Source organism: Kytococcus aerolatus, assembly GCF_900187395.1.
GTDB lineage: Bacteria > Actinomycetota > Actinomycetes > Actinomycetales > Dermatophilaceae > Kytococcus > Kytococcus aerolatus.
In genome coordinates, this window is sequence record NZ_FYEZ01000002.1 from 1 (window position 1) to 112970 (window position 112970).

The window sequence follows — 112970 nt, forward strand, 5'->3', positions numbered from 1 at the left end:
TGGGAGAGTAGGACACTGCCGAACACATTTTTTGGAAGAGGGTCTCCTGCCTGGTGGTGGGGGGCCCTCTTTCGCATGCCCACACCCGTCCCCCCCGTGTCCGGGTGGGTGGGGTTGTGTGGGCGTGTGTTTGGGGGTGTGGCTTGTTGTGGGGGTGGTGGTTTGTGTGGGGGTGGGGGTGTGGGGTGTGGTCGTAGAGTGGGGGTATGAGTGATGCGTCTGTGAACCACACCCCCCACGAGCCGGCGTCGTCCGGCGGGAGCGAGGGCCGGGCTGCCCGAGACTCCTCGACCTGGGGCCGTCGCTCCCAGCAGCCGGACGGCCGGGGGGAGGGTCCACGTCAGGGGACTGGGGCCCGTGGTGGTGCAGGGCGTCGTGAAGGAGGCCCTCGACGCGAGGGCGATCGCGGTGCTTTCGGGGGTCGTGGTGACCGTGACCGGGGCGACCGACCTGCGCGAGGAGGCGCCAAGGACCGCGGCCCCCGGGGAGGGCGCGAGCGTGAGGAGCGTCCGGAGTTCGGGACGGGAGCCCGCGCGTTGGCCCCCAAGACCGGCCGCCTCCCGGACCCTGCGATCCCGGAGGGAGTCACGGGGCAGAGCCTCTCGCAGGAGGTGTGGGACGAGCTGAAGACCTTGTCCAAGGACAACATGAAGGCGGTGGCCGGGCACATCGAGTCGGCCTACCTGTTCCTCGACGAGGACCTGGAGGCAGCGGTCGCTCACGCCGAGACCGCAGTGCGTCGCGCCGGGCGGGTCGCTTCGGCGCGCGAGTGCCTCGGGATCGTCCGGTACAGCCAGGGCGAGTGGCACGAGGCCCTCCGTGAGCTCCGGACGGCCACCCGCCTCTCTGGGCAGGCGCACCTCCTGCCGATGATGGCGGACTGCGAGCGTGGCCTGGGTCGCCCCGAGAAGGCCCTCGAGCTGGCCGACTCCCGAGAGGCCGCCCGTCTCCAGGGGGAGGCGCTCGTGGAGATGGCCATCGTGCTCTCCGGTGCGCACCGCGACCTCGGCAACCCGACGCGAGCCGTCGAGATCCTGGCCACCCCGGCGGCACGCATCAAGAAGGGGAACCCGGAAGCCGGTCGGCTGTGGTTCGCCCATGCCGAGGCGCTGGCGGACGCCGGCTCCCCCGAGGCGCCCGAGTGGTACGCCAAGGCGGCCTCGGTGGGGGAGACCGGCCAGCCGAAGGACCGTGGCCCCCAGGACGGCGTGTTCATGGACCTCGAGGACGGCGCACCGGATCTCCCTCCAGAGCCGGAGGCGCCCACTCCGGCCGAGAGCGCCTCGCACGACCCGCTCCCGGAGGAGCCCACGGAGGAGCCCGCGCCGTGAGCTCCGTGCGGGGCGTGATCTGCGACGTCGACGGGGTGGTCCACGCCGGGTCGGCGGTCTTCACCGAGGCCGTCGAGGCCCTCAACGCCTGGCAGGCCGCGGGCATCGCCGCGGTCTTCCTCACGAACAACGCCTCGCGCTTCCCGTCGGAGCTCGCCGCACGGCTTCGTGCCGATGGCGTGGAGTGCACCGCGGACCAGGTGGTCACCGGGGCGGTGGTCGGGGCGCAGACCCTCGCCGAGGAGGTCCCGCCGGGCACCGCCGTCCTGGTGGCCGGTTCCCCGGCCCTCCGTGAGGCCGCCCAGCAGGCCGGCCTCACGGTCACCGGGGACCCCACGGCTGCGGGGGCCGTCCTGCAGGGCTACTTCCCGGGGCTCACCGCGGGCGAGCTGCACGACGCCGCCCGGGCGATCACCGGCGGAGCCAGGTGGGTCGCCACGAACGGCGACCTCACCCTTCCCACCGAGTGGGGGGCGGCGCCGGGGAACGGCGCCTACGTCCAGGCCGTCGCCCGTGCCACCGGGGTCGCCCCGCGGATCACCGGCAAGCCGGAGACCCCGGCTTATCGCACCGCGTGGAAGGCGCTGGCCGCACGGGTTCGGGAGTCCCTCCCCGCGGGCACCTCCAGCACCGGCCTCCTGCCGCACCAGGTGCTGGCGATCGGAGACCGGCTCGAGACCGACATCGCCGGGGGCAACGCGGCAGGTCTGCGCACGGTGCTGGTCACGACCGGGGTGCACGGCCGGCAGGACGTGGAGGCGGCACGCGCCGCGGGCGATGTCGAGCGCGTGCCGGAGCAGGTCGTCGACGGGTTCGGGCAGATCGACCTGACCGCTCGCGGGCAGGCCTGACGGAGGGGACCCCGGCCGGGGACGCAGGGCCGCCGCCAGGGCGGCACGACGGATGGCGGCCCGGGGTCAGCCGTGGACCACGTCGAGCGGCTCCTCGTCGATGAGGGAGGCGTGGTCCTCCTCGTCACCGTGCTCCTCCTGGCTGTCCCGGACGATGAGGACGAGGACGGCGATGTACGCCAGCCCCAGCACGAGCTGCCCCGAGCGGGTGGCGGTGTCGAACAGCGTGTACCCCACGATCCCCGTCGTGAGCCAGACGATCGTCTTCTCGATCTCCGGGCGCATGCCGGCCAGCGGGAGGATGGGCAGCCCCCACAGGATGTACCAGGGGTGCAGGGTCTGGTTGAAGACCGCCAGCGCCAGCAGCGTCCACGCCGTGAAGGCCAGCCCGCCGATCCGCAGCACCCGCAGCGAGGCGATGAGCACGCACGACAGCGTGAGCAGGGTGCCGACGGCCTTGAAGAAGCCCTGGACGAAGGGCGCCACCGGCTCGAAGCCCAGGCCCGTGAGGACCGCGGCCAGGAAGTTGCCGACGGTGCTCAAGGGGGAGAGGCCCGCGACCATCCCCGGGACCTTGAGCGCCGGGATCCACCCGTAGCCCAGCCCCGTGGCCGCGGTGATGCCGGCGAAGACCGCCGTGAAGACCGCGGCCGCCACGAGCCCCGGCAGGAGCAACCGCCGGAGGTCCGGGATCGCCTGGGACAGCCACGGCTCACCCTCGGTGGGCAGCAGGCTGGCTCGCTCCTGGGGCAGGTGGGGATGCATCCGGGCGGTGCACAGGGCCGTCGTCCCCAGCAGGGCCACGGCCCCCGGCTGCTTGACCGCCGCCGCGGCCGCGATGAGGGCGGCGCTGACGACCAGGCTGCGCCAGGGAGCGCCCCGGGTGGAGACCCACAGCGCGAGGCAGACCAGCCCGACCATGAGCGCGTCGTTGTGGGCACCCCCGACGAAGTGCATGATCACCAACGGGTTGAGCACCCCCCACCAGAGCGCCACCTCGCCCCGCACGCCCACCCAGGCCGCCAGTCGCGGCAGGGCCCACAGCATGAGGGCGACACCGGCCAGGGACATCAGGCGCATTCCGAGGGCCGCCTCGTACGGGCGGTCGCCGTGGAGCAGCACGATCCAGCGCTGGATCTCCACCGCCAGGGGGCCGTACGGGGTCGGGGTGAAGAGCCACAGCTGGTCCACCTGCTGGCTGAAGTGACCCGAGACCGAGCCCGGCCCCATGTCGTAGGGATTCAGCCCCCGGTCGAGCATCCAGCCCACCGCGGCGTAGGAGTACGCGTCGTGGCTGTACAGCGGGGGCGCCAGCAGCAGCGGCACGGACCACAGCGCCAGCGTCGCGCGCATCGGAGGTGTGGGGCGCTTCTCGCGGGGGCGGATGCGCAGCCAGGCCAGGACCAGCCCGACCGTTCCCGCCAGCAGCACCACCGTGCCCAGGACCGTGCCCTCGGGTGTGAGGATCCACCGCACCACCGGGATGTCGCGCAGCGGGTTGCGGGTCGGCAGGAAGAGTGCGGTCTGCGCGCCGAGCGTCATGAGACAGCTGGCCAGGAATCCCCACCGGACCCAGGCGTCGCCCCAGGCGCGGCCCAGCGAGCCCCGCACGTGCGTCAGCGACAACGTCAGAATCCTCCCAGTGGACGGTGGGCACATCGTAGGGCAGCCCCCGGGTTCCTCTGGGCCTGTCGCACCGGGTGGGATCATGGCCCGATGGACCAGACGCGCTCCCTGTCCCCGATCCGTGCCGAGGTGGACACCACGGCGATCACGGCGAACATCCGCCGCTGCGGGGAGCTGGCCGGGGGAGCCGCCGTCATGGGGGTGGTCAAGGCCGGTGGGTACGGGCACGGGGCGCTGACCGCCGCCCGGGCCGCACTCGAGGGCGGGGCCGCCCTGCTCGGCCTGGCCCAGCCCGTCGAGGCGATCGCCCTGAAGCGCGAGCTGCCCCACGCCGAGGTGCTCGCCTGGCTGCTGACGCCCGACACCGACCTGGACGCCGCGGTCGCCGCCGAGCTCACCCTCGGAGTGGCCGCCCCCTGGGCGCTGGACGCGGTGGAGGCCGCCGCCGAGCGGTCCGGGCGGACCGTGCGGGTGCACCTGGAGGTCGACACCGGGATGTGTCGGGCCGGGGTCGCCCCGGAGGAGTGGCCCGCCGTCGTGGCGCGGGCCCGGCGGGCCGAGGAGGCCGGCACCCTGCGCGTCGAGGGGATCTTCTCCCACCTGGCCTGCGCCGACGAGCCGGGCCACCCCGCCACCGACGCCCAGCGCGAGCGCTTCGAGGCGGCGCTCGCCGACGCCACCGAGGCCGGCCTGCGGCCCCGCTGGCGGCACCTGGCGAACTCCGCGGCCGTGGCGACCCGCCCCGACCTGGCCTACGACCTGGTGCGCCCCGGCCTCATGACCTATGGCATCTCCCCGGTGCCCGACCAGCACGACGCCGCCGCGCTGGGCCTCCGTCCCGCCCTGCGCTGGGAGGCCCAGCTCTCCACCGTCCGCCGGGTGCCGGCCGGGTCGGGCGTGAGCTACGGGCACACCCACGTGGTGCCCACCGACCGCTGGCTCGGGGTGGTGCCGCTGGGCTACGGGGACGGGGTGCCGCGTTCCGCCTCCGACCGGGCGCAGGTCGCGGTGCACACGAGCACCGGCACGCTGCTGGCCCACGTGGCCGGACGGGTGTGCATGGACCAGTTCGTCGTCGACCTCGGGCCGGCCGCCCAGGGCACCGCCCCCGCGGCCGCCGGGGACCGGGTCACCCTCGTCGGGGACCCGGTCCGGGGGGAGCCGGGGGTGGAGGACTGGGCCGCCTGGACCGACACGATCAGCTACGAGGTCGTCACCCGCATCGGGCCCCGTGTTCCCCGCACCGGGCCCGGGGGAGCACCCCTCGACGGGCGGGGGACCCGCCGGGCCGCCGGATGAGCCGCCGTCGGATCCAGCACGCCGGGCGCACCCTCCACCTCGTGGAGCAGGACCCGCCGGCCGGCGAGGCCCGGGCCACCGTCTTCCTCGTGCACGGGTACGTGCTCTCGCAGTCCGTCTTCGGGAAGGTGGCGGGACGCCTCGTCGCCGCCGGGATGCGCGTGGTGCGCACCGACCTGGCCGGGCACGGGTGGGACCGGGAACCGCTCGAGGAGACCGACCTGCACCGACTGGGGGACGACCTCGCCGCCGTCCTGCACCAGCTGCGCGCCGAGGACCCCCGGGGCACGCTCGTGGCCCTCGGGCACTCCATGGGCGGGATGGCCCTCATGACCGCCCTGGACGACCACCCGACCCTCGCGGGGGAGCTCGACGGGGTGGTGTGGCTCGCCACCTCCCCGGGCCGGATGCGGACCAGCTCCTTCGGCCTGCCGGCGGGCACCGCGCCCCTCGTGGGTCCGCTCGTAAGCACCCTCGCACCAGCCGTCATGACGAGGCTGGGAGCCGACCCGGCGGCCCGCCCGCGTCCCCGGCCGCTCGCCCTCGTCGTGGAGGCCGCCCACCTGCGGCGCAGCAACTTCGTCACCCGGCCCGCCCGGGCGGTGGGGGCCCACGTGCTCGCCCTGCACCACCGCGTGCCCTACGCCGTCATGGCCTCCCTGCTGCGGTCGATCCTGGTCCACGACGCCGAGGACCTGCTGCGTCGCCTCGACCTGCCCGGGTTGGTGCTCGTGGGGGACCATGACCGCATGACCCCGCTGTCCCACTCCCGGCGCATCGCCGAGCTCCACCGCGGTGCCCGGCTGGAGGTCGTGCCGCGGGCCGGGCACCTGCTCATGCTCGAGCAGCCCGCCGCCGTCGCTGCAGCGATCACGACCTTCGTGGACCGCCTCAGCCCCTCGACCCCGGAGGACGCATGACGACCGTGACCACCCGCACCCCCGAGCAGACGATGGAGCTCGGCCGCCGGATCGGGCAGTGGGTCCGGGCTGGTGACGTCCTGGTGCTCACCGGCGACCTCGGCGCGGGCAAGACGACCTTCACCCGGGGACTGGGGGAGGGCCTGGGCGTGGAGGGCGCGGTCACCTCCCCGACCTTCGTCCTCTCGCGCGTGCACCCCTCGGCCACGGGCGGGCCCGGGCTGGTGCACGTGGACGCCTACCGCCTGGAGTCCCGCGGCGAGGTCGACGACATCGACCTCGAGACCGATCTGGCCCGGGCCGTTCTCGTGGCCGAGTGGGGGGCCGGGCTCGTGGAGCAGCTCACCGACCGCTGGATCGAGCTCGAGCTGCGGCGCAGCAGCACCGTCGACGAGGCCCCCGACGAGTCCGGGCCCCGGGAGATCCAGCTGGCCGCCGTCGGGGAGTGGGAGGCGGACCGCGAGCGGCTGGGCGCGCTCCGTGAGCTCCTGCGCGGCGAACTACCCTGAGCCCATGCTCCTCGCCCTGGACAGCTCGACCGCCGCGGTGACCGCCGCCGTCCACTCCGGCAGTGCCGGGGAACCCGGTTCCGGTGAGCTCCTGGCCGCCGAGACCGTGCTCGACGCCCGGGCCGCCGGTGAGCAGCTGGCCCCGGTGGTGGAGCGGGTGCTCGCCGCCGCCGGCGTGGCGCCCGCGGAGCTCACCGACGTCGTGACCGGCACCGGCCCCGGACCGTTCACCGGGCTGCGCGTCGGCATCGTCACCGCCCGGGTGCTGGCCCTCACCGTCGGCGCCCGCCTGCACGGGGTCTGCAGCCTCGACGCCCTGGCCGCCGCCGCCCGCGGCGACGGGGCGGTCGACGAGGCCTCGCCGTTGCTGGTGGCCACCGACGCCCGGCGCAGGGAGGTCTACTGGGCGGTCTACTCCCACGGGGTCGAGCGTGACGGCCCGCCGCAGGTGGCCGCCGCCGCGGACCTGCCCGCGCCGGTGCGCGGGCTGACCGTGGTGGGTGCCGGCGCCCGTCTCTACCCGGAGGCCCTCACCGGGGAGCACCTGTCGGTGCCCGAGGACGTCGACGCCGCCCACCTGGCCCGCCTGGCCGTGGAGCACCCCGGGTGCCTCACGGACACCGAGCCGCTCTACCTGCGCCGTCCGGACTCGCAGGTGCCCAGCGCGCGCAAGCGGGTGCTCCTGTGACCGTGGGCACCCGCTCCGCCCACTGGCGTGACCTGCCCCGGCTCGCCGCGCTGGAGCGGCAGGCTCACCCGCTGGACGCGTGGTCCGACACCGCCTGGTGGGCCGAGCTGGCCTCCCCCCGCCGCGAGTACCGGGTGGCCGTCCCCGACGCCGGAGCCCCGCCGGGAGGGGACCTGCTGGGCTACGCCGGTCTCGACCACGGCGGCAGCACCGCCGACGTCATGACCATCACCGTGGCCCCCGAGGCCCGGGGGCAGGGTCTGGGACGCCGGCTGCTCCAGGAGCTCGTTGCGGCCGCCCGGGCCGGGGGTGCCGAGGCGCTGCTGCTGGAGGTACGCGCAGACAACGCGCCGGCCCTGGCCCTCTACGACCGGGTCGGGTTCGACCACCTGAGCACCCGGCGCGACTACTACCGCGGGGAGGACGGCCCGGTGGACGCGCACATCCTGCGCCTCCTGCTGCCCGCCGGCCCCGCCCCGACCCCCGACGAGAAGGCTGCGGAGGTGGCCCGATGACCCGACCCGACGAGCCCCTGGTGCTCGGCATCGAGACGAGCTGCGACGAGACCGGCATCGGCATCGTCCGGGGGAGCACGCTCCTGGCCGACGCCGTCGCCTCCAGCATGGACGCCCACGCGGCCTTCGGGGGGGTGGTCCCCGAGGTCGCCAGCCGTGCCCACCTGGAGGCGATGGTCCCCACCATCGAGCAGGCCTGCTCGGACGCCGGGGTGCGGCTGGCCGACGTGGACGCGATCTCGGTGACCGCCGGGCCCGGCCTGGCCGGGGCACTGCTGGTGGGGGCCGCCAGCGCCAAGGCGCTCGCGCTCGGCCTGGGCAAGCCCCTCTACGGGGTCAACCACCTCGCCGCGCACGTGGCCGTGGACGTGGTGGAGCACGGCCCGCTGCCGGAGCCGATGATGAGCCTGCTGGTGAGCGGTGGCCACTCCTCGCTGCTGCTCGTGCCGGACATCACCCACGACGTGCGCCCGCTCGGCCAGACCATCGACGACGCTGCCGGGGAGGCCTTCGACAAGGTCGCCCGGGTGCTCGGCCTGCCCTTCCCGGGCGGTCCGCACATCGACCGGGCCGCGCGCGAGGGCGACCGGGTCGCCATCGACTTCCCCCGCGGCCTGAGCTCCCGCCGCGACCTGGAGCGCCACGAGTTCGACTTCTCCTTCTCCGGCCTGAAGACTGCCGTGGCCCGCTGGGTGGAGACCCGGGAACGCGACGGCCAGCCGGTGCCGGTGGCCGACGTCGCCGCCAGCTTCCAGGAGGCCGTGGTGGACGTGCTCACCCGCAAGGCCGTGGCCGCCTGCGCGAAGGAGGGCGTGGAGGACCTCATGCTCGGCGGTGGGGTGGCCGCCAACTCGCGGCTGCGCGCCCTGGCCGAGGAGCGCTGCGAGGCCGCGGGCATCCGGTTGCGCGTGCCGCGCCCCGGTCTGTGCACGGACAACGGGGCGATGGTGGCCGCCCTCGGGGCGCAGATGGTGATGCGGGGGCGGGAGCCCTCCCGGCTGGACCTCCCCTCGAGCTCCGCGCAGCCCGTCACCGAGGTACAGGTCTGATGGGCGCTCGCACCGCACGGGCCCTGGCCGTCGGGGCGGGGGTGGCTCTGCTCGCCGGGTGCGGTGGGAGCGGAGGGGGCCCCGGGGAGGCCGTGGGCACCGACGGGGCCTCCCGGACCAGCCGGCCCTCCTCCGCGTCGTCCGCGGACGCAGCGCCGCCCTCGACGTCGGCCTCGGCGCGCTCGTCCCGCCCGGCGGACGCCGGCTCCTCTGCGGGCCCGGCGAGCGCCCCGTCCCGCACCGCGACCGACCGGGCCGTGGAGGGGATGGGCGTCGAGGAGCTCGCCGGCCAGGTGATCGTCGCCGGGTACGAGGGAACCTCGCCCCGGGCTGCCGCCGAGCTGGTCGAGGACGGGTTCGGGGGCGTCATCGTCTTCGCGGCGAACGTGCCGGAGGAGGTCACCGCGCTGCGGGAGACCACGCGAGCCGTGCAGGCCGCCCAGGAACGCAGCGGACGGGACTGGCCGGCCGTCGTCGGGGTGGACCAGGAGGGCGGCCCCGTCCAGCGGCTGGGAGAGCCGGTCACGCAGCTCCCGGCCGGCATGGCCCACGGCGCCGCGGCCGACCCCGCCCTCAGCCGGGAGCTGGCCGCCCACTCCGGTGCCCAGCTGCGGGCGCTCGGGGTGACCATGGTCTTGGCCCCGGACGCCGACGTCACTGCCGGCCCGCAGGACCCCACCATCGGCATCCGCTCCCCGGGCAGCGACCCCGCGGCGGTGGCCGAGACGGCCGGGGCGCTCGCCGCCGGCTACCGGGAGGCCGGGATCGTCCCGGTGGCCAAGCACCTGCCCGGCCACGGCGGTGTCACCACCGACTCCCACGAGGGCCTGCCCGTCAGCGACGCCGGCGTGGCGGCGCTGCGGGAGCGGGACCTGCTGCCCTTCACCGAGCTGGCCGGGCAGGACGTGCCGGTGATGGTGGGACACATCGCGCTCACCGCGCTCGACGACGCCCCGGCCACGGTGAGCGCCGAGACCCTGGGGGCGCTGCGGGAGGAGCTGCCCGCCGACACCCTCGTGGTGAGCGACGCCCTGAACATGGGGGCGCTCGACGCCGTCGAGGAGGAGTCCGGGACGGACCGTTCCGTGGCGGCCCTCGCGGCGGGGGTGGACCTGCTCCTCATGCCCCCGGACGCGTCGGCCGCCCGGGCTGCGATCGTCGAGGCGGTCGAGGCCGGGGAGCTCCCCGAGGAGCGGCTGCGTGAGGCCGCGGCCCGGGTCGTGGCCACCCAGCAGGAGGTGTCGGAGCCGCCCTCGGAGGCGGTGCTCCGCGAGGGCGAGGGCCTGGCCGGACGCCTGGCCGCGGCCTCCCTGACGAGCCTCGGCCCCACCTGCTCGCCCGATGTGCTCGACCCGGGCGACGCGGTGCGCGTGGTCGGGGGGACCCGCGCCCAGCGGCAGGGACTCGGTGAGGCCCTCGCCGGACAAGGGCTCGAGGTGGGCTCCGGCGGCGGCTCGACCGTGGAGATCGTGGCCGGGGGCGAGTACGCCGCCGGCCGGGTCGAGGACGGCCGGATGCCCGGGGAGGAGGCCTCCGGGCAGGAGCCGAGCCCGGCACCGAGCCACACCGCGGACGTCGCGGTGGCCCTCGACGTGCCCTACGGCCTGGCCGGCAGCGACGCGCCGGTCCGACTCGCCACCTTCGGGGACACCCCGGCCACCCTCGACCACCTGGCCGCGGCCCTCGTCGACGGCGTGGAGCCCCTCGGTCGCCTCCCGGTGGAGGTCGACGGCGCCACCGACTGCTCCTCGCGGTGAGCCCCGAGCGCCCCGCCCGGCGGGGCGCTCGGAGCCGTCAGGCGGTCGGCTGTCCCCAGGCACTGATGCTCGTGGCACCCCGCCCGGCCGCCGGGGCCGAGGTCACGGCCCCGGCAGGCTCCGGCTCCCCGCGGGAGAAGCGCTGCGCGAGCCGCTCCACGAGGACGTAGAGCGCCGGCACGAGGACGAGGGTGAGCAGGGTGCTGCTCACCAGGCCGCCGATGACCACGATCGCCAGCGGCTGGCTGATGAAGGCGCCACCACCGGTCAGCTTCATGGCCATCGGCAGCAGGGCGCAGATGGTGGCCAGCGCCGTCATGAGGATGGGACGCAGGCGGTGGCGGCCCCCCTCGAGGACGGCCTCGTCGATCCCCAGCCCGCGCTCGCGGTACTGGTTCACGAGGTCGATGAGGACGATCGCGTTGGTCACCACGATGCCCACGAGCATCAGCCCACCGATCATGCCGGCCACCCCGAGCGGGATCTGCGTGAGCACGAGCAGCGCGATCGCGCCGGTGGCGGCGAAGGGGATCGAGACGAGCAGGATGAGCGGCTGCACCAGGGAGCGGAAGGTGCCGACCATGATCAGGTAGACGATGCCGACGGCCGCGAGCATGGCCAGCCCCAGCTGGGAGAAGGCCTCCTCCTGGTCGCTGCTCGCGCCGCCCAGCGAGGCCTCGACCCCGTCCGGGAGCTCCGTCCCGTCCACGGCCTGCGCGAGCTCGGCGCTGAAGGTCCCGAGGTCGTCGGTGCCGTTGGAGACCTCGATGGTGGCCGAGCGCTCCCCGTCGGTGCGGGTGATGCTCACCGGCGACTCGACCTCCTCGACGGTGGAGACATCGCCGAGCGTCACCGGCCCCTGCGGGTCGGCACCCACCGGGAGGCGGCGCAGCGCCGCCACCGACTTCGGGGCGGTCCCCTGCTGGAGCACCACCTCGTGCTGCTCGCTGGCGAGAGTCACCTGGCCGACCGGGGAGCCCGAGAGGGCCCCGGCCACCAGCTGGCCCAGCGCGGCCTCGGGCAGCCCGGCGGCCAGGGCGGCCTCCCGGTCGACCGTGACGCGCACCGAGGGGACGGTGTCGCTGACGTTGTTCGTGACGTCCTCGGCGCCCTCCACCTCGCGCACCGCCTTCTCCAGGGCCCGGGCGCCCTCGCCGAGGGCCTCGTCGTCGGCGGCGCGGACGACGATGCTCGTCCGGTCGGCCGAGGGGTCCTCGGAGGCGCCGGAGACGGTGACCTGACCGGAGGCCTCCGTCGCGGCCTCCTCCACCTGGGCGCGGACGGCCTCGGCGTCCGTGTCGTCCGCCACGCTCACGAAGAGCTGTGAGGAGGTCGCCCCGCCGCCCATGAAGGCGGTGGAGCCGTCGCCGGGGTCCCCAACGGTGGTGGTGACGGTCTCGACGCCGTCCAGCGCGGAGATCTCCTTCTCCAGGGCCCGGGCGGCGTCGTCGGTGGCCTTCAGGGTGGTGCCGGCGGGCAGCTCCTGGGCCACGATGAGCTGGTCGTCCCCGGCCGCCCCCAGGAAGTCGGTCTTCACCAGGCTGGTGCTGGCGATGGTGGCCGCGAAGACGAGCAGCCCCCCGAGGCAGGTGAGAAGCGGCCGGCGGATCACGCCACGCAGCACCGGCAGGTAGGCGCGCTGCAGGACGTCGGGGGCATCGTGCTCCGCGGCGTCGGCGGCCCCGGCGGCGCGGTCGCCCTGCGGGCGGCCCAGCAGCCAGTACCCGAGCACGGGGATGATCGTCAGCGCCACGAGGAGCGAGGCGAGCATGGCGAGCACGACGGTCAGGGCGAAGGGGCGGAAGAGCTCACCCACCTGTCCGCCGACGAGGCCGAGCGGCAGGAAGACCGCGGCGGTGGCGAGGGTGGAGGAGGTCACCGCCCCGGCCACCTCGCCGACGGCCCGGGGGATCGCCCGGCCCTTGGGCTCGCCGCCGTCGACGTGGCGCTTGATGTTCTCGATGACGACGATCGAGTCGTCCACCACCCGGCCGATCGCGATGGTCAGCGCGCCGAGCGTGAGGATGTTCAGGGAGTAGCCCGCCAGGTGCAGGCCGATCATCGCCATGAGCAGGGACAGCGGGATGGACACGGCGGTGACGAGGGTGAGCCGCACCGAGAGCAGGAAGACGAGCACCACGAGGATCGCGAAGCCCAGGCCGAGCAGGCCCTCGGTGGTGAGGTCGTGGATGGACTGCTCGATGAAGGGGGCCTGGTCGAAGACCACCGTGAGCTCACCGCCCTCGCCGATCTGCTCGTCCAGCTCGTCGAGCTTCTCCTCCACGGCGTTGCTGATCGCCACGGTGTTCCCGTCGGGCGTCTTGACGATACCGAGGGTCAGGGCGTCGCGTCCGTCGGTGCGGGTGTGGCCGGTGGCCGGCGGGGTCTCGAGGGTGACCTCAGCGACCTCCTCCAGGGTGGGCGCCTCCGCCGGGGTCTCCTGCGGGGCGGGGGACTGCTGCGCAGCTGCCGCACCCTCCGCCGCGGTCGGGTCCTGGCCGCCGGTTCCGCCGGTGGCCGGGGTGGCGGCCAGCGGGAGGGAGCGCAGCTCGTCGAGGCTCTTGAGGCCGGAACCCACCTGCACCTGCAGGGCGGTGTCACCGTCGGTCAGCGAGCCGGCCGGGACCACCACGCCGTTGGACTGCAGGGCGGTGGTGATCGTCTGCGGGGTGATCCCGGCCTGCGCGGCCTTCTCCTGGTCGAGCTGGATCTCCACCCGCTCGGTGGGGGCGCCGGAGAGCTGCACCTCGCGGACGCCCCGGATCTTCTCCAGCTCGGGCACCACCTTCTCCTCCAGCGCAGTGGCCAGCTGGCGGGCGTCCGTGTCGCCGGTGGCGGAGACCTGCATGATCGGGAAGGCGTCGAAGGCCCCGACGATGACCTGCGGGTCGGAACCCTCGGGCAGGTCCAGCCCCGCCAGCTCGGAGCTCAGCGCCGCCTTCGCGTCGTCCAGCGAGGTGCCGTACTCCAGCTCCACCTGCACCATCGACATGCCGGCGCTGGAGGTGGACTCGATGGTCTTCACGCCGTCCAGCCGGTCGGCGGCCTGCTCCACCGGGACGGTCACCCGGGACTCGACCACCTCGGAGTCGGCGCCGGGCACGGGCGTGGCGGCCACGACGAGCGGGAACTCCAGCGAGGGGAGCAGCTCCTGCTTCAGGGAGGTCGTGGAGAACAGACCCGTGATGATCGTGAGGATCGCGGCCAGTGCCACGAGTGCTCGGTTGCGGAGGGACAGGCGCGAGAGGGCGGTCACGCGCTCAGGATAGGGGGTGCGATCTCCAGCGCCAGCTGCCGGTCACCCACCCGGGTCAGCAGGAGGATGGCACGGCGGGTCCCGGTGGTGCGGACCCCCTTCCGGACGGTCGCCGGGTCGACCGTCGACCCGTGCTTGCGGACCACCAGGTCACCGACCTCGGTGCGCCGTGCCCACTGGCGGATCGCCTTCGGCCGCGGGGCGAGCAGCTCGACGATCCGGTGCGTGCGGGTCCAGGCCGAGCCGGCCGGGGAGTCGCTGGTGCCCCAGCCCACCCCGGGGCCCAGCTCGGCGTCCCCGGGTCCCAGGGCCACGCCCAGCAGCCCGGCCTGGGAGAGCGCGGGGTCGGGCTCGACGAGAAAGGTGCCCGGCTCGTCCTGCGAGCCCAGCACCCGGTGCCCTTCCGCGGGCAGCTGGGAGGAGTCGGCGTGGGCCAGCACGCTGCCGTCGGTGCCCAGCCGGGTGGCGCTGCGGGTGCCGGCCCGGGGCACGGTGGGGGAGACCGGGGCAGGGTCGTCTTGGGGGCGCAGGGCCGGCCCCATCCACAGGACGGCCTCCACCAGGTCGCCGGCGTGGCTCACCCACTGGGCGTGGGCGCCGGGCGGGATGTCGGCGTGTCGCCAGCCGGGCCCCACCTTGCAGCCGGTGAGGGCGGCCCGCTGCGCCAGGGTGGTCACGAGATCCAGCGAGGGGCGCAGGTCCTGGGGACTGCTGACCCGGCGGGCGCGACCGGTGGCGTCCGCCACCCCGGTGCGCCGGGCCGGGTCGAACCACAGCCCCCAGCGGGCCGGGTCCACGCCCTCCGGCCGGGCCAGGGTCGCGTCGGCCTCGTCGTGCACCACCCGGCCGAGTCCGGCCAGGTTGTGCGCGGCGGCGGCCGCGGTCTGCTCGTCGGCCTCGATGCCGGTGACGTTCAGACCCGCGGCGGCCAGCGCGTGGGTGTCGGCGCCCAGCCCGCACCCCACGTCCGTGACCTGCTCGACACCGGCTGCCCGGAGGACGGCGGCGTGGAGGGCGGCCACCTGCCAGCGGGTGGCCTGCTCCACCCCGGCGCGGGTGAGCAGCATCGCGTCCACGCGGTCGCCGAGCTTGATCCGGGCCCGCTCCCGGAGCTCGGCCTGGCTCAGGGCGGCCGCGGCCCGTTCGGGGGCGATGCCGGCTGCCCGGAGGGCGGCTCCGGCGGCCAGCGGGTCCGTGGCCCTCCCGCTGGTCTCCAGCTCGGCCAGCGCGGCGTCCAGCACGGCGTCGTGGCCGGGGGCCACGGAGCGGAGGAGCGCGGCCCCCTCCAGGGGCTCCCCGGGCTGCGGGGCGGGAGGGACGGGGCAGGGGCGGGCGTCATCCATGGCGGGCCCAGTCTCCCACCCGGCCGCGGTGGGGGGAGAAGTCTGGAAGGATCGGGGCAGGTCGTCGGAGCCGGAGCGATCCCGCACCGCCAGCCCGTCCCGCCGCAGCCGAAGGAGACGTCGTGCCACACCGCCGCATCGGACACTGGGTGGCCGGTGCCGCCGCGCTCCAGCTCGTCGCCCGGGGGGCCACCGTCTCCGGTCTGGTCCTCAGCAACCGACGTCGGAAGCGGCGCGAGCCCTCACCCTCCGGCTTCCCGGTGCTGGAGCCGGCGCAGGAGACCATCGGCGACTCGGTGATCACCACGTACACCTACGGCGAGGACGTCTTCGCCGACATGCTCGAGGCCATCCACGGGGCGCAGCACGAGATCCTCTTCGAGACCTTCATCCTCAAGGGGGATGCGGTCGGGCAGACCTTCAAGCAGGCGCTGGTCGACGCCGCGGACCGCGGGGTCCGGGTGCACGTGGTCTTCGACGACTTCGGCTCCTTCACCGTGCCGCGGGAGTTCAAGCGCTGGCCGGAGAACGTGCACCTCATGCGCTACCCGCTCGTCACGCCGCGGGTGCTCCTCGGTCCGCGCCACTGGGGGCGGGACCACCGCAAGATCCTCGTGGTGGACCGGCACACCGGGTTCGTCGGCGGGTACAACATCGGGGACCTCTACGCCACGCGCTGGCGGGACACGCACGTCCGGGTCGAGGGACCGGCGGCGCACGAGCTGGAGAACTGCTTCGTGGACTTCTGGAACCACAATCGCACGGAGGACCAGCCCGAGCTGAGCGACGACCGGGAGCGCGGCTGGGACCCGCGGATCCGGGGCCACCGCAACGCCCCCTCGCGGCTGCTCTTCCCGGTGCGGGGGATATACCTCGAGGCGATCGACCGCTCCCGGCGCTCGGTGTGGATCACGCAGGGCTACTTCATCCCGGACGCCGAGATCCTCGAGGAGCTCCTCCTGGCCCGGAAGCGAGGGGTGGACGTCAAGGTGATCCTGCCGGAGCGCTCCAACCACGTGGTGGCCGACTGGGTGGCGCGCTACCACTTCCAGCGGCTGCTGGAGGGCGGGGTGGAGCTGTGGCTGTACCAAGGGGCGATGGTGCACGCCAAGACTGCGGTGATCGACGGTTTCTGGGCCACGGTCGGGACGGCGAACATCGACCGTCTCTCGATGACCGGGAACTACGAGATCAACCTGGAGATCCTGGACGAGGCGCAGGCGGCGCAGATGGAGCGCGTGTTCGAGCGGGATCTCACGAACTGCCGGCGGCTCACCCTGGCCGAGTGGCGGCGGCGCCCCTGGTGGGCCCGCGGGGTGGAGCGCATCCTGCAGCCCCTGCAGCCCCTGCTCTGAGCCCCCGCGACAGGTGCTGGCACTCGGCTTGACCGAGTGCCAATGGCGCGCCTAGATTTGCTGCTGGCACTCAGCACCCGCGGGTGCCAGCCCCCGGGGCCACCGCGACGGACCCGGTCGGCTGCAGGCGCGGGTGCCGACATCGAAGGAACCGTCGCGCCACGGCACTCGCCGGGCGCCTTGCGCAGAAGAGAGGAAGGTCCATGGCCACCATCAAGCCGCTCGAGGACCGGATCGTCGTCAAGGCCGTCGAGGCCCAGCAGACCACCGCCTCCGGCCTGGTCATCCCGGACACCGCCCAGGAGAAGCCGCAGGAGGGCGAGGTCATCGCCGTCGGCCCGGGTCGCTTCAACGAGGACGGCGACGAGCGCGTCCCGATGGACATCTCCGTCGGCGACCGGGTCATCTACTCCAAGTACGGCGGCACCGAGGTGAAGTACGACGGCGAGGAGCTGCTCATCCTGGGCGCTCGCGACGTGCTCGCCATCATCGAGCGCTGACCGTCCAGATCCACCGGATCCCTCGTCACCCCGGGTCCACGGACCCCTGGTGACCCCGCGAGCCGCGCCCGGAGCCCTCAGGGCCGGCGCGGCTCGCGTCGTGCGGCAGGCACCCGAGGTGCCCCGCCCCCACCCATCGCAGCGCCAGCAAGGAGAACACCCATGGCCAAGATGCTCGAGTTCAACGACAACGCCCGCAAGAAGCTGGAGGCCGGCGTCAACCAGCTGGCCGACACCGTGAAGGTGACCCTCGGCCCGAAGGGTCGCAATGTGGTCGTCCAGCGCGCCTACGGTCAGCCGATCATCACCAACGACGGCGTCACCATCGCCCGGGAGATCGAGCTGGAGGACCCCTACGAGAACCTCGGCGCCCAGCTGGTCAAGGAGGTCGCCTCCAAGACCAACGACGTCGCCGGTGACGGCACCACCACCGCCACCGTCCTGGCCCAGGCCATGGTCCGCGAGGGCCTGCGCAACGTGGCCGCCGGCGCCAGCCCGTCCGGCGTGAAGCGCGGCATCGAGAAGGCCGTCGAGGCCGTGGACGCCCGCCTGGAGAAGATCGCCCGCCCGGTCGAGGGCAAGGACGAGATCGCGAAGGTCGCCGCCCTCTCCGCCCAGAACCCCGAGGTCGGTGAGCTCCTCTCCGAGGCCTTCGACAAGGTCGGCAAGGACGGCGTCATCACCGTCGAGGAGTCCTCCACCACCGAGCTCACCCTCGACTACACCGAGGGCATGCAGTTCGACAAGGGCTACCTCTCGCCCTACTTCGTGACCGACGCCGAGCGCATGGAGGCCGTCCTGGAGGACGCCCTGGTGCTCGTGCACGCCGGCAAGATCTCGGCCATCGCCGAGCTGATGCCGGTGCTGGAGAAGGTGGCCGGCACCTCCAAGCCGCTGCTGATCATCGCCGAGGACGTCGAGGGCGAGGCCCTGTCCACCCTCGTGGTGAACACCGTGCGCGGCAGCCTGAAGGTCGCCGCGGTGAAGGCCCCGGGCTTCGGGGACCGCCGCAAGGCCATGCTGCAGGACATCGCCATCCTCACCGGTGGCGAGGTGATCTCCGAGGAGATCGGCCTGAAGCTCGCCAACGCCGAGCTGGACTCCCTGGGCTCGGCCCGCCGCGTCCAGGTCACCAAGGACAACACCACGATCATCGACGGCGGCGGTGAGAAGTCCGCGGTCGACGAGCGCGTCGAGCAGATCCGCGCCGAGATCGAGAACACCGACTCGGACTGGGACCGCGAGAAGCTCCAGGAGCGCCTGGCCAAGCTGGCCGGCGGCGTGTGCGTCATCAAGGTCGGTGCTCACACCGAGACCGAGCTCACGGAGAAGCAGCACCGCATCGAGGACGCCGTGGCGGCCACCCGTGCGGCCATCGACGAGGGCATCGTCGCCGGCGGTGGCACCGCCCTCGCCCAGTCCGCCGCGGCCGTGGCGGAGCTGGAGGGCACGCTGGAGGGTGACGAGGCCGTCGGTGCCCGCATCATCCGCGCCTCGCTCAACCAGCCGCTGCGCTGGATCGCGGAGAACGCCGGCCTGGAGGGCCACGTGGCCGCCGCCAAGGTCGCCGAGCTGGAGGACGGTCAGGGCCTCGACGCCGCCACCGGCGAGTACATCGACCTGGTCGCCGCCGGCATCATCGACCCGGTGAAGGTGACCCGTTCCGCCCTGCGCAACGCGGCCTCCATCGCGGCGATGGTGCTCACCACCGACACCCTGGTGGTCGACAAGCCGGCCGAGGACAAGGACGAGGACGGCCACGGCCACGGCCACGCGCACTGACCCGGCCTGAGGGTCCCTGACCGGGGCCGTCGCGGTCGACCGGCCCCCGCCCGGGGCGCTCCACCACGCTGCGGTGCGGTGGAGCCCCGGCGCGGGGGCCTTCTGCGTCTGCCGGTGCCCCTGCTGCCCCCTCGTCCGGCCCCTCCGGCCCGCCCCCGTGTCGCGGGGGAGTGCATCCGGCGCGGGTGGAGAGGCCGGTGCGCTGGTGGGTGTGGTGGACTGGGGGACGTGACCAGCCACGACGCAGCCCCGCAGCCCGCCGACGCCCTCGAGGTGTCGATCACGGACGAGTTCATCACCCTCGGCCAGCTGCTCAAGCTGGCCAATGTCGTCGACGACGGGGCGATCGCCCGCGAGGTCATCCAGGCCGGCGACGTGGAGCTCGACGGCGAGGTCTGCACGCAGCGTGGCCGGAAGGTCCGCCCGGGCCAGGTGGTGGGGACGCCGGTGGGGCGGATAGTGGTCCGCGCCGGCTGAGGCTCAGGCGGTGAGGCTGCCGCCCTCCAGCGTGACCTTCGACTGGTGGGCGACCCGCTCCTCCTCGCTCATGCCGCCCCAGACCCCGTAGGGCTCCTTGACCGTCAGGGCGTGCTCGCGGCACTGCTCGATCACCGGGCAGCGGTTGCACACCGCCTTGGCCCGCTCCTCGCGCTTTCGGCGCGGGGCGCCCCGCTCGCCCTCGGGGTGGAAGAAGTGCTCGGGGTCCGTTGTGCGGCACACGCCCTCGAACTGCCACTCCCAGTGGTCGGCGACCGGGCCGATCTCGCTGATTGCTCGGTCCATGTCGTGCTCCTCGGCATCGGGTCTCGAAGGGGATGGTCGTCTGTCCACCCCCGGTGTGTCCACTCCCGGTGTGTCCCCCCCCCCGGTGTCGTCCGGGCAGGTACCCACCTCGGGGGTGAATCATGCCTGCTCGTTCAGTGATCTATGTCATATGCGCGGCGCCGGTAGGATTCCGCCATGGACTCCTCGGACGACTTCGCACCCACCGGCCTGACGTACGACGACGTTCTGCTCCTCCCGCACGAGAGCGACGTGATCCCCAGCGAGGTCGACACCGGTTCCCGGGTCACGCGCAACATCCGGGTGAACGTCCCGCTTCTCTCGGCGGCGATGGACACGGTCACCGAGGCCCGGATGGCGATCGCCATGGCGCGGCAGGGGGGCATCGGCATCCTCCACCGCAACCTGTCCATCGAGGACCAGGCGGCGCACGTGGACCGGGTGAAGCGCTCCGAGAACGGCATGATCACCGACCCGGTGACCACCACCGTCGACGCCACCCTGGCCGAGGTCGACGAGACCTGTGGCCGCTTCCGCGTCTCCGGCCTGCCCGTGGTCGACGCGGACGGCGTGCTGGTGGGCATCATCACCAACCGTGACCTGCGCTTCGAGACCGACATGCAGCGCCCGGTCGGCGAGGTCATGACGCGCATGCCGCTGGTGACCGCCCCGGTCGGGGTGGACAAGCACGAGGCCCTGGGCCTGCTGGCCGAGCACAAGATCGAGAAGCTCCCGCTGGTGGACGAGGCGGGGCGCCTCCGGGGGCTCTTCACCGTGAAGGACTTCACGAAGACCGAGCAGTACCCGCTGGCCACGAAGGACGACGCCGGCCGGCTGCGCGTGGGCGCCGCCGTGGGCTTCTGGGGGGACAGCTGGGAGCGCGCGATGGCGCTCGTGGAGTCGGGCGTGGACCTGCTCGTGGTCGACACCGCGCACGGCCACTCGCGCGGTGTCTGTGACATGGTGGCCCGCCTGAAGGTCGAGACCTCCGCCCGGGGGGTGGACGTCATGGCCGGCAACGTGGCTACCCGCGCCGGGGCGCAGGCCCTGGTGGACGCCGGGGCGGACGGCATCAAGGTGGGCGTGGGGCCGGGCTCCATCTGCACCACGCGCGTCGTGGCCGGGGTGGGTGTGCCGCAGGTGTCGGCCATCCACGAGGCCGCGAAGGCGGCGGGTCCGGCGGGCGTCCCGGTGATCGGGGACGGTGGCCTGCATTACTCCGGGGACATCGCCAAGGCCCTCGTGGCGGGGGCCGACGCGGTGATGGTCGGCTCGCTCCTGGCCGGCTGCGAGGAGTCGCCCGGCGAGATGATCTTCATCAACGGCAAGCAGTACAAGAGCTATCGCGGCATGGGCTCGTTGGGGGCCATGCAGTCGCGCGGCCGGGGCGTCTCCTACTCCAAGGACCGCTACTTCCAGGGCGACGTCTCGGACGACGACAAGGTGATCCCCGAGGGCATCGAGGGCAAGGTGGCCTATCGCGGTCCGCTGGCCGCGGTGGTGTACCAGCTGACCGGTGGCCTGCGGCAGTCGATGTTCTACGTGGGCGCTCGCACCATCCCGGAGGTGAAGACGAACGGCCGGTTCGTGCGGATCACCTCGGCCGGGCTGGCCGAGTCGCACCCGCACGACGTGCAGATGGTCATGGAGGCGCCGAACTACTCCAGGGGCTGACGACTAGGCTGGGCGCGTGAACGAGATCGAGATCGGCCGGGGCAAGCGGGCGCGGCGCGCCTATTCCTTCGAGGACGTGGCGGTGCTGCCGAACCGGCGCACGCGCGACCCCGAGGAGGTGTCGACCGCCTGGCAGATCGACGCGTACCACTTCGACCTGCCGGTCATGGCGGCGCCGATGGACTCGGTGATGTCCCCGCAGACCGCGATCGAGGTGGGCCGCCTCGGTGGCCTGCCGGTGCTCGACCTGGAGGGCCTGTGGACCCGCCACGAGGACCCCACGGGCCTCCTGGAGGGCATCGCGGCCGCCGCTCCCGAGGACGCCCGGGCGGTGCTCCGCGAGGCCTACGCCGCGCCGATCCAGCCGGATCTCATCCGGGCGCGGATCGCCGAGCTCCGGGCCGCGGGGATCACCGTGGCCGGTGCCCTCACGCCGCAGAACACCAAGCAGTTCTGGCGGGACGTCGTCGAGGCCGGGGTGGACCTGTTCGTCATCCGCGGCACCACGGTGTCGGCCGAGCACGTCTCGAGCCAGTCCGAGCCGCTGAACCTCAAGCGCTTCATCTACGAGCTGGACGTCCCGGTGATCGTCGGCGGTGCGGGCACGTACACCGCGGCCCTGCACCTCATGCGCACCGGTGCGGCCGGCGTCCTCGTCGGCTTCGGCGGCGGGGCGGCGCACACCACCCGCCTCACGCTGGGCATCCAGGCGCCGATGGCGACGGCCGTGGCCGACGTGGCCGCCGCCCGCCGCGACTACATGGACGAGTCCGGCGGCCGGTACGTCCACGTCATCGCCGACGGGTCGATGGGGCGCTCCGGTGACGTCGTCAAGGCGGTCGCCTGCGGCGCCGACGCGGTGATGCTGGGGGCAGCCCTGGCCCGGGCCGAGGAGGCCCCGGGGCGTGGCTTCCACTGGGGCGCCGAGGCGCACCACGTGGCCCTGCCCCGCGGCGAGCGCGTCGCGGTCGGCACGGTGGGCTCGATGGAGGAGATCCTCCTGGGGCCGGGGAACCACGCCGACGGCACCACGAACATGATCGGCGCCCTGCGCCGTGCCATGGCCACGACCGGGTACTCCGACCTCAAGGAGTTCCAGCGGGTCGAGGTCGTCCTGTCCGACTACAAGGGGTCCTGAACCGTGCAGAACTCGTCCGCCCTGGCGCGCCGGGGGCGCGCCGTCCGTTCCGTCGCCCTGCTGGCCGCCCTCGGCCTGGGGCTGAGCGCCTGCAGCGGTGGGGAGGAGTCCGCCGAGGGTGGCTCGAGCGCCCCGGAGGGGTCCGCCAGCGCCACCGGCAGCCCGTCGGAGGGCAGCTCCTCGCAGGGTTCCGGACAGGAGCCCGGGAGCAGCCAGGGGACAGGATCCTCCTCCGGAGCGAACGAGTCCGGCGGGGAGGGCTCCCCCTCGTCGGGCGGGGGTGCCGCCGCCACCGCTGGTCCGAGCAAGCCGGAGAAGCCGGCCAACGAGACCTTCCTGCGTGAGGTCGACGTCGTCAAGGGCGACATCCGCCCCAAGTCCGTCGTGGCCAACGACCACGGCAAGGTCATCGCGAACAACATGATGTACCAGCACACGATGACGGTCTACGACGCCACCTCGCACGAGCTGCTGCACACCATCAGCGACTCGGTCGACGCCGAGGAGATGGGCGTCGAGGGGTCCTCCGGCACCGTGGAGGGCGCCCCGGTGGAGGCCGCCTTCACCGAGGACGGTGCCACCGCCTACGTGACGAACTACCAGATGTACGGCGACGGGTTCACCCCCCACGGCGGGGACCTGTGCGAGAAGGGCGAGGTCACCGACCACGGGTACATCTACGAGGTCGACGTCGAGAAGGGGGCCGTGAAGCGGGCCTTCGAGGCCGGCGCGGTGCCCAAGTACGCGGCGCTCAGCCCGGACGAGAAGACCCTGCTGGTCTCCAACTGGTGCGACTTCGACCTGTCGGTCATCGACACCGAGTCCGGCCAGGAGACCGGGCGGATCCCGCTGGGCCGCTGGGCCCGCGGCATCGACTACGCCCCGGACGGCACAGCCTTCGCCACGGCCATGGGCACCCCGAACGTGTACCGGATCGACCCCGAGGCCGGGACCTCCGAGGTCTTCGCCACCCCGGGCGACCGGATCCGTCACGTGTCGGTCTCCCCGGACGGCAAGTACCTGTACGTCGTGGCCTCCGGTGCCTACAAGCAGTTCGAGACCAGCCGCATCAGCAAGCTCGACGCGAAGACCGGCAAGGTCCTGGGACAGGTGCACACCGGCAACGAGCCGCGCTCCATGGACGTCTCCGGGGACGGCACGGCGCTGTACGTCGTGAACTACTACAGCGACACCATGAGCAAGATCGACGCCGAGACCATGGAGGTCGTCCAGGAGGAGCCGACCGGGCACCACCCGATCGGCATCACCTACGACGACTCCACGCACAAGGTGTGGGTGGCCAGCTATGTCGGGTCGATCCAGGTCTTCGACGACACCGCGGACAGCGCACAGGGCGCATCCGCCGGGAAGTGAGCGCCCCGCAGGCGGGGGTCTGGGGCTACTGGCTGCGCACCCCCCGGTGGTGGGCGCTCACCCTGCTGGTCGTCCTCCTGGCCGTGGGCTTCTATCGGCTGGGGCTGTGGCAGCTGCACAACGCCACCTCGAACGCGCAGCAGGAGGTGGCCGAGGCGGCGCGTGCCCGCCCCGTCGTCCCGGTCGACGAGGTGGTGCCGGCGGGGGAGTCCTTCCCGGCGGCCGAGCGGGGCCGGACGGTCACCCTGGAGGGCGAGTTCACCGGTGAGCAGTTCATGGTGCCGGAGCGACGGCTCGACGAGCGGACCGGCACCTGGGTGCTGGCCCGGGTGGAGTCCGAGGGAGGCGTGGACACCGCGGTCCTCCGCGGCTTCGTGCCCGGCCCCACCCCGGAGGAGGTCCCCCCGCTGCCGGACGGGTTGCAGGACGCCCCGGTGACCGTGCGCGGCCAGCTCGAGGCCAGCGAGGAGCCGCTGGCCACCACCGGGCAGCCGGAGGGGGTGCTGGGGAGCGTCGACCTGGCCTGGCTGGCCAACCAGTGGGACGGGCCGGTGCGCTCGGCCTGGCTGTTCGGGCTGGAGGCCACTGGTGAGGAGGGCCAGGAGATCCCGCTGCGTGCGGGGAGCATGGAGGTCGTGCCGGCCCCGCCGCCGGAGGCGGCCGGGCTGGACTGGCAGAACGCCGGCTACGCGATCCAGTGGTGGCTCTTCGCGCTCTTCGGGATCTGGGTGGCCTGGCGCATGCTCCAGGACGATGCCTCCCGCGCGGCCGCGACCGGGTCCCCCGAGCACCCCGGTGGGGCCCCCTCCGAGGGGGCCGGGGATAGGGTGCAGCCGTGACTGCTCCGATCATGCGACCCACCAGCGCCGACGACCCGACGATCCGCACCAAGCTCAAGGTGTGGCAGGTCCTGGCGGTCATCGAGTCGCTCGCCCTGATCATCCTCATCGGTGTGATGGTCGCCAAGTACGGCTTCGAGATGGAGCGCCTCTCGGCGATCTGGTCGCCCATCCACGGCTTCATCTTCATGGCCTACGCGCTGGCCACGGCGATCCTGTGCTTCGGGCTGAACTGGGGCATCGGGCGGATGCTGTGGATCATGCTCTCGGGCTGCATCCCCTTCTGGTCCTTCGTCATGGAGCGCAAGGTCACCCAGGACGCGCGGCTGCAGATCGACGGTGCCCTGCTGGCGGGGACCGACGCGCGCACCGCCGCGCCGCGCACCTCGCGCTGAGACGGCTCCCGGACTTCAGTACCCTTGGCGCCCGTGAGCGCCCTTCAGGAGAACCCCGTCCTCGTCGTCGACTTCGGAGCCCAGTACGCGCAGCTCATCGCGCGACGGGTCCGGGAGGCCGACGTCTACTCCGAGGTCGTGCCGCACGACATGCCGGCCGCCGAGGTGCTGGCCAAGCGGCCGGCCGCCCTGATCCTCTCCGGCGGCCCGTCGTCGGTCTATGTCGAGGGCGCCCCGCGCCTGGCCGAGGGTCTGCTCGAGGCCGGTGTCCCGGTCCTGGGCATCTGCTACGGCTTCCAGGCCATGACCCAGGCCCTCGGGGGTGAGGTGGCGAAGACCGGTCAGCGGGAGTACGGACACACCGCCGCGCGGGTCGTGACCGACTCGGTGCTCTTCGCCGAGCAGCCCGCCGACCAGTCGGTGTGGATGTCCCACGGCGACTCCGTGACCCGGGCCCCGGAGGGCACCACCGTCACCGCCTCCACCGAGGGCACTCCCGTGGCGGCCTTCGAGGACCACGAGCGTCGCGTCTACGGCGTGCAGTGGCACCCGGAGGTGCTGCACTCCGCCCAAGGTCAGCAGGTGCTGGAGCGCTTCCTGCGCCAGGGGGCCGGTATCGAGGGCCGCTGGACGCCGGGCCATGTCATCGACGAGCTGGTGGAGGGAATCCGCGCCCAGGTGGGGGAGGGCCGGGTCATCTGCGCGCTCTCCGGGGGCGTGGACTCCTCGGTGGCCGCGGCCCTGGTGCAGAAGGCCGTCGGGGACCAGCTGACCTGCGTCTTCGTCGACCACGGCCTGCTGCGCGCCGGCGAGCGCGAGCAGGTGGAGACCGACTTCGTGGCCGCGACCGGGGTGGACCTGGTGACCGTGGACGCGGTCGACCAGTTCCTCGACGCCCTGGCGGGGCAGACGGACCCGGAGACCAAGCGCAAGATCATCGGCCGCGAGTTCATCCGTACCTTCGAGCAGGCGGCGCGGGACATCGTGGCCGGCCGGGCCGGGGAGAACGCCGACGACGAGCACCCCGTGAAGTGGCTCGTGCAGGGCACGCTCTACCCGGACGTCGTGGAGTCCGGTGGGGGCGCGGGGACGGCCACCATCAAGTCGCACCACAACGTCGGCGGCCTGCCCGACGACCTGCAGTTCGGTCTGGTGGAGCCGCTGCGCATGCTCTTCAAGGACGAGGTGCGCGCGATCGGTCGCGAGCTCGGGGTGCCGGAGGCCATCGTGGCCCGGCAGCCCTTCCCGGGCCCGGGCCTGGGCATCCGCATCATCGGCGAGGTGACCGCCGACCGGCTGGAGACCCTCCGGGCCGCGGATGCCATCGCCCGCGAGGAGCTGACCGCCGCCGGTCTGGACGACACCATCTGGCAGTGCCCGGTGGTCCTGCTCGCCGACGTCCGGTCGGTGGGTGTGCAGGGTGACGGCCGCACCTACGGCCACCCGATCGTGCTGCGCCCGGTGAGCTCCGAGGACGCGATGACCGCCGACTGGACCCGTCTGCCCTACGAGGTGCTGGAGCGCATCTCCACCCGCATCACCAACGAGGTCGACGAGGTGAACCGCGTGGTGCTGGACGTCACGAGCAAGCCGCCGGGCACCATCGAGTGGGAGTGAGGGGTCGGCCGCGGTGACGGCTGACGACGGTGGGGCCCGGGATCCATGGATCCCGGGCCCCACCGTCGTTCCCGGCCCCCTGAGGCGACATGTGTAGAGTTAGCGTATGGGAAAGCCACTGCGTCGAACGCCGGCCATGCGTGCCGTGCTGGCCTGTCTGGCTGGTGCGTCGGGGCCGGTCTGGGGCCTGCTCGTCGTTCGCGAGACCGGGCGGCCGACCGGCACCGTCTACCCCCTGCTGGATCGCCTGGAGCGCGCCGGGATGCTGGAGTCCCACTGGGACGAGTCCCCGCGGCCGGGGGCTCGCCGCCGCCTGTACCGCCTCACGCCCGAGGGCCGGCAGGTGGCGCGCCAGGTGCAGCGCGACGCCGCGGAGCAGGCCGTGGGCGAGCGGGATGCCGCGAAGGGGCTGGGGCGACCGGGACCGGGGTTGAGCGGGGCCGGGGCGTGAGGACCTGGGCCCGCGCCTGGGTGCACGTGATGGTGCCTCGGGTGGATCGTGGACGCTTCCTCGAGGAGTGGCAGGCGAACGTGCAGGGTGCTGAGGAGCTGGGCCTGGCCACGGCGGAGGTCGAGGGGGCCGCTGTGCGGCAGGCCCTGCGGCAGCGGGAGCGCTGGGTGGTGGAGTCGCTGGCCCTGGAGCACGGGGTGGGCGCTGCAGTGCTCTGGTGGCTCGTCGCCGTCTTCCTCGTCGTCGGCACCGGCGTGAACGGTGCGTTCGCGCTCGTCCTGCTCGGGTTGCTCCAGGGGTGGGTGGTCACCCGGAGCGAGCACCGGACCGGGCTCCTCGCGGTCCTGCTCGTCGGAGAGCTGCTGGGCACGGTGGTCGGCGGCCGGCTCTTCGGGATGGGCATCACCGCGGCGGACGACCCGGCGCCCGACCCCTGGTACCTCAGCCTCTGGTGGCCCCTGTTGGGCCTGGGTGCGCTGTGCTTCCTGGTGTTCTGGGCGGTCGTCGCACTGGAAGTGCGCCGTCAGGCCCTCACCGAGGCCGCGCGGGCGTAGGACTCAGCCGTCCGTCGGCGCGCGGCCGGCCCGGCCGGCGGTGAGGATCCAGGCGGCACCGGCCACGAGCCCGGCCGGCACGTGGAGCACGTTGGTGAACAGGCTGAAGAGCAGCACCGCGGCCGAGGCGGCCGCCGGCTGGGCCCCTCCGGCCAGCAGGACGGCCAGGGCTCCGGTCTCGGTGACGCCCATCGACCCGGGGGTGATCGGGAAGGCGGTGAGGAGGCGTCCGACGGCGTAGGCGGCGAAGGCCTGCACAGGGGTGACCTCCACGCCCATGTATCGCAGGCAGAGCCAGAAGACGACGGCGAAGATGCCGAGGAACCCGGCCATGCCGGCGGTCATGGTCCACCCGCCGTTGCGCACCGTGGCGGCCAGGTGCTCGCGGAGCTCCAGGGCGGTGCCCCGGACGTCCTGCCGGGTGACTCCGGTGCGGGAGGCGAAGGGGGCGGCGAAGAACCCGATGAACGAGCCGATGCCGCCGGCCACCCGGCGGGAGGCCACGGCGAGCACGAAGCCGAGCAGGAGGACCCCGCCGGCCCCGCCGCCGATGCCGATGGAGAGCACCACCTGCTGCGGCAGCTGACCCACGGCCTCGTACATCATCCACACCGCGGCGATGAGTGGCAGCGCCGCCCGGCCGAGGATGTTCCACACCCCGATGACGGTGAGGGCGGAGGAGACCTCCTTGTTGTTGAACCCCCAGGAGCGGAACATCGCGTAGGTCGCCCCCACGCCGACCGCGCCGCCGAGGGGGAAGGTCGTGGAGATCATCGTGCCCACGAGGTTCGAGATCACCGCGTGGTGGGTGCGCAGGCCGCGGATGGAACCGGTCATCACGAGGGTGTAGGCCAGCACGCCCAGGGTGGTCAGGCCGGTCAGCCAGGCGATGTCCGTCCAGGTGAGCCGCGCGAGCTGGTGCCCGATCTGGGCCCAGGTGGTGTCGGCGATCCAGGGCAGTCCCCACACGATGATGATGCCGGCGATGCCGAGTCCCAGGAAGGCCGAGATGATGCGCGCGGGGGAGAGCGTGGCGCCCTGCGGGGCGAGGTCCTCGTCCGAGAGGTGGGCTCCGGTGGGATGCGCGGCAGGTGTGTTCATCGCCGCACATCATGACGTACCGCGTCCGGGGATCCCGTGCACCCGTGGTGGGATGGGTGCATGGACCCCTCCGACCTGCACCGCCCGGACCCGACCGGGCCGATCCCGCTGTACGTGCGCGTGGGGGAGGTGGTGCTGGCCGTGGGGCACGGTGTCGACCCCACCTGGCTGGCCCGGGAGCTGGGGGCGCCGGCCGTGGAGGGTGCCTCGCCGCAGGTGCTGGCGGCGGACCTCGTCGAGGCTCCGGGGCCGGAGGGGGCGCAGCTGGAGCGCCCGCTGGTGCTGGACTACTCGGAGGGCTTCGACCCGCAGGACCTGCCCGCCCCCTCGTCACCGGGGATGGTGGTGGAGCTGGAGGAGCCGGTGCGGCGCCAGCGGGTGGCCACCCACGCCGTCGTGCTCTCCGACGACGGGCAGCGGCTGCTGCTCACCGGCTTCTTCGACACGTACACGGAGACGGACTTCTGGACCTGGCCGGGCGGCGGCATCGACCCGGGGGAGACGGTTCCGGAGGCGCTGGAGCGGGAGCTCTGGGAGGAGACCGGGCACGAGATCACCGGGGCGGTGCCGGTGACGGTCCTCTCCTGGGGTGCCCGGGGGACGACCGGGGACGGCCAGGCCGAGGACTACCACGGGCTGAGCGTGTTCTGGGCGGCCCGCGTGCCGGAGGAGCGGGAGCCGGTGGTGCACGACGTGGGTGGTTCGACCAGCAGCGCCGAGTGGGTGGGGCTGGACGACCCGCGGGTCACCGAGCGGCACGCGGACAACGCGGTGCTCGTGGAGCGGGCGCGGCGCGCGCTGGGACTGGGCTGACGGTGCTCCCGCCGGGCCGTGCCGCGGCCGGTGGTTCAGGCGGGGCGTGGCCGCGTCAGAAGATGTTCCAGAGGGAGGCCACGAGTACGTCGAGCACGGCCAGGCCTCCGGCGGCGTTGCGCATGGACTGCGCCTCGTCGCCGCGCCGCTCCTTGGAGGCGGCCACCTCGGCCAGCCCGGCCACGATGAGGGCGATGACGAGCTTGATCCCGATCTTCAGGTGGTCCACAGCGTAGAGATCGGCCATCTCGGCCAGCCCGACGAGCGCCAGACCGGAGAGCAGCTGGATCCGCGCCCCCCACACCATCACCGTGTTGATGACGTCGGTGCGCAGGCTGACGAGCCATCCGCCGACGAGGGCCGCCATGCCGAGCAGGTGCAGGGGGACGACGAGCTCGTACAGGGTCTCCATGCGGTCAGTCTAGGAAGGCCTCCGGTGACCGGCCGGCGGGGTCGGTGGGGCGTCGGTGGGCGCACCTACGATGGCCCCACCATGAGCAACCCCTTCGCGCAGCTGGACCTCTTCGACCCCTCCGACGACGAGCAGGAGGACGGCGGGGGCGCTGCCGGCGCGTCCTCGGGGGTGGGCGCCGACGGGGTCCCGGACTGGGCACGCTCCGGGGAGGCCCCGCCCACGCTGGGGGCCGCCCGCCCCCGCCCGGCGCGCGACGGGGCACCGGAGACCGACGAGGAGACCCTGCTGGGTGGGCTGAACCCGCAGCAGCGGGAGGCGGTGCTGCACTCCGGGGGGCCCTTGCTCATCATCGCCGGGGCGGGGTCCGGCAAGACGCGCGTGCTGACCCACCGCATCGCGCACCTGCTGCGGCACCGGGGCGTGCACCCGGGGCAGGTACTGGCCATCACCTTCACGAACAAGGCCGCGGCCGAGATGCGGGAGCGGGTGGAGGAGCTCGTGGGCCCCGCTGCACGAGCGATGTGGGTGTCGACCTTCCACTCGGCCTGCGTGCGGATCCTGCGGCGGGAGGCGAAGACGATCGGGCTGCGCTCCACCTTCTCCATCTACGACGCCGCCGACAGCCAGCGGCTCATCAGCCTGGTGCTGCGCGAGCTGGACCTGGACCCGAAGCGCTTCCCGCCGCGGGCCGTGGGGGGCCGGATCTCGAACGCGAAGAACGAGCTGGTGGACGCCGAGGAGTTCGCCGCCACCGTGAGCGAGAACAACCCCTACGACCGGGCGATCGCGGACGTCTACACGCGCTACACGCAGCGGCTCCGGGAGGCCGGGGCGCTGGACTTCGACGACCTCATCATGATGACGGTCAACGTGCTGCAGGCCTTCCCGGAGATCGCCCAGCACTACCGGCGGCGCTTCCGCCACATCATGGTCGACGAGTACCAGGACACGAACCACGCGCAGTACGTCCTCGTCCGCGAGCTCACCGGTGGGGCCGGGGCCACCGGGGTGCCCGAGCCCGGGAGCCCCGCCGCGCAGGAGGCGCACGTGCTGCCGCCGGCCGAGCTGTGCGTGGTGGGTGACGCCGACCAGTCGATCTACGCCTTCCGCGGGGCGACGATGCGCAACATCATCGAGTTCGAGACGGACTACCCCGAGGCCCGCACGATCCTGCTGGAGCAGAACTACCGCTCCACGCAGAACATCCTCAGCGCGGCCAACCAGCTCATCGAGCGCAACCAGGGGCGGCGGGCGAAGAGCCTGTGGTCCGAGGCCGGTGCCGGGGAGAAGATCGTCGGCTACGTGGCCGACGACGAGCACGACGAGGCGACCTTCGTGGCCGAGCGGATCGACGCGCTGGTGGACGCCGGGGACGCGGTCTACGGCGACGTCGCGGTCTTCTACCGGACGAACGCCCAGTCGCGGGCGCTGGAGGAGGTCTTCGTCCGGGTGGGGCTGCCCTACCGCGTGGTCGGGGGCACCCGCTTCTACGAGCGGCGCGAGATCAAGGACGCCCTGGCCTATCTGCGGGTGCTGGCCAACCCGACGGACACGGTCAACCTGCGGCGGATCCTCAACGTGCCCAAGCGGGGCATCGGGGACCGCGCCGAGGGGGCCCTGCTGGCCCTGGCGGAGCGGGAGCGGATCCCCTTCGTGGCAGCGCTCGGCCGGGCGGAGGACGCCCCGGGGCTGGCGACGCGCTCGCTGCGGGCGATCGAGTCCTTCGTCTCCCTGCTCGAGGCGCTGCGCACCGTGGCCGACGGCGGCGGGGGCGTGGCCGACGTGCTGGAGGCGGTGCTGGAGCAGACCGGGTACGCCCAGCAGCTGCGCGAGTCGGACGACCCGCAGGACGAGAGCCGGCTGGAGAACCTCGCCGAGCTGGTGAGCGTGGCCCGGGAGTTCGACGAGGCCGCGGCCGACCCGGACCAGCCGACCGTCCCGGCCGGGGAGGGGACCGAGCAGCTGGCGGCCTTCCTGGAGCAGGTCTCCCTGGTGGCCGACACCGACGCTGCCGACGAGAACGCCGAGCAGGGCGTGGTGACGCTCATGACCCTGCACAGCGCGAAGGGCCTGGAGTTCCCGGTGGTCTTCCTCACCGGCCTGGAGGACGGGACCTTCCCCCACGTGCGCTCGCTGGAGGACCCCGAGCAGCTGGAGGAGGAGCGGCGGCTGGCCTACGTGGGCATCACCCGGGCCCGGCAGCGGCTCCACCTCTCGCGGGCCTCGGTGCGCTCGGCCTTCGGGTCCCCGCAGTACAACCCGCCCTCCCGCTTCCTGGGCGAGCTGCCCGAGGAGCTGCTGCACTGGGAGCGCGAAGGTTCCACCACGGCGCACCGGGCGGTGAGCCAGCCGGCGGTGGCGCGTCTGGCGGGGCGGATCGCTCCGGAGCGGGCGAAGAAGGTCGTCGCGCTGGAGGCCGGGGACCGGGTCACCCACGACTCCTTCGGTCTGGGCACCGTCGTCCGGGTGGACGGTGCGGGCGAGAAGGCGATGGCGCACGTCGACTTCGGTGGCGAGCTGGGGACCAAGCGCCTGCTGCTGCGCTACGCCCCCGTCGAGAAGCTCTGAGCCGCTGGCCTCCCCGCACCCCGCGACTCCCCACCGTGGTGTGGCGCGGGGGAGCGCTTCTCGCGCGGGGAGGGGCCGGGGCGTGACGCGGGGAAGGGCTCGGGCTCGGTGCGGGAGGGGGCTGGGGTGCGGTGGGGGTTCGAACGTGCCCGCGGGGGCGGGCCAGGTGACGCTCGGCACCGAAAAACCATTAGAGTCGTCGGTGGACGGCTCGCGCCCGCGGGCCACCAGAAATCAGTCGAAATCGTGAGGACGGTGTCAACTCGTGGATCTCTTCGAGTACCAGGCCCGTGACATGTTCGAGAAGCACGGGGTGCCGGTGCTGGCCGGTGAGGTCGCCACCACCCCCGAAGAGGCTCGAGCTGCCGCGGAGCGCATTGGTGAGAAGTCCGGTGGAGTCGTGGTCGTCAAGGCCCAGGTGAAGACCGGTGGGCGTGGCAAGGCCGGCGGCGTGAAGCTGGCCAAGTCGCCGGAGGAGGCCGAGGAGAACGCCCGCCAGATCCTCGGCATGGACATCAAGGGCCACACGGTCCACCGGGTGATGATCGCCCAGGGGGCCAAGATCGCCGAGGAGTACTACTTCTCGATCCTGCTCGACCGCGCCAACCGCTCCTACCTGGCCATGTGTTCCAAGGAGGGCGGCGTCGAGATCGAGCAGCTCGCCGTCGAGCGTCCCGAGGCCCTGGCCAAGATCGAGATCGACCCGGCCGAGGGCATGACCGACGCCAAGGCGATGGAGATCGTGGAGGCCGCCGGCTTCACCGACTCGAAGGACGAGCTCGCCAAGACCTTCCAGACCCTCTACGGCGTCTACACGAACGAGGACGCCACCCTGGTCGAGGTCAACCCGCTGGTGAAGACCGAGGACGGCGAGATCATCGCCCTCGACGGCAAGGTCACCCTCGACGGGAACTCCGACTTCCGCCAGGAACACCACGCCGCGCTGGAGGACGAGAAGTCCGCCGACCCGCTGGAGGCCAAGGCCAAGGCCAAGGAGCTCAACTACGTGAAGCTCGACGGCAACGTCGGCATCATCGGCAACGGCGCCGGCCTCGTGATGTCCACCCTGGACGTCGTGGCCTACGCCGGCGAGGAGCACACCGGCGGCCGGGCCAAGCCGGCCAACTTCCTCGACATCGGTGGTGGCGCCTCGGCCGAGGTCATGGCCGACGGTCTGGACGTCATCCTCAACGACGAGCAGGTCAAGAGCGTGTTCGTCAACGTCTTCGGTGGCATCACCGCCTGCGACGCCGTGGCCAACGGCATCGTCAAGGCGCTGGAGATGCTGGGCGACGACGCCACCAAGCCGCTGGTCGTCCGCCTCGATGGCAACAACGTCGAGGAGGGCCGCAAGATCCTGGCCGACGCGAACCACCCGCTGGTGAGCATCGCCGACACCATGGACGGCGGCGCCCAGAAGGCTGCCGAGCTCGCTGCGAAGGAGAACTGACAATGGCGATCTTCCTGAACAACGACTCCAAGGTCATCGTCCAGGGCATGACCGGCTCCGAGGGCATGAAGCACACCCAGCGCATGCTCGCGTCGGGCACCACCGTCGTCGGCGGCGTGAACCCGCGCAAGGCCGGCACCGAGGTGGAGTTCGAGGGTGGCCACACGGTCCCCGTCTTCGGCACCGTCAAGGAGGCCATGGAGGCCACCGGCGCGAACGTGTCGGTCCTCTTCGTGCCGCCGAAGTTCTCCAAGGACGCCGTGATGGAGGCCGTCGAGGCCGAGATCGAGCTGGCCGTCGTGATCACCGAGGGCATCCCGGTGCAGGACACCGCCGAGTTCTGGGCCGAGGCCAAGAAGGCCGGCAAGACCCGCATCATCGGCCCGAACTGCCCGGGCATCATCAGCCCCGGCCAGTCGAACGCCGGCATCATCCCGGCGGACATCGCCGGTGCGGGCCGCATCGGCCTGGTGTCCAAGTCGGGCACGCTGACCTACCAGATGATGTACGAGCTGCGTGACTTCGGCTTCTCCACCGCCATCGGCATCGGTGGTGACCCGATCGTGGGCACCACCCACATCGACGCCCTGGAGGCCTTCCAGGCCGACCCGGAGACCGACGCCATCGTGATGATCGGTGAGATCGGCGGTGACGCCGAGGAGCGTGCCGCGGACTACATCAAGGCGAACGTCACCAAGCCGGTCGTCGGCTACGTGGCGGGCTTCACCGCTCCGGAGGGCAAGACGATGGGCCACGCCGGCGCCATCGTGTCCGGCTCCTCCGGCACGGCCGAGGCCAAGAAGGAGGCCCTCGAGGCCGCTGGCGTGAAGGTTGGCAAGACGCCGTCCGAGACCGCTGAGCTCATGCGTGAGATCATGCAGGGCCTGCAGGGCTGACCCAGCTCCTCCGGCACGAGCGCGGGGCGATGGCCCGCTGCGAAGGGGGTGCTCTTCCCGAGGAACTCCTCGGGAAGAGCACCCCCCTTCCTGTCGCTGGCGGGGTTCAGGCTGGAGCGCAGGTCTGCTCGGCGGTCTGGAGGCCCGAGCCGTCCTCACTCACCGGGGTGCCGTCGGCGACGGTGAAGTGCGCCCGATAGCCGCCGATGAAACGCGCGAAGGTGGAGTCGCACCCCACGGCACACTCGGAGTACCCGCCGCCACCGGTGAGGACGTCGTTGCTGAGGGCCACGTCGGCTTCGAGGGCGTAACCGGGCCAAGCGCTGGCCTCACTGCCCAGCAGGGACTCCGGCTGAGTGGTGGTCATGCGGTCCGGGCCCACGTAGGTGAACTCGTACCCCTGGTACTCGACACCGCCCACGTAGCGCGGGGCCACGCGGATGACCTGCCAGTTCCCCTCACCCTGGATGACAGTGAACGGGTTGGCGATGCGGGCCGGGGCGTTCATGTCGGTGGGCAGGCCGAAGGTGCTGGTGAGGGAGTTGCGGGTCACGTTCTGGTGCGGCGAGGTGGTGCTGTCCGAACGCTCGCCCTCGGTGATGCGCCACCCCGGTCCCACGACCATGCCGTTGCTGTCGGAGGGGAGGTCGTTCGTGATGCGGAAGTAACCGTCCCCCGCGTAGCACTGGGAGTAGGAGCCGAGCGAGGCGTCGAAGCAGTAGACGTTGGCCGCCGAGGCGGCGACGGCGCGGGCGGAGGCGGCGACGGCCACGGCCGGCGCCGACCGGGTGAGTCCCTTGGCCACGGTGCGGCGTGAGGTCACGTTCGGGTTCATGCTGGGTCCTTAAGGGGGGAGGCGACATGGAAGTGGGCACGGATTCCGTGCCCACGGAATTCGAAGGTGCGGGAACCCTTCTGGGCGAAGCGACTTCAGGCGGTAAGTGCCGATGTGAGATGAGCCATTCACGGTGCCCCGGGAGCGCCTGGGCGTCGGGGCAGAAGAGTGGTCCGCGCCCTGCCGGATGAGTGGGCGGCACGGTCAACACGCGGGGAGGAGGGTGGGTTCCGGGGAGGCTCGGTGGGAGAGGATGGCCGGGATGTCCGTCACAGACCCCGATCGCTGCTCCCGCCGGTTGCCCGCCCAGCTGGGGCACGTCGTCCTCACCGGTGGCCTGTGGGGTGCCCTGATCAGCCTGCTCGCGCACGGGACGGCCGTGGCGACGGCCTTCCTCGCCTGGGTCAGTGACCCCGCCGGCGGGCACGAGGCGACCGACTCCCTCTCCATCGGGGCGCGAGTGGCTGCTCTGGCGGCAGGAGGAACCATCCCCTTCGGGGCGCCGCTGGAGGCCGAGGGAGAGATCCTGCGCTGGACCCTGACCGGGGGCCCGCTGCTGCTGACACTCCTCTCCGCGGTGATGCTGGCGCGGATCGTCCGTCGGGTCGTCCGCCGCGCCGGGCTGGCCTCGCGGGAGGCCTGCGGCGTCGCGGCGGGGGCTGCCCTGGCGCACTGGGTCACCGGCGCCCTCCTGCTGGTCGGGCTGGCCGGGCAGGAGGCCCTCTCGGGGCGCTGGGTGGCGCTCTCGCTGCTCGCCTCCGTGCTCCCCGCCGCCTGGGGGCTGCTGCGGGGCGTCCCCCCGCAGCTGGTGGACGTCTGGTTCGGGAGCTGGCCGGGTGACCTGGGGGAGGTGCTGCAGGACGCGGCCCGGCCAGCCCGGGCGGCTGCCCGCCGGCTGCTCCTCGCGGGTGCCCTGGTGCCGGCCCTGCTCCTCGTCACGCGCTTCCCCGAGGTCCAGCGCGCCCACGATGCCCTCGGCCTCGACGTCTCCGGGGGCGTGCTGCTGACGCTGGCCCAGCTCGGATGGGCCCCGAACGCCGCGACCTGGGGGCTGGCCTGGCTGTCGGGCCCGGGGGTCGAGCTCGGAGGGGCCACGTTCACCCCGGGTGGGGCCGGGGCGGGATCGCTGCCCGCGATCCCGGCTCTGGCAGCGCTCCCGGTGGCCGGGGGGCTCCACCCCCTGTGGTGGTCCGTGACCCTGGTGCCGGTGGCCGTCGGGTGGATGGTGCCGCCGCAGGTGCGCCGCGAGCTGGCGGAGTTCGTGGAGGAGGGAGGGCTGGTCGACATCGCCCTACGGTGCGTGGCCGTGTGCCTCCTACTGGGTCTGGGGGCCGCGCTGCTCGGGGTCTGGGCCGGAGTCGCCATGACCCCGGGGGAGTGGGCCGGCAGTGGCGTGCGCGACGGCTGGTGGGCCGCCCTGGCCGGGTGGGTCGGCCTGGGGGCGCTCGTCCGGCTCGGGGCGGACCTGGCGCGGGAGCGCCTGCTCAGCGACCCTGCGTGAAGCGCGACAGGTCCGTCGTCCAGTCCGTCGTGCAGTCGGCCTCGGCCTGCTGCGTGTTGGCGCCCTGCAGGCAGTCCTGGATCGCCATCGACTGGTCGTAGAAGAGGTAGGGCAGCCCCACGCCGACGACGAGGACGGACACGAGCAGCAAGCCCAGGGCGGTCCACAGGACCACGGGGAGGCGGGCTCGGCCCACCTGCTCCCGGAGCGCCTGCAGGAAGAACCAAGCCGCGGGGAGCAGCGCGACCAAGGCCACAATGTTCCGCGGCATCGACAGCATCCCGAGGAGGGCGCCGGCCAGCAGGAGCAGTCCGGCCCGCTGCGACGCCCGGGATCCCAAGCCCTCCGGGGGAGTCGGTGAGGGGGCTGAACTTCCCTGTGCTGGCACGATTTTCCTGACCTCGGGGGAGTGGGTGGTCGCAGTGGCAGGGAGGGCCCCGGCCATCTCCGGCGGCGGTCCGTGACCCCCGCGGTGCCCGCGAGTGTAGTGGTGCCCGGCACCGAGTCCACCGTGTGAACAGTGTCACGAGCTCTGAGGTTGCGGACGCTGGGCAGCCGGGGTTGATTGGATACAACTCCTCCCACTGAGGGTGGAACCGACGAGGGCCTCACAAGGGCCCAAGAAGGAGAACACCATGCTGAACAAGGACCAGCTCCGCGACCTGCGCAACGGCAACCTGTACGCCGCCAACGGCGACAAGATCGGCTCGATCGGCGAGATCTACCTCGACGACCAGACCAATGAGGCCGAGTGGGTCACCGTGAACACCGGCCTGTTCGGGAACTCCGAGTCCTTCGTGCCGCTGCAGGGTGCCACCGCCTACGAGGACGGCATCCAGGTGCAGTACGACAAGGACAAGGTGAAGGACGCCCCGCGCGTCGAGAACGCCGACCAGCACCTCGACGCCGACCAGGAGGTCGAGCTCTACCGCTACTACGGCCTCGAGACCCCGAGCGCCGGCTACGCCGACACCGCTGCGGCGGGCACCGCCGCCGGCACCGCTGCGACCACCACGACCACCACCCGCACCGAGACCGCGGACATCGACCGCGACCGCGCCGACCTGGACCGCACCCGTGCGGCCGAGATCGACCGCGACCGTGCGGACGTTGACGACGACGCCTCCGTGACCCGCCACGAGGAGCGCCTCAACGTGGGCACCGAGCGCACCCAGACCGGTGGCGCCCGTCTCCGCAAGTTCACCGTCGAGGACGAGCAGACCGTCTCCGTGCCGGTCGAGTCCGAGACCGCCCACGTGACCCGTCGTCCGGTGGACGGCCAGGCCGCCGACGGTGACGCCTTCCGGGACGAGACCATCGAGGTCGACACCTACGCCGAGCGCCCGGTCGTCGAGAAGGAGACCGTCGCCGTCGAGGAGGTCGGTCTGGAGACCGAGAAGCGCACCGAGAACGTCCAGGTCTCCGAGACCCTCCGCAAGGAGCAGGTCGAGATCGACGGTGAGATCGACCAGGACATCGACCGCGACCGTCGATGACCCCACGCCACGGCGTCGCCTGACGCCGACGTGACCAGCGGGCCCACCCCTCGGGGTGGGCCCGCTCGCGTGTGCGGGCCGGGAGCGTCCCCGCCGCTGCGGGTCAGGCCGAGCCCGGCAGCCAGAGCACCCACACCAGCCACGCGCCGGCGGTCATGGCCGGTCCGAAGGCCAGGTGCGTCGACCGGGTGGCGCGGCGCCGGAGCATGAGGACCGTCGCCGCGAGCGCCCCCAGCCCGAAGGCGATCCAGGTGCCCAGCAGGACGGGTGCCCATCCCAGGAGCCCCAGCACGGTGCCCACCGGGAGGGCGAGCTTCACGTCCCCCAGCCCGATCCCGCCGCGCGTCAGCACCGAGAGCAGCAGGTAGGCGGCCGCCAGGCCCGTGCCGGCCACCAGTGCCCGGCCGAGGCCCGCGAGGTCCCCCGAGGGCAGCGTCAGCAGTGCCGTGCCACCGGCAGCCACCAGCGCCATCGGGCGGGTGAGGTCGTTCGGAAGACGGTGGACGTCCAGGTCCACTGCGCAGGCCGTCACGGCCAGCGCGAGCAGCGTCCCCGCCAGGAGGGCGGACACCGTGAGGTGCAGCGGGTGCTCGCCCGCGGTGCGGGCCGACTCCCCGAGGACCCCCGCCGGCACCCCGGCCCCCACACCGAGGGCGACCTGCACCCCGCCGAAGCGGGGGAGGGGACGGGGCTCGTCCGTGGGGCGCCGGTGACCGCCGGACGCGAGCCAGCGCCGCAGCGGTCCGCCGAGCAGCGCGGCGAGCGTGGCGGCGAGGCACCCGAGGAAGGCGGTGGTCATCACACGCGCCAACCTAGGCCAGTCGATCGCCACCGGGCCGGGAGCCGTCCACACCCGCCGGTATCCTTCCCCCGTGACCGATCACCTGGCCCTGGGCCCTGCAGCCGGCCGCCTGCGCGTGGTCGTCCTCCTCTCCGGCGCCGGCTCCACCGCCCAGGCGGTGTTCGACGCCGCGGCCGCACCCGACTGCCCCTTCGAGGTGGTCGCCGTCCTGGCCGACCGGCGGGCCGAGGGGCTGGAGCGCGCCGCTGCCGCCGGCATCGCCACCGAGGTGGTGGCCCCGGCCGAGCACCCCGACCGTGACGCGTGGAATGCCGCCCTGGCCGCCCGGGTGTCCGCCCACCGGCCCGAGCTCGTGCTCTCCGCCGGGTTCATGCGCATCCTCGGGTCCGCCTACCTGGCCGCCCACGGGGGGCGCACGATCAACGCCCACCCGGCCCTCCTGCCCGCCTTCCCCGGGGCCCACGGCGTGCGTGACGCCCTCGCCCACGGGGTGGCCGTGACCGGCTGCACCCTCCACGTGGTGGACGCGGGCACCGACACCGGCCCGATCCTCGACCAGCGCGCCGTCCGGGTGGAGGCGGGCGACGACGAGGCCACCCTCCACGAGCGCATCAAGACCGCCGAGCGGGAGCTGCTCGTGACCACCCTGAACCGCATCGCCACCGGCGGTGTGCAGATCCGCGACCGAAAGGCCCTCTGGACATGACCGAGACCACCCAGCCGATCCGCCGTGCGCTGCTGAGCGTCTTCGACAAGACCGGACTCGACGAGCTCGCCCGCGGACTGGCCGAGGCGGGCGTCGAGCTCGTGTCCTCCGGCGGCACCGCCGCCCACCTGGAGGGCCTCGGCCTGCCGGTCACGAAGGTGGAGGAGGTCACCGGCTTCCCCGAGTGCCTCGATGGCCGGGTGAAGACCCTGCACCCGCACATCCACGCCGGGATCCTCGCCGACCGCACCCGCGAGGACCACCGCCAGCAGCTCGCCGAGCTCGGCGTCGCCGCCTTCGACCTCGTGGTGGTGAACCTCTACCCCTTCCAGGAGACCGTCGCCTCGGGGGCCGGGTACCAGGACGTCGTGGAGAAGATCGACATCGGCGGCCCCTCGATGGTGCGTGGCGCGGCGAAGAACCACGCCTCCGTGGCCATCGTCGTGGACCCCGCCGAGTACCCCGCCACCCTGGAGGCCGTCCGGGCCGGTGGCCTCGACCTGGCCGCCCGCCGCCGGCTGGCCGCCGCGGCCTTCGCCCACACCGCCGAGTACGACGCCGCCGTGGCCCGCTGGACCGCCGAGCAGGTGGCCGCCGGGGCCGGGCCGACCGGCCAGGTCGTGCCGGACGCTGCGGCGTCCTCCGCGGGCGAGGCGTTCCCGGCCCGGATCACCCCGACCTGGAGCCTGGGCGAGACCCTGCGCTACGGCGAGAACCCGCACCAGGCCGCCGCCCTCTACACCGACGGGGAGGGTGGGGGCGTGGCCGGCGCCCGCCAGCTGCACGGCAAGGCGATGAGCTACAACAACTACGTGGACGCCGACGCCGCCTGGCGGGCCGCCCACGACCACGGCGACCAGCCCTGCGTGGCCGTCATCAAGCACGCCAACCCGTGCGGGATCGCCGTGGGGCGCGACATCGCCGAGGCCCACGCCCGCGCCCACGCCTGCGACCCCGTGAGCGCCTTCGGCGGCATCATCGCCGCGAACCGCGAGGTCACCGCGGAGATGGCCCGGACGGTGAAGGACATCTTCACCGAGGTCGTCATCGCGCCCTCCTTCGCCGACGAGGCGGTGGAGATCCTCACCGCCAAGAAGAACATCCGCCTGCTCACCGCCGCGGCGCCGGTGCGGGAGGGGTTGGAGCTGCGCCCCGTCTCCGGGGGCGTGCTCGTCCAGGAGCGCGACACCGTGCAGGCCCGTCTCGAGGGCGAGGAGGGCACGCCGGGCGGTGACGACGCCGCCACCTGGCAGCTCGTGGCCGGCGAGGCCGCGGACGAGGCCACCCTGGCCGACCTGCAGTTCGCCTGGCGGGCCGTGCGCGCCGTGAAGTCCAACGCCATCCTCCTGGCCCGCGACGGCGCCAGCGTCGGCATCGGCATGGGGCAGGTCAACCGGGTGGACTCCTGCCACCTCGCCGTCCAGCGCGCCGGTGAGGACCGGGCGCGGGGCGCCGTGGCCGCCAGCGACGCCTTCTTCCCCTTCGCCGACGGGCTCCAGGTGCTCGTCGACGCCGGGATCCGGGCCGTCGTCCAGCCCGGTGGCTCGATGCGTGACGCCGAGGTCGTCGAGGCCGCGCAGGCCGCGGGCCTCACGATGTACCTCACCGGCGCCCGCCACTTCGCCCACTGAGACGGGCGGGTCCCGAGCCCCGCTCTCGCGGACCCGAACCCGCTCCACGGCCCCGGTGGTGACCCGCCGGGGCCGTGGGACGATACGGGCATGACCGCACGCATCCTCGACGGCAGGGCCACGCTGAAGGCCATCAAGGGCGAGCTCGCGGGGCGGCTCAGCGCCCTGCTGGACGCCGGACACACGCCGGGCCTGGCCACGATCCTCGTGGGGGAGGACCCCGGCAGCCAGTGGTACGTCGGTGCCAAGCACAAGGACTGCGCCGAGATCGGCCTGCCCAGCTTCCGGCACGACCTGCCCGCCGACACCCCGCAGGCCGAGGTGGAGGCGCTCATCGACGAGCTCAACGCCGACGACCGGGTGACCTCCTTCCTCGTGCAGCAGCCCACCGGGCTCGACGAGTTCGCCCTGCTCTCCCGGGTGGCCCCCTCCAAGGACGTCGACGGTCTGCACCCCTGGAACCTCGGGGCCCTCGCCCACGGCGTGGAGGCCCCGGTGGCCTGCACCCCGGCCGGGATCGTCGAGATCCTGCGCCGCCACGAGGTGCCGCTGGCCGGCGCCCACGTGGTCGTCGTCGGTCGCGGGCTGACCGTCGGCCGTCCCCTCTCGCTCCTGCTGGCCACCCGCGAGGTCAACGCCACCGTCACCGTGGTGCACACCGGGACCCGCGACATGGCCGCCCACCTGCGCAGCGCCGATGTCATCGTGGCCGCCTCCGGCGTGCCCGGCATGATCACCCCCGAGCTCGTGAAGCCCGGCGCGGCCGTTCTCGACGTGGGCGTCTCCCGGGTGGACGGGAAGATCGTCGGGGACGTGGCCCCCGAGGTGGCCGAGGTGGCCGGCTGGCTCACCCCCAACCCCGGTGGGGTGGGCCCGATGACCCGCGCCATGCTGCTCAGCAACGTGGTGGCCGCCGCGGAGCGTGACGCCGCCCGTGACTGACCCGCAGCCGCTGGAGCACCCACCCGGGGTGCGCCGCACCGGGCGCGGCCTGCCGGGAGCGCTGCGGGACCAGCAGGGGCCCCCGGTCCGCCCGGACGAGCGAGCCCGTGACCTGGGGGCCTGGTGGGCCACCGCCGCGCTCGTGCTCGTCGGGCTGGGCATCGTCCTGGCCGGCCACCTGCGCGCCGGGGGGATGGTCGTGACCGCGGGCCTCGGCCTCGGGGCCGTCCTGCGCGCGCTCCTGCCCCCGGAGCTGGCCGGCGGCCTCGTGGTGCGCTCCCTGCCCTTCGACCTCGTCGCCTGGACGCTGGCCGCGGCCGGCGTGCTCGCCGGGGTCCTCCTGGTGCGCGTCTGAGCGGTCGACCCGCACGCGGAGCGGCCCGGGAACCCTCGTGGGGTTCCCGGGCCGCTCCGACGGTCCCGCGGGGCTCAGCCCTGGATGAGGCCCTTCTCGGTGACGGTGTCGCGCTCCTCGGTGAGCTCGGCCACCGAGGCGTCGATCCGGCCGCGCGAGAACTCGTCGATCTCCAGGCCCTGGACGATCTCCCAGTCACCGTCCTTCGTGGTGACGGGGAAGGACGAGATCAGGCCCTCCGGCACGCCGTAGGAGCCGTCGGAGCGCACGGCCATCGAGGTCCAGTCACCCTCCGGGGTGCCCTGCAGCCACAGGCGGGTGTGCTCGATGGTGGCGTTCGCGGCCGAGGCGGCTGAGGAGGAGCCACGGGCCTCGATGATCGCCGCGCCGCGCTGGGCCACGGTCGGGATGAAGTCGTTCTCGATCCAGGCCTGGTCGCCGATGACCTCGGCGGCGTTCCGCCCGCCGATCTCGGCGTGGAAGAGGTCCGGGTACTGGGTGGCGGAGTGGTTGCCCCAGATGGTCATCTTCGTGACCTCGGGGGTGCTCACGCTGGCCTTCTGCGCGGCCTGGGTCAGGGCACGGTTGTGGTCCAGCCGGGTCAGGGCGCTGAAGCGCTCGGTCGGGATGTCCGGCGCGTTGTGCATCGCGATGAGCGCGTTCGTGTTCGCCGGGTTGCCGGTCACGGTGATGCGCACGTCGTCGGCCGCGTGGTCGTTGAGGGCCTTGCCCTGACCGGTGAAGATCTGGCCGTTGGCCTCGAGCAGGTCGGAGCGCTCCATGCCCTTGCCGCGCGGGCGGGCGCCCACCAGCATGGCGACGTTCACGCCGTCGAACACGGTGTTCGCGTCGTCACTGATCTCCACGGAGTCCAGCAGCGGGAAGGCGCAGTCGTCGAGCTCCATGACGACGCCCTCCAGCGCCTTGAGCGCCGGGGTGATCTCGAGCAGGCGGAGCTGGACCTTCGTGTCCGGGCCGAGCAGCTGTCCGGAGGCGATGCGGAAGAGCAGCGAGTAGCAGATCTGGCCTGCGGCGCCGGTGACGGCGACCTTCACGGGGGTGGTCACGAAGAGCCTCCTGGAGGGGCGATGACGGGTACGTCTGTCAACCCCACGGTACTGCCTGCCAGAATGGCGCCATGACTGTCCCCTCCCCGACCCCCTCCTCGGTCCGCGTCTTCTCCGGGATGCAGCCGACCAGCGACTCGCTGCACCTGGGCAACTACCTCGGTGCGCTCGCCCAGTGGGGGCCGCTCCAGGACGACCACGAGGCCGTCTTCAGCGTGGTGGACCTCCACGCCGTCACCCTGCCCATGGATCCGGCCGTACTGCGCGAGCGCACCCGTCGCACCGCGGCGCAGTACATCGCCGGCGGTGTCGACCCCGAGCGGTCCACGCTGTTCGTGCAGTCCCACGTGCCCGAGCACTCGGAGCTGGCCTGGCTCCTGAACTGCCTGACCGGCTTCGGCGAGGCGAGCCGGATGACGCAGTTCAAGGACAAGACCGCCAAGCAGGAGGCCGGCGCCGCCTCGGTGGGTCTGTTCACCTACCCGATGCTCATGGCCGCCGACATCCTGCTCTACGACACCGCCCTGGTGCCGGTCGGCGACGACCAGGTGCAGCACGTCGAGCTCACCCGGGACCTCGCCCAGCGCTTCAACCACCGCTTCGGCGACACCCTCGTGGTGCCGGAGTACCGCGTCAACAGCTCGACCGCGCGGATCATGGACCTGCAGGACCCCACGAGCAAGATGAGCAAGTCGGCCGCGACCGACAAGGGCGTCATCTGGCTGCTGGAGGACGCCAAGCGATCCGCCAAGAAGATCCGCTCGGCGGTCACGGACAACGACGGTGTCATCGCCCACGACCGCGAGGCCAAGCCCGGTGTCACCAACCTGCTCGACATCCACTCCGCGGCCACCGGGGAGAGCATCGACCAGCTCCTCGAGCGCTTCGAGGGGCAGGGGTACGGCGCGCTGAAGGTGTCCACCGCCGAGGCCGTCGACGCCCTGCTCGCCCCGGCCCGGGAGAAGGCCGACGAGCTGCTCGCCGACCCGGCCGAGCTCGATCGCGTCCTGGCCCGGGGCGCCGAGCGCGCCCGGGAGATGGCGGCCCCGACGCTCGCGCGCGTGCGGGAGGCCATGGGCTTCCTCCCGCCGCAGGCATGAGGAGGTAGGCGCCATGACCATGGACGTCGGCATCTCGCTGGCCGTCCCGGCCCCCTGGGGGGACGAGATCCGTGCCATCCGTCGCGATCTCGGGGACGTGCTGGCCCACCAGGTGCCCACCCACATCACGGTGCTCCCGCCGCTCACGGTCTTCCGGGCCGACCGGCAGACCATCGGGGAGCACCTCTCCGAGGCCGCCCGGACCGTCGAGCCCTTCACCGTCGAGCTCCGGGGCACCGACACCTTCCGCCCCGTCTCCCCGGTGGTCTTCCTGCCGCTGGTGCAGGGGGCGGACGAGTGCCGGACCCTCGCCGAGGCGGTCAACCGGGGCCCGCTCGGGGTGCCCCTGAAGTTCCCCTACCACCCGCACGTGACCGTGGTGCAGAACGTGCCGGAGGAGGTCCTGGACGCCGCCGCGGAGCAGATGCAGGACTACCACGCCGTCTTCCAGGTGGAGCAGCTCACGCGCTACGTGGCCGGCCCGGACGGGGCGTGGCGCCCGCTGGACTCCTGGTACCTCGGCAGCGGCGAGGCCGTGAGCCTCTGAGGGCTCAGACCACTCGCCGGCTGTCGCGGTGCAGCGGGACCACCTGCTCGTAGTACTCGAGGAGGCGGTCCACCATCGCGCTCCAGCTGCGCCCCTCCACCTTCGCGCGCCCGGCCACGGCCATCCGCTCCCGCTCGTCCGCGGCGTCCGGGGGCAGGACGAGCTTCTCGACCTCCTCGCGGAGCGAGCCGGGCCGGTCGGGGTCGAACAGGTAACCGGTGCCGCCGTGGTCCACCAGGTCGATCGGGCCGCCCCGCCGCGGCGCGATGACCGGCAGCCCGGAGGCCGCGGCCTCCTGCAGGGTCTGGCCGAAGGTCTCCCGGGTGCCGGCGTGGAGGAAGAGGTCGAAGGCGGCGTAGGCGTCCGCCAGCTCGTCGCCCTCCCGGCGTCCGAGGAAGACGCCGTCGGGGAACTGATGGGCCAGCAGCTCCCGGCTCGGCCCGTCCCCGACGAAGACCATGCGGGTGCCCGGCAGGTCCGCCAGCTCCAGGAAGCGGTGCAGCTCCTTCTCCGGGGCCAGCCGGCCCACGTAGCCCAGCAGCACCTCGCCGTTCGGGGCGAGCTCGGAGCGCATCCGCCGGACCGCGTCGGTGGCCTTCCGGTCGGGGTGGAAGAGCTTGGCGTCCACCCCGCGCCCCCAGAGGTCGGTGCGGGGGATGTCGTGCTCCCGCAGCTCATCGAGCGCCGACTGGGAGGGGGCCAGGGTGAGATCCGCCTGGGCGTGGATCCGGCGGATCCAGCGCCAGGCCGCGTTGGCCGCGATGTACCCGGCCGGCCCGGCGTGCTGGCGGATGTAGCTGGGCATGTCGGTCTGGTAGATCGCCACCGTGGGGATCCGCAGCTGGCGGGCCACCGAGAGCCCCCGCACACCGAGGACGAAGGGGGAGGCGATGTGGGCGACGTCCGGCTTGAAGCCGCGGAAGACCGCCTCGGTGTCGTAGCCCGGCATGCCGACCCGGTGCCCGCGCACCGGCACCGAGGCCACCGGGTGCACGGGGAAGCCCGCGTAGGTGGTGGGCACCTGGTCCTCCGGGGAGAGCGTGGAGGAGCGGGGGCACACGACGGCTGCCTCGTGACCCTTGTCGGCCAGGCACTCCAGCACCTTGCAGACGCTGGTGGTGACCCCGTTGAGGGCGGGAAGGAAGGATTCGGTGACGATCGCGACGCGCACCACGTCACGGTGCCCCGCCGTGGGTCCGCTTGTCCACCGTGGCGCGCCGGTAAGGTCATGCCCATGACGAGTGCGGCGCAGGAGACCCCCGTCGGGGGACAGGGGATGGACGACTTCTGGGGGGTCGTGCCGGCAGGGGGCTCGGGGACGCGGCTGTGGCCCGTCTCACGCTCCTCGGCACCGAAGTTCCTGCAGGACATGACCGGCGGGGGGCGCTCAATGCTGCAGGCCACCCTCGACCGGCTCCGCCCGCTGACCGGGGACCGGCTCACGGTCGTGACCGGGGCGGCCCACGCCGACCGGGTCCGTGAGCAGCTCGCCGGAGAGGCCCTCGGTGGCTCCCTGCCCGGGCTCGGGGCCGACGGGCTCGTCGTGGAACCCTCCCCGCGGGAGTCGATGCCGGCGATCGGCTTGGCCGCGGCGATCATCGCCCGCCACCACCCGGACGCCGTGATCGGCTCCTTCGCCGCCGACCACGTGGTCGGCGACCTGGACACCTTCCACGCCTGCGTCACCGAGGCCGTCGCCGTGGCACGCACCGGCAAGCTCGTGACCATCGGCATCGAGCCGACCCGGCCGGCCACCGGTTTCGGGTACATCCGGCTCGGCGAGCCGCTGGCCGTGGAGGGCGCCCCCTCCGCCCGCGAGGTGGCCTCCTTCCGGGAGAAGCCGGAGCGGGAGCTCGCCGAGCAGTTCCTCGCCGACGGCGGGTACCGGTGGAACGCGGGCATGTTCGTGGTCCGGGCGCAGGTGCTGCTGGACCTGCTGGCCCGGGAGCACCCGGACATGGTCGAGGCCCTCACCGCCATCGCCGCCGCCGACGACCTGGCCCCGATGGACGAGCTCTGGCCCGACATCACGAAGATCGCCATCGACCACGCCGTCGCCGAGCCCGCGGCCGCCGCCGGGGACGTGGCCTGCGTGCCCGGTGATTTCCCCTGGGACGACGTCGGTGACTTCGGGTCGCTCGGCGCCGTGCTCGGGCGGGTCGGCGCCGGCCGCATCGTGGACGGCCTGGTGACCACGGGGGCCGGCGAGGTGATCGGCCAGGAGTCCAGCGGGTTCGTCATGACCACCACCGGCCGCACCGTCGTGGCCCTGGGCCTGGAGGACGTCGTCGTGGTGGACACCCCCGACGCCGTGCTCGTGACCACCCGGGACCGCGCCCAGGAGGTCAAGCAGGTCGTGGCCCGCCTCGAGGAGCTCCAGCGGAAGGACCTCACGTGACCATGCAGGAGAAGCTGCTGCTGGAGGGCTACGAGCGGGTCGTCCGCCCGCTGCTCTTCCGCGCCGGCGACGGCGACGCCGAGACCGCCCACCACACCGCCCTGCGCCTCGGGGCCGCGGCGGCCCGGGTGCCCGGTGCGCTCGCGGCCCTGCGGGGACTGACCCGGGTGCCGGGCAGCCCGCGCACCGTCGCCGGGATCACCTTCCCCAACGCCGTGGGGCTGGCCGCGGGGGTGGACAAGGACGCCCACGCGCTGCCCCTCTGGGAGGCCCTCGGCTTCGGGCACGTCGAGCTGGGGACGGTCACCCCGCGCCCCCAGCCGGGCAACCCGACCCCGCGCGTGCACCGGCTCGTGGAGAGCCGCGCCGTGCTCAACGCCATGGGCTTCCCCAACGACGGCGTCGACCTGGTCGTGGCCCGGCTGCGCGTCGCCCGCGCGGAGGGGCTGACCATCCCGGTCGGCCTGTCGATCGGCAAGAACAAGGACACCCCGCTGGAGGCCGCGGCCGACGACTACGTCGCCTGCGTCCGCGCCGCCGCCGGCCTGCCGGACTACCTGGCGGTCAACGTCTCCTCCCCGAACACCCCGGGGCTGCGGGGGCTGCAGGACGCCGCGCCGCTGCGGGCCCTGCTCACCGCCACCACCCGGGCCGAGACGGAGCGGGCCGCGGCCGCCGGCCAGGAGCCCACCCCGGTGTTCGTCAAGCTCTCCCCGGACATGGACAACGCCGCCCTCATGGAGGTGGCCGTCATCGCCCAGGAGGCCGGGTGCGCGGCGCTCGTCGCGACGAACACCACCCTGGACCGCACCACCCTCGACCCCGGCACCGCCCGGCGCATCGGCACGGCGGGGGAGGAGGGCTCCCTGCCCGGCGGTCTCTCGGGGGCTCCGCTGACCTCCCGTGCCCACGAGGTGATCAGCCTGCTGGCGGCCTCCTGCGACCTGCCCCTGGTGGGCGTGGGCGGGATCATGACCCCCGCCGACGCCCACGCCCTGCGGGAGGCCGGCGCCGAGCTCGTGCAGGTGTACACCGGGTTCATCTACGGCGGGCCGGCCCTGGTCGCCGGGATCGCCCGCCGCTGCTGAGCGGGGATCTCGCTGCGGGGCGACACGCCGGTGCCGGAGATCTGCCCGCCGTGGCCCGTGTCCGGGGGCAGATCTCCGGCACCGGCCCGGCGGGCCGCCAAAGGCTCCCTCGTCGACCGTCGGATGCGGGACACCGCCCGAACGCGCCGGTCGGCGCCCCCGCCGCGGCCTAGGGTTCCTGCTCGTGAACCCTCTTCCCGCCGTCGCGTCGTCCTCCTCGTGGCTCACCACCAACCCCTGGCTGAGCGTCATCCCGCCGCTCATCGCCGTGCTCCTCGTGGTGCTCACCAAGCGCGTGGGGGTCTCCCTGGGCCTGGGCATCGTCACGGCCGCCCTGGTCATCTCCGACGGCAACCCGGTGGAGGCGGCCCGTTCCGTCGGCACCGCCCTGGTGGAGATCTTCTGGGTGGTCACCGGTGACCCGGCCGAGCGGGGGTTCAACGACTACAACGCGCTGATCCTGCTCTTCCTCCTGCTGCTGGGCGTCATCACCGCGTTCATCACCATGAGCGGTGGTGCGCGGGCCTTCGCCGACTGGGCCTCCGGGCACATCCACACGCGTCGCGGTGCCCAGGGCCTCCCGGCGATCCTCGGCTGCGTGATCTTCATCGACGACTACTTCAACGCCCTGGCCGTCGGGCAGATCTCCAAGCCGGTCACCGACGCCCACCGCGTCTCGCGGGCCAAGCTCTCGTACCTCATCGACTCCACGGCCGCGCCGGTCTGCGTGATCGCGCCCTTCTCCAGCTGGGGCGCTGGGATCATCCTCATCATCGCGCCGATCGTCGCGGCGGCCGGCCTGGACCACTCGCCGCTCGCCGCCTTCCTGGCCACCATGCCGATGAACTACTACGCATGGGCCGCGCTCGCGCTCGTCGCGCTCGTCGTGGTGCTCGGGGTCGACGCCGGGCCGATGCTGCGCGAGGAGGAGCGCACCCTGCGCACCGGTGACTCGCTGGACCCCGAGCTCGACGCCCCCGGCGAGATGTCGGCCGACCTGCCGGTCAAGCAGCCCGGGCGGGTCTGGGGCCTCCTGGCCCCCTTCGTGGCCCTGACCCTCGGTGTGGTGGCCGCGCTCTTCGTCACCGGGCACCGCACCGCGGTCGAGGCCGGGGTGGCCTCGCCCTCGGTGATGGAGATGTTCGAGAACACCCAGGTCACGCACTCCTTGGTGTGGGGCGGGCTCATCGGTCTGGCCGTGGCCCTCGCCGTCTACCTCGTGGAGACCGTCCGGGACCGCCGCTTCGGCTGGACCGAGTTCGGGCGGGGCTGGGTGGACGGCGCCCGCTCGATGCTGCCGGCCATCATCGTGCTCGTGCTGGCCTGGATCACCGCCGCGCTGATCTCCCAGATGGGGACCGGTGAGTACGTCGCCGGCCTCGTGGAGCGCTCCGGCCTGGACGCGGTCTGGCTGCCCGCCCTGCTCTTCCTCGTGGCCGGCGGGATCGCCTTCGCCACCGGCACCTCGTGGGGCAGCTTCGGGATCCTGCTGCCCATCGCCGGCGACCTCGTGACGCACCTGCAGGCCACCGAGATGGTCATCCCCGTGCTGGGTGCCGTCCTGGCCGGCGCCGTCCTCGGTGACCACTGCTCGCCGATCTCCGACACCACCATCCTCTCGGCCACCGGGGCCGGTGCCCCGCTGACGGTGCACGTGAACACCCAGCTGCCCTACGCCCTGCTCGGCGGTCTGGCGTCCACCATCGGCTACCTGGTGCTCGGGGCGACCGGCAACGGGTGGGTCGGCCTGGCCGTCACCCTCGGCGTCCTCGTGCTCGCCGTGCTGGGCCTCCGGGCGACGGGTGTGGCCCGCGCAGCCACCGCCTGAGGGGCGGGGCGGGGCGTAGGATGCGGCCCGTGTCACACGAGGTGGCACCCCCTCTCAGCAGTAGGAGTGACCCATGCGCGTTTCGATGAAGGTGGCTACCGTCCTGGCCGCTGGTGCCCTGACCCTGGCCGGCTGCGGCGAGGCCCCGGAGGAGGGCGGCTCCTCCTCGAAGGGCGGGTCGCAGAGCGGCTCCGGCTCCGAGGAGGCCGTGGACACCGAGGGTGTCGACGCCGACTACAAGGCCTGCATGGTCTCCGACTCCGGTGGTTTCAACGACCAGTCCTTCAACCAGACCTCCTGGGCCGGCATGGAGCGGGCCGGGGAGGAGCTCGGCATCGACGTGGCCAAGGTCGAGTCCCAGAGCGACGCCGACTTCGCCCCGAACGTCGACTCCCTGATCAACCAGCAGGGCTGCGACCTCGTCGTGGGTGTGGGCTTCCTCCTCGAGGACGCCATCCAGGAGGCCGCCGAGCAGAACCCCGAGACCGACTTCGCGCTCGTGGACGCCGCCCTGGCCGACGCGAAGGGCAACCCGACCGAGGCCGACAACGTGCGTCCCCTGCTCTTCAACACCGCCGAGGCCTCCTTCCTCGCCGGCTACCTGAGCGCCGGCATGTCCGAGTCGGGCAAGGTGGCCACCTTCGGCGGCATGGAGATCCCCTCGGTGACCGTCTTCATGGACGGCTTCGCCGACGGCGTCGACAAGTACAACGAGGACAAGGACGAGAAGGTCAAGCTCCTCGGCTGGAACAAGAAGTCCCAGAAGGGCTCCTTCTCCGGCGACTTCGAGAACGTCTCCCAGGGCAAGACCCTCACCGAGCAGTTCCTCGCCCAGGGCGTGGACGTGGTCATGCCGGTCGCCGGCCCGGTCGGCTCCGGTGCCGCCCAGGCCGTCGAGGGCAAGGAGGGCACCAAGCTCGTCTGGGTCGACACCGACGGGTACGAGTCCACCGAGTACGGCAAGGTCATCCTCACGTCCGTCATGAAGGAGATGGACGAGGCCGTGTTCACGGCCATCCTGGAGGGCGCGAAGGGCGAGTTCACCAACGAGCCCTACGTCGGCACGCTGGAGAACGAGGGCGTCAGCATCGCCCCCTTCCACGACTTCGAAGCCGCCGTCCCGGCCGAGCTCGTCGAGGAGGTCGACGCCCTGGAGGAGCAGATCGCCTCCGGCGAGCTGAAGGTCGAGTCCGAGAACACCCCGAAGTGACCGCCCGCACTGTCCAGGCGGCGAGGAGGTCGCGATGAAGCTGGAGCTCCAGGGCATCACCAAGGCCTTCGGGCCGGTGGTCGCCAACCGTGACATCGACCTCGTCGTCGAGCCCGGCGAGATCCACGCCCTGCTCGGGGAGAACGGGGCGGGCAAGAGCACGCTCATGAACGTGCTCTACGGCCTCTACCAGCCCGACCACGGGCAGATCCTCCTGGACGGTGCACCGGTCCGCTTCGACGGGCCCGGTGACGCGGTGCGCGCCGGCATCGGCATGGTGCACCAGCACTTCATGCTCGTGCCGGTGTTCACCGTGGCCGAGTCCCTGGCCCTGGGCCACGAGGGCCCGGGGCCCCTGCTGGACCTCGACGCCGCCCGGCGCACCGTGCGCGAGCTCTCCGACCGCTTCGGCTTCGACATCGACCCCGACGCGGTCGTCGAGGACCTCCCGGTCGGCGCCCAGCAGCGCGTGGAGATCATCAAGGCCCTCAGCCGGGACGCCTCGGTGCTCATCCTCGACGAGCCGACCGCCGTGCTCACGCCGCAGGAGACCGACGAGCTCATCGGCATCATGCGCGAGCTCGCGGCCTCCGGGACCTCGATCGTCTTCATCACCCACAAGCTCCGCGAGGTGCGGGCCGTCGCCGACCGGATCACCGTGATCCGCCGTGGCGAGGTCGTGGGCCAGGCCGATCCGGCCAGCAGCGAGTCCGAGCTGGCGGCGCTCATGGTCGGCCGCTCGGTGACCATGCAGGTCGAGAAGGCCCCGGCCGAGCCCGGGGAAGTGGCCCTCGACATCCGGGGCCTGACCGTCGTCACCGATGCCGGGACGGTCATGGTCGACGAGGTCGACCTGCAGGTGCGCGCCGGGGAGGTCCTTGGCATCGCCGGCGTGCAGGGCAACGGCCAGACCGAGCTCTCCGAGGTGTTGCTCGGGATCGAGTCGGCCGATGCGGGGGAGATCTCCCTGTACGGCCGGGACCTCCTCTCGCAGTCCGTGCACCAGCGCCTCCGGGGCGGGATGGGCTACGTGCCCGAGGACCGCTCCACCGACGGGGTGGTGAGCTCCTTCAGCATCGCCGAGAACCTCGTGCTCGACCGCTACGACGACCCGGCGATCGCCCGGGCCGGCACCATTTCCCCGCGCCGCCTCGCGGAGAACGCCGAGGAGCAGGTCGCGGAGTACGACATCCGCATCGGCTCGGTCCACGACCCGATCAGCACCCTCTCGGGAGGGAACGCCCAGAAGGTGGTCATCGCCCGCGAGATGGGGCGCCCGCTCAAGCTGCTCGTGGCCAACCAGCCCACCCGCGGTGTGGACGTGGGGTCGATCGAGTTCATCCACCAGCAGATGGTCGCCGAGCGCGACGCCGGCACCCCGGTCGTCGTCATCTCCACCGAGCTGGACGAGGTGCTCGCCCTGTCCGACCGCATCGCCGTGATGTACCGCGGCAAGGTCGTGGACGTCGTGCCGGGGGACACCCCGCGTGACGTGCTCGGCCTCATGATGGCCGGTGTCCCCGCCCCCGAGGCCCGGGCCCAGGCCGCCACCCACGAGACCGCACTGGCTGCGGCCGACGAGGGTCGCAGCATCGCCGCCGAGCGCCAGGAGCGCCTCGCGGCCCGCGACGGTGCGACGCCCGCGAACCCGAGGGAGACCCGATGAGCACCCCCCTGGCCGAGCCGACGAGCGAGCGCTCGCCCGGCCTGCTGCAGCGCCTCGCCGGCGGCAGCCTCCTCATCTCGCTGCTGTCGGTCGTCCTGGCGATGCTGCTGGGCGCCGTCCTCATCGCCTTCGCCGACGAGACCGTCCGCGAGACCGCCAGCTACCTGTTCGCCCGCCCCACCGACTTCCTCGGTGCGGTGTGGACCGCCGTGAGCGAGGCCTACACGGCGCTCTTCAAGGGGGCGGTCTTCAACCCGGACGCCAACGGTCTCAGCCGGCAGATCCGGCCGCTCACCGAGTCGCTCGTGTTCAGCGTGCCGCTCATCCTGGCCGGTCTCGGCGTGGCCGTGGCCTTCCGGGCCGGGCTGTTCAACATCGGTGCCCAGGGGCAGATCATCCTCGGCGCGATCATCGGTGGCTATCTCGGCTTCGCGTTCGACCTGCCGCCGGTGGTGCACCTGCTCGTGGCCGCCCTCGGTGGTGCCCTGGGCGGCGCCCTGTGGGGCTTCGTCCCCGGTCTGCTGAAGTCTCGGACCGGGGCCAACGAGGTGATCGTCACGATCATGCTCAACTACACGGCCGTCTACCTGCTGTCCTTCCTGCTCACCCAGTCGGCCTTCCAGAACCCGGGCTCCAACCAGCCGAAGTCGCCGCGGGTGGGGGACGACGCCCTCTTCCCCGGCCTGCTCGGCGAGGGCTTCCGCCTCAACGCGGCCTTCCTGCTGGCGATCGCCGCCACCGTTCTGGTGTGGTGGCTGCTGGAGCGGTCCACGCTCGGCTTCCGGATGCGGGCGGTCGGCGTCAACCCCGCTGCCGCGCGGACGGCCGGCATGAACGTCGGCGCCGTCACCGTGGCGGCGATGACGGTCGCCGGTCTGCTGGCGGGGCTGGCGGGCACCTCGCAGGTGCAGGGGACCGAGCAGTACCTCACCGCGGGCATCGCCGGGTCGCTCGGTTTCGACGCGATCACCGTGGCCCTGCTGGGGCGCTCGCGGGCCGGGGGCGTGTTCCTCGCGGGGCTGCTCTTCGGGGCGCTGAAGGCCGGTGGCTTCGTCATGCAGTCGGCCACCCAGACGCCCATCGACATCATCCTGGTGCTCCAGTCGGTCATCGTCCTGCTCATCGCCGCCCCGGCCCTGGTGCGCACGGTCTTCCGGCTGCCGGATCCCGATCGGCGGCGCTCGGCCCCGCCCGCGCTGACCAGCACCCCCACCGCCACCCAGGAGGCCTCGGCGTGAGCACCTCGATGAGCACGACGCCCGACACCCCGGTGACCCCGTCGGTGGAGCCCGCCGTCGCGACCCGGCCGACGGCCAAGCCCCGCTGGGGGATCGTCGCGGTCTACGCGCTGGGGCTCGCGCTGGCTCTGCTGTGCCTGTTCAGCACCGCCGGTGGTGCCGAGACGGGCTTCCGCCTGGACTCGGCGAACACCTGGCTGAAGCTGCCCGACGTGACCGTGCCGGCACGGACCACCGTCGTCGGGCTGACCGTCGTCCTGGCCGTGGTGGCCGCCTGGGTGGCGAGCCGTCGCGGTCACGCCCCGGCCTGGCTGCACGCGCTGGGGGGTCTGGCCTTCATCCTGGCGATGCTCGTCTGGGCCGCCGCCGACACCGACTCGGTGGTGCCCGTGGTCTCCCTGCTGGCCGGTGCCCTGGCCTTGTCGGTCCCGCTGATCTTCGGGGCGATGTCCGGCATCCTCTGCGAGCGCTCGGGGGTCATCAACATCGCCATCGAGGGGCAGCTGCTCTTCGGCGCCTTCGCCGCCGCGGTGGTGGCCTCGCTGGCGGCCAACGCCTGGCTGGGGCTCCTGGCCGCGCCGGTGGCCGGTGCCCTGGTGGGTGCGCTGCTGGTGCTCTTCGCGGTGGTCTTCCGGGTCGATCAGATCATCGTCGGCGTGGTGCTCAACACCCTCGTCCTGGGCCTGACCGGCTTCCTCTTCTCCACGATCCTCTCGCAGGAGAAGGAGACCTGGAACAGCCGCCAGGAGCTGCCCGAGCTGCCGATCCCGGTCCTCTCGCAGATCCCCGTGATCGGCCCGGTGCTCTTCAACCAGACGATCCTCGTCTACCTCATGTACGTGCTCGTGGCCCTGCTGCACGTGATGCTCTTCCGGTCCACCTGGGGTCTGCGCACCCGGGCCGTCGGGGAGCACCCGAAGGCCGCCGACACCGTGGGCGTGGACGTCAACCGGCTCCGCGTCCAGAACGTGCTGCTCGGTGGCGCGGTCGCTGGTCTGGGGGGTGCCTTCTTCACCATCGGCGCGGGGCTGGCCTTCGGCCGGGACATGTCCGCCGGCAACGGCTTCATCGCCCTGGCGGCGATGATCCTCGGCCGGTGGAGCCCGAAGGGGGCGGTGGTGGCTGCGCTGCTCTTCGGGTTCACGAAGAACCTGGGCAACGTGCTCTCGTCGATCGGCTCCCCGATGCCGACCGACCTGCTGCTCATGCTGCCCTACCTGGTGACGATCGTGGCCGTCGCGGGCCTGGTGGGCCGGGTGCGCCCGCCGGCGGCGGAGGGCAAGGCCTACGTGAAGGGGCGTGGATGAGCACCGTCGTGGAGATCGACTGGGAGGAGCTGGGCCGGGCCGCCCGGGAGATCGTGCAGCGTGCCTACGCCCCCTACTCGAGCTACCCGGTGGGGGCGGCCGGGCTGGTGGACGACGGCCGGGTGGTCGTGGGCTGCAACGTGGAGAACGCCGGATACGGCGTGACCCTGTGCGCCGAGTGCGGCATGGTCAGCCAGCTCGTCGCGACCGGTGGCGGACGCCTGGTGGCGGTGCAGTGCGTGCGCGGCGACGGCGAGGTGGTCATGCCCTGCGGGCGCTGCCGCCAGCTGCTCGTCGAGCACGGTGGGCCCGAGTGCCTCGTCGCCTGCCCCGACGGGACGCCCCGGTCGGTCGCGGAGATCGTTCCCTGGGCCTTCGGGGCCGAGGACCTGGAGCAGGTCACGAAGCCGTGACCCGGGGGTCTCGGCATGTCACGGAATGGTGACGTTCTGCCGCCACCCCTGTTCTGATCCCCGGGGGCGCTGCACCATCAGGGACATCCTTGTCCCCTGACCCAGAGGTCTCCCATGTCAGCGCATCCCGGCGGAGCCACCGCCGTACCCATCGAGACCGCCTCCGGCGGTTCCGGTGATCGTCAGGCCTTCTCCTCGCGCAGCGTGTTCATCCTCGCGGCGATCGGGTCGGCCGTCGGTCTGGGCAACATCTGGCGTTACCCCTATGTCGCGTACGAGAGCGGAGGCGGGGCCTTTCTCGTGCCGTACCTGGTGGCGCTCCTGACCGCCGCGATCCCGCTGCTCTTCCTCGACTACGCCCTGGGCCACAAGTTCCGGGGTTCGTCGCCGCTGTCCTACAGCCGGCTGCGCCGCTGGCTCGAGCCGCTGGGCTGGGTGCAGGTCCTCCTGTGCTTCGCCATCTCCGCCTACTACGCGGTGGTGCTGGCCTGGGCGCTGCGCTACTTCCTGCTCTCCTTCACCCTGGGCTGGGGCAAGGACTCCGAGGCCTTCTTCTTCGGGGACTTCCTCTCCCTGGACGAGACCCCGAAGGCCATCGGCACCTATGACCCGGGCACCTTCGCGGCGCTGGCCCTCATCTGGGTGGTGTGCATCGGGGTCGTCCTGTTCGGCATCGACCGCGGCATCGGCGGCGTGAACAAGGTCCTGCTGCCCACCCTGTTCGCGGCCTTCGTGGCGCTGGTGGTGCGGGCCCTCTTCCTGGAGGGCGCCATGGCGGGGCTCGACGCCTTCTTCAGCCCGAACTGGGGGGCGCTCAAGGACCCGGCGGTCTGGGTGGCCGCCTACGGTCAGGTGTTCTTCAGCACCTCGGTGGCCATCGGCGCGATGCTCACCTACGCCTCGTACCTCAAGCTCCGCACCAATCTCACCGGCTCCGGCCTGGTGGTGGCCTTCTCCAACGCCTCGTTCGAGGTGCTGGCCGGCATCGGCGTCTTCGCCTGCATCGGCTTCCTCGCCGGGCAGCAGGGGGTGGGCGTCGACGAGGCCGTGGCCGGTGGCCCGGGCCTGGCCTTCGTGGTCTTCCCGGCCCTCATCAGCGAGATGCCCTTCGGTCAGTTCTTCGGCGTGCTCTTCTTCGGCTGCCTCGTCGTGGCCGGTGTCACCTCGCTGGTGAGCCTCATCCAGGTGGTCGGCGCGGGCGTCGGCGAGAAGTTCGGGATGGGGCACCGGGCCGGCACGCTGGTCGCCGGTGGCGCCACCGCCGCGATCTCGCTCGTCTTCTTCCCGACCTCCAGCGGCCTGATGGTCCTGGACGTGGTGGACAACTGGGTGAACAACGTGATGCTCGTCGGCTTCGCGGCCATCAGCTGTCTGCTCGTGGCCTGGGGCGCCCGCGCCCTGCCCCGCCTGGCGCACCACCTCAACGCCGTGGGCTCCTTCCCGGTGGGCTGGTTCTGGATGCTCTGCGTGGGTGTGCTCACGCCGGCCGTGCTCGTCTACACCGTCTACCGGGGCATCGTCACCCTGCAGGCCGAGAACTACGAGGGCTACCCCTCGCAGTTCCTCAACATCTTCGGCTGGGGGATGTCCGGCGCCATCATCGTGCTGGCGATCCTGCTCTCGTTCGTGCCCTGGGTGCGCGAGGAGAAGCTGGCCCCGGCCTACGACGTGGACGACGACGACCCGAGCTACGGCCGGACCGACATCGAGCGCACCGACCTGGAAGGGAGCCGCGCATGAGCACCGAGGCGATCATCATGATGGTCTGCTACCTCGCCGTGGTGTGGGGCGGACTGGGCCTGACGCTCAGCCACCTCATGGCCAACCCCGACGAGGACTGACCCCGCGCCGCTCGGCGCACCCGGCACGGCCCCGCATCGTGGATGCGGGGCCGTGCCATGCTGGGGGCCATGAGCAGCTCGCAGCACGACGCCGTGGACATCATCCGGACCAAGCGCGACGGGGGGTGTCTGACGGACGACCAGATCGACTGGGTGATCGACGCCTACACCCGGGGTGACGTGGCCGACGAGCAGATGTCGGCGCTGGCCATGGCGATCCTTCTCCAGGGCATGGAGCCGCGGGAGATCGAGCGCTGGACCGCGGCGATGATCGCCTCGGGGGAGCGGATGGATTTCTCCACCCTGAGCCGCCCGACGGCCGACAAGCACTCCACCGGTGGGGTGGGGGACAAGATCACGCTCCCGCTGGCCCCGCTCGTGGCGGCCTGCGGGGTGGCCGTCCCCCAGCTGTCCGGGCGCGGCCTGGGCCACACCGGGGGCACGCTGGACAAGATGGAGGCGATCCCCGGCTGGCGGGCGGAGCTCTCCAACGACGAGATGCTCGTCCAGCTCGAGGAGGTCGGCGCCGTGGTCTGCGCGGCCGGGGCGGGCTTGGCGCCGGCCGACAAGAAGCTCTACGCCCTGCGCGACGTCACCGGCACGGTCGAGGCGATCCCGCTCATCGCCAGCTCGATCATGTCGAAGAAGATCGCCGAGGGCACCGGGGCGCTGGTGCTCGACGTGAAGGTCGGGTCCGGCGCGTTCATGAAGACCGAGGCGGACGCCCGCGAGCTGGCCGAGCGGATGGTCGCCCTCGGGGAGGCCGCCGGGGTGCGCACCGTGGCGCTGCTCACCGACATGTCCGCGCCGCTGGGTCGCACCGCCGGCAACGGCATGGAGGTCACCGAGTCCGTGGAGGTGCTGCGGGGTGGGGGCCCCGCCGACGTCCGGGAGCTCACGCTGGCGCTGGCGCAGGAGATGGTGCTGGCCTCCGGCGTCGAGGGGGCGGCCGAGATCGACGTGGAGCAGGTGCTCGACTCCGGGGCGGCCCTGGAGCTGTGGGAGCGCATGATCGCGGCGCAGGGTGGCGACCCGGCGGCCGAGATCCCGCGGGGGGAGCACGTCGCCGAGGTGACAGCCGAGGAGTCGGGGGTCCTCACCGCCATGGACGCCTACCAGGTCGGGCTGGCCGCGTGGCGGCTCGGCGCCGGCCGGGCCCGCAAGGAGGACCCGGTGCAGGCCGGGGCCGGGGTGCGCTGGCACGCGACCGTGGGGGAGCGCGTCGAGGCCGGCCAGGTGCTCTTCACCTGCCACACCGAGACCGCCGAGCGGCTGGATCGCGGCGTGGAGACCCTCGCCGGAGCGGTGACGCTCGACCCGCAGGCCGAGCCCTTCACCCGCAGCCTGATCATCGACCGGATCGGCCGCTGAGACCCCCGGGCCCCTTCCCGCGCGGGAAGGGGCCCGGGGGCGCCCGGTCTGTGTCCGCGGTCCGGGCGGGGGCTCAGTAGCTGCTGGACCCCTCAGCGTCGGCGGTGGAGAGCTCACGCGGCTCGGGCACCACGAGGCCGTCCTGCCCGGCGCGCTCGCGGGCCTCGGCCAGCAGGGCCGGTGTCGAGCTCGTCCCGATGCGGGTGACCCCCTCGGCCAGCATCGCCAGCAGGGTGTCCAGGTCGCGCACGCCGCCGGAGGCCTTGACCTGCACGGACTCCGAGACGGTCCGCCGCATGAGGCGCACGTCGGGCAGGGTGGCGCCCCCACCGGCGAACCCGGTGGAGGTCTTCACGAAGTCCGCCCCGGCCGCCTCGGCGGCGCGGCAGCCGGCTGCCTTCTGCGCGTCGTCGAGGAGAGCGGTCTCCAGGATCACCTTCACCGGCACCTCCTGGGCGTGCCCCTCGGCCACCACGGCGGTGATGTCGGCCTGCACGGCCTCGACCTCCCCGCCGCGCAGCCGGCCGATGTTCAGCACCATGTCCAGCTCGACCGCCCCGTCGTCCATCGCCTGCCGGGCCTCGGCGACCTTCGCGGCGGTCGTGGTCGTCCCGTGCGGGAAGCCGATCACCGTGCACACACGCGTGCGGGAGGGCTCGCCGTCGCCCTCCGGGGCGCCCTGGGCCGTGGTCCCGGCGATGGTCCGGGCGGCCAGCGCCACGTCGGAGGGGCGGACGCACACGCTCCACGCGTTGAGCCGCGCGATCTCGGTGACCCCGGCCTCCACCTCGGCGGGCGTCAGCTCGGGCTTGAGCAGGGCGTGGTCGAAGAGGTCGGCGACCTGCTGCAGGGTCAGGGTGGTCCCGGGGGCGTAGGGCGTCGTCATGCCCCCAGCGTACGGGCGCGGCGCTCGCCCTCGGCGGGGGAGATCACCCGGGCCCCGAGCACCCGCTGGTGGGCCACGAAGACCGGCTCGGTGCGGCGCAGCCGGTGCCCCCGCTCCCAGAGCACGTGGGGAGGCTTGCGGCGCTCGGCCAGGTCGCGGACGAGCCGGCGGCCGAAGGTGGTCCACGGTCCGGCGGTGACGCACCACAGGTCGGCCAGCTGTCCCGCGGCGCGCAGCTCCGCGGCGAGGTGGGCGGCGAAGATCCCCTCGGCGAGCACCACGGGCGCCCCGCCCCGCTCGACCACCCGCTCGGAGACCCGGGTCGAGGTGGAGATGTCGTAGGTGGGGACCAGTGTCCGCCCGGTGGTGAGCAGCTCGCGCAGCCCGCTCAGGGCGTCGTCGGCCCGCCAGGCGCCCACGTGGTCCCAGTCCACGAGGCCGTCCGGGCGGCGGGGCAGGTCGGGGGCGTCGTGGTCGCGGTAGTAGTCGTCCAGCGGGACCACCGGCCACCCGTGCTCGGCGGAGAGCCGCTTGGCCAGCCGACTCTTGCCCGCCCCGCTCGGGCCGGTCAGCAGCAGCACCCGCCGGGGTGCCGGCGTCAGCTCGGGGGTCTGGGCGTGCCCGTCGGGTGGTGCGGTCGACATGGGGGATGATCCTACGTGCGAGAGCACCCCGGCCCCCGACCGATCGAGAGCGATGACCACGACGCCGCAGACCCCCAGCACCCCGCCCGCCGACCCCCGGGAGGGAGAGCGCCAGGTGGTGCACCCCCGCCGCGCCCGGATCCTCGCGGTCGTCTCGTGGTTGCTGGCCGCGGTCTTCCTCGGCCTGGCCCTCACCACCGACCCGATCAGCGGGGTGACCATCGCGCTCGCGCTGGCCGGGGCCGCGCTGGCCTGGGTGCTCATCTGGCGGCCGAAGGTGGTCCTGGACCCCGACGCCCTGACGGTGGTCAACCCGGTGCGCACGGTGCGGGTTCCCTGGCAGCGGGTGCGGCGGGTGGGTTCGCGCTGGTCGCTGGAGGTGGAGACCGAGCGCGGCCGGCACCGGGCGTGGGCCATCGGGTCCTCGTACCGGGACCCCTCCGGGGTGGACTACTCGGCCGACGTCAACGGGCTCGGCCTGCTCCGCCGGATCCAGGCGAAGCGGCTGGGGGTGAGCTACGAGGAGCTGGCCGCCCGGCCGGCCTACGAGGTCGCCGAGGACCTGCAGAACGTGGCCGGGACGGTGCGCGGCGTCCGGGACGCCCACGCCGACGCGCTGGCCGACGGGGTCGTCGAGGCCGACCAGACGCCCACCGTCGTGCGGGTGGACCCGTTGGCGGCGGCGGCCCTGGTGACGGGGCTGCTCGTCCCCCTCGGCCTGTGGCTGCAGGCCCTGCTCGACTGACGCGTCCCGTCTCGCACGACACCGCAGGGGAGGGCGAGCACACGGCTCGCCCTCCCCTGCGGTGCCCTGCTGCTCAGGCGGTGAGGCGCTCCATGTCGGCACGCACCGCGGCCAGCCGGCTCGAGGCCTCGCCCTTCGCGGCGATGAGGTCCGTGCCCTGCACTGGCACCACGACCTCCAGGTACACCTTCACCTTCGGCTCGGTGCCCGAGGGGCGGACGATGACGCGGGTGTCGTCGGCGAGCAGCCAGCGCAGCCCGTCGGTCGGGGGCAGCTCGCCCCAGCCCTCGGCGAGGTCCACCGACTCGGTGACCTCCTGCCCGCCCAACGAGCTCGGCGGCTCGGCGCGCAGCGCACCCATGATCTGCCCGATGCGCTCCAGGTCGTCCACGCGGATGCTGAAGGAGTCCGTCGCGTGCACCCCGTGCTCGAGGTAGAGGTCGTCGAGTACGTCGAGCACGGTCCGGGTGCGGGAGCCCTGGCGGAGGCGGGCCACGGCGTCGGCCACGGCCAGGGCAGCGGTGATGCCGTCCTTGTCCTTCACGCTCCGGGGGTCCACGCAGTAGCCGAGAGCCTCCTCGTAGCCGAAGAAGAGCCCGGGCACGCGACCGATCCACTTGAAACCGGTGAGCGTCTCGAGGTGGCCGACGCCCGCAGCGGCCGCGATCCGGCCCAGCAGGCGCGAGGAGACGATCGAGGTGGCCATCACCGCGTCCTGCGGCAGCCCCCCGGCCTCTTGGGCGCGGCGGATGAGGTGGTGGCCCAGCAGGGCGCCGACCTCGTCACCGCGCAGCATCCGCCAGCCGGCCGGGTCGTCCGGGGTCACGGCGGTGGGGTCGGGGACGGCCACCGCGCACCGGTCCGCGTCCGGGTCGTTGGCCAGCACCACGTCCGGCTGCACCCGGGCGGCCAGGGCCAGGGCCTCGTCGATCGCGCCCTCCTCCTCCGGGTTCGGGAAGGCCACCGTGGGGAAGTCCGGGTCCGGGGCGGCCTGGGAGACGACCGCCTTGGGGGTGGGGAAGCCCGCCGCCTCGAAGGCCTCCACGAGCACGTCCCCACCCACCCCGTGCAGGGCGGTGTGCACCACCGAGACCTGCTTCGGGCCGGCCGGGTCCACCACCTGGGCGGCGGTCTCGACGTAGGCCTCGCGGACGTCGTCGGCGGCGGTGATCCACCCCTCCTCGGCCCGCGGCACCGAGGCCACGGACTCCACGGCGGCGATGTGCGAGGCGATCTCGGCGTCCACCGGAGGCACGATCTGGGAGCCGTCTCCGAGGTAGACCTTGTACCCGTTGTCCTGCGGCGGGTTGTGCGAGGCGGTCACCATGACGCCCGCGTCCGCGCCCGTGTGGCGGATGGCATAGGCCAGCACCGGGGTGGGCAGCGGCTCCGGCAGGACGATGGCCTGCCCGCCGGCGCCGACCACCACGGCAGCGGTGTCCAGGGCGAACTGGTGCGAGCCGTGCCGGGCGTCGTAGCCGACGACCACGGTGGGGGAAGGGACCGGGGTGCCACCCTCCCCGCCGCGCTCCTGCAACCAGGCGGTGAGTCCGGCCGCGGCACGGATGACGACCGCGCGGTTCATCCGCGTCTCTCCGGCGCCGATCCGGCCGCGCAGCCCGGCGGTGCCGAACTCCAGCGGTCCCCGGAAGCGGTCGGCGAGCTCCGTCGCGGCGGCCTCGTCACCGGCCTCGACCGCGGCGGCCAGCTCCGCGAGTTCCCGGCGGGTGGTCTCGTCCGGGTCGTCGTCGGCCCAGGCGCGGGCGCGGGCGACCAGGTCCAGCAGGTCGGGGGTGAGGGTGTCCACGGGGTCTCCGATCGTGAGGTGAGGCAGGCGGTGGGGCGGAGCAGGTGGGCTGACGGGGGGAGGACGGAAGGGGTCAGAGGCGCGGGATGATGCCGGCGAGCAGCTCCCCGCACCGGGCGGAGGCGGCGCGGCCGGCCTCGATGACCTCGGCGTGGGAGAGGGGCTCGGGGGAGATGCCGGCGGCGGCGTTGGTGACCAGCGAGAGGCCCAGCACCTCGAGCCCGGCCTGTCGGGCGGCGATCGCCTCCAGGGTGGTGGACATGCCGACCAGGTCGCCACCCAGGGTGCGGGCCATCCGGACCTCGGCGGGGGTCTCGTAGTGCGGGCCGCGGAACTGGACGTAGACGCCCTCCTCCAGCCCGGGGTCGACCTCGCGGGCCAGCTCGCGCAGCCGGGGGGAGTACAGGTCGGTGAGGTCCACGAAGTTCGCACCCTCCACCGGCGAGGTGCCGGTGAGGTTGATGTGGTCGCTGATGAGCACCGGCGTGCCGGGGGCCCACTCGGGGCGGAGTCCGCCGCAGCCGTTGGTGAGCACCAGGGTGCGGCACCCGGCGGCCGCGGCGGTGCGCGGGGCGTGCACCACGGGGCGCACGCCGTGGCCCTCGTAGTAGTGGGTGCGGCTGCCGAAGGCCAGCACCCGGCGGGTCGCGCCGTCCGGCCCGGCGACGGCGAAGGAGCGCAGGACGCTGGAGTGGCCGGCCACCGCGGCGGGCGGGAAGCCGGGCAGCTCGGACTGGTCCAGCGAGGCGACCGGCTCGCCGAGCAGGTCGGCCGCGCCGCCCCAGCCGGAGCCCAGGACGAGGGCGACGTCGTGCTGCTCCACCCCCGTGCGGGCGGCGATCTCCTCGGCGGCACGTCGGGCCAGGTCGAAGGGCGCCTGCGGGTCGGTGGACGGGTCGGTCTGCGTCTGGGGAGTTACCACGAGGGCAGCCTAGCGACCCGGGTCACCCGGAGCCGTGGCGCAGCACGGGTTTGGTTGACTGTGCCCATGGACTCCAGCGCACCCTCGGTCATCATCATCGGCGGCGGACCCGGCGGCTACGAGGCCGCCCTCACGGCAGCGGCGGCGGGGGCCCGGGTGACCCTCGTCGAGGAGATCGGCCTGGGGGGTGCCTCGGTGCTCACCGACTGCGTGCCCTCCAAGGCCCTCATCACCACCGCCGAGTTCAAGGCGCGCTTCGAGTTCGCCGAGAAGATGGGGGTGGAGTTCTCCGAGGACGACGGGGACCCGGCCACCCACGAGCCGCTGCTGGAGGGCGTGGAGGCGCACATCGACCTCGCGGGGGCGAACCGTCGGGTGATGGACCTGGCCGCCGCCCAGTCGCGGGACATCCGCGCCGCCCTCGAGGAGGAGGGGGTGCGCGTGCTCGACGGCCGCGGCCGCCTTCTCGCCAAGGACACCGTCGAGGTGACCGCCGCCGACGGGTCCACCCAGACCGTGCAGGCGCAGACCGTGCTGCTCTCCACCGGGGCCTCCCCGCGGGTCCTGCCGAGCGCCCAGCCGGACGGCGAGCGCATCCTCACCTGGCAGCAGATCTGGGGTCTCACCGAGCTGCCGGAGAAGATGATCGTCGTCGGCTCGGGCGTGACCGGTACCGAGTTCGCCCACGCCTACCTGGGGCTGGGCTGCGAGGTCGTGCTCGTCTCCTCGCGCGACCGCGTGCTGCCGGGCGAGGACGCCGACGCCGCCGAGTGCCTCGAGGAGGTCTTCCGCGACCGGGGCATGCAGGTCATGAACGGCTCGCGGGCCGAGTCGGTGGAGCGCCGGGGCGACGAGGTCGTGGTGACGCTCACCGACGGGCGCACGGTGACCGGTTCGCACTGCATCATGGCGGTCGGCTCGGTGCCGAACACCGACGACCTCGGTCTGGAGGAGGTCGGCGTCGCGACCTCCGACTCCGGCCACATCCTGGCGGACAAGGTGTCGCGGACCTCCGTGCGCGGCATCTACGCGGCCGGTGACTGCACCGCGGTGATGCCGCTGGCCTCGGTGGCGGCCATGCAGGGCCGGATCGCGATGAGCCACGCCCTCGGCGAGGCCGTGCAGCCGCTGCGACTGGGGGCCGTGAGCTCGAACATCTTCACCGACCCGGAGGTGGCGACGGTCGGGGTCGGCCAGAAGGAGCTGCGCGAGGGGGCGCAGGGGATCAACGAGATCATGCTGCCGCTGGCGCCGAACCCGCGGGCCAAGATGCGCAACGTGCACCACGGCTTCGTCAAGCTCTTCGCCACCCAGGGCGCCGACGTGGTGGTCGGTGGCGTGGTGGTGGCCCCGTCGGCCTCCGAGCTCATCTACTCCATCGCGCTGGCCGTCCAGCACCGCCTCACGGTGGACCAGGTGGCGCAGACCTTCACCGTCTACCCGTCGATGTCGGGCTCGATCGCCGAGGCCGCCCGCCGCCTCCACACCCGCGAGGACTGACACGCACCCCGGCGCCGGGGACCTGGACTTGACGCCCCCCGCCGTCATCGTGGGTGTCTGGTGATGGCTGTGAGGGTGGCCGTGAGGTCCCAGGAGGGGGACTCGTAGCAGCCATCTGCGCCGCATCGATGGGCGGCACGCAGGAGGAGGGGCCCACGCGAGTCAGGTCACACACGGAGGAGGGCCCCACCACCCGGTGGGGCCCTCCTCCGTGTGTGAGCGGCTCAGCTCACTCGGCGGCTGCGTCCTTGATCTCGCAGATCACGCCACCGTTGTTGACGGTCTCGCCGACGGCAGCCTTGAACCCGGTGACCACACCGGCCTTGTGCGCCTTGATCGGCTGCTCCATCTTCATCGCCTCGAGCACCACGACCTGGTCGCCCTCGGCCACCGTGGCGCCCTCCTCGACGGCCACCTTGACGATGGTGCCCTGCATCGGGGCGGTCACGGCGTCACCGGAGGCGGCCGCGGCACCGCCACCACCGCGCTTGCGCTTCGGGGCCTTCTTGCGGGCGCCACCACCGGCAGCGCCGCCGCCCAGGGCGAGGTCGCCCGGCAGGCTCACGGCCATCCGGCGGCCGTTCACCTCGACGACGAGCTCCTGGCGCTCCGCCTTCTCCGGGGCGTCGGCCACCGGGCCGGAGTAGGGCTCGATCTGGTTGTCGAACTCGGTCTCGATCCAGCGGGTGTGCACGCTGAAGGGCTGCTCCGGGTCGGCCGGGGCGAAGGCCTCGTCACGCACCACGGCGCGGTGGAAGGGCAGCACGGTGGGCATGCCCTCGATCTCGAACTCGTCCAGCGCACGACGGGAGCGCTCGATCGCCTCGGTGCGGGTGCGGCCGGTGACGATGAGCTTGGCGAGCATGGAGTCGAACGCACCGGCGACGGTGTCGCCCTCGACCATGCCCGAGTCCACGCGGACACCCGGGCCGGCCGGCGGGCGCAGCACCGAGGCAGTGCCGGGGGAGGGCATGAAGTTCAGGCCGGCGTCCTCGGAGTTGATGCGGTACTCGATCGAGTGGCCGCGGACCTCCGGGTCGTCGTAGCCCAGCTCCTCGCCGGCGGCGATGCGGAACTGCTCGCGGACCAGGTCGATGCCGGTGACCTCCTCGGTCACCGGGTGCTCGACCTGGAGGCGGGTGTTCACCTCGAGGAAGGAGATGGTGCCGTCGGTGCCCACGAGGAACTCGCAGGTGCCGGCGCCGACGTAGCCGGCGGCCTTGAGGATGTCCTTCGAGGCACGGCGCAGCTCGGCCTCCTGCTCGTCGGTGAGGAAGGGCGCGGGGGCCTCCTCGACGAGCTTCTGGTTGCGGCGCTGCAGCGAGCAGTCGCGGGTGGAGACCACCACGACGTTGCCGTGCTCGTCGGCCAGGCACTGGGTCTCGACGTGGCGCGGCTGGTCGAGGAAGCGCTCCACGAAGCACTCCCCGCGGCCGAAGGCGGCGACGGCCTCGCGCACGGCGGACTCGTAGAGCTCGGGGATCTCCTCGCGGGTGCGGGCGACCTTCAGGCCGCGGCCACCACCGCCGTAGGCGGCCTTGATGGCCACCGGCAGGCCGTGCTCGTCGGCGAAGGCGAGCACCTCGTCGGCGCTCTCCACCGGGTCCTTGGTGCCGGGCACCAGGGGGGCGTTCGCGGCGTCGGCGATGTGGCGGGCCTTCACCTTGTCGCCCAGCTGGTCGATGGCGGCCGGGGACGGGCCGATCCAGGTCAGCCCGGCGTCGAGGACGGCCTGGGCGAAGTCGGCGTTCTCGGCGAGGAAGCCGTAGCCCGGGTGCACCGCGTCGGCGCCGGCCTCGCGGGCCACGTCGAGCAGCTTCTCGACCACCAGGTAGGACTCGGCCGGGGTGTCGCCCCCGATCGAGTACGCCTCGTCGGCCACCTGGGTGTGGAGGGCGTCCCGGTCGGGGTCGGCGTAGACCGCGACGGACTTGATGCCTGCGTCGGCACAGGCGCGGGCAATGCGGACGGCGATCTCGCCACGGTTGGCGATGAGCACGGAGGTCACTGGAGCCATGCGCGCAACTGTAACGTGACGCGGGCCACGATCGCTGCGCAGTGGCAGGGTTGCCCCATGAGCACCCAGCCCGTCGGGGGCGTGAGCGCCCCGTCTCCGCGTCTCGTCCACACCGCCCAGGCGCTGGTCGACGAGATCTTCCACGTGCCCGCCCTGCCCGCTGCCGGGGGCAATGTCATGGCGGCCCGCAGCAGCCAGCACGCCGGGGGAGCGGTGACCATCCTCGTGGCCGCCCGCCGGCAGGGGGCCGAGGCCGTGCACGCCGGCTCGATCGGCACGGGGTGGCGGGGGGACCTCGTGCGCTCCGCGCTCGCCGGGGCCGGGGTGGGGGCGAGCGCACCGACCGTCGAGGACATGGACACCGGGACCTGCGTGGTGCTCGTGGACGCCACCGCCGAGCGCACCTTCATCACCACCCGGGGGGCCGAGCGCCGCATCACCGCCGACACGCTGGCCACCGCCGCCCCGGTCGCCGGGGACGTCCTGTGCGTCTCGGGGTACACGCTGCTGGACCCGACGGGACCGGCCCTGCTGGAGCACCTCGCCGGGCTGCCGGAGGGGGTGGGCGTCTGCCTCGACCCCGGGGCGGTGTTCGCCGAGCTGCCCGCGGACGTGCAGCGGGCCGCCCTGGCCGCCACGACCATCTGGACCTCCAACCTCGCCGAGGCCGACGCGCTCGTGGGGCGGCCGACGGGCTCGATGGTGGCGGCCGCCGACGCCGTGGCCGAGCGGCTCGGGGGTGTCGCCGTGGTGCGCGACGGGCCGGCCGGCTGCGCCGTGGCCGAGCCGGGTCGCGCCGCGGTGGAGGTGCCCGGCTTCCCGCAGGACCCGGTGGACACCAACGGGGCCGGGGACACCCACTGCGGGGTGATGCTGGCCGCCCACCTGCAGGGTCTCGACTGGGCGGAGGCCTGCCGGCGCGGCAACGCGGCGGCGGCCATCACCGTCACCCGCCCCGGCCCGGACACCGCGCCGGACTCCGCCGAGGTGGACGCCTTCCTCGTGGCCCACGGGTGACACCGGGGCGGGTGCGGGGAGGGGTGGATTCCCTTCGGCTCGGAATGCCGCAGGACAGCACCTATGCTCTGACGTGGTGTGACCCGGGCCACTAGGTCTGCGAGGCAAGAGCTCGCACCGGGCGGGTCCCGACGAACCGATTCGATGAAAGGCGCTCACATGTTCGAGCTGTCCAAGGACCACGAGGACTTCCGCCAGGTCGTCCGTCAGTTCGCCGAGGCGGAGATCGCCCCCCACGTGGAGAAGTGGGACGCCGAGTCGCACTTCCCGACCGAGCTGATCCCGAAGATGGGTGAGATGGGGCTGTTCGGGCTCGTCGTGCCCGAGGAGTTCGGTGGTGCCGGCCTGGACGACGAGGGCCCGTTCACCTACCTCTGTCTGGCCATCGAGGAGCTCGGCCGCGTCGACCAGTCGATGGGCATCACGCTCTCGGCCGGGGTGGGGCTGGGCATCAACCCGATCCTCACCTACGGCTCGCAGGAGCAGAAGGAGAAGTGGCTCCCCGACCTCGTGGCCGGTCGCGCCCTGGCCGGCTTCGGCCTCACCGAGCCCGACGCCGGCTCGGACGCCTCCGGCACCCGCACCAAGGCCGAGGTCGTGGACGGCGAGTGGGTCGTCAACGGCTCCAAGGCGTTCATCACGAACTCCGGCACCGACATCACCTCCTGCGTGACCGTCACCGCCCGCACCGGCACCCGCGAGAACGGCAAGCCGGAGATCAGCGCGATCATCGTGCCGGCCGGCACCCCCGGCTTCACCGTGGAGCCCGCCTACCGCAAGCTCGGCTGGCACATCTCCGACACGCACGGCCTGACCTTCGAGAACTGCCGCGTGCCGGAGGCCAACCTGCTCGGCGAGCGCGGCGAGGGCTACAAGCAGTTCCTCAAGACCCTCGACGACGGCCGCATCGCCATCTCGGCGCTCGCGGTCGGTCTGGCCCAGGCCTGCCTCGAGCAGTCCGTGGAGTACGCCAAGCAGCGCACCGCTTTCGGCAAGCCGATCGGCGCCTACCAGGGCGTCTCCTTCCAGGTGGCGGACCTGCAGGTCAAGGTCGAGGCCGCCCGCCTGCTCACCTACAAGGCCGCCTGGCTGAAGGACGAGTTCGAGGCCGGTCGTCGCTCGATGCAGGAGGTCAAGAAGGCCGCCTCCATCGCCAAGCTGTACTCCACCGAGGCGGCCGTCGAGGCCACCCGCATCGCCACCCAGGTGTTCGGTGGCAACGGCTTCATGGAGGAGTACCCGGTGGCCCGCTTCTACCGCGACGCCAAGATCCTGGAGATCGGTGAGGGCACCTCCGAGGTGCAGCGCATGCTCATCGCCCGCGGCCTGGGGCTGGAGGGCTGATCCCGTCATGACGACCACCACCAACGCAGCCGAGACCCCGGGCGTGCAGCCCTTCGCCGACGCGACCCCCGGCGGGGACGAGAAGGTCGCCGACGTCCGGCGCCGCCTCAACGAGGCCCACGCCGCCTCCGGGGCGCCCACCGAGAAGGGCGCCGCGAAGCTCGAGAAGCAGAACAAGCTCTACGTGCGCGATCGCATCGCGATGCTCTTCGACGAGGGCTCCTTCGTCGAGGACGCCCGGTACGCCAACGCCACCGCCGAGGGCCTGCCGGCCGACGGTGTGGTCACCGGGCGCGGCACCGTCGACGGCCGCCCGGCCATCGTCATCGCCAACGACCCGACCGTGAAGGCGGGCTCCTGGGGTGCGCGCACCGTGGAGAAGATCGTCCGCGCCACCGAGATGGCGCTCCGTGAGGAGCTGCCGGTGTTCTGGTTCGTCGACTCCGCCGGTGCCCGCATCACCGACCAGGTCGAGCTCTTCCCGGGCCGTCGCGGCGCCGGGCGGATCTTCCACAACCAGGTGGCGCTCTCGGGCAAGGTCCCGCAGATCTGCTGCCTGTTCGGCCCGTCCGCGGCCGGTGGCGCGTACATCCCCTCGTTCACCGACGTGGTGATCATGGTGGAGGGCAACGCCTCGATGTACCTGGGCAGCCCCCGCATGGCCGAGATGGTCGTCGGCGAGAAGGTCACCCTCGACGAGATGGGCGGTGCGCGCATGCACTGCACCGTCTCCGGCGTGGGCGACATCCTCGTGCAGGACGACACCGAGGCCATCGAGACCGCCCGGATGTACTTCTCGTACGTGCCGCAGAACTGGCGCACGGAGCTGGAGCCCTACGAGGCCGAGGAGCCGGCGTACCCGCTGGAGCGCACCACGGTGCCCGAGAGCGAGTCGGTGCCCTTCGACATGCACGAGGTCATCGACGGTCTGGTGGACGACGACAGCTTCTTCGAGATCAAGGAGCTCTTCGCCCCCGAGCTGGTCATCGGCTTCGCCCGGATGGACGGCCGGACGGTCGGCATCGTGGCGAACAACTCGGCGGTCAAGGGCGGTGTGCTCTTCACCGACTCCGCCGACAAGGCCTCGCGTTTCATCTGGCTCTGCGACGCCTACTCGATCCCGCTCATCTACCTGGTCGACGTGCCGGGCTTCATGATCGGCTCCGAGGTGGAGCGCACCGGCATCATCCGCCACGGCGCGAAGATGGTCTCGGCGGTCTCCTCGGCCACCGTGCCGCAGTTCTGCATCGTGGTCCGCAAGGCCTACGGCGCCGGCCTGTACGCGATGGGTGGGCCGGGCTTCGCGCCGGACGCCACCCTGGCGCTGCCCACCGGGCGGATCGCCGTGATGGGCCCGGAGGCGGCCGTCAACGCGGTCTACGCCAACAAGATCGCCGAGGTCGAGGCCGAGCAGGGCGCCGAGGCGCGGGAGGCCTTCGTCCACGAGAAGCGCGAGGAGTACGTCGAGGACGTGGACCTCGAGCGGCTGGCCGCCGACCTGGTGATCGACGGCATCATCGAGGCCGACGCGCTGCGCGAGGAGCTGCTCAAGCGGCTGGAGTTCGCCCGCGGTCGCGAGCGTCACTTCTCCACCCGCCGCCGGGACGTCCCGCCGGTTTGATCGGGCAGTCCGCCGGTCGTCCTAAGCCCCCGTCGCCCCTCCGGGCGGCGGGGGCTTAGGCTTGCCTCACTTCCGAGGAGGCACCATGACCCGTCCCGCTGCCGCGCCTGCCCCGCAGGCAGGGCGACCCGCCCGCCCGACCCGTCATGCGGTGGTGGAGTCCACCGAGTGGCTCACCGACGAGATGGTGCGCGTCTGGCTCACCGGGGAGGGGGTCGACGCCCTGCCCCCGCTGGAGCACACCGACCACTACGTCAAGCTGCTCTTCCCGCCCACCGGGGGCGCCTACCCCGAGCACGTCGACGCCGCGGGGCTCAAGGAGGCGCTCCCGCGCGAGGAGTGGCCGGTGACGCGCACGTACACGATCCGCAGCCTCGAGGCCGGCCGGATGGCGGTGGACTTCGTGCACCACGGCGAGGACGGGCTGGCCGGTCCGTGGGCGGCTGCGGCGCGGCCCGGTGACCCGATCTCCTTCCACGGCCCCGGTGGCGCCTGGTCGCCGACGCCGGGTGCCCACCACCTGCTGGCCGGGGACGAGTCGGCCCTCCCCGCCCTCGCGGCGGCCATGGAGCGTCTGCTCGAGGTCGGGGGGACCGCGCAGGTCCTCTGCGAGGTCGGGGCGCCCGACCTGCTGCCCGAGCTGCCGACCGGGCCGGGCCTGGAGGTGGTGCCGGTGCTGCGCGGTGCGCACGGCCACGGTCAGGCGCTCGCGCACGCCGTCGTGGAGCAGGGGGAGCTGCCCGAGGGAGTGCAGGTCTTCGTCCACGGGGTGGCCGAGATGGTCAAGGACGTGCGGCGCTTCCTCTTCGTCGAGCGCGGGTTGCCCCGGGAGCAGGTCTCCATCAGCGGCTACTGGCGCACCGGTTGCACCGAGGACGAGTGGCAGGCCGGGAAGCGGGACTTCGTGGCCGCGATGGAGGCCGCGGAGCGGGCGGGCTGATTCCCCGTATTTCCTCTGGGTGGGAACAGGAATCACTTCTCTGGTGTTGTCAGGAATGAAGGGCGTGCCCGTGGGCACGCCCTTCCACGTCCCCGACACGCCGAGGACGGCCTGAAGGCGACCGAGGGGCTGGTGGAGGAGGCCGCCCCCGAGGCGGAGCTGCAGCTGGTGACCGCCGACGTCACCGACGAGGCGCAGGTCCAGGCCTACGTGGACCGTCACCGGGAGGCCTACGGCTCGATCGACGGGTTCTTCAACAACGCCGGTATCGAGGGCAGGCAGAATCTCACCGAGGACTTCACGAACGCCGAGTTCCAGAAGGTGCTGGCGGTGAACCTCACCGGCGTGTTCCTGGGCATGGAGAAGGTGCTCGCCGTGATGGCCGAGCAGGGTTCGGGGTCCATCGTGAACTGCGCGTCGGTCGGCGGCATCCGCGGTGTGGGCAACCAGTCCGGTTATGCGGCCGCCAAGCACGGCGTGGTCGGCCTGACGCGCAACTCGGCAGTGGAGTACGGCACGAAGGGTGTGGTCATCAACGCCATCGCGCCGGGCGCGATCATGACCGCGATGGTCGAGGGCTCGCTGCGGCAGATGGGTGGCGACGACTGGGAGAAGGTCGGGGAGGAGTTCGTGAAGCCGAACCCGATGCAGCGCTTTGGCAAGCCTGAGGAGGTGGCGGCCCTGGTGTGCTTCCTCCTGGGCAACGAGGCGGGCTTCGTCGACGGCACGGTCATCCCCATCGACGGTGGGCAGCACATCAAGTACTGACGGAGCGAGCCGCGGGCGGGGGCCGTGCGCAGCACCCCGCAGGCCTTGCTAAGGTGAGCCTCGCCTTATTCACCCATGGAAGGTCCTGTCTCATGCTGCGTTCGGCCCACCGTCGTGCCACGCCCACCCGTTCTCTGGCCCTGACTGCTGTCCTGGCCCTCACGCTCGCCGGCTGCAGCGGCGAGGAGGAAGGCGGTGACACCACCTCGAATGGCGAGAAGTCCAGCGAAAAGCCTGAGTCCGGCAACGAGTCCGAGTCCGGCAAGGCGGGCAAGGGCGGGGAGGAGGGGGCTGGCGGCCAGGTCGTCGAGCACGCCTTCGGCGAGACCCCGGTGCCCGACAAGATCGAGCGCGTGGCCACCGTCGACTGGGCCAACCAGGAGACCCCGCTGGCCCTCGGCATCGTGCCGGTGGGCATGAGCAAGATGACCTGGGGTGACGACGACGGCGACGGCGTCCAGCCGTGGGTCGAGAGCGCCCTGGAAGAGCTGGGCGGCGAGGAGCCGGTGCTCTTCGACGAGACCGACGGCTACGACTTCGAGGCGATCGCCAAGACCGAGCCGGACGTCATCCTCGCCGGGTACTCGGGCCTCTCCAAGGAGGACTACAACACGCTCAGCGACATCGCCCCCACCATCGCCTACCCGGATGACGTCTGGGCCACCGAGTGGGACGACGCCACGATGCAGAACGCCCGCGGTCTGGGCAAGGAGGAAGAGGGGGAGAAGCTTGTCGAGGACGCCCGCAGGGAGATCGAGAAGGCGGTCGAGAAGCACCCCGAGATCAAGGGCAAGAGCGTCATGCTCATGACCCACGTCGACCTCACCGACCTCTCGGAGATCAACTTCTACTCCGCCGAGGACGCCCGGGCGAAGTTCTTCGAGGACCTCGGCATGAAGACCCCCGAGAGCATCAAGCGCCACACCGAAGAGGGCAAGTACGCAGGCACCATCAGCACCGAGAACGCCGACGAACTCAAGGACGTCGACGTCATCGTGACCTACGGCGGCACCGAGCTCTACGAGGCGCTGGCCGCCGACCCGGTGCTCTCCCAGCTGCCGGCCGTGAAGAACAAGGCCGTCGTGGCCCTGGACGGCGAGAAGGCTGAGGGCGCTGCAGCGAACCCGACCATCCTCTCCATCCCCGAGACCACCGAGCTCTACGTGGAGAAGATCGCCGAGGCGCTCGAGGGCAAGGGCAGCGGTGTCTCGGAGGGCAAGGGTTCCTCCTCCGAGAAGAAGTGAGCCGTTCCGAGTGAGCTCAGGTGCCACGATGTCGCGGGAGGGGACGCTGGTCCCCTCCCGCGAGGGTGAGAGTTCCGCGACGCCGCAGGGGCGGCGTCGCTCGCGCGTCCTGCGGACGCTGGTCCTGGGCGGCCTGGTGGCTACCCTCCTGGTGACCTGCTGGCTGTCGATCACCATCGGCTCGCGGGCGGTGACGCTCGATGCGGTGTGGGCAGCCCTGAACGGCCGCGCCGAGGGCTTCGACGAGGCGGCGGTCGCCAAGCGCATCCCACGGACCGGGCTGGCGGTCATCGCCGGAGCGTCCCTCGCGGTCTCCGGGCTCGCGATGCAGGCGGTGACGCGCAACCCGCTGGCCGACCCTGGGATCCTCGGCGTCAACGCGGGTGCCTCCCTGGCCGTGACCACCGGCATCGCCTGGTTCGGCCTGGCCCTGCCCACGAGCTTCATCTGGGTGGCCATCGCCGGAGCCGGGCTCACCGCGGTGATCGTCTACCTGGTCGGATCGCTGGGCGCGGGTGGGCCCACGCCGCTCAAGCTGACCCTGGCGGGGGCGGCGTTCACCATCGCGCTGAGCGCCTTCGTCTCGGCAGTGGTGCTGCCACGTCAAGACATCGGCATGAACGTGATCTCCTGGCAGATCGGCGGCGTGGGCGGTGCCACGCAGGCGGTGCTGGTGCGGGTGCTGCCCTTCCTGCTGGTGGGGCTGGTGCTGGCCTGGCTCATGGCGCGCGGCATGAACACCCTCGGGCTGGGCGACGAGATGGCGGCCTCCCTGGGGGAGCGGGTCTGGACGACCCGCCTGCTGGCCAGTGCCGCTGCCGTCGTGCTGTGCGGCGCCACCACCGCGGTGGCCGGCCCGATCGGCTTCGTGGGGCTGGTGGTGCCGCACACCTGCCGGATGCTGGCCGGGGTGGACCACCGCTGGCTGGTGCCCTACAGCGCCGTGGGCGGGGCGATCCTGCTCACCGGTGCTGACGTGCTGGGTCGTGTGGTGCACCCGCCCGCGGAGATGGACGTCGGCATCATCACTGCGCTGGTGGGAGCCCCGGTGTTCATCGCCATCGTGCGTCGTCGGACGGTGAGGGAGCTGTGAGCGCCGAGGTCTCGACCCTGAGCCGTGTGCGCACGGCCCGCATCGGCCGGCTGCGCCGGTGGTGGGCGCAGGTGGTGCTGCTGGCCGCGATCCTGGTGGGCCTGGTCGTCCTGACCCTCACCCGCGGTGACACGAACTACTCCCTGGCCGAGGTGTGGAGGGTCATCCGCGGCGTGGACGCCGGAGGCGCGGACTTCATCGTCGGCACCCTGCGCCTGCCCCGCGTGGTGCTGGCGGTCGTAGCCGGTGCGGCCTTCGGCCTGGCCGGCACCACCTTCCAGACCCTGCTGCGCAACCCGCTGGCGAGCCCCGACGTGGTGGGCATCACCGCCGGTGCGAGCGCGGCGGCATCGGTCGGCATCGTGAGCCTGGGCTGGAGCGACACGCAGGTCTCCCTGCTGGCTGTCACCGCCGGGATGGCCGTGGCGCTCGGCGTCTACCTGCTGGCCTGGCGCGGCGGTCTGCACGGGACACGCCTGGTGCTCATCGGCATCGGGGTGGCGGCCATGCTGCAGAGCGTCGTGGCCATCCAGCTCGAGGAGGCCGGGCGAGGGCAGCTCGCCGAAGCCCTGCGGTGGCTCACCGGCAGCCTGAACGGCGCCACCTGGCAGGTCACCACCCCACCGACGATCGCCGTGGTGGTGCTCGGCGCCGTGCTGCTGAGCCGGACCCGCGAGATCGGTGTCGGGCAGCTCGGTGACGACGCCGCGAACGCCCTGGGGGTGCGGGTGGACCGCAGCCGCCTGGTGACGATCATGGTGGCCGTCACGCTGATCTGCATCGCCACGGCGGCCACCGGGCCCATCGCGTTCGTGGCCTTCCTGGCTGGGCCCATCACGGCCCGCCTCATGGGCAACAGCGGCTCGCTGCTGCTGCCGGCTGCGCTCACCGGCGCGGTCCTCGTGGTGGGGGCCGACTGGGTCGGCCAGAACCTGCTGCCACACCGCTACCCGGTGGGCGTCGTGACCGGCGTGCTCGGTGCGCCCTACCTGCTGTACCTCATCGTCCGCGTGAACCGCACTGGAGGCCATCTGTGAACCCTGCTGAGACGACGACCTCGGCCGAGGAGGCCACCGGCGCGCGCGCCGCATCGGAGTCTGTGGCACCGGACACCGAGACCGAGGCGGGCCAGGTGCCGGGCGCGCTGGAGGCCCGCGGGCTGAGCGTGGGCTACCAGGACCGCGTGGTGGTCGAGGAGCTGGACCTGGTCATCCCCCGGGGTCAGGTGACCGTGGTGGTGGGGCCGAACGCCTGCGGCAAGTCCACGCTGCTGCGCTCGATGTCGCGGCTGCTGCGCCCCCGGACGGGGCAGGTGCTGCTGGAGGGGGAGGCGATCCATCGGATGCCCGCCCGCCAGGTGGCCCGCCAGCTGGGGCTGCTGCCGCAGACGCCGGTGGCGCCCGAGGGCATCTCTGTGAGCGACCTGGTGGGCCGTGGCCGGCACCCGCACCTGGGGATGTTCGGCCGCTGGAGCGCCGAGGACGATGAAGCCGTGGCCGCCGCTCTGGACGCCACGAACACCGGGGCGCTGGCCGATCGGTCGGTGGACGAACTCTCCGGTGGTCAGCGCCAGCGTGTGTGGATCGCGCTGGCGCTCGCGCAGCGCACCGGGGTACTGCTCCTGGACGAGCCGACGACCTACCTGGACGTGAGCCACCAGGTGGAGGTGCTGGACCTGCTGCTAGACCTCAACCAGCGCGAGGGCACCACGGTGGTCATGGTCCTGCACGATCTCAACCTGGCTGCCCGCTACGCCGACCACCTGGTAGCGATGGCGGACGGGCAGGTGGTGGCCGAGGGCTCGCCGCAGGCCGTCATGACGCCGCAGACGGTGCGGCGGCTGTTCGGCATCGACAGCCAGGTGATGGTCGACCCGGTGTCCGGCACTCCGCTCATGGTGCCGATCGGGCGGCACCACCGCCCGGCGGGCGAGGCCGCCTGACGGAGGGGGGGAGACCATCCGGGATCGCGTCCTGGGCGGCTCCCTCAGCCCCAGAGCTCGTGGATGCCGAGTCCGGCGGCGTCGAGCAGCTCGCGCAGGACCGGCAGGGAGAGGCCCTGCACGCCGCTCGGCTCGCCCTCGACGCGGGTGATGAAGGCCCCGGCCCGGCCCTCGAGGGTGAACGCCCCGGCCACGTGGAGCGGCTCGCCGGTGGCCACGTAGGCGTCGATCTCCTCGTCGGTCACGTCCGCGAAGTGCAGGGTCGTGGAGGACACCGCGCCGAGGGTCGCGCCGGACCCGGCCTCGCCCTCGGGATCGGTGTCGCGCAGGTCCACCAGCCAGTGCCCGGAGTGGAGCACACCGGCGCGACCCCGCATCGCCCGCCAGCGCTCGGTCGCCACCTCGGGGGTGCCGGGCTTGCCGAAAGACTCGCCGTCGATCTCCAGCACCGAGTCGCAGCCGATGACGACCCATGCGTCGGCGTCCTCGGCCAGCTCGTCGGCCACCGCCTCGCACTTGGCGCGCGCCAGGGTCAGGGCCACCTCGTCAGGGGCCAGCTGCTCTCCGAGCGCCTCCTCGGCCGCCGCGAGGGCCGCCTCCTCGTCCACCCCAGAGGCGTGGACCCGCGGCTCGATGCCGGCCGCCTGCAGCAAGGCTCGCCGGGACTCCGACTGGCTGGCCAGCACCAGGTGCTGACCCGGTGGGAGCTCGGTGACCACATCGGTCGGTGCGGGCTCGTGTGGTGCGGACTGGAGGGGTGCGGAGGCGATGCTGTCCTGCGGCGGCTGCGTCATGCGCCCGAGGGTAGTGCGCCTCACCGGTAACCCGAGGCCTGGAGGGCGTAGAGCTCGGCATAGCGCCCGCCGGCGGCCAGGAGCTCGTCGTGCGTGCCCATCTCGGCCACCTGGCCCTCGTGGAGGACCACCACCAGGTCCGCGGCCGAGACGGTGGAGAACCGGTGCGTGATGAGCAGGGTGATGCCGCCCTCGGCCCGACTGCGCCGACCGGCCTCGGCGAACCCGTCGAAGAGCGCGTGCTCGGTGGCCGGGTCGAGCGCGCTGGTGGGCTCGTCGAGGACCTGCAGCAGGGGAGCGGTCCGCATCATGCCGCGGGCGATGGCCAGCCGCTGCCACTGCCCGCCGGAGAGCCCCACGCCGCCGTGCTCCGGCCCCAGCGGCGTGTCCAGCCCGTCCGGCAGAGCGCGCAGCACGTCGGTCGCGGCGGCCCGTTCGAGAGCCGCGTGCACGATGGCGTCGTCCTCCGGCGCCTCCAGCGCCCCCACCCGGATGGCCTCGCGGGCGGTGGTGTGGAGCGCCACGTGGTCCTGGAAGGCCCCCGAGCAGCGGGCGCGCCAGGCCTCCAGGTCCAGCTCGGTCAACGGCACTCCATCTACTAGCACCTGCCCGGCATCGAGGGAGTACATACCGGTCAGCAGGTTGACCAGGGTGGACTTGCCCGCACCGTTCTCCCCGACCACGGCCACGGTGGCCCCGGCCGGCAGGTGCAGGTCGAGCCCGGTGAAGGTCGGCCGTTGCGCACCGGGGTAGGTGAAGGTGACGCCCTCGAGGCGGATGCCGTCGACCAAGCCGGGCGGGGGCGGCAGCTCCCCGGGGTGGGTGCTGGCCTCCGCGTAGCGCTCCAGCCACAGGGCCCGTCGCCCGATGCGGGTCGACCGGGCGGCCTGGAAGCTCACCCCGAGCAGCTGGGTGGCCTGCTGGGGCAGCTCGGAGACGACGACGATCGCCGCCGCCACCGTCCCCGGGCCGAGGCGACCGGCCAGGACGTCCTGCAGCATCCACCACAGCACCGTCCCGCCGGCGGCCAGGTAGAGCGTGGAGACCGTCGCGTTGAGCAGCGCGCCGCGGCGCTCGGCCCGCAGGACGGGGCGGCGCCAGGAGCGGGTGGCCTCCTCCGAGAGCCGTGCCAGGTGGTCCCGGGCCCCCATGACCCGCAGCTCCGCGGCCGAGGCGGGGGTGCTCCGGGCCTCCAGCAGGTGGCCGGAGAGGCGCCCCTGCGGCGCCGAGCGCTCCTCACCCTCGGCATCCCAGGTGGTGACCTTCCGGGCCGCCCACAGCGCCGGCACCAGCCCGATGCCGAGCAGCAGCAGGCGGGGGTCGACGAGGAAGGCCACCACCAGGCTCGCGGCGACCGAGCCGACGTTGTTGAGCAGGTTGACCAGGCTCTGGAAGGCCAGCCCCATCGCGCCGCGGCGCTCGGTGAGCACCTGCAGCGTGTCCCGGTGCGCCGGGTCCACCAGGTGGTCCAGCGTGGGGGTGGTCCCGGACTGGCGGCCGCTGCGCTGGTCGAACTCGAAGCCCAGCCGGTCGTTGACGTGCATCCGCTGGGTGAGGCCGGTGAGGACCAGCGTCGAGAGCAGCCCCATCGAGCCGACCAGACCGACGGTGCCCAGCGTCAGCCGGGTGGCGTCGTGCTCGATGGCGCCGGCCACGACCATCCCGATGAACAGCGGGCTCATCGCCCCCAGCACGTTGGCCAGCGGTTCGAGCAGGCTCAGGCAGAAGGCCAGCGGCCCGTTGCGCCAGGCGGCGCGGGTGACGAACCAGGCGGAGGTCAGGGCGGCGGGCTGGGGGACGTCAGTGCGCATCGGGGGTCTCCTCGGAGGCAGGGGCCCCGCCGGCGAACCGGCTGGCCTGCAGGGTGAACATCCGGGCGTACTCGCCGCCGGCCGCGAGGAGCTCGTCGTGGCTGCCGTCCTCGACGATCCCCTCGGGCCCCAGCACGACGATCCGCTCGGCCCGGCGCACGCTGGAGAGCCGGTGGCTGACGAGGATCGTGGTGAGGTGCCCGGCGGCGCGCAGCAGTTGCTCGAAGAGCTCGGCCTCCACGCGGACGTCGAGGGCGGCGGTCGGCTCGTCGAGCACCAGCACCCCGGCCCCCTCCTCGACGGCGGCCAGCGCCCGGGCCAGGGCGACCCGCTGCCACTGCCCGCCGGAGAGGTCCGTGCCGCCCTCGTACCCCGGGTCGAGCGGGGTGTCCGGGGAGCCGATGCGGTCCAGCAGCGCCGTGGAGGCGGCGGCCTCCAGGGCGCGGCCCACCGCGGCGTCGGCCTGCTCGCCCCCGGCCTCCCGGGCGGTGGGCGCCCCGAGCAGGACGTTCTCCCGCAGGCTCAGGTGGTAACGGGCGAAGTCCTGGAAGATCACGGCCACGCGCTGCCGGGCCGCGTCGTCGGTGCCCGGGTCGGTCTCGTCGATGCGGACGGTCCCGGCATCGGGGCGGTGCAGGCCGGTGAGGAGCTTGAGCAGGGTCGACTTGCCCACGCCGTTGACGCCCACGATGGCCAGGGACTGCCCGGCCGGGATCTCCAGCGAGAGCTCGCGCAGGGTGGGGGCGCTGGCCCCCGGGTAGGTGAAGGAGACCCGGTCCAGGTGCACCGCGGCGGCGCCGGCCGCGGGTCGGCGAGCGGCCCGCGGGGCGGCCTCACCGGCCGTGGTCTCGAGCTCCTCCAGCCGGCCGGCGTAGAGCCGGGCCCGGGCGCTGGCGGCCGAGAGGTCGCCCAGCGGGCCCAGCGAGACGATGCCGACCAGGGCCATGATGATCGCCATCACGGTCTGCGCGTCCGCCGCGCCGACCCACGCCTGGCGGGCGACCCAGGCCACGGTGCCGCCGATCGTGGCCAGGGTGACCAGGCTGCCGAGGAGGGCCGGCCACATCGCCGCGTTGCGACGGCTCTCCACCCCCTGCTGGGCGTCCCGCCAGATCCGGGCGTGACCGGCCAGCAGGTGGTCGGTGAGGCCGAAGAGGCGGACCTCCTTGCCGGCCGAGCGGTCCAGCAGCAACCCGTGGAGGTACCCGGCGTGGCGGCGCTCGGTGGACTCGGCCTCGATCAGATCGGCCTGCACGATCTGGACGTACCGGGTGAAGAGCTGGCCGAGGAGGAGCTGCCCGGCCAGCAGCGCCAGAGCCGCCCACGGGGACCACTGGACGAGGACGGCCAGCGCCGCGATGCCCTGCGCGCGGATGCCCAGCGAGATCCAGGACATCTGGGTGGCCGTCAGCCCGAACTGGCTGCGCAGGTCCGCGGTGAGGGCGCCGGCGCGCTCGGAGTCCTCCAGGTGGGCGATGCCGTGCGGTGCGTCGGCCAGGGCGCCGAGCCGGTGCAGCTGGTCGGTCGTCATCGCGGCCTGGTGGGAGGCGCCGGCCCACTGCAGGAGGGCCGAGAGCACCGGGGTCAGCGCGAAGGCGAGGACGGCGAGGAGCAGCCAGCGGTGCAGCTCGGCCGCGGGGGCGCCACGCTCCAGGGCACCGACCAGGCGGGCGGTGGCGTGGATGGAGGCGAAGGTCGACGCGGCGATCCCCAGGACCAGGGTCCAGGCGACCACCAGCCGACCGGGGGCCGCGCGCCAGGCGTGCTTCCAGTAGAGCGCCTCCCGGCGCAGGATCTCAGGCATGGCGAGAGTCTGCGGGGAGGGCTACTTCGACCACAACGGATTATCCTGAGTAGATGGTGGAGGAGCTGGAGGTCAGCGACCCGGTGGCCGTGCGTGCCCTGTCGGCCGGGCGTGGGGTGCACTACCTGGCGCCCTACTTCGCCGGGCCCCGCGCCGTCGCCGAGGCCGCGGAGCACCTGGAGGAGCCGATCGCCCGCGTGCACTACTGGACCCGGCGCTGGTGCGAGCTGGGACTGCTCGAGGTGGTGGAGGAACGGGCCCGCGCCGGGCGGCCGATCCGGCTCTACCGGACCGTGGCCCAGCGCTTCGTGGTGCGGCCCGAGCACCTGCCCGAGGGACACTTCGAGCGGATGATGGACCGGCACCACCGCCACCTGGGCGAGGCCCTGCGGCAGGCCGTGCTCGCGGAGAACCCGATGTCCTTGCTGGTGCACCAGACGGTGGGGCAGGCCGGGGTGTCGGTCTCGAACACCCCGACCCCGGAGCTGCCGGAGCGGCGCTCGCGTCGCGACAGCATCCACAGCAGCGTCGGCCTGTACCTCGACGACGCCGAGGCCCACGAGCTGGCCGAGGAGCTGGGTGCGGTCCTGCGGCGGTGGTCCGAGCGCTGCGGGGGCCGGAGGCCGGGGCCGGGGCGTTCGACCTACCTGGCCCTGGTGGCCATGACGCCCGACGAGCGGGGCTAGGCCCCGGCCCGCCTCAGGCGCCTCGCAGCACCGCCTCGCGCAGGGTGTCCAGCCCCATGCCGCCGAGGTCCAGTGCGCGACGGTGGAAGGCCTTGAGGTCGAACTCCTCGCCCCGGGCCTCGGCACGGGCCCGGCACTCGTCGCGCAGCTCCAGCCACAGGCGCTCGCCGATCTTGTAGCTCGGGGCCTGCCCCGGCCAGCCCAGGTAGCGGTCGAGCTCGAAGCGGAGGAAGCCCTCCTCGGTGTTCACGTGGTTGGTGAGGAAGGTCCACGCCTTGTCGTAGTCCCACGCACCGCCGCCGACCTCGGCCGGGGCCTCGAAGCCGCAGTGGAAGCCGATGTCCAGCACCACGCGGGCGGCCCGCAGCACCTGCCCGTCGAGCAGGCCCATCCGGTTGCCTGGGTCGTTCATCCAGCCCAGGTCGGCCATGAGCCACTCGGAGTACAGCGCCCAGCCCTCGCCGTGGCCGGAGGTCCAGGCGGCCAGGCGGCGCCAGTCGTTGAGCAGCTCCTTGCGGTACACCGTCTGCGCCACCTGGAGGTGGTGGCCCGGCACGCCCTCGTGGTAGACGGTCGTCAGCTCGCGCCAGGCGGAGAACTGCGTGACGCCCTTGGGCACCGACCACCACATGCGCCCCGGGCGGGAGAAGTCGTCGCTCGGGCCGGTGTAGTAGATCCCGCCAGTCTCGGTGGGGGCGATCATGCACTCGATGGTGCGCACCGGCTCGGGGACGTCGAAGTGCGTGCCGCCCAGCTTCTCGATGACCTCGTCGGCCTTGCCCTGCATCCACTCGCGCAGGGCGTCCTTGCCGTGCAGCTGGTAGGCCGGGTCGGCGTCGAGGACCTCCACGGCCTCCTTGACCGTGGAGCCGGGCTTGATCTGCTGGGCGGTCTCGAGCATCAGCCCGTCGATGCGGGCGAGTTCCTCCTGGCCCCAGCGGTAGGTCTCCTCGAGGTCGATCTCCGCCCCCAGGAAGTAGCGCGAGTGCAGGCGGTAGTCCTCGATGCCGCAGGCGTCCTCCGCGCGGGCGGTGGGCAGCACCTCCTCGGTCAGGCGCTTCCCGGCCGCCGCGTAGGCGGCCTTGGCCGCGGCGGCGTTCGTGGTGAGCAGCTCCTGGACCTCGGTGGGCAGCTCGCCGCCGTCGGCCAGGCGGGCCCCGGCGGCGAAGGTGTCGAAGAAGCCGCCGTCGGCGGAGTTGTCCTCGCACTGGCCGATGCACGCGCGGACCTGGCGGGCCGCCGGCACCCGGCCCCGCTCGGTGGCGTACGCCAACGAGGCGAACCAGCCGTCCAGCGCGCCCTCGACGGCCCCGAGACGCTGGGCGATGGTCTGCCACTGCTCGGCGGTGTCGGTGGCCATCAGGTCGAACACGTCGCGGAAGGACTGCAGCGGCGAGGCGATGTTGTTCAGCGAGGCGTGGGGGATGAGCGCCTCGTGCATCTCCAGCTCCAGTCCGAGCCGCTCCTGCATGGCCTCCAGCGTCACGCGGTCCACGTCGTCGACCGGCTCGGCCTCGGCCAGCTTGGCGAGCGTGCCGCGCACCAGCGAGGCCTGCTCCTCGAGGCCCTCGGGGGAGACGTCGTCGAGCTGCGTCTCGTCGCCGGGCAGCCCGATGAAGGTGGCGGTCAGGGGGGAGAGGACCACCTCGGTGGCGAGGTGCTCGTCGGCGATCCGGTCGATGGCGGTCTTCTCGCGCGTGGTCTGCGTCACGTCGGTCATGGGGCGAGCCTATGCCCCGGCCCGTCACGAGGGTGCGGGCATGGACTCGCCCCGTCACTAGGGTGCGGGTATGGAACCCCGCGTGCGATCGGTCAACCTCGCCCACCCGCAGCCCGACCCCGGGGGCGCGGAGCGCGTGAGCGGCATCGACAAGCGACCGGTGGAGGCGCTGGAGCTCTTCGCGCCCGGGCCGTCGTACGGGGACGGGCCCGGCGTCGTGGGGGACACGGTGGGGGACGTCGAGCACCACGGGGGAGCCCAGAAGGCGGTGTACGCGGCGGCACGGGAGGAGCTCGACCACTGGGCGGACGAGCTGGGTCGGGAGATGCCGGACGGGGTGTTCGGGGAGAACCTCACCACCGGGGGGATCGACCTGCGGGAGCTCGTCATCAACCAGCGCGTGGAGGTGGGGTCGGTGGTGCTGGAGGTGTCGATCCCGCGGCAGCCCTGCCGGACCTTCGGGGCGTGGATGGGGGAGCCCGGGTGGGTCCGACGTTGGACGGCCCGGGGCTGCTGCGGGGCCTACTTCCGGGTGCTGCGGCCCGGGCGGGTGGCCGCTGGGGACGTGCTGCGGCTGGGGCCGGCCCCGGATCACGGGGTGACCATGGCGGTGGCCTTCGCCGGCGCGATGGGGGACCTGGACGCCTCGCGGGCGCTGGTGGAGGCGGCCTGCCTGCCGGAGATGTACCACCAGCGCCACGTGGAGGCCCTCGCCCGCCGCGGCTGACACCTCGAGGGGCAACCGGTCGACCCCGGTCCTGTCACACCCCCAACCGGGAGCAACCAATCGACCCCACAACTGTCACAGGAGCAACCGGTTGCTCCCGGTTGGGGCCGGCCCGACCCTGTGGACGGCGGCCACCTCCGGATCGCCACCGCGGCCACCATCTGGGCATGCCCAGATCACAGTTCACGGCCTACCGCACGGGGCGCGGTCACCGAGTGCCCACCCCGGACGGGTGCACCACCACGCGTGAGGCCCTCCGCGAGGCCGGGGCATGGAGCCCCACGCAGGGCCTTCTTGTGAGGGCAGCGGAGGGGCACGCGGACGTGGCTCGCGCGGTCTTGGGGGTCCTGCCCGCCCACTGCGTCCTCAGCCACCACTCGGCTGCACGCATCCACGGACTCCCGCTGCCCCGGCCGTGGACACCCCACGAGCCCGTCCACGTGAGTGTCGAACCACCTCGGGTGCCGCCGCGACGACGAGGGGTCAAGGGGCACAAGGCGCGGGGTCTCGAGGTGGTGACGGTCGCCGGTCTGCGGTGCACCGCGCTGGCCCAGACCTGGGCGCACCTCGCAGGCAGCTTGGGCGATGCGGACCTCGTGGCCCTGACCGATGCCGTGCTCGGCCTTCATTGCCCGGTGGACGGCCTCCTCTCGCAGGAGGTCCTCGCAGGTCGTCTCCGCCCGGGCGTCGCAGGCAACCCGCGAGCGCTGAGGGCTCTCGCCGTGGCTGACGGGGGCGCGGCCTCCGCGCCGGAGAGCCGCCTGCGGCTGCTGGTGCTGTCCTGGGGAGTGCCGGCCCCGGCGGTCAACGCCCACATCCTCGACGAGGACGGCCAGTGGCTGGCGACCGGGGACCTCGTCTGGTTCGAGCAGAAGGTGGTCGTGGAGTACGAGGGGGATCACCACCGCACGGACCGGCGGCAGTGGCAGCACGACATCGCGCGGGTTCGCTTCCTCGAGGCAGCCGGCTGGACGGTCATCCGTGCCACGGCCCAGGACCTGCGGCGGCCAGCTCAGCTGCGTGAGGCGCTCCTGGCCCGGCTGTCCGCGGCGTGAGTGGGACGCCCCTGGGCGCAACCGGTCGACCCCCCGAGTGCGCAGTTCCCCACCGGGAGCAACCGGTCAACCCTCCGACAGTCCGGGGGTTGACCGGTTGCTCCCGGTGGGAGCCGAACAGTCTCGAGGTTGACCGGTTTCCCCCGGTGGCCTCAGCGGGGCAGGCCGGAGGCGCGCCAGGCGCCCGGGCCGGCCTGCGGGGTGCGACGGGCGGAGGCCGCAGGATCGCCCCAGCGGCCGGCCGGGGCAACCGCCGGCGCCGACCCGCCGCCGCCACCGACCGCGGTGAACACCGCCGTCAGCGCGGCCAGCTCCTCGGCCGAGGCTGCGCCGCGCACCGACACGAGCGCCTCGCCGGCCGGGTCCTCCGGGGTGGTGGCCCCACCGGCCAGCTCCTCGGGAGCCTCGCCCTGCTCGGAACCGGTGGCCGGGTCCTGCTGCTCGCCGCTCACAGCGGGATGTTCCCGTGCTTCTTGGCCGGCAGCGACTCGCGCTTGGTGCGCAGGGCCCGCAGGGCCTTGGCCACCTCGGCGCGGGTGTCGGCCGGGCGGATGACCGCATCCACGTACCCGCGCTCGGCAGCGATCCACGGGTTCGCGAGGGTCTCCTCGTACTCCGCGATCCGCTTGGCACGCTCGGCCTCCACGGCCTCGGCGCCGCCCTCGGCCTCGGCGGCCGCCAGCTGCTTGCGGTAGAGGATGTTCGCGGCACCCTGGGCGCCCATCACGGCGATCTGGGCGGTCGGCCACGCGAAGTTGATGTCCGCCCCGAGGTGCTTGGAGCCCATGACGTCGTACGCGCCGCCGTAGGCCTTGCGGGTGATGACGGTGACCAGCGGCACGGTGGCCTCGGCGTAGGCGTAGAGCAGCTTGGCGCCGCGGCGGATGATGCCGCCCCACTCCTGGTCGGTGCCGGGCAGGAAGCCGGGCACGTCCACGAAGGTGAGGATCGGGATGTTGAAGGCGTCGCACATGCGCACGAAGCGGGCGGCCTTCTCCGAGGCGTTGATGTCGAGCGTCCCGGCGAACTGCATCGGCTGGTTGGCCACCACGCCGACCGAGCGGCCCTCGACCCGGCCGAAGCCGCAGACGATGTTCGGCGCGAAGAGCTCCTGGACCTGGAGGAACTCGCCGTCGTCCACCACGGACTCGATGACGGTGACCATGTCGTAGGGCATGTTCGCCGAGTCCGGGACGAGGGTGTCGAGCGCCTCGTCGACGTCCTGGGTGGCGTCCTCGGCCTCGAAGACCGGGGCCTCGTCGAGATTGTTCTGCGGGAAGAAGCTCATGAGCTCGCGCACGTAGTCCAGGGCGTCGGCCTCGTCCGCGGCCAGGTAGTGGGCCACGCCGGAGGTCGCGTTGTGGGTGCGGCCACCGCCGAGGTCCTCGAAGGTGACGTCCTCGCCGGTGACGGTCTTGATGACGTCCGGGCCGGTGATGAACATGTGGCTGGTCTGGTCGACCATCACGACGATGTCCGTGATCGCCGGGGAGTACACGGCACCACCGGCGCAGGGGCCCATGATGAGCGAGATCTGCGGGATGACGCCGGAGGCGTGCACGTTGCGGCGGAAGATCTCGGCGTAGAGGCCCAGGGCCACCACGCCCTCCTGGATGCGGGCGCCGCCGGAGTCGTTGATGCCGACGACCGGGCACCCGATCTTGAGGGCCAGGTCCATGACCTTGACGATCTTCTCGCCGAAGACCTCGCCCAGCGAGCCGCCGAAGACGGTGAAGTCCTGGGAGAACACGCAGACGGTCCGGCCGTCGACGGTGCCGTAGCCGGTGACCACACCGTCGCCGAAGGGGCGGTTGGCGTCCTGGCCGAAGTTGGTGGAGCGGTGGCGCGCGAACTCGTCCAGTTCCACGAAGGAGCCCTCGTCGAGGAAGGCCTCGATGCGCTCGCGGGCGGTCTGCTTGCCCTTGGCGTGCTGCTTCTCCACAGCGCGCTCGGAACCGGCGTGGAGGGCCTCGTCGCGTCGACGCTCGAGCTCCGCCAGGCGGCCGGCGGTCGTGGTCAGGTCGATCTCCGAGCCTTCGCCCGGTGCGTGCTCAGTCATGGGGGAAGCCTAACCTTGGCCTGTGACTCACATCTCTCACCCGGGGGCTCCCGGCCCCGGCCGGGGCTCGGGGCAGGGCCGGCCGCTCGACGCGGGGGCGGTGCGGGACGGCCTGCACGCCCGGGCGGAGCGCGCCGCGCACCCGCTGGTCGCGGGTGCGTTGTGGGCGATGGCCGAGGGGCTCCAGCACCACGCCGAGCTGCCCAGCACGCAGCCCGTCGCCCTGGCGGACCCGCGCCCGTGGCGGGTCGTGAGCGCCGACCACCAGACGCACGGCCGGGGGCGGCGGGACCGCTCCTGGCTGAACACCGCCGCCACGGGCCTGGCCGTCTCGGTGACCCTGCCGCTGGCGGCCGGGGGCGGGCCGGTGCCCGAGGCGATCGCTGCCTCGCGGGTGCACCGGGTGGGGCTGGTGCCCCTGTGCGTGGGTGCCGCGGTCCGGGACGCGCTGGCGGCCGCGGGGGTGGAGACGGGTGTGAAGTGGCCCAACGACGTCCTGACCACCACCGGGCAGCACAAGCTGGCCGGGGTGCTCTGCCAGGTGGCCGAGGGCATGCGCTCGGTGGTGGCGGGCGTCGGCGTGAACGTGTGGCCGGTCGGGTCCGACGAGGGACACCACTCGGTGGCCGAGGAGCTCGTGGCAGCGGACCGCCCCGCCCCGGAGGACCTCCGCGAGCAGGTGCTGCTGGACCTGCTCGACCGGGTGGCCGTCTGGCACACGACCTGGTCGCAGGTGACCGCGAGCACCGACCCGGCCTCCGAGGAGGAGCTGCTGGGTGCCCTCGGCGCGATGAGCCTCACCCTGGGGCAGGAGGTGGACCTGCACCGTCCGGGCGGGCAGGTGGTGCGGGCCCGGGCCGAGGCCCTGGACGCCAGCGGCGCCCTGGTGGTGCAGGAGCGGTCCGCGGCGACGGGCGAGCTCGGGCCGCGCTCCACCCACGCGGCCGGGGACGTCGTCCACCTGCGCCGGGCTCGTGATGCATGTCACGATGGCCCTGTGTCCGCCGAGCCCGCGGACCCGCGGGCTCGGGTCGCGTCGAGACCGAGTGACCCCCAGGAGGTGAGTGGCCGTGGAGCGCCTGCGTGACGTCCGTCCTGCCCATGGTGAGCAGCCGCTCCTGAACCACTCCCTGCCCTCCGAGGTGCCTCCGGCGCCACCGGGGGACCAGGTGCGTCGTCCGGCCCGGATCATGGACGACATCGCCGAGCGCCTCTTCGGGCGTCGGCGCACCATGCGGCGCGACGAGGTCGCCCGGCTGGCGCACATCGAGCTGCCCCTGGCCCAGCGGCTCTGGCGGGCGCTGGGCTTCCAGAACGTCCGCGCGGACGACACGGCCTTCAGCGAGACTGACCTGGAGGCCCTGCGCCACGCCTCGGGACTCCTGGGCCACCACCAGATGGACGAGGAGACCCTCGTGGCCCTGGCCCGGGGGATCGGCGTGACGACCGAGCGGATGGCCACCTGGCAGGCGGAGATCTTCATCGCCTCCATCCAGGAGGCACGACGTCAGGGGCACAGTCCCCAGCAGTCCGACCTGCTCGGCCACGGACAGGGGGCGGAGACGGTGAGCGACCGGCTCACCCCGGGGGCGGTGGCGGCCTCCGGTGCGGCCATCGCCGACCTGGCTGACGACCTGGAGGCGGTCATCGGCTACGCCTGGCGCCGGCACCTGGCCGCCGCCCTGGCCACGCTCTTCGCCGACGCCACCTCGGAGGAGATCACCGAGGGCGTGACGCGCTCGGTGGGCTTCGCGGACATGGTGAGCTTCACCGAGCGCGTCGCCCACGCCAGCGACCGGGACGTCGCCCGTCTCGTGACGCGCTTCGAGGAGCTGGCCGCCGATGTCATCGCCCGGCACGGCGGGCGCGTGGTCAAGACGATCGGCGACGAGGTGCTCTACCAGGCGAACGACCCCCGCTCGGCGCTGCTCATCGCCCACGACCTCGTCCACGGTGCCGCCGGCGACCGGCTGCTGCCCCCGCTGCGTGCCGGGGTGGCCACCGGGAGGGTGCTGCTGCGCCTGGGGGACGTCTACGGCGCCACCGTCAACCGTGCCTCCCGACTCACCGACCGCGCACCGGCCGGTCAGATCCTCTGCGATGCCGCGACGGCCGAGCCGCTCCGCGAGAACCAGGCCTGGCGATTCGTCGAAGGCGCGGATGCGGTTCTCCGAGGAGTCGGTACCGTGACGCCGTTCCACCTCGTGTCCGTTCCCCCCGGCGCCTCGACCCGAGCGCCCCGACCCGCCTGGAGTGACCAATGAGCGCACCGACCCCGTCCCCCGAGAGCTGGGTCCGCATCGAGTGGCACGGCCAGGAGCACGAGGTCGCCGAGCTCGTGCTCGCCCGTACCGAGGCGATGAACGCGATCTCCACCGAGATGGCCCGCCAGATCGCGGCCGCCACCACGGAGCTGGCGGCCTCGCCCGCCCGCTGCGTCGTGGTGACCAGCGCCCACGAGAAGGCCTTCTGCGTGGGGGCCGACCTCAAGGAGCGCAACTCCTTCACCGACGCCGACCTCATGGAGCAGCGCCCCGTCACCCAGGGCGCCTACGGCGGCGTGCTCGACCTCCCGATGCCCACGATCGCAGCCGTCGACGGGTTCGCCCTCGGCGGTGGCCTCGAGATCGCCCTCTCCTGCGACGTCATCGTGGCCGGCCGGGGGGCCCTGCTGGGACTGCCCGAGGTGTCGGTCGGCGTCATCCCCGGCGGTGGTGGGACGCAGCTGCTGACCCGTCGGATCGGCTGGAGCCGCGCGGCCCGCGCCATCTTCACCGCCAGCAAGTACGAGGCCCCCGAGGCGCACGAGCTCGGGATCGTCGACGAGCTCGTCGACGCCGGCTCCGCACGGGAGGCCGCGCTGGAGATGGCCGGGCTCGTCGGGCGGCACTCGCCGGTGGGGCTGCGGAACGCCAAGCGCGCCATGCGCCTGGGCTCGGACGTCGACCTGCGCACCGGTCTCCAGGTGGAGGACGCCTGCTGGCGGGCCACCGCCTTCTCCGGCGACCGGGCCGAGGGTGTGGCCGCCTTCGCCGAGAAGCGCGCTCCGAAGTGGCCGGGCAAGTGAGCCCCCACACCGCCCGCCACCCCCTGGACCCGCTGGCCGGGGAGGACCTCGCGCCGCCGCTCGTCGCCCTCATCGCGGAGGACGACGAGGACATCTCCGAGCCGCTGGCCGGCGCGATGCGTCGCGAGGGCTTCGAGGTGACCTGCGTGGCCGACGGCCCCTCCGCGCTGGAGACCGCCCGCCGCGGCTGCGACCTGCTGATCCTCGACATCGGGCTGCCGGGCATGGACGGTCTGGAGGTCTGCCGCCGGCTCCGTGCCGAGGGCTCCAAGGTGCCGGTGGTCATGCTCACGGCCCGGGCCGGGGAGATCGACACCGTCGTGGGGCTGGACGCCGGCGCCGACGACTACGTCACCAAGCCCTTCCGCCTGGCCGAGTTCCACGCCCGGGTGCGTGCCGTGCTGCGGCGCCGCAGCGAGGCCGAGGAGGGCCCGGGGGAGGGCGACCAGGGCGGCCTGCGGGTCGACGTCGCGGCCCGCCGGGTCTGGGTGGACGACGAGGAGGTCGTCCTCACCGCGAAGGAGTTCGACCTGCTGGCCATCCTGCACCGCGAGGCGGGCCGGGTCGTGGAGCGCGAGCAGCTCATGCGCGAGGCCTGGCAGACGGACTGGGTCGGCTCCACCAAGACCTTGGACATGCACGTCTCGGGGCTGCGCAAGAAGCTCGGCGACTGCCACTCGGACCCGCGCTTCATCGCCACCGTCCGCGGTGTCGGCTTCCGGTTGCTGACGGACGGGTGAGTGGGTAGCTCGACCCTGCGCCGCCTGTGGCGCAGAGTGGCGCGGGAGCTGGTGCTCCGCAGCCAGCTCGGCATGCTGCTGCCCCTCGTGGTGGCGACCTTCATCGGCCTCTGGGCGACCCTCGACCTGCCCGGCCCGCCCCTCTGGGCCTGGTTGGCCGTGCCGCTGGCGGTGTGGGGCGGCTTCCGGCTGGGCCACCTGCTCACCGAGGGCATCGCCGACGAGGCCGTGGAGCCGGTGGACCACACCGTGCGCGCCCTGGCCCGGCGCATCCCGGGGATGGGGACGGGCGAGAGCGTCACGGACCGCCCCGAGCCCTCGGGGATCGTCGAGCTCGACGAGCTGGCCGACGCGGTGCAGCGGCGGGCCGCCAAGCTGACCGCCCTGGCCACGGCCAACCGGCGCTTCGCCGCTGACGCCGCCCACCAGCTGCGCTCGCCGCTCAGTGCACTGAGCCTGCGCCTGGAGGAGATCGCGCTGGCCGAGGACCTCGACACGGTGGCGCAGGAGCTGGAGCGCGCCCACCGACAGGTCGACCGCCTCACCGGTGTGGTCGAGGAGATGGTGGAGCACGCGGGGGGCGGGGTGTTCGAGGACGTCGACGTCGTGAGCCTCGACGAGGTCATCGGCTCGCAGCAGCGTGAGTGGCAGCCGATGTTCGCCCAGGCGCGGCGGGGGCTGCGAGTCACGGGGGACCACGGCCTCCAGGTGGCCTGCCCGCGGGGGGTCCTGGCCCAGGTCTTCTCGACCCTCATCGAGAACTCGCTGCGCTACGGCGAGGGGATCATGAGTCTGGAGATCGACGGCACGGGCCCCTCGATCCAGATGGTCTTCAGCGACGAGGGACCGGGCATCGACCCGGCCGTTTCCGACTCGCTCTTCGAGCGGGACGTCACCCTCGGGGAGGGGACCGGTCGTGGGCTGGCCCTGGCCCGGGAGGTGATCACCGCCGCCGGGGGTCGGCTGGAGCTCCTGGACGTCCGGAACGCCACCTTCGGGATCTTCGTCTCCGAGCCCTCGGCCCGCACGACGACCACCCGTTGAGCGGGCTCGTTCAGGGGGCGGTCGAGGGGGAGGGCTCCAGCTCGTCGCCCAGCTCCTGGGTGAACACGAAGGTCCGGTAGGCCCAGAAGCGGAAGAGGGTGCCCAGCACCAGGCCGATGCCGTTTCCGGAGATGTTGTCGGCCAGCTGGGAGCGGAAGCCGAGCAGGTAGTGGCTCACCCACAGGCAGGCCAGGGCGATGAGCAGCCCGATGATGTTGAACACGACGAAGAGGACCGCCTCGCGGGTCACGTCGCGGCGCCGGGCGTGGCGGAAGGTCCAGTAGCGGTTCCCCAGCCAGGCGAAGGCGGTGGCGACCCCGGTGGCGGCGACCTTCGCGGTGAGGGGGTGACCACCGAGGACGCCGGCCGCGTCGGAGCCGGCGGTGAGCGAGGGCCCGTACACGAGCAGGTTGTACAGCCCGGTGTCGATCACGAAGGCCAGCAGGCCGATCACACCGAACTTGCTCACCTCGCGGGCGAGGACGCCGAAGAGTCGCCCGACGCCGCCGGGGTGCTGGTCTGTGCTCATCGGGAGAACCGTACGTGGGGAGCGCGCCGGGACGGGTGCACCCCGCGGTGGATATCCTGCGCCCGTGACCGAGCCCACCCCGCAGCCGCTGTCCCGACCGCTCGCCCCCACGGGAACCCCCGTGGTCGGCATCATCGGAGGGGGGCAGCTGGCACGCATGTGCGCCGGACCGGCGGCCGAGCTGGGCATCTCGGTGGTGGTGCTCGCCGAGGCCGACGACGCCGCCGCGGCGCAGGTCTTCCGCCACGCCCCGGTGGGTCGCTGCGACGACCGCGAGGCCGTGCGGGCGCTGGCGGCCGCCTGCGACGTGGTGACCTTCGACCACGAGCACGTCCCGGACCCGGTGCTGTCCGCGCTGGAGTCCGAGGGGGTGTCCCTGCACCCAGCACCGGCGGCCCTGCTCCACGCCCAGGACAAGATCGCGATGCGGCAGAGGCTGGGGGCGGCCGGGCTGCCGGTGCCCGCCTGGTCCATGGTGCACGATCGTGCCGGGCTGCGGGCCTTCGCCGACCAGCACGAGTGGCCGGTGGTGCTCAAGACCCCGCGGGGCGGGTACGACGGCAAGGGCGTCATGGTGCTCACCGGGCCGGAGGACCTGGACCGGGCCGAGGAGTGGTTCGCCCGGGCCGACGCGTCCGGGCTGCTGGCCGAGGAGGCCGTCCCCTTCACCCGTGAGCTGGCGGTGATGGTGGCGCGCACCCCCTCCGGCGAGATGGCCACCTGGCCGGTCGTCCACACCGTCCAGGAGGAGGGGATCTGCACCCGTGTGGAGGCCCCGGCCGGCGACCTGGACCCGGCCGTCGCGCAGGACGTGCGAGCCGCCGCGCAGAAGGTGGCTGAGCTGCTGGGCGTCACCGGGGTGATGGCGATGGAGGTCTTCGAGACCGGCCGGTCCGGGGAGGGGGAGCGGGGCTGGGTGGTCAACGAGCTGGCGATGCGCCCGCACAACTCCGGGCACTGGACCCAGGACGGTGCCGTCACGAGCCAGTTCGAGCAGCACCTGCGGGCCGTGCTGGACCTGCCGCTGGGGGACACCTCCCCCCGGGCCCCGCACACCGTCATGGGCAACGTCCTGGGCGGTCCGGCGGAGGATCTGCACGCCGCCTCGCGGCTGGTCATGGAGGCCGACCCGGGGGCGCGCGTGCATGTCTACGGCAAGGAGGTCCGCCCCGGCCGGAAGGTCGGGCACGTGACGGTCTACGGTGAGGACGTCGAGGACCTGCGCCGCCGTGCCGACGCGGCCCGTCACACCCTGCAGGGCACCACCCCCGAGGGCCAGGAGGACGCCCGATGAGCGACACCACCCACCACCTGCGTGCCAAGGCACCCGCCGACGTCTCGATCGTCATGGGCTCCGACAGCGACTGGCCCGTCATGGGCGCGGCCGCCGAGGTCCTCGAGGAGCTGGGGGTCAGCCACACCGTCGAGGTCGTCTCGGCGCACCGCATGCCCGACGAGATGCTCGCCCACGGCCAGGAGGCCGCCGCGCGCGGCCACCGCGTGATCATCGCCGGGGCCGGTGGGGCGGCCCACCTGCCGGGGATGCTGGCCAGCGTCACCGACCTGCCCGTGATCGGGGTGCCGGTCCCGCTCAAGCAGCTCGACGGCATGGACTCCCTGCTCTCGATCGTCCAGATGCCGGCCGGCGTGCCTGTCGCGACGGTCTCCATCGGCGGTGCCCGCAACGCCGGCCTCCTGGCCGCGCGGATCCTGGCTGCCGGGACCAATGAAGAGGCCACCGCCCTGCGCGGTCGCCTGGCCGACTTCCGGGCCTCCCTCCGCGACGCCGCCCACGCCAAGGGGCGAGCGCTCGCGGAGTCCCTCCACCCCACGAACGGAGCCGAGTGATGAGCGGCGAGCGCACCACCTACCTGCTGGTCGACGGCGAGAACATCGACGCGACCCTCGGCAACTGCCTGGGCCGGCGCCCGCAGCCCGACGAGCGCCCCCGCTGGGAGCGGCTGCTGACCCACGCCGCCGAGGCTTGGGGGCAGCCCGTGCAGGGCCTGTTCTTCCTGGCGGCGCAGACCGAGCAGCTGCCGATGACCTTCGTCCAGGCGCTCGTCGCCATCGGCTACCGGCCGGTCCCGCTGTCCGGCGGGTCCGACGAGAAGGTCGTCGACATCGCCATCCAGCGCACGATGGAGGCCCTGGCGGACCGGGGCGACGACGTCATCCTCGTGAGCCACGACGGTGACTTCCTGCCCCAGATGGAGGCCCTCCTCGAGGACGAGGACCGCCGCCTGGGGCTGATGGCCTTCCGCGAGTACCGCAACGCCGGCTTCACCGAGCTGGAGCAGCAGGGCATGGAGACCTTCGACCTGGAGTACGACGTCCAGGCCTTCAATGCCCGTCTCCCGCGTCTCCGGATCATCCCGATCGACGAGTTCGACCCGCTCGAGTTCCTCTGAGGGGCGCGGCGCCTCCCTCCGGGGTGGCGCCCGCCACACCCAGCGCGGACCGGGTGGGCGCCGGGTCGTACCATGGCGCTGTGAGCGACTTCGACCTCTACACGCCCAGCGAGTTCCACGAGACCGTCCGCGAGGCCATCATCCCGCTGGTGCGGGACAAGATCGCCCCGGCGGCGGCGGAGGTGGACGCCACGGGGGAGTTCCCGCAGGCCGCCTACGACGCGCTGCGCGAGACCATGTTCCACGCCCCGCACATCCCCGAGGAGTACGAGGGGCTGGGGGCCGACGCCCTGGCGACCTGCATCGTCATCGAGGAGGTCGCCCGCGGGTGTGCCTCGAGCTCGCTCATCCCGGCCGTCAACAAGCTGGGCACGATGCCGGTGATCCTGGCTGGCAGCGAGGAGATCAAGCAGAAGTACCTGCCGCCGGTGGCCGCGGGCGAGGCGATGTTCTCCTACGGGCTCTCGGAGTCCGGTGCCGGCTCGGACACCGCGGGCATGCGCTGCCGCGCCACCGAGCAGGCCGACGGCAGCTTCGTCCTCAACGGCCAGAAGTCCTGGATCACCAACGCCGGGGTCTCGGAGTACTACACGGTCATGGCCGTCACCGAGCCCGACGGCCCCCGCGGCCGCAACGTCACCGCCTTCGTCGTGGAGAAGGACGACGAGGGCTTCTCCTTCGGAGAGAAGGAGGACAAGCTCGGCATCAAGGGCTCGCCCACCCGTGAGCTGATCTTCGAGAACTGCGTCATCCCCGCCGACCGCATGGTGGGGGAGCGCGGTCAGGGCCTGAAGATCGCGCTGCAGACGCTCGACCACACGCGCGTCACCATCGGTGCGCAGGCCGTCGGCATCGCCCAGGGCGCGCTCGACGCGGCGCTGGAGTACGTGCAGCAGCGCGAGCAGTTCGGCCAGCGCATCGCGGACTTCCAGGGCGTGCAGTTCATGCTCGCGGACATGGGCATGAAGCTCGAGGCCGCCCGCCAGCTCGTCTACAACGCCGCCGCGAAGTCCGAGCGCAACGACCCCGCCCTCACCTACTTCGGTGCGGCCGCGAAGTGCTTCGCCTCCGACGTCGCGATGGAGATCACCACCGATGCGGTGCAGCTCTTCGGCGGCTACGGCTACACGCAGGACTTCCCGGTCGAGCGCATGATGCGCGACGCGAAGATCACCCAGATCTACGAGGGCACCAACCAGATCCAGCGGGTCGTCATGGCGCGCAAGCTCCTGGAGGGCATCACCTCCTGAGGGTCCGCCCGACGATCGACCAGGACCCCTACGGTGCGCAGGCGCCGTGGGGGTCCTGTCGTGCGGGTACCACTCGTGCGGGGGCGGCCGGACGGCGCGGGTCAGCCCCAGCCGAGGAGTCGCACGAGCGCCGTCGCCGCCGCGCCCAGCACCACGACCAGCAGGAAGGGTGCACGCAGCCGCAGGGCCACCACCGCCACCACCAGCGCCGCCACCCGGGCGTCGAGCCGCAGCTCCTGACCGCTGGCCACCGTGTTGAGGGCCAGCAGGGAGGTGAGCAGGCCGATCGTGACCATCCCCGCGAGGTAGAGGGGGAGCGGGCGCTGGAGCGCGGAGGCGGGCAGGAGGTACCCGGCCAGCTTGAGCGCCAGCCCCAGAGCACAGGCCACGAGCAGCCAGGCCCAGCTCATCGTGTCCCCCGCACGGAGGCCGGCCGGGTGAGAAGGGCGCTGACCGCAGCCACCAGCGCCGCGCCGAGCACGGGGATGCCGGGTGGCACGAGCGGCACCAGGGCCAGCGTGGTGACGGCGGCCAGAATGGCGATCGCCACTTCGTCCCGCCCTGCGAGCCGGGGCCACAGCAGCCCGGCGAAGGCCGCGACCGCCGCCCCGTCCAGACCCCAGGCGCTGAGATCCCCCACGGTGTCCCCCAGCAGGGCGCCGGCCAGGGTGAAGAGGTTCCACAGGACGAAGGTGGCCAGACCGGCGGCCCAGAAACCGCGCTGCTGCTCGCCCGGCTCCTCCTGCGAGACCGCGGTGGCCGTGGACTCGTCGATGGTCAGGTGGGCCATCGCCAGTCGCCGGGCAGTGCCCCGAGGCGCCAGCAGGGCGTTGAGCTGCAGCCCGTAGACGGCGTTGCGGACCCCCAGGAGGGTGGCCGCCCCGGTGGCCGCGGCCCCGGTCCCGCCACCGGCCAGGACCCCCACGTAGGCGAACTGGGAGCCGCCGGTGAACATGAGCGCCGAGAGGGCGCAGGTCTGCAGCACCGAGAGCCCGGCGGCCACGGACAGGGCCCCGAAGGAGATGCCGTACAGGCCGGTGGCCAGCCCGATCGAGAGGCCGGTCCGCTGGGCCGGGGTCACAGGCCCTGGGGGAGGTCGTCCCCCTCCCGGAGAGCCTGCCACAGGGCACCGGCCCGTTCCTCGTCCCAGCTCACGGCCCAGCCGTGCGGGGTGCTCAGGGTGCTGTCGGCCACCGGCACGGTCACCTGGCGGTCACCGCCGCTGGCCCGGCGGACGCCGTTGAGGGCGGAGGCCACCTCCAGCATCGAGTCGTGCTCGTCGACGGTCAGGGCGGGGGTCACCGCGGAGCCGACGCCGTGAACCTCCCACGGCAGGAGCACGGTGCCCGGGGTGAGCACCTGCTCGCTGAGGGCGGAGAGGAACTCTCGCTGGCGCTCCACCCGGCCGAGGTCGCCACGGGGGTCGAAGTAGCGGGCGCGGACGTAGGACAGGGCGGTGACCCCGTCCATCTCCTGGCACCCGGCCTTCAGGTCGAGGTGGGCCTTGCCGTCCTGGATGTCCTGGTCCGGGCAGAGCTCCACCCCACCCAGCTCGTCGACCACGTGGGTGAAGCCGCCGAAGCCGATCTCCACGTAGCCGTCGATGCGCAGCCCGGTGTTCTGCTCCACGGTGTCCACCAGGAGGGGGGCCCCGCCCACGTTGTACGAGGCGTTGATCTTGTTCTCACCCATGCCCCGGATCGGCACGTACGAGTCGCGCGGGATCGAGACCAGGGTCGGCTCACCGAAGGTCGGCACGTGCACGAGCATGATCGTGTCCGTCCGCCGCCCCTCGGTGTTCCCGGTCCCCAGCCGGCGTCTCTCCTCCGGGCTCAGGGTGTCCCGGGCGTCCGACCCGACCAGGAGGTAGTTGCGACCCGAGGTGTCCTCGGGGCGGCCCTCCCAGATGGGCATCGCCTCGGTGCGCCCGACCTGGCGCCAGGAGTCCCAGACGGCGAAGCCTGTGGCCACCAGCCAGACGGCCAGCAGGAGGGCGAGGACCCCCAGCGCCTGACGCACGGGGTGACGGCGGCGGGTGGGCACGAGCTGCCGGGGCGCGCGGGTCGCCGGGGCGGGCTCGACCGGCTCGGGGTCCCGGGCGCTCCGCGGGTCGACCACCGGGCGACCGCCGCGGGGGCCGCGGCGCAGCAGGTCGCCCTCGTCGGTGGGGCGTCCCAGGCGGGACTCGCGGGATCGACGGGGAGCTTCCTCGCCGCGCGGGAGCGAACCCTGCGAGGTCACCCGCCGGCGTCCCCGGTCGTCCCGGTCGCGGTGCATCCCGGGGCGCTGGCGCGGCTCGTGGTGGTCGTCAGACGTGGGCGTCACCTGCCAGAGCGTATTCCACCCGGCTACGGGCCGGTCGCCCTCGCCGACTCGGCGTGTTCACGCCACCCCGCCCCGCCCGCCCGGTGAGAATGGCCCCATGACAGCCATCAGCGTGATCATGCCGGTCCTCGACGAGGAGGCGGAGATCGAGGCCTCGGTGCGGGCCGTCCTCGCCCAGGAGGTCCCCGGCGAGCTGGAGGTCGTCCTCGCCGTCGGCCCGTCCACGGACGACACGCTGGCCATCGCCCACCGCATCGCCGCCCGGGACGATCGCGTGCAGGTCATCGACAACCCGTCGGGGCGCACCCCGGACGGCCTGAACGCCGCGCTGGCGGTGGCCCGGCACCCGGTCGTGGTGCGGGTGGACGCCCACGGCGAGCTCTCCCCGGGCTATCTGCGCACGGCCGTGGAGGTCCTGGAGCGCACCGGGGCGGCCAACGTGGGCGGCATCATGCACGCGGTCGGCCGCACCGCCTTCGAGCGCGCGGTCGCGGTGGCCATGGGCTCCCCCCTCGGGGTGGGCGGTGCCCGCTTCCACACCGGGGGCGGGGAAGGGCCCTCGGACACGGTCTACCTGGGCTGCTTCCGGCGGGAGTGGCTGGACCGGGTCGGGGGCTACGACGCCCACTTCGACCGGGCGCAGGACTGGGAGATGAACTGGCGGATCCGGCAGGCCGGCGGGGTCGTCTGGTTCACCCCCGACCTCCGCGTGACCTACCGGCCCCGGGGCAGCCTTCGGGCCCTGGCCCGCCAGTACCGGGACTACGGCCGCTGGCGCCGGGTCGTGGCCGCCGTCCACGAGGGCTCGATCAACCTGCGCTACCTGGCGCCGCCCACCGCGCTGGTCGGCGTCGTGGCGGGCACGGTGCTGGGCGCCGCGTGGCGTCCGGCCCTCCTCGCGCCCGGTGGGTACCTGACCGGGGTGGTCCTCGGGGGGCTGTGGGAGGCCCGCCACGAGGAGCCGGCCGTCGCGGCCCGGGTCCCGCTGGTCATCGGCACCATGCACATGTCCTGGGGGTGGGGCTTCCTCACGAGCCCGCGGCGGCTGCGTGACGTGCAGCGGCCGGGGCGCCCCGTGGGGGACACCCCGGCCGTCACGGCCTGAGCACCGGGCGCGCCCGGCCGTCGGGTCACGCCTGGTCGGAGACCTCGTCCTCGATGGAGCCGGCGGTCAGGTCGGTGGTGAACGGAGCGCCGGTCCTCTCGCGCACCTCGTCCTCGGTGACGCCCGCCGCGAGCTCGCGCAGCACCAGCCCGTCCTCGGTGACGTCCATGACGCACAGGTCGGTGATGATGCGCTGCACGACGCCCTTGCCGGTCAGCGGCAGGGAGCACTCCTCGACGATCTTGTGGGAGCCGTCCTTGGCCACGTGCTCCATGAGCACCACGACCTTCTTGGCGCCGTGGACCAGGTCCATCGCGCCGCCCATGCCCTTGACCATCTTGCCGGGGATCATCCAGTTCGCGATGTCGCCGGCTGCCGAGACCTGCATGGCGCCGAGGATGGCCGCGTCGATCTTGCCGCCGCGGATCATGCCGAAGCTGGTGGCCGAGTCGAAGAAGCTCGCGCCCGGGCGGACGGTGACGGTCTCCTTGCCGGCGTTGATGAGGTCCGGGTCCACCGCGTCCTCGGTGGGGTAGCGGCCCACGCCGAGGATGCCGTTCTCGGACTGCAGCACCAGCTCCACGTCGTCGTCGACGTAGTTGGGCACCAGCGTCGGCAGCCCGATGCCGAGGTTCACGTAGTCGCCGTCGGCCAGCTCCCGGGCGGCCCGGGCGGCCATCTGCTCACGGGTCAGTGCCATGTCAGGCCTCCTTGCTCTCGGTGACCGTGCGCTTCTCGATGCGCTTCTCGGCCGCCTGCTCCTCGGTGAGGACCAGCAGGCGCTGCACGTACACGCCGGGCAGGTCGACCTCGTCGGGGTCGATCTCGCCGGGCTCCACGAGCTGCTCCACCTCGGCCACGCAGACCCGGCCGGCCATCGCGGCCACCGGGTTGAAGTTCTGGGCGGACTTGTTGAACACGAGGTTCCCGTGGCGGTCGGCGACCGCGGCGCGCACCAGGGCGAAGTCGCAGGGGAGCGACTCCTCCAGCACGTACTCGTGGGTCTCGTCGAGCATCGTGAACTCGCGGGTCTCCTTCGCCGGGGACTCCACGGTCACGTTGCCCTCGGCGTCGTGGCGCCAGGGCATGCCGCCCTCGGCGATCAGCGTGCCGACGCCGGTGCGGGTCCAGAACCCGGCCAGCCCGGCACCGGCGGCCCGCAGCTTCTCGGCCAGGGTGCCCTGCGGGGTGAGCTCGACCTCCAGCTCCCCCTGGAGGTACTGGCGGGCGAACTCCTTGTTCTCCCCCACGTAGGAGGCGATCACGCGACGCAGGCGTCCGGCGTCGAGCAGGACGCCGAGTCCCCAGCCGTCCACCCCGCAGTTGTTGGAGACGACCTCGAGGTCCTCCACGCCGGCGGCGTGGACCTCGTCGATGAGCACCTGCGGGATGCCGCAGAGGCCGAAGCCACCGACGGCGACGCGCATTCCGTTCTCGAGGCCCGCGATGGCCTCACGGGCAGAGGCGACAACTTTGTCCATGGCTCCACCCTAGCCGGGATGTGAGACCGGTCACTGCCCGGGCGGGGTCTCCACGACGCGGGTGACGCCCTCCTGGACGAGGCGTGCGGGCAGGGGGTCCGGCGTCAGCCCCGTCGGCAGGGTGCCCTCGGGGGTGATCACGGTGACGGCCGAGCCGCCGGCCGCCCAGAGCCCGACCAGGGTGCGCAGGTGCTCGGCGGGGTCGGCCACGGCCAGCAGCACCCGCCCCGGCTCCACGGTCGGCACGGCCTCGGCCATCGTCCAGCGGTCGCCGGCCCGGACCAGGGCGGGGTCCTCGGCCGAGCTATCGTACCAGGGGGAGAAGTCGTCCCCGAAGCCGGAGATCTCCGCGGCCTCGTCGAGCACCCCGGTGGGCAGGTCCTCGCCCTGCCAGGTGCGGGCGAGGGCCGGCAGGGTCACGGCCACGACCTCGTCGGAGTCGTCGGCCGCGTCGGAGGTCGGGGCGGTGGTCACCAGCACGTCGGCGCCCTCGTGGACGTCCAGCGAGAGGGTGGCGCCCACGGCCCAGACGGCCACGGCCCAGTAGGCGGTGCGCCAGTGGCCGGTGGGGAGGTCGAGGGCCACGACGCTGCCGGGCTCGACGTCGAACTCCTCCTGCAGGGCGTTGGCCGCCTTGGCGGCCCAGTTGGCCAGGACGGCCCCGGAGAGCTCGATCCGCTCCCCGCGGGCGTCGTCGTAGCAGGTGAGGCGGGGTTGGTGGGGGTTGTCGGTGGTCAGGACATCCAGCACCGTTGCCGGTGTGGTCATGTGAGGGGGCCTTCCCGCGCCGAGCGCGATGTCGTCGAGTGGGCGCCGTGCGCCGAGCTGGTGCTGCGGGGCCGTGGACGGGGCCCCGCGCCTGTCGCAGGGGACAGGCCCGTGCATCGTACGACCTGCCCACCCGGCGCTGTCGTGGGCCGGCCCCGGACGTCCGGGACGCGTCGCGGAGGGGGTCGCGCCGCCGGGCCCCGTCACCCGCCGGGCCCCGGTCGAGGGGGTGCGGGCCATACACCATCGCTCGGCCGTGGGTCGTTTGACACGCGGGAGTTGCGCCGGTGTAATTTCGGTGTGGCCCGCACTCTGCGGGCAGCCTCGGAGCGCGGAATCGCCCTCGCCCGAGCGCTCATGAGCTCACCACGTGCTGACGGGCCCCAGGGTCGAGGAGGAAACCGTGCACGAACTGCAGATCGTCGGCTTGGCCGACGGGACCGTGCCCTCGTGGCAGGGGCGCGCCCTGTGCGCCCAGACCGACCCGGAGGCCTTCTTCCCGGAGAAGGGGGGCTCGACCCGGGAGGCAAAGCGTGTGTGCACCGGGTGCGAGGTGCGCACCGAGTGCCTCGAGTTCGCGCTCGAGAACGACGAGCGCTTCTGTATCTGGGGCGGTCTGTCCGAGCGCGAGCGCCGTCGCCTGAAGCGCCGCGCCGTCATCTCCGCCTGATCTCCGCCAGACTGGACGAGGGCCGGTCCGGCGGGCTCGCTCAGCCGGGGTCGAGGAGGTCCTGGGCGTCCCACCCGCTCACCGAGGCGACGAGGACGGCCAGCCCCTCCTCCAGGGCCGCCTCGAAGCCGGCCGGGTGACCTTCCCAGACCCGGGATCCCCGGTGCAGCGTGAGCACCCATCGACCGTCCTCTTGCCGGACGGCCCCGTGGCGCTCCGAGGAGGCGACGGGGCCGTCCGGGGCGACCGTCACCACCAGCTCCCACCCCCCGTCGGGCCACCCGGCGCGCTCCGTGACCCGCGTGGCCACCTCGTGCGCCAACAGCTCGAAGGCCCGCCCGCGACCGACCCGGGCCGGGACCGGTGCCGCGGCCAGCGGACCCCGCAGCTCCCGACCACGGCGCAGGGTGCGTCGGCGGGATCCACCGGGGCGGGGGCGTTCGCGCGACATGCCGGCAGCGTAGTCTGCGCGCTGTGTCGCTCCCCTCGTCCCGCCCCCGCCTGTGCAGCAAGATCGGATGCAGCCGTGGGGCGGCCTCCACGCTGACCTACGTGTACTCCGAGCAGGCCGTGGTGGTGGGGCCGCTGGCCCGGGAGGCCGACCCCCACGGGTACGACCTGTGCGCCGAGCACACGGACCGCCTCACCCCGCCCCGCGGGTGGGCCCTGCTGCGGCTCGACATCGACCTCACCGACCCCACCGGCTCGGTGCGCGACATCGGTGCCCTGGCCGAGGTCGTGCGGGACCGGCGGGCCACCGTGGAGGCTGCTCCGGGCTCGGAGTCCGCCGGGGAACCTGCCGCTGACGGTGCCCAGGGATCCGCCCACGGCCACCTCCGCCTCGTCCACGACCGGGACGACGCACCCCGGGAGGAGCGGAGCTCCGGCCACTAACCTGTGGCCATGACCCCGCAGCAGCCGCCCCTGTCAGAGTTCGTCAAGGCCTACGACGTCCGGGGGCTGGTTCCCGACCAGCTGAACCCGCGCGTGGCCCGCGCGCTCGGTGAGGCGTTCGCCCAGACCGTGGTCCTGCCCGAGAAGCTGCCCGGCGTGGCCATCGGTCACGACATGCGCTCCAGCAGCCCCGAGCTCGCCGAGGCCTTCGCCGCCGGGCTGACCCTGCACGGCGTGTCGGTGACGATGATCGGCCTGTGCTCCACCGACGGCCTCTACTTCGCCTCCGGCCGGCTCGACCTCGCCGGGGCCATGCTCACCGCCTCCCACAATCCCGCGCAGTACAACGGCATCAAGCTCTGCCGGACCGGGGCGCGGCCGGTCGGCCAGGACAGCGGGCTGGCCGAGGTGCGTGACCTGGCCCAGTGGATCCTCGACCGCGGGGACGTCCACGACCGCCCGGCCTCCGAGCACCCCGGCTCGCTGGAGCACCGCGAGGTGACCGCCGACTACGCCGCCCACCTGCGCTCCCTGGTGGACCTGGACGGTGCCCGACCGCTGCGCGTGGTCGTCGACGCCGGCAACGGGATGGCCGGGCACACCGTGCCGGTCGTGCTCGGCGACGGTGAGCGGCGCCCGGTCGACTCGCTCGAGGTGCAGCCCCTCTACTTCGAGCTCGACGGCACCTTCCCCCACCACGAGGCGAACCCGCTGGAGCCGGAGAACCTCCGTGACCTGCAGGCGGCCGTGCGGGAGTCCGGGGCGGATCTCGGGCTGGCCTTCGACGGCGATGCCGACCGCTGCTTCGTCGTGGACGAGCGCGGCGAGGCCGTGACCCCCAGCGCCGTCACCGCCCTGGTGGCGCAGCGGGAGATCCGCCGGGCCGTGGCGGCGGGTGCCTCGCCGCAGGAGGTGGCCGTGGTGCACAACGCCATCACCTCCCGGGTGGTGCCCGAGGTCATCGAGGCCGAGGGCGCACGGGCCGTGCGCACCCGGGTCGGCCACTCCTTCATCAAGGCCGAGATGGCCGAGCACGAGGCGGTCTTCGGGGGAGAGCACTCGGCCCACTACTACTTCCGGGACTTCTGGTACGCGGACACCGGCATGCTCGCCGCCCTCCACGTCCTGGCCGCCCTGGGAGAGCACGAGGGAACCCTCTCGGAGCTCATGGCCCCCTTCGAGAGGTACCCCGCCAGCGGGGAGATCAACTCCACCGTGGTCGATGCCGGCGCCGCCCTGGAGCGGGTGCGGGCCTGGGCCGCCGAGCAGGGGGCCCGGACCGACGAGCTGGACGGGCTGACGGTGACCGGCACCGCCCTGGACGGCGAGGAGCTCGGGTACTGGCGCGCCAACGTCCGGGCCTCGAACACCGAGCCGCTGCTGCGGCTCAATGCCGAGTCCACCGCGCAGGCGGTCACGGACCGGGTCAGCGAGGCTGTGCTCGGCCTCATCCGCCAGGACGGCTGAGGAGGCACCGTGCCCTATATCGACGACGCGCTGCTGGACGACCCGGACCACCTCGCGCGCTGCGACCGCCGCGGTGTGCTCCGCTCCCTGGCGACCGCCGGGGCCCAGGTGAGGCAGGCGGTCACCCTCGCCGACGAGGCCGGCATCGAGCGGATCGCCTCGGCCCACCGGCCCCGGGCGGTGGTCGTGGTGGCCTCCGGCGGCTCGGCCGTCGTCGGTGACGTGGTCTCCCTCCTCGTGGAGCAGGGCTCGCCGACGCCGGTGCACGCGCTGCAGGGAGGCCCGCTGCCGGCCTGGGTGGGGCCGCTCGACCTGGTCGTCGCCCTCTCCCTCTCCGGGGCGGAGGCCGGCGCGGTGACCATCGCCCACGAGGCCGCGCGCCGGGGTGCGGCGGTCCTCACCGTCGGGGCCGCGGACAGCCCGCTGGCAGACGCCGCCCAGCGCGCCCGGGGCGTGCACGTGCCGGTCGGCCACGGCCCGGTCAGCTCCCGCACCGCGCTGTGGGGGCTGGTGTCCCCGGTGGCCGTCGCCCTGGGGCACGTCGGGCTCGTGCAGCCCGGAACGATCGCCTGGGAGGAGGTCGCCCGGGCCCTGGACCGGGTCGCCGAGGAGTGTCGCCCGGACTCGCCGGCCTTCGTGAACCCGGCCAAGGTGCACGCCCTGGCACTGGCCGAGACACTGCCCATGGTCCTCGCCGACGGGCCGGTCGCCGGGGTGGCCGCCCGCCGAGCCGGATCGATGCTGGCGCGCACGGCGCGGGTCCCCGCCACGGTGGGGGAGCTGCCCCACGCGGCCAGCGAGGTGGTCGCCTGCTTCGACGGGCCCCACGCCACCGGGGCGGGGTGGGAGGCCACCCGCGCCCCGGTGCCCGACGGTGGGCGGGACATCTTCGCCGACCCCTTCCTGGACGCCCCCGCCCAGATCCCACTGGGCCTGTGGGTCCTGGGGGCCGGTGGGCTGAGCCCGATGGCGCAGCGGGTCAGCACGGTCGCCCAGCGGGCCGGGGTGCGGCTCGTGGACACACTCGTGGAGGAGGCGGCCCCTCTGGAGGAGCTGGCGCGTCTCGTCGCGCGGGTGGACTTCACCGCGACCTGGCTGGCGATCGGCCTGGGGCTCGACCCCGGCGTCTCGCCCCACCTGGCCGAGCTGCGGGAGAGCGACTGACCCCGGGGCCGGGCCGTCCCGCCTAGGGTGGGCCCATGCGCACTGAGCACTACGACGTCGTCGTCATCGGGTCCGGATCCGGCAACTCCCTCCCCGGGGAGGAGTTCGCGGACCTGCGGGTGGCCGTGGTGGAGGCCGGTGTCTTCGGGGGAACGTGCCTGAACAACGGCTGCATCCCCACCAAGATGTTCGTCTGGACCGCCGAGACGGCGAACCGGGTGCGGGAGGTGGAGCAGTTCGGCCTCTCCGCCGAGCTCACCGACGTGCGCTGGACGGAGATCCGGGACCGGGTCTTCCACCGCATCGATCCGATCAGCGAGGGGGGCGCTCGCTACCGGCGCGAGGCCGAGGGGACGGATCTCTACGAGGGCTGGGCCCGCTTCACCGGGGAGCGGCAGCTGGACGTGGCGCTCCACGAGGGCGGGACGGTGCGCCTCACCGCCGACCAGGTCGTCATCGCCACCGGCTCGGCGCCCACCGTGCCCGACGCCCTCGCGCCCCTGATGGGCACGGTCGGTCACACGAACCGCACCATCATGCGCCTGGAGAAGCTCCCGGCGCGGATGACGATCGTCGGCGGGGGCGTCGTGGCGGTGGAGTTCGCCCACGTCTTCAGCGGTCTGGGTGTCGAGGTGACCCTCGTGGTCCGCGGCGAGCGCCTCCTGCGCGACCTCGACGAGGAGCTCTCCCTGGCCTTCACCGCCCTAGCCCGCAAGCGCTGGGACGTGCGCACCGGCACCGAGGTGACCGGTGCCGAGGTCGTCGGTGCAGGGACCGGGGCCCACCTCACCCTCGACGACGGGGAGACCCTGGAGACCGAGGTGGTCCTGGTGGCCACCGGGCGGCGCCCCGCCACCGACGGTCTCGACGCCGATGCCGCCGGGGTGCGGGTGGACGAGCAGGGCTTCGTGGAGTGCGACGAGCACGGGCGGACCTCGGCCGAGGGGGTCTGGACCCTCGGCGACGTCTGCGACCCGACGATGCTCAAGCACGTGGCCAACGCGCAGGCCCGAGTGGTCTTCCACAACCTGGTGCACCCCGAGGAGCTGCAGTCCTTCCCGACCGTCCCGGTCGTGGCCGGGGTGTTCAGCACCCCGGAGATCGGCACCGTGGGGCTCACCGAGGCGCAGGCCCGGGAGGCCGGCCACGAGGTGGTCACCCACACCCAGGAGTACGCGGCGGTGGCCTACGGGTGGGCGATGGAGGACCACACCGGGCGCTGCCGAGTCATCGCCGACGCCGACACCGGGCAGGTGCTGGGCGGCTGGGTGATGGGCCACCAGGCCGCCATCCTCGTGAACCTCCTCGGGGAGGCCGTGATCTCCCAGGAGCCGGCGCACGAGTGGGCCCGCGGGCGCTACTGGCCGCACCCGGCCCTGTCCGAGGTGGTGGAGAACGCCCTGCTCGGCCTGCCGGCGCCCCGTGGCACCGCCGCCGGACGCTGATCCCGCGCGGTTACCATGTGAGGCATGTCTCCCACCCGTCCCGAGGCGCCCACGAACGGGCACGTCCTGGTCGTCGACGACGACACCGCGCTGGCCGAGATGCTCGGCATCGTGCTCGCGCAGGAGGGGTGGAAGGTCACCACCTGCGCGCACGGTGACGAGGCGCTCTCCGTCTTCCGCCAGTCCCAGCCCGACGTCGTCCTGCTGGACGTCATGCTGCCCGGACGCAACGGCATGGTGGTGTGCCGCGAGATCCGGCAGGAGGCCGGCGCCCCGATCATCATGCTCACGGCGCGGACCGACACTCAGGACGTCGTGACCGGCCTCGAGGCGGGCGCGGACGACTACGTGCAGAAGCCCTTCCGGCCGCAGGAGCTCATCGCTCGGGTCCGGGCCGCCATGCGGCGCGCGACGAGCCCGCAGCAGTCAGCCCTCCGGGTGGGGGACCTGGTCATCGACGTCGCGAGTCACACCGTCGCCCGGGGGGACCAGCAGATCTCCCTGACCCCGTTGGAGTTCGACCTCCTGGTGGCGCTGGCCCGCCGGCCGATGCAGGTCTTCACCCGGGAGCGCCTCCTGGAGGAGGTCTGGGGCTACCAGCACGCGGGCGACACCCGCCTGGTCAACGTCCACGTGCAGCGGCTGCGCGCCAAGATCGAGCCCGACCCCGAGGACCCCGTCATCGTGCAGACCGTGCGCGGCGTGGGATACCGGGCCGGCGCGCCCGACGCGTGATCCGCGGCGCCTGAGGTGGCCTTCAGCGGCCTGCAGCGGGGACTGACCGCCCCGGTCCGGGGGTGGCGGCGCTCGCTACGCTTCCGCACGGTGGTGATGAGCATCCTGCTCACCACCCTGCTCTCGGTGGTGCTGGGCGTGACCCTGTACCAGAACATCGGCGAACGTCTTCTGCGGCAGCGGGTCGACCTGGCGGTCGCCGAGTCCTCGCTGGCGGTGGGCCGCGGTCAGGCGCAGTTCGACGCGCTGGAGCGCTCGGACGCGAGCACGCTCTACGCCACCGCCACCGACGTGGTCCGGGAGTCCTCCTCGCCGGGAGAGGACCTCAGCCGGCGGGTGGCGCTGGTCCGCTCGCTGGAGAACACCGAGGGCCTGGCCCCGGTGGAGCGGCCCTACGCGGACGTCAACCAGGCCCCGCACGCCCTGCGCGCAGCGCTGCAGGAGGACCCGGAGCACCTCCAGTCGATGGTGACCACCGCCCACGACCCCGACGGGGGGATGAGCCCCGTCGTGCTCGTCGGGGCACGGGTGGAGATCCCCGGGGTGGGGCCGCACGACATGCTCTTCTTCCACTCCCTGGGGGCCGAGCAGCGGACCCTCGACATCGTGCGCTCGTCCTTCGCCCTCGGTGGTCTGGGACTCACCCTCATCGCCGGTCTGGTGACCATGGTGATCACCCACGCCGTGCTCGACCCGCTCAGCCGGGTCTCGACGACGGCCCGGGAGATCGCGGCGGGCCAGCTGGGGCGGCGGACCGGGATGAGGGGGCACGACGAGCTGGCCCGGCTGGGGCGGGCGGTGGACACGATGGCCGACGTCACCGAGCGACAGATCGTGGAGCTGCAGGACCTCTCCCAGCTGCAGCAGCGCTTCGTGAGCGACGTGAGCCACGAGCTGCGCACCCCGCTCACCACCATCCGGATGGCCGCCGAGGTGCTCCACATGCAGCGGGACGACTTCTCCTCGGCGAGCGCCCGGTCGGCGGAGCTGCTGCACGGGGAGGTCGAGCGCTTCGAGCAGCTGCTGGGGGACCTGCTGGAGATCTCCCGGCAGGACGCCGGCCAGGTCGAGCTCCACCGGGAACCGGTGGACCTGGCCGACCTGGCGACCCGGGTGGTGGACGGCTGCCGACCGCTGGCCGGGCAGAACGGGGTGGAGCTGCGGATGGACCTGCCCACCGACCCGGCGGAGTCCACGGCCGAGGTGGAGGGGCGCCGGGTGGAGCGCATCCTGCGCAACCTGGTGACGAATGCCATCGACCACGCCGAGGGGCAGCCGGTGGTCATCCGGGTGGTGGGGGACGCCGACGGCGTGGCGGTGGCCGTGGCGGACTCCGGCATCGGCCTGACCCCGGAGCAGCGGGAGCGCGTCTTCGACCGCTTCTGGCGCGCGGACCCGGCCCGCACCCGCAGTGCCGGGGGCACCGGGCTGGGGTTGAGCATCTGCGAGGCCGACGCCCGGGAGCACGGCGGCTGGTTGCAGGTGCAGTCCGAACCCGGGGAGGGGGCCGTCTTCCGGCTCTCCCTGCCGCGGCGGGCGGGGGAGCGGCTCATCGCCTCGGCGCTGCCGCTGCCGGCCCCCCACCCCGGTGACGACGAGGCCGCCCGACGAGTCGAGGAGAAACGATGAGGATGCGCAACCGTGCCGGGACCGCCCTGCTGGTGGTCTCGATGGGCCTGGCTGGGTGCGGCGCCTTCCCCGAGGAGTCGGCTGTCGAGCAGGGGCCCGCCCTGGACGACTCGCCGCGGCAGGACGTCAGCGTGGAGGTCGACCCACCCCAGCCCGATGCCTCGGCCGAGGAGGTCGTGGCCGGTTTCCTCCGGGCGGGACTGAGCAACGAGGGCGGCTACCAGGTCGCCCGGAAGTACCTCACCGGTCAGGCCGCGGCGCAGTGGGACCCCACCGACGGGGTCGTCGTGCACGCGGGCGGCGACGGCCTGGGGGTGGTGGAGGTCTCCGGGGGATCGGTCCGGATCGACACGCAGACCCTGGGCCGGGTCGACCCCTCCGGGAGGCTCGATCCGGCCCGGGCGGAGGACAACGACTCGTTCACCCTCGAGGTGGAGCGGGTGGACGGGCAGTGGCGCATCGCGCGGATCCCCGAGGGACTCGGCGTGGTGGTCTCGCAGGCCGACTTCCAGCGGCTCTACCGGGACGTCGACGTCCACTGGGGGACCGTGGGGCGGCGGCAGCTGGTGCCGGACAAGCGCTGGGTGCGGGACGGTGAGGGCCTGGCGAGCGCCCTGGCCCGGTTGCAGACGGCACAGGTTCCCGAGGAGCTCGACGGTGTCCTGCAGACGGGGGTCCACCCGTCCACCTGGTTGGAGACGGCCACCGTCCCCGTCGTGGACGGGGTGGCCACGGTGCGCCTGAGCCGGGCGATGACGGAGCAGGACGCCGCCCGGCGCGACCTGGCCGCGGCCCAGTTCATGGCCACCCTGCGTCAGGCGCCGGGGGTCGACGCGGTCTCGCTGGAGGCCGACGGCCGGCCACTGGAGACGAGCGCGACCGGGGCCGAGCACGTCACCTCTCCCCGGG

The 112970-nt window shown here is 73.1% G+C and carries 106 protein-coding genes (1 of these 106 running past the window's edge); 76 read left to right on the forward strand and 30 right to left on the reverse strand.

Translation table 11 applies throughout. The features are described from left to right. Window positions 1-536 precede the first annotated feature (536 nt). Together CFT82_RS11745 and CFT82_RS06970 are read left to right on the forward strand one after the other, a co-directional pair. The gene (locus CFT82_RS11745) at window positions 537-1331 is read left to right on the forward strand and encodes a tetratricopeptide repeat protein (protein WP_159461884.1); all 795 of its coding nucleotides are present in this window, start codon (window positions 537-539) and stop codon (window positions 1329-1331) included. Next, entirely contained in the window at window positions 1328-2182 is an 855-nt protein-coding gene (locus tag CFT82_RS06970; RefSeq protein WP_159461885.1) for an HAD-IIA family hydrolase, read from the forward strand. The genes CFT82_RS11745 and CFT82_RS06970 overlap by 4 nt, the downstream gene beginning before the upstream one ends. A gap of 66 nt (window positions 2183-2248) precedes the next feature. Here CFT82_RS06970 and mptB read toward each other — a convergent pair whose 3' ends face one another. Further along, complete coding sequence (mptB, locus tag CFT82_RS06975; protein WP_088818382.1) at window positions 2249-3808, reverse strand: polyprenol phosphomannose-dependent alpha 1,6 mannosyltransferase MptB; 1560 nt, start codon at window positions 3806-3808, stop codon at window positions 2249-2251. Between the two features lie 90 nt (window positions 3809-3898). Between mptB and alr the strand changes: the two genes are divergently transcribed. From alr to CFT82_RS07010, 7 genes are read left to right on the forward strand one after another with little or no spacing between them, the layout of a single operon-like run. Then, window positions 3899-5107, forward strand: coding sequence for an alanine racemase (alr, locus tag CFT82_RS06980; protein WP_088818383.1), 1209 nt, complete (start codon window positions 3899-3901; stop codon window positions 5105-5107). Further along, window positions 5104-6027, forward strand: coding sequence for an alpha/beta fold hydrolase (locus tag CFT82_RS06985; protein WP_088818384.1), 924 nt, complete (start codon window positions 5104-5106; stop codon window positions 6025-6027). Before alr ends, CFT82_RS06985 begins: the two co-directional genes overlap by 4 nt. Continuing rightward, window positions 6024-6536, forward strand: coding sequence for a tRNA (adenosine(37)-N6)-threonylcarbamoyltransferase complex ATPase subunit type 1 TsaE (gene tsaE, locus CFT82_RS06990; RefSeq protein ID WP_088818385.1), 513 nt, complete (start codon window positions 6024-6026; stop codon window positions 6534-6536). Before CFT82_RS06985 ends, tsaE begins: the two co-directional genes overlap by 4 nt. A gap of 4 nt (window positions 6537-6540) precedes the next feature. Then, window positions 6541-7224 (forward strand): tRNA (adenosine(37)-N6)-threonylcarbamoyltransferase complex dimerization subunit type 1 TsaB, encoded by a 684-nt coding sequence (gene tsaB / locus CFT82_RS06995; protein ID WP_088818386.1) that lies wholly within the window; start codon window positions 6541-6543, stop codon window positions 7222-7224. Continuing rightward, entirely contained in the window at window positions 7221-7739 is a 519-nt protein-coding gene (rimI, locus tag CFT82_RS07000) for a ribosomal protein S18-alanine N-acetyltransferase (RefSeq protein ID WP_088818387.1), read from the forward strand. The genes tsaB and rimI overlap by 4 nt, the downstream gene beginning before the upstream one ends. Continuing rightward, window positions 7736-8788: a tRNA (adenosine(37)-N6)-threonylcarbamoyltransferase complex transferase subunit TsaD gene (gene tsaD / locus CFT82_RS07005; protein WP_088818388.1), complete on the forward strand. Its 1053-nt coding sequence runs from the start codon at window positions 7736-7738 to the stop codon at window positions 8786-8788. Before rimI ends, tsaD begins: the two co-directional genes overlap by 4 nt. Then, on the forward strand, window positions 8788-10545 hold the full coding sequence (locus CFT82_RS07010; RefSeq protein WP_088818389.1) for a glycoside hydrolase family 3 protein: 1758 nt from the start codon (window positions 8788-8790) through the stop codon (window positions 10543-10545). Before tsaD ends, CFT82_RS07010 begins: the two co-directional genes overlap by 1 nt. A gap of 37 nt (window positions 10546-10582) precedes the next feature. Here CFT82_RS07010 and CFT82_RS07015 read toward each other — a convergent pair whose 3' ends face one another. Together CFT82_RS07015 and CFT82_RS07020 are read right to left on the reverse strand one after the other, a co-directional pair. After that, window positions 10583-13801, reverse strand: coding sequence for an efflux RND transporter permease subunit (locus CFT82_RS07015; protein WP_088818390.1), 3219 nt, complete (start codon window positions 13799-13801; stop codon window positions 10583-10585). Continuing rightward, on the reverse strand, window positions 13798-15144 hold the full coding sequence (locus CFT82_RS07020; protein ID WP_088818391.1) for a THUMP-like domain-containing protein: 1347 nt from the start codon (window positions 15142-15144) through the stop codon (window positions 13798-13800). Before CFT82_RS07020 ends, CFT82_RS07015 begins: the two co-directional genes overlap by 4 nt. Window positions 15145-15266: 122 nt before the next feature. On the opposite strand from CFT82_RS07020, the gene CFT82_RS07025 reads away from it, so the two are divergent. The 4 genes from CFT82_RS07025 to CFT82_RS07040 all read left to right on the forward strand — a co-directional run bounded on the left by CFT82_RS07025 (window position 15267) and on the right by CFT82_RS07040 (window position 19258). Then, complete coding sequence (locus CFT82_RS07025; RefSeq protein ID WP_088818392.1) at window positions 15267-16499, forward strand: phospholipase D-like domain-containing protein; 1233 nt, start codon at window positions 15267-15269, stop codon at window positions 16497-16499. 203 nt (window positions 16500-16702) lie between these two features. Beyond that, window positions 16703-16999: a co-chaperone GroES gene (gene groES, locus CFT82_RS07030; RefSeq protein ID WP_088818393.1), complete on the forward strand. Its 297-nt coding sequence runs from the start codon at window positions 16703-16705 to the stop codon at window positions 16997-16999. A 162-nt stretch (window positions 17000-17161) separates the two neighbouring features. After that, window positions 17162-18781: a chaperonin GroEL gene (gene groL, locus CFT82_RS07035; protein WP_088818394.1), complete on the forward strand. Its 1620-nt coding sequence runs from the start codon at window positions 17162-17164 to the stop codon at window positions 18779-18781. 228 nt (window positions 18782-19009) lie between these two features. Then, window positions 19010-19258 carry an RNA-binding S4 domain-containing protein gene (locus tag CFT82_RS07040; protein ID WP_200815089.1) on the forward strand — a complete coding sequence of 83 codons (249 nt, stop codon included), beginning with the start codon at window positions 19010-19012 and terminating at the stop codon, window positions 19256-19258. A 3-nt stretch (window positions 19259-19261) separates the two neighbouring features. Here the strand turns inward: CFT82_RS07040 and CFT82_RS07045 are convergent, their stop codons facing one another. Then, a complete protein-coding gene (locus CFT82_RS07045; RefSeq protein ID WP_200815090.1) occupies window positions 19262-19564 on the reverse strand; it encodes a WhiB family transcriptional regulator in 303 nt (100 codons plus the stop codon). A 177-nt stretch (window positions 19565-19741) separates the two neighbouring features. Between CFT82_RS07045 and guaB the strand changes: the two genes are divergently transcribed. From guaB to CFT82_RS07080, 8 genes are all read left to right on the forward strand, one after another. After that, entirely contained in the window at window positions 19742-21238 is a 1497-nt protein-coding gene (gene guaB, locus CFT82_RS07050; protein ID WP_088818395.1) for an IMP dehydrogenase, read from the forward strand. 16 nt (window positions 21239-21254) lie between these two features. Further along, a complete protein-coding gene (locus CFT82_RS07055; RefSeq protein WP_088818396.1) occupies window positions 21255-22376 on the forward strand; it encodes a GuaB3 family IMP dehydrogenase-related protein in 1122 nt (373 codons plus the stop codon). Window positions 22377-22379: 3 nt separating this feature from the next. Then, the gene (locus CFT82_RS11550) at window positions 22380-23750 is read left to right on the forward strand and encodes a YncE family protein (RefSeq protein WP_143469543.1); all 1371 of its coding nucleotides are present in this window, start codon (window positions 22380-22382) and stop codon (window positions 23748-23750) included. Beyond that, a complete protein-coding gene (locus tag CFT82_RS11555; protein ID WP_159461886.1) occupies window positions 23747-24589 on the forward strand; it encodes an SURF1 family protein in 843 nt (280 codons plus the stop codon). Before CFT82_RS11550 ends, CFT82_RS11555 begins: the two co-directional genes overlap by 4 nt. Continuing rightward, window positions 24586-24984, forward strand: a complete 399-nt coding sequence (locus CFT82_RS07065) for a DUF3817 domain-containing protein (RefSeq protein WP_143469548.1) — start codon at window positions 24586-24588, stop codon at window positions 24982-24984. Before CFT82_RS11555 ends, CFT82_RS07065 begins: the two co-directional genes overlap by 4 nt. Window positions 24985-25017: 33 nt before the next feature. Next, window positions 25018-26601, forward strand: coding sequence for a glutamine-hydrolyzing GMP synthase (gene guaA / locus CFT82_RS07070; RefSeq protein ID WP_088818398.1), 1584 nt, complete (start codon window positions 25018-25020; stop codon window positions 26599-26601). A gap of 106 nt (window positions 26602-26707) precedes the next feature. Then, entirely contained in the window at window positions 26708-27052 is a 345-nt protein-coding gene (locus tag CFT82_RS07075; protein WP_200815091.1) for a PadR family transcriptional regulator, read from the forward strand. Window positions 27053-27093: 41 nt separating this feature from the next. Then, the gene (locus CFT82_RS07080; protein ID WP_143469550.1) at window positions 27094-27606 is read left to right on the forward strand and encodes a hypothetical protein; all 513 of its coding nucleotides are present in this window, start codon (window positions 27094-27096) and stop codon (window positions 27604-27606) included. A 3-nt stretch (window positions 27607-27609) separates the two neighbouring features. On the opposite strand, the gene CFT82_RS07085 is transcribed toward CFT82_RS07080, so the two are convergent. Next, window positions 27610-28707: a lysylphosphatidylglycerol synthase domain-containing protein gene (locus CFT82_RS07085; protein WP_088818401.1), complete on the reverse strand. Its 1098-nt coding sequence runs from the start codon at window positions 28705-28707 to the stop codon at window positions 27610-27612. A 60-nt stretch (window positions 28708-28767) separates the two neighbouring features. On the opposite strand from CFT82_RS07085, the gene CFT82_RS07090 reads away from it, so the two are divergent. Continuing rightward, the gene (locus CFT82_RS07090; protein ID WP_088818402.1) at window positions 28768-29520 is read left to right on the forward strand and encodes an NUDIX hydrolase; all 753 of its coding nucleotides are present in this window, start codon (window positions 28768-28770) and stop codon (window positions 29518-29520) included. Window positions 29521-29575: 55 nt separating this feature from the next. Here CFT82_RS07090 and CFT82_RS07095 read toward each other — a convergent pair whose 3' ends face one another. After that, window positions 29576-29932 (reverse strand): hypothetical protein, encoded by a 357-nt coding sequence (locus tag CFT82_RS07095; RefSeq protein ID WP_088818403.1) that lies wholly within the window; start codon window positions 29930-29932, stop codon window positions 29576-29578. Between the two features lie 81 nt (window positions 29933-30013). Here CFT82_RS07095 and pcrA point away from each other — a divergent pair, with 81 nt between their 5' ends. The 3 genes from pcrA to sucD all read left to right on the forward strand — a co-directional run bounded on the left by pcrA (window position 30014) and on the right by sucD (window position 34849). Further along, window positions 30014-32503, forward strand: a complete 2490-nt coding sequence (pcrA, locus tag CFT82_RS07100) for a DNA helicase PcrA (protein WP_088818818.1) — start codon at window positions 30014-30016, stop codon at window positions 32501-32503. A gap of 265 nt (window positions 32504-32768) precedes the next feature. Further along, window positions 32769-33953, forward strand: a complete 1185-nt coding sequence (sucC, locus tag CFT82_RS07105) for an ADP-forming succinate--CoA ligase subunit beta (RefSeq protein WP_088818404.1) — start codon at window positions 32769-32771, stop codon at window positions 33951-33953. 2 nt (window positions 33954-33955) lie between these two features. Next, entirely contained in the window at window positions 33956-34849 is an 894-nt protein-coding gene (gene sucD, locus CFT82_RS07110; RefSeq protein ID WP_088818405.1) for a succinate--CoA ligase subunit alpha, read from the forward strand. Window positions 34850-34955: 106 nt separating this feature from the next. On the opposite strand, the gene CFT82_RS07115 is transcribed toward sucD, so the two are convergent. Then, window positions 34956-35684, reverse strand: coding sequence for a hypothetical protein (locus CFT82_RS07115; RefSeq protein ID WP_088818406.1), 729 nt, complete (start codon window positions 35682-35684; stop codon window positions 34956-34958). A 262-nt stretch (window positions 35685-35946) separates the two neighbouring features. On the opposite strand from CFT82_RS07115, the gene CFT82_RS07120 reads away from it, so the two are divergent. After that, window positions 35947-37185, forward strand: coding sequence for a cell division protein PerM (locus CFT82_RS07120; protein ID WP_143469552.1), 1239 nt, complete (start codon window positions 35947-35949; stop codon window positions 37183-37185). Here CFT82_RS07120 and CFT82_RS07125 read toward each other — a convergent pair. Next, on the reverse strand, window positions 37169-37456 hold the full coding sequence (locus CFT82_RS07125; RefSeq protein WP_143469554.1) for a hypothetical protein: 288 nt from the start codon (window positions 37454-37456) through the stop codon (window positions 37169-37171). The two genes, CFT82_RS07120 and CFT82_RS07125, sit on opposite strands and share 17 nt — an antisense overlap. A 364-nt stretch (window positions 37457-37820) precedes the next feature. On the opposite strand from CFT82_RS07125, the gene CFT82_RS07130 reads away from it, so the two are divergent. Then, a complete protein-coding gene (locus CFT82_RS07130) occupies window positions 37821-38681 on the forward strand; it encodes a DUF2382 domain-containing protein (RefSeq protein ID WP_088818409.1) in 861 nt (286 codons plus the stop codon). Between the two features lie 103 nt (window positions 38682-38784). On the opposite strand, the gene CFT82_RS07135 is transcribed toward CFT82_RS07130, so the two are convergent. Then, the gene (locus tag CFT82_RS07135) at window positions 38785-39480 is read right to left on the reverse strand and encodes a prepilin peptidase (RefSeq protein ID WP_088818410.1); all 696 of its coding nucleotides are present in this window, start codon (window positions 39478-39480) and stop codon (window positions 38785-38787) included. Window positions 39481-39553: 73 nt separating this feature from the next. Here CFT82_RS07135 and purN point away from each other — a divergent pair, with 73 nt between their 5' ends. From purN to CFT82_RS07155, 4 genes are all read left to right on the forward strand, one after another. Next, the gene (purN, locus tag CFT82_RS07140; RefSeq protein WP_088818411.1) at window positions 39554-40189 is read left to right on the forward strand and encodes a phosphoribosylglycinamide formyltransferase; all 636 of its coding nucleotides are present in this window, start codon (window positions 39554-39556) and stop codon (window positions 40187-40189) included. Continuing rightward, window positions 40186-41820, forward strand: coding sequence for a bifunctional phosphoribosylaminoimidazolecarboxamide formyltransferase/IMP cyclohydrolase (purH, locus tag CFT82_RS07145; RefSeq protein ID WP_088818412.1), 1635 nt, complete (start codon window positions 40186-40188; stop codon window positions 41818-41820). Before purN ends, purH begins: the two co-directional genes overlap by 4 nt. A gap of 90 nt (window positions 41821-41910) precedes the next feature. Further along, window positions 41911-42762, forward strand: coding sequence for a bifunctional 5,10-methylenetetrahydrofolate dehydrogenase/5,10-methenyltetrahydrofolate cyclohydrolase (locus CFT82_RS07150; protein WP_088818413.1), 852 nt, complete (start codon window positions 41911-41913; stop codon window positions 42760-42762). After that, window positions 42755-43117 (forward strand): DUF3017 domain-containing protein, encoded by a 363-nt coding sequence (locus tag CFT82_RS07155; protein WP_159461887.1) that lies wholly within the window; start codon window positions 42755-42757, stop codon window positions 43115-43117. The genes CFT82_RS07150 and CFT82_RS07155 overlap by 8 nt, the downstream gene beginning before the upstream one ends. 74 nt (window positions 43118-43191) lie before the next feature. Here CFT82_RS07155 and CFT82_RS07160 read toward each other — a convergent pair whose 3' ends face one another. Then, on the reverse strand, window positions 43192-44184 hold the full coding sequence (locus tag CFT82_RS07160; RefSeq protein WP_088818415.1) for a malate dehydrogenase: 993 nt from the start codon (window positions 44182-44184) through the stop codon (window positions 43192-43194). A 71-nt stretch (window positions 44185-44255) separates the two neighbouring features. Here CFT82_RS07160 and trpS point away from each other — a divergent pair, with 71 nt between their 5' ends. Together trpS and CFT82_RS07170 are read left to right on the forward strand one after the other, a co-directional pair. Further along, window positions 44256-45284, forward strand: a complete 1029-nt coding sequence (gene trpS / locus CFT82_RS07165; RefSeq protein ID WP_088818416.1) for a tryptophan--tRNA ligase — start codon at window positions 44256-44258, stop codon at window positions 45282-45284. 13 nt (window positions 45285-45297) lie between these two features. Further along, on the forward strand, window positions 45298-45831 hold the full coding sequence (locus tag CFT82_RS07170) for a 2'-5' RNA ligase family protein (protein ID WP_088818417.1): 534 nt from the start codon (window positions 45298-45300) through the stop codon (window positions 45829-45831). A 4-nt stretch (window positions 45832-45835) separates the two neighbouring features. Here CFT82_RS07170 and CFT82_RS07175 read toward each other — a convergent pair whose 3' ends face one another. Next, window positions 45836-47002: a glycosyltransferase family 4 protein gene (locus tag CFT82_RS07175; RefSeq protein ID WP_088818819.1), complete on the reverse strand. Its 1167-nt coding sequence runs from the start codon at window positions 47000-47002 to the stop codon at window positions 45836-45838. A gap of 57 nt (window positions 47003-47059) precedes the next feature. Here CFT82_RS07175 and CFT82_RS07180 point away from each other — a divergent pair, with 57 nt between their 5' ends. The 11 genes from CFT82_RS07180 (at window position 47060) to CFT82_RS07230 (ending at window position 60191) form a co-directional block, all read left to right on the forward strand. Continuing rightward, window positions 47060-48229 carry a mannose-1-phosphate guanylyltransferase gene (locus tag CFT82_RS07180; protein ID WP_407656028.1) on the forward strand — a complete coding sequence of 390 codons (1170 nt, stop codon included), beginning with the start codon at window positions 47060-47062 and terminating at the stop codon, window positions 48227-48229. A gap of 2 nt (window positions 48230-48231) precedes the next feature. Beyond that, window positions 48232-49317, forward strand: a complete 1086-nt coding sequence (locus tag CFT82_RS07185; protein WP_088818419.1) for a quinone-dependent dihydroorotate dehydrogenase — start codon at window positions 48232-48234, stop codon at window positions 49315-49317. Between the two features lie 184 nt (window positions 49318-49501). After that, window positions 49502-51145 (forward strand): Na+/H+ antiporter NhaC family protein, encoded by a 1644-nt coding sequence (locus CFT82_RS07190; protein WP_200815092.1) that lies wholly within the window; start codon window positions 49502-49504, stop codon window positions 51143-51145. A 73-nt stretch (window positions 51146-51218) separates the two neighbouring features. Continuing rightward, the gene (locus CFT82_RS07195; RefSeq protein WP_088818420.1) at window positions 51219-52355 is read left to right on the forward strand and encodes a BMP family lipoprotein; all 1137 of its coding nucleotides are present in this window, start codon (window positions 51219-51221) and stop codon (window positions 52353-52355) included. A 34-nt stretch (window positions 52356-52389) separates the two neighbouring features. Continuing rightward, the gene (locus CFT82_RS07200) at window positions 52390-54021 is read left to right on the forward strand and encodes an ABC transporter ATP-binding protein (protein WP_088818421.1); all 1632 of its coding nucleotides are present in this window, start codon (window positions 52390-52392) and stop codon (window positions 54019-54021) included. Beyond that, entirely contained in the window at window positions 54018-55259 is a 1242-nt protein-coding gene (locus CFT82_RS07205) for an ABC transporter permease (protein ID WP_088818422.1), read from the forward strand. Before CFT82_RS07200 ends, CFT82_RS07205 begins: the two co-directional genes overlap by 4 nt. 8 nt (window positions 55260-55267) lie before the next feature. Further along, complete coding sequence (locus CFT82_RS07210; RefSeq protein ID WP_088818821.1) at window positions 55268-56566, forward strand: ABC transporter permease; 1299 nt, start codon at window positions 55268-55270, stop codon at window positions 56564-56566. After that, window positions 56563-56979, forward strand: a complete 417-nt coding sequence (locus CFT82_RS07215) for a cytidine deaminase (protein WP_200815093.1) — start codon at window positions 56563-56565, stop codon at window positions 56977-56979. Before CFT82_RS07210 ends, CFT82_RS07215 begins: the two co-directional genes overlap by 4 nt. A gap of 114 nt (window positions 56980-57093) precedes the next feature. Continuing rightward, complete coding sequence (locus CFT82_RS07220; RefSeq protein ID WP_088818423.1) at window positions 57094-58719, forward strand: sodium-dependent transporter; 1626 nt, start codon at window positions 57094-57096, stop codon at window positions 58717-58719. Beyond that, window positions 58716-58820: a methionine/alanine import family NSS transporter small subunit gene (locus tag CFT82_RS07225; RefSeq protein ID WP_088818424.1), complete on the forward strand. Its 105-nt coding sequence runs from the start codon at window positions 58716-58718 to the stop codon at window positions 58818-58820. The genes CFT82_RS07220 and CFT82_RS07225 overlap by 4 nt, the downstream gene beginning before the upstream one ends. A gap of 69 nt (window positions 58821-58889) precedes the next feature. Next, complete coding sequence (locus tag CFT82_RS07230; protein WP_088818823.1) at window positions 58890-60191, forward strand: thymidine phosphorylase; 1302 nt, start codon at window positions 58890-58892, stop codon at window positions 60189-60191. 73 nt (window positions 60192-60264) lie between these two features. Here the strand turns inward: CFT82_RS07230 and deoC are convergent, their stop codons facing one another. Together deoC and CFT82_RS07240 are read right to left on the reverse strand one after the other, a co-directional pair. Continuing rightward, window positions 60265-61077 carry a deoxyribose-phosphate aldolase gene (deoC, locus tag CFT82_RS07235; protein WP_088818425.1) on the reverse strand — a complete coding sequence of 271 codons (813 nt, stop codon included), beginning with the start codon at window positions 61075-61077 and terminating at the stop codon, window positions 60265-60267. Further along, the gene (locus CFT82_RS07240) at window positions 61074-61721 is read right to left on the reverse strand and encodes a uridine kinase family protein (RefSeq protein WP_143469556.1); all 648 of its coding nucleotides are present in this window, start codon (window positions 61719-61721) and stop codon (window positions 61074-61076) included. The genes deoC and CFT82_RS07240 overlap by 4 nt, the downstream gene beginning before the upstream one ends. Before the next feature lie 52 nt (window positions 61722-61773). Between CFT82_RS07240 and CFT82_RS07245 the strand changes: the two genes are divergently transcribed. Then, a complete protein-coding gene (locus tag CFT82_RS07245; protein WP_159461888.1) occupies window positions 61774-62466 on the forward strand; it encodes a PH domain-containing protein in 693 nt (230 codons plus the stop codon). Between the two features lie 73 nt (window positions 62467-62539). Here CFT82_RS07245 and CFT82_RS07250 read toward each other — a convergent pair whose 3' ends face one another. Then, window positions 62540-64273 (reverse strand): phospho-sugar mutase, encoded by a 1734-nt coding sequence (locus tag CFT82_RS07250; protein ID WP_234994344.1) that lies wholly within the window; start codon window positions 64271-64273, stop codon window positions 62540-62542. A gap of 73 nt (window positions 64274-64346) precedes the next feature. Next, on the reverse strand, window positions 64347-65195 hold the full coding sequence (locus tag CFT82_RS07255) for a purine-nucleoside phosphorylase (protein WP_088818427.1): 849 nt from the start codon (window positions 65193-65195) through the stop codon (window positions 64347-64349). A 66-nt stretch (window positions 65196-65261) separates the two neighbouring features. Between CFT82_RS07255 and CFT82_RS07260 the strand changes: the two genes are divergently transcribed. Then, window positions 65262-66695: an NAD(P)H-quinone dehydrogenase gene (locus CFT82_RS07260; protein WP_088818428.1), complete on the forward strand. Its 1434-nt coding sequence runs from the start codon at window positions 65262-65264 to the stop codon at window positions 66693-66695. A gap of 229 nt (window positions 66696-66924) precedes the next feature. On the opposite strand, the gene CFT82_RS07265 is transcribed toward CFT82_RS07260, so the two are convergent. Next, window positions 66925-68712 (reverse strand): acetyl/propionyl/methylcrotonyl-CoA carboxylase subunit alpha, encoded by a 1788-nt coding sequence (locus tag CFT82_RS07265; protein WP_088818429.1) that lies wholly within the window; start codon window positions 68710-68712, stop codon window positions 66925-66927. Window positions 68713-68769: 57 nt separating this feature from the next. Between CFT82_RS07265 and CFT82_RS07270 the strand changes: the two genes are divergently transcribed. The 9 genes from CFT82_RS07270 (at window position 68770) to CFT82_RS07310 (ending at window position 78681) form a co-directional block, all read left to right on the forward strand. Further along, window positions 68770-69729, forward strand: a complete 960-nt coding sequence (locus tag CFT82_RS07270) for a PfkB family carbohydrate kinase (RefSeq protein WP_088818430.1) — start codon at window positions 68770-68772, stop codon at window positions 69727-69729. A 159-nt stretch (window positions 69730-69888) separates the two neighbouring features. After that, complete coding sequence (locus tag CFT82_RS07275; RefSeq protein ID WP_088818431.1) at window positions 69889-71073, forward strand: acyl-CoA dehydrogenase family protein; 1185 nt, start codon at window positions 69889-69891, stop codon at window positions 71071-71073. A gap of 7 nt (window positions 71074-71080) precedes the next feature. Beyond that, window positions 71081-72694 (forward strand): acyl-CoA carboxylase subunit beta, encoded by a 1614-nt coding sequence (locus CFT82_RS07280; protein ID WP_088818432.1) that lies wholly within the window; start codon window positions 71081-71083, stop codon window positions 72692-72694. 85 nt (window positions 72695-72779) lie between these two features. Then, window positions 72780-73634 carry a siderophore-interacting protein gene (locus CFT82_RS07285; protein WP_088818433.1) on the forward strand — a complete coding sequence of 285 codons (855 nt, stop codon included), beginning with the start codon at window positions 72780-72782 and terminating at the stop codon, window positions 73632-73634. Window positions 73635-73766: 132 nt separating this feature from the next. Further along, a complete protein-coding gene (locus CFT82_RS07290) occupies window positions 73767-74402 on the forward strand; it encodes an SDR family oxidoreductase (protein ID WP_234994345.1) in 636 nt (211 codons plus the stop codon). A gap of 92 nt (window positions 74403-74494) precedes the next feature. After that, on the forward strand, window positions 74495-75646 hold the full coding sequence (locus CFT82_RS07295; protein ID WP_088818435.1) for an iron-siderophore ABC transporter substrate-binding protein: 1152 nt from the start codon (window positions 74495-74497) through the stop codon (window positions 75644-75646). Window positions 75647-75674: 28 nt separating this feature from the next. Beyond that, a complete protein-coding gene (locus tag CFT82_RS07300; protein WP_088818436.1) occupies window positions 75675-76739 on the forward strand; it encodes a FecCD family ABC transporter permease in 1065 nt (354 codons plus the stop codon). Further along, window positions 76736-77776 carry a FecCD family ABC transporter permease gene (locus CFT82_RS07305; protein WP_088818437.1) on the forward strand — a complete coding sequence of 347 codons (1041 nt, stop codon included), beginning with the start codon at window positions 76736-76738 and terminating at the stop codon, window positions 77774-77776. Before CFT82_RS07300 ends, CFT82_RS07305 begins: the two co-directional genes overlap by 4 nt. A gap of 95 nt (window positions 77777-77871) precedes the next feature. After that, entirely contained in the window at window positions 77872-78681 is an 810-nt protein-coding gene (locus CFT82_RS07310; protein ID WP_088818826.1) for an ABC transporter ATP-binding protein, read from the forward strand. A 44-nt stretch (window positions 78682-78725) separates the two neighbouring features. Here CFT82_RS07310 and CFT82_RS07315 read toward each other — a convergent pair whose 3' ends face one another. Genes CFT82_RS07315 through CFT82_RS07325 form a run of 3 tightly spaced genes read right to left on the reverse strand, consistent with a single transcriptional unit; the run spans window position 78726 to window position 83090 of the window. Beyond that, complete coding sequence (locus tag CFT82_RS07315) at window positions 78726-79475, reverse strand: Maf family protein (RefSeq protein ID WP_088818438.1); 750 nt, start codon at window positions 79473-79475, stop codon at window positions 78726-78728. A 20-nt stretch (window positions 79476-79495) separates the two neighbouring features. Continuing rightward, window positions 79496-81286, reverse strand: a complete 1791-nt coding sequence (locus CFT82_RS12205) for an ABC transporter ATP-binding protein (protein WP_088818439.1) — start codon at window positions 81284-81286, stop codon at window positions 79496-79498. Continuing rightward, window positions 81276-83090, reverse strand: coding sequence for an ATP-binding cassette domain-containing protein (locus tag CFT82_RS07325; RefSeq protein WP_088818440.1), 1815 nt, complete (start codon window positions 83088-83090; stop codon window positions 81276-81278). The genes CFT82_RS12205 and CFT82_RS07325 overlap by 11 nt, the downstream gene beginning before the upstream one ends. A 53-nt stretch (window positions 83091-83143) precedes the next feature. On the opposite strand from CFT82_RS07325, the gene CFT82_RS07330 reads away from it, so the two are divergent. Beyond that, window positions 83144-83776 (forward strand): hypothetical protein, encoded by a 633-nt coding sequence (locus CFT82_RS07330; RefSeq protein ID WP_088818441.1) that lies wholly within the window; start codon window positions 83144-83146, stop codon window positions 83774-83776. Window positions 83777-83789: 13 nt separating this feature from the next. Here the strand turns inward: CFT82_RS07330 and CFT82_RS07335 are convergent, their stop codons facing one another. Further along, window positions 83790-85496 carry a DUF885 domain-containing protein gene (locus CFT82_RS07335; RefSeq protein ID WP_088818442.1) on the reverse strand — a complete coding sequence of 569 codons (1707 nt, stop codon included), beginning with the start codon at window positions 85494-85496 and terminating at the stop codon, window positions 83790-83792. 70 nt (window positions 85497-85566) lie between these two features. On the opposite strand from CFT82_RS07335, the gene CFT82_RS07340 reads away from it, so the two are divergent. Together CFT82_RS07340 and CFT82_RS07345 are read left to right on the forward strand one after the other, a co-directional pair. Continuing rightward, entirely contained in the window at window positions 85567-86223 is a 657-nt protein-coding gene (locus tag CFT82_RS07340; RefSeq protein WP_088818443.1) for an MOSC domain-containing protein, read from the forward strand. A 440-nt stretch (window positions 86224-86663) separates the two neighbouring features. After that, a complete protein-coding gene (locus tag CFT82_RS07345) occupies window positions 86664-87278 on the forward strand; it encodes an endonuclease domain-containing protein (protein WP_159461889.1) in 615 nt (204 codons plus the stop codon). A 152-nt stretch (window positions 87279-87430) separates the two neighbouring features. Here CFT82_RS07345 and CFT82_RS11890 read toward each other — a convergent pair whose 3' ends face one another. Together CFT82_RS11890 and CFT82_RS07355 are read right to left on the reverse strand one after the other, a co-directional pair. Then, on the reverse strand, window positions 87431-87730 hold the full coding sequence (locus CFT82_RS11890; protein WP_200815094.1) for an acyl-CoA carboxylase epsilon subunit: 300 nt from the start codon (window positions 87728-87730) through the stop codon (window positions 87431-87433). Then, window positions 87727-89337: an acyl-CoA carboxylase subunit beta gene (locus CFT82_RS07355; RefSeq protein ID WP_088818445.1), complete on the reverse strand. Its 1611-nt coding sequence runs from the start codon at window positions 89335-89337 to the stop codon at window positions 87727-87729. Before CFT82_RS07355 ends, CFT82_RS11890 begins: the two co-directional genes overlap by 4 nt. Window positions 89338-89359: 22 nt before the next feature. On the opposite strand from CFT82_RS07355, the gene CFT82_RS07360 reads away from it, so the two are divergent. The 5 genes from CFT82_RS07360 to CFT82_RS07380 are packed head-to-tail and all read left to right on the forward strand — an operon-like array spanning window position 89360 to window position 94188. Then, window positions 89360-90424, forward strand: coding sequence for a biotin--[acetyl-CoA-carboxylase] ligase (locus tag CFT82_RS07360; RefSeq protein WP_143469560.1), 1065 nt, complete (start codon window positions 89360-89362; stop codon window positions 90422-90424). Then, a complete protein-coding gene (locus CFT82_RS07365; protein WP_088818447.1) occupies window positions 90402-91601 on the forward strand; it encodes an adenylate/guanylate cyclase domain-containing protein in 1200 nt (399 codons plus the stop codon). The genes CFT82_RS07360 and CFT82_RS07365 overlap by 23 nt, the downstream gene beginning before the upstream one ends. Then, a complete protein-coding gene (locus CFT82_RS07370; protein ID WP_088818448.1) occupies window positions 91598-92404 on the forward strand; it encodes an enoyl-CoA hydratase/isomerase family protein in 807 nt (268 codons plus the stop codon). The genes CFT82_RS07365 and CFT82_RS07370 overlap by 4 nt, the downstream gene beginning before the upstream one ends. A 32-nt stretch (window positions 92405-92436) precedes the next feature. Beyond that, the gene (locus CFT82_RS07375) at window positions 92437-93144 is read left to right on the forward strand and encodes a response regulator transcription factor (RefSeq protein ID WP_268807425.1); all 708 of its coding nucleotides are present in this window, start codon (window positions 92437-92439) and stop codon (window positions 93142-93144) included. Next, window positions 93145-94188, forward strand: a complete 1044-nt coding sequence (locus CFT82_RS07380) for a sensor histidine kinase (RefSeq protein WP_143469562.1) — start codon at window positions 93145-93147, stop codon at window positions 94186-94188. A gap of 10 nt (window positions 94189-94198) precedes the next feature. Here CFT82_RS07380 and CFT82_RS07385 read toward each other — a convergent pair whose 3' ends face one another. Next, window positions 94199-94717 carry a GtrA family protein gene (locus tag CFT82_RS07385; RefSeq protein ID WP_088818451.1) on the reverse strand — a complete coding sequence of 173 codons (519 nt, stop codon included), beginning with the start codon at window positions 94715-94717 and terminating at the stop codon, window positions 94199-94201. 64 nt (window positions 94718-94781) lie between these two features. Here CFT82_RS07385 and CFT82_RS07390 point away from each other — a divergent pair, with 64 nt between their 5' ends. From CFT82_RS07390 to CFT82_RS07405, 4 genes are all read left to right on the forward strand, one after another. Then, window positions 94782-96011: a 5-(carboxyamino)imidazole ribonucleotide synthase gene (locus CFT82_RS07390; RefSeq protein ID WP_234994346.1), complete on the forward strand. Its 1230-nt coding sequence runs from the start codon at window positions 94782-94784 to the stop codon at window positions 96009-96011. Further along, complete coding sequence (purE, locus tag CFT82_RS07395) at window positions 96008-96565, forward strand: 5-(carboxyamino)imidazole ribonucleotide mutase (RefSeq protein WP_088818452.1); 558 nt, start codon at window positions 96008-96010, stop codon at window positions 96563-96565. The genes CFT82_RS07390 and purE overlap by 4 nt, the downstream gene beginning before the upstream one ends. Next, complete coding sequence (locus CFT82_RS07400; protein WP_088818453.1) at window positions 96565-97128, forward strand: NYN domain-containing protein; 564 nt, start codon at window positions 96565-96567, stop codon at window positions 97126-97128. The genes purE and CFT82_RS07400 overlap by 1 nt, the downstream gene beginning before the upstream one ends. Window positions 97129-97208: 80 nt before the next feature. After that, on the forward strand, window positions 97209-98378 hold the full coding sequence (locus CFT82_RS07405) for an acyl-CoA dehydrogenase family protein (RefSeq protein ID WP_088818454.1): 1170 nt from the start codon (window positions 97209-97211) through the stop codon (window positions 98376-98378). A 101-nt stretch (window positions 98379-98479) separates the two neighbouring features. On the opposite strand, the gene CFT82_RS07410 is transcribed toward CFT82_RS07405, so the two are convergent. Genes CFT82_RS07410 through CFT82_RS07420 form a run of 3 tightly spaced genes read right to left on the reverse strand, consistent with a single transcriptional unit; the run spans window position 98480 to window position 100703 of the window. Then, complete coding sequence (locus CFT82_RS07410) at window positions 98480-98788, reverse strand: AzlD domain-containing protein (protein ID WP_088818455.1); 309 nt, start codon at window positions 98786-98788, stop codon at window positions 98480-98482. Beyond that, window positions 98785-99459 carry an AzlC family ABC transporter permease gene (locus CFT82_RS07415; protein ID WP_088818456.1) on the reverse strand — a complete coding sequence of 225 codons (675 nt, stop codon included), beginning with the start codon at window positions 99457-99459 and terminating at the stop codon, window positions 98785-98787. The genes CFT82_RS07410 and CFT82_RS07415 overlap by 4 nt, the downstream gene beginning before the upstream one ends. After that, on the reverse strand, window positions 99456-100703 hold the full coding sequence (locus CFT82_RS07420) for an LCP family protein (RefSeq protein WP_234994347.1): 1248 nt from the start codon (window positions 100701-100703) through the stop codon (window positions 99456-99458). The genes CFT82_RS07415 and CFT82_RS07420 overlap by 4 nt, the downstream gene beginning before the upstream one ends. A 97-nt stretch (window positions 100704-100800) precedes the next feature. Here CFT82_RS07420 and CFT82_RS07425 point away from each other — a divergent pair, with 97 nt between their 5' ends. Beyond that, complete coding sequence (locus tag CFT82_RS07425; protein WP_088818457.1) at window positions 100801-101808, forward strand: glycosyltransferase family 2 protein; 1008 nt, start codon at window positions 100801-100803, stop codon at window positions 101806-101808. Between the two features lie 25 nt (window positions 101809-101833). On the opposite strand, the gene CFT82_RS07430 is transcribed toward CFT82_RS07425, so the two are convergent. From CFT82_RS07430 to CFT82_RS07440, 3 genes are read right to left on the reverse strand one after another with little or no spacing between them, the layout of a single operon-like run. Continuing rightward, window positions 101834-102508, reverse strand: a complete 675-nt coding sequence (locus CFT82_RS07430) for a CoA transferase subunit B (protein ID WP_088818458.1) — start codon at window positions 102506-102508, stop codon at window positions 101834-101836. A gap of 1 nt (window position 102509) precedes the next feature. Continuing rightward, window positions 102510-103289 (reverse strand): CoA transferase subunit A, encoded by a 780-nt coding sequence (locus CFT82_RS07435; RefSeq protein ID WP_088818459.1) that lies wholly within the window; start codon window positions 103287-103289, stop codon window positions 102510-102512. Between the two features lie 30 nt (window positions 103290-103319). After that, window positions 103320-104057 carry a TIGR03089 family protein gene (locus CFT82_RS07440; protein WP_159461890.1) on the reverse strand — a complete coding sequence of 246 codons (738 nt, stop codon included), beginning with the start codon at window positions 104055-104057 and terminating at the stop codon, window positions 103320-103322. 403 nt (window positions 104058-104460) lie between these two features. On the opposite strand from CFT82_RS07440, the gene CFT82_RS07445 reads away from it, so the two are divergent. Continuing rightward, on the forward strand, window positions 104461-104727 hold the full coding sequence (locus CFT82_RS07445; RefSeq protein ID WP_088818461.1) for a WhiB family transcriptional regulator: 267 nt from the start codon (window positions 104461-104463) through the stop codon (window positions 104725-104727). A gap of 40 nt (window positions 104728-104767) precedes the next feature. On the opposite strand, the gene CFT82_RS07450 is transcribed toward CFT82_RS07445, so the two are convergent. Continuing rightward, complete coding sequence (locus CFT82_RS07450; protein ID WP_088818462.1) at window positions 104768-105178, reverse strand: hypothetical protein; 411 nt, start codon at window positions 105176-105178, stop codon at window positions 104768-104770. A gap of 23 nt (window positions 105179-105201) precedes the next feature. Between CFT82_RS07450 and CFT82_RS07455 the strand changes: the two genes are divergently transcribed. The 7 genes in view from CFT82_RS07455 to CFT82_RS07485 are tightly spaced (at most 35 nt apart) and all read left to right on the forward strand, a layout consistent with a single transcriptional unit that may run on beyond the window. Next, window positions 105202-105621, forward strand: coding sequence for a DUF3499 domain-containing protein (locus CFT82_RS07455; RefSeq protein WP_088818463.1), 420 nt, complete (start codon window positions 105202-105204; stop codon window positions 105619-105621). Window positions 105622-105630: 9 nt separating this feature from the next. Continuing rightward, a complete protein-coding gene (locus tag CFT82_RS07460) occupies window positions 105631-107088 on the forward strand; it encodes a phosphomannomutase/phosphoglucomutase (protein ID WP_088818464.1) in 1458 nt (485 codons plus the stop codon). 9 nt (window positions 107089-107097) lie between these two features. Next, window positions 107098-108252, forward strand: coding sequence for an SIS domain-containing protein (locus CFT82_RS07465; protein ID WP_088818465.1), 1155 nt, complete (start codon window positions 107098-107100; stop codon window positions 108250-108252). 35 nt (window positions 108253-108287) lie between these two features. Continuing rightward, on the forward strand, window positions 108288-109697 hold the full coding sequence (locus CFT82_RS07470; RefSeq protein WP_088818466.1) for a mycothione reductase: 1410 nt from the start codon (window positions 108288-108290) through the stop codon (window positions 109695-109697). 24 nt (window positions 109698-109721) lie between these two features. Continuing rightward, window positions 109722-110432, forward strand: a complete 711-nt coding sequence (mtrA, locus tag CFT82_RS07475) for an MtrAB system response regulator MtrA (RefSeq protein WP_088818467.1) — start codon at window positions 109722-109724, stop codon at window positions 110430-110432. A gap of 15 nt (window positions 110433-110447) precedes the next feature. Continuing rightward, window positions 110448-112061 carry an MtrAB system histidine kinase MtrB gene (gene mtrB, locus CFT82_RS07480; protein WP_088818468.1) on the forward strand — a complete coding sequence of 538 codons (1614 nt, stop codon included), beginning with the start codon at window positions 110448-110450 and terminating at the stop codon, window positions 112059-112061. Then, window positions 112058-112970, forward strand: the 5' portion of a protein-coding gene (locus CFT82_RS07485) for an LpqB family beta-propeller domain-containing protein (RefSeq protein ID WP_088818469.1). Its footprint extends 830 nt past the window's final position; the window shows 913 of its 1743 coding nt (coding positions 1-913); its start codon is at window positions 112058-112060; its stop codon lies off the right edge, out of view. Before mtrB ends, CFT82_RS07485 begins: the two co-directional genes overlap by 4 nt.

What these genes read in the sequence shown, in the direction of transcription:
- CFT82_RS07200 (WP_088818421.1), top strand. Translation starts at nt 52,390, where the DNA reads ATGAAGCTGGAGCTCCAGGGCATCACCAAGGCCTTCGGGCCGGTGGTC.
- CFT82_RS07045 (WP_200815090.1), bottom strand. Translation starts at nt 19,564, where the DNA reads ATGGACCGAGCAATCAGCGAGATCGGCCCGGTCGCCGACCACTGGGAG.
- sucD (WP_088818405.1), top strand. Translation starts at nt 33,956, where the DNA reads ATGGCGATCTTCCTGAACAACGACTCCAAGGTCATCGTCCAGGGCATG.
- CFT82_RS07195 (WP_088818420.1), top strand. Translation starts at nt 51,219, where the DNA reads ATGCGCGTTTCGATGAAGGTGGCTACCGTCCTGGCCGCTGGTGCCCTG.
- CFT82_RS07265 (WP_088818429.1), bottom strand. Translation starts at nt 68,712, where the DNA reads ATGGCTCCAGTGACCTCCGTGCTCATCGCCAACCGTGGCGAGATCGCC.
- CFT82_RS07215 (WP_200815093.1), top strand. Translation starts at nt 56,563, where the DNA reads ATGAGCACCGTCGTGGAGATCGACTGGGAGGAGCTGGGCCGGGCCGCC.
- CFT82_RS07010 (WP_088818389.1), top strand. Translation starts at nt 8,788, where the DNA reads ATGGGCGCTCGCACCGCACGGGCCCTGGCCGTCGGGGCGGGGGTGGCT.
- CFT82_RS07130 (WP_088818409.1), top strand. Translation starts at nt 37,821, where the DNA reads ATGCTGAACAAGGACCAGCTCCGCGACCTGCGCAACGGCAACCTGTAC.
- CFT82_RS12205 (WP_088818439.1), bottom strand. Translation starts at nt 81,286, where the DNA reads ATGCGCACTGACGTCCCCCAGCCCGCCGCCCTGACCTCCGCCTGGTTC.
- CFT82_RS07325 (WP_088818440.1), bottom strand. Translation starts at nt 83,090, where the DNA reads ATGCCTGAGATCCTGCGCCGGGAGGCGCTCTACTGGAAGCACGCCTGG.
- CFT82_RS07400 (WP_088818453.1), top strand. Translation starts at nt 96,565, where the DNA reads ATGAGCGGCGAGCGCACCACCTACCTGCTGGTCGACGGCGAGAACATC.
- CFT82_RS07470 (WP_088818466.1), top strand. Translation starts at nt 108,288, where the DNA reads ATGCGCACTGAGCACTACGACGTCGTCGTCATCGGGTCCGGATCCGGC.
- trpS (WP_088818416.1), top strand. Translation starts at nt 44,256, where the DNA reads ATGACTGTCCCCTCCCCGACCCCCTCCTCGGTCCGCGTCTTCTCCGGG.
- CFT82_RS07385 (WP_088818451.1), bottom strand. Translation starts at nt 94,717, where the DNA reads ATGAGCACAGACCAGCACCCCGGCGGCGTCGGGCGACTCTTCGGCGTC.
- deoC (WP_088818425.1), bottom strand. Translation starts at nt 61,077, where the DNA reads ATGACGACGCCCTACGCCCCCGGGACCACCCTGACCCTGCAGCAGGTC.
- CFT82_RS07240 (WP_143469556.1), bottom strand. Translation starts at nt 61,721, where the DNA reads ATGTCGACCGCACCACCCGACGGGCACGCCCAGACCCCCGAGCTGACG.
- CFT82_RS07370 (WP_088818448.1), top strand. Translation starts at nt 91,598, where the DNA reads ATGAGCGCACCGACCCCGTCCCCCGAGAGCTGGGTCCGCATCGAGTGG.
- purE (WP_088818452.1), top strand. Translation starts at nt 96,008, where the DNA reads ATGAGCGACACCACCCACCACCTGCGTGCCAAGGCACCCGCCGACGTC.
- CFT82_RS07120 (WP_143469552.1), top strand. Translation starts at nt 35,947, where the DNA reads ATGTCCGTCACAGACCCCGATCGCTGCTCCCGCCGGTTGCCCGCCCAG.
- CFT82_RS07150 (WP_088818413.1), top strand. Translation starts at nt 41,911, where the DNA reads ATGACCGCACGCATCCTCGACGGCAGGGCCACGCTGAAGGCCATCAAG.
- CFT82_RS07435 (WP_088818459.1), bottom strand. Translation starts at nt 103,289, where the DNA reads ATGGACAAAGTTGTCGCCTCTGCCCGTGAGGCCATCGCGGGCCTCGAG.
- CFT82_RS07450 (WP_088818462.1), bottom strand. Translation starts at nt 105,178, where the DNA reads ATGTCGCGCGAACGCCCCCGCCCCGGTGGATCCCGCCGACGCACCCTG.
- CFT82_RS07180 (WP_407656028.1), top strand. Translation starts at nt 47,060, where the DNA reads ATGCCCATGACGAGTGCGGCGCAGGAGACCCCCGTCGGGGGACAGGGG.
- CFT82_RS07220 (WP_088818423.1), top strand. Translation starts at nt 57,094, where the DNA reads ATGTCAGCGCATCCCGGCGGAGCCACCGCCGTACCCATCGAGACCGCC.
- CFT82_RS07210 (WP_088818821.1), top strand. Translation starts at nt 55,268, where the DNA reads ATGAGCACGACGCCCGACACCCCGGTGACCCCGTCGGTGGAGCCCGCC.
- CFT82_RS07260 (WP_088818428.1), top strand. Translation starts at nt 65,262, where the DNA reads ATGGACTCCAGCGCACCCTCGGTCATCATCATCGGCGGCGGACCCGGC.
- pcrA (WP_088818818.1), top strand. Translation starts at nt 30,014, where the DNA reads ATGAGCAACCCCTTCGCGCAGCTGGACCTCTTCGACCCCTCCGACGAC.
- guaB (WP_088818395.1), top strand. Translation starts at nt 19,742, where the DNA reads ATGGACTCCTCGGACGACTTCGCACCCACCGGCCTGACGTACGACGAC.
- purH (WP_088818412.1), top strand. Translation starts at nt 40,186, where the DNA reads ATGACCGAGACCACCCAGCCGATCCGCCGTGCGCTGCTGAGCGTCTTC.
- CFT82_RS07225 (WP_088818424.1), top strand. Translation starts at nt 58,716, where the DNA reads ATGAGCACCGAGGCGATCATCATGATGGTCTGCTACCTCGCCGTGGTG.
- CFT82_RS07340 (WP_088818443.1), top strand. Translation starts at nt 85,567, where the DNA reads ATGGAACCCCGCGTGCGATCGGTCAACCTCGCCCACCCGCAGCCCGAC.
- CFT82_RS07295 (WP_088818435.1), top strand. Translation starts at nt 74,495, where the DNA reads ATGCTGCGTTCGGCCCACCGTCGTGCCACGCCCACCCGTTCTCTGGCC.
- CFT82_RS07285 (WP_088818433.1), top strand. Translation starts at nt 72,780, where the DNA reads ATGACCCGTCCCGCTGCCGCGCCTGCCCCGCAGGCAGGGCGACCCGCC.
- CFT82_RS07205 (WP_088818422.1), top strand. Translation starts at nt 54,018, where the DNA reads ATGAGCACCCCCCTGGCCGAGCCGACGAGCGAGCGCTCGCCCGGCCTG.
- CFT82_RS07275 (WP_088818431.1), top strand. Translation starts at nt 69,889, where the DNA reads ATGTTCGAGCTGTCCAAGGACCACGAGGACTTCCGCCAGGTCGTCCGT.
- CFT82_RS07430 (WP_088818458.1), bottom strand. Translation starts at nt 102,508, where the DNA reads ATGGCACTGACCCGTGAGCAGATGGCCGCCCGGGCCGCCCGGGAGCTG.
- tsaB (WP_088818386.1), top strand. Translation starts at nt 6,541, where the DNA reads ATGCTCCTCGCCCTGGACAGCTCGACCGCCGCGGTGACCGCCGCCGTC.
- CFT82_RS07300 (WP_088818436.1), top strand. Translation starts at nt 75,675, where the DNA reads ATGTCGCGGGAGGGGACGCTGGTCCCCTCCCGCGAGGGTGAGAGTTCC.
- CFT82_RS07170 (WP_088818417.1), top strand. Translation starts at nt 45,298, where the DNA reads ATGACCATGGACGTCGGCATCTCGCTGGCCGTCCCGGCCCCCTGGGGG.
- CFT82_RS07075 (WP_200815091.1), top strand. Translation starts at nt 26,708, where the DNA reads ATGGGAAAGCCACTGCGTCGAACGCCGGCCATGCGTGCCGTGCTGGCC.
- CFT82_RS07095 (WP_088818403.1), bottom strand. Translation starts at nt 29,932, where the DNA reads ATGGAGACCCTGTACGAGCTCGTCGTCCCCCTGCACCTGCTCGGCATG.
- groES (WP_088818393.1), top strand. Translation starts at nt 16,703, where the DNA reads ATGGCCACCATCAAGCCGCTCGAGGACCGGATCGTCGTCAAGGCCGTC.
- CFT82_RS07410 (WP_088818455.1), bottom strand. Translation starts at nt 98,788, where the DNA reads ATGAGCTGGGCCTGGCTGCTCGTGGCCTGTGCTCTGGGGCTGGCGCTC.
- CFT82_RS07125 (WP_143469554.1), bottom strand. Translation starts at nt 37,456, where the DNA reads ATGCCGCGGAACATTGTGGCCTTGGTCGCGCTGCTCCCCGCGGCTTGG.
- tsaD (WP_088818388.1), top strand. Translation starts at nt 7,736, where the DNA reads ATGACCCGACCCGACGAGCCCCTGGTGCTCGGCATCGAGACGAGCTGC.
- CFT82_RS07440 (WP_159461890.1), bottom strand. Translation starts at nt 104,057, where the DNA reads ATGACCACACCGGCAACGGTGCTGGATGTCCTGACCACCGACAACCCC.
- CFT82_RS07315 (WP_088818438.1), bottom strand. Translation starts at nt 79,475, where the DNA reads ATGACGCAGCCGCCGCAGGACAGCATCGCCTCCGCACCCCTCCAGTCC.
- CFT82_RS06985 (WP_088818384.1), top strand. Translation starts at nt 5,104, where the DNA reads ATGAGCCGCCGTCGGATCCAGCACGCCGGGCGCACCCTCCACCTCGTG.
- CFT82_RS07270 (WP_088818430.1), top strand. Translation starts at nt 68,770, where the DNA reads ATGAGCACCCAGCCCGTCGGGGGCGTGAGCGCCCCGTCTCCGCGTCTC.
- CFT82_RS07085 (WP_088818401.1), bottom strand. Translation starts at nt 28,707, where the DNA reads ATGAACACACCTGCCGCGCATCCCACCGGAGCCCACCTCTCGGACGAG.
- tsaE (WP_088818385.1), top strand. Translation starts at nt 6,024, where the DNA reads ATGACGACCGTGACCACCCGCACCCCCGAGCAGACGATGGAGCTCGGC.
- CFT82_RS07425 (WP_088818457.1), top strand. Translation starts at nt 100,801, where the DNA reads ATGACAGCCATCAGCGTGATCATGCCGGTCCTCGACGAGGAGGCGGAG.
- groL (WP_088818394.1), top strand. Translation starts at nt 17,162, where the DNA reads ATGGCCAAGATGCTCGAGTTCAACGACAACGCCCGCAAGAAGCTGGAG.
- alr (WP_088818383.1), top strand. Translation starts at nt 3,899, where the DNA reads ATGGACCAGACGCGCTCCCTGTCCCCGATCCGTGCCGAGGTGGACACC.
- CFT82_RS07355 (WP_088818445.1), bottom strand. Translation starts at nt 89,337, where the DNA reads ATGACTGAGCACGCACCGGGCGAAGGCTCGGAGATCGACCTGACCACG.
- CFT82_RS07135 (WP_088818410.1), bottom strand. Translation starts at nt 39,480, where the DNA reads ATGACCACCGCCTTCCTCGGGTGCCTCGCCGCCACGCTCGCCGCGCTG.
- CFT82_RS07185 (WP_088818419.1), top strand. Translation starts at nt 48,232, where the DNA reads ATGCAGGAGAAGCTGCTGCTGGAGGGCTACGAGCGGGTCGTCCGCCCG.
- CFT82_RS07090 (WP_088818402.1), top strand. Translation starts at nt 28,768, where the DNA reads ATGGACCCCTCCGACCTGCACCGCCCGGACCCGACCGGGCCGATCCCG.
- CFT82_RS07245 (WP_159461888.1), top strand. Translation starts at nt 61,774, where the DNA reads ATGACCACGACGCCGCAGACCCCCAGCACCCCGCCCGCCGACCCCCGG.
- CFT82_RS07335 (WP_088818442.1), bottom strand. Translation starts at nt 85,496, where the DNA reads ATGACCGACGTGACGCAGACCACGCGCGAGAAGACCGCCATCGACCGG.
- CFT82_RS07330 (WP_088818441.1), top strand. Translation starts at nt 83,144, where the DNA reads ATGGTGGAGGAGCTGGAGGTCAGCGACCCGGTGGCCGTGCGTGCCCTG.
- CFT82_RS07115 (WP_088818406.1), bottom strand. Translation starts at nt 35,684, where the DNA reads ATGAACCCGAACGTGACCTCACGCCGCACCGTGGCCAAGGGACTCACC.
- CFT82_RS07230 (WP_088818823.1), top strand. Translation starts at nt 58,890, where the DNA reads ATGAGCAGCTCGCAGCACGACGCCGTGGACATCATCCGGACCAAGCGC.
- CFT82_RS07280 (WP_088818432.1), top strand. Translation starts at nt 71,081, where the DNA reads ATGACGACCACCACCAACGCAGCCGAGACCCCGGGCGTGCAGCCCTTC.
- CFT82_RS07460 (WP_088818464.1), top strand. Translation starts at nt 105,631, where the DNA reads ATGACCCCGCAGCAGCCGCCCCTGTCAGAGTTCGTCAAGGCCTACGAC.
- mtrA (WP_088818467.1), top strand. Translation starts at nt 109,722, where the DNA reads ATGTCTCCCACCCGTCCCGAGGCGCCCACGAACGGGCACGTCCTGGTC.
- CFT82_RS07020 (WP_088818391.1), bottom strand. Translation starts at nt 15,144, where the DNA reads ATGGATGACGCCCGCCCCTGCCCCGTCCCTCCCGCCCCGCAGCCCGGG.